Annotated in this window: 109 protein-coding genes, 1 tRNA gene and 1 pseudogene (1 of these 111 running past the window's edge); 53 read left to right on the top strand and 58 right to left on the bottom strand. The window is 56.3% G+C overall.

Annotated elements, in window-relative coordinates:
* Positions 1-58: 58 nt before the first annotated feature.
* Positions 59-475, bottom strand: coding sequence for a hypothetical protein (locus SADFL11_RS06020; protein ID WP_008196615.1), 417 nt, complete (start codon positions 473-475; stop codon positions 59-61).
* Between the two features lie 160 nt (positions 476-635).
* Here SADFL11_RS06020 and coaD point away from each other — a divergent pair, with 160 nt between their 5' ends.
* The 5 genes from coaD to tgt all read left to right on the top strand — a co-directional run bounded on the left by coaD (position 636) and on the right by tgt (position 4621).
* Positions 636-1139, top strand: a complete 504-nt coding sequence (coaD, locus tag SADFL11_RS06015) for a pantetheine-phosphate adenylyltransferase (RefSeq protein WP_008190104.1) — start codon at positions 636-638, stop codon at positions 1137-1139.
* A 60-nt stretch (positions 1140-1199) separates the two neighbouring features.
* Positions 1200-1736 carry a peptidylprolyl isomerase gene (locus tag SADFL11_RS06010; protein ID WP_008194791.1) on the top strand — a complete coding sequence of 179 codons (537 nt, stop codon included), beginning with the start codon at positions 1200-1202 and terminating at the stop codon, positions 1734-1736.
* A gap of 53 nt (positions 1737-1789) precedes the next feature.
* Positions 1790-2251, top strand: a complete 462-nt coding sequence (locus SADFL11_RS06005; protein ID WP_085955881.1) for a peptidylprolyl isomerase — start codon at positions 1790-1792, stop codon at positions 2249-2251.
* A 142-nt stretch (positions 2252-2393) separates the two neighbouring features.
* Complete coding sequence (gene queA / locus SADFL11_RS06000) at positions 2394-3476, top strand: tRNA preQ1(34) S-adenosylmethionine ribosyltransferase-isomerase QueA (protein ID WP_008195171.1); 1083 nt, start codon at positions 2394-2396, stop codon at positions 3474-3476.
* On the top strand, positions 3473-4621 hold the full coding sequence (gene tgt, locus SADFL11_RS05995) for a tRNA guanosine(34) transglycosylase Tgt (protein ID WP_008189697.1): 1149 nt from the start codon (positions 3473-3475) through the stop codon (positions 4619-4621). The genes queA and tgt overlap by 4 nt, the downstream gene beginning before the upstream one ends.
* 25 nt (positions 4622-4646) lie before the next feature.
* Here the strand turns inward: tgt and SADFL11_RS05990 are convergent, their stop codons facing one another.
* Positions 4647-5081: a DUF4864 domain-containing protein gene (locus SADFL11_RS05990; protein ID WP_008197258.1), complete on the bottom strand. Its 435-nt coding sequence runs from the start codon at positions 5079-5081 to the stop codon at positions 4647-4649.
* Between the two features lie 204 nt (positions 5082-5285).
* Complete coding sequence (galU, locus tag SADFL11_RS05985) at positions 5286-6179, bottom strand: UTP--glucose-1-phosphate uridylyltransferase GalU (RefSeq protein WP_008196671.1); 894 nt, start codon at positions 6177-6179, stop codon at positions 5286-5288.
* A gap of 357 nt (positions 6180-6536) precedes the next feature.
* Between galU and kdsA the strand changes: the two genes are divergently transcribed.
* The 3 genes from kdsA to SADFL11_RS05970 all read left to right on the top strand — a co-directional run bounded on the left by kdsA (position 6537) and on the right by SADFL11_RS05970 (position 9943).
* Positions 6537-7388 carry a 3-deoxy-8-phosphooctulonate synthase gene (gene kdsA / locus SADFL11_RS05980; protein ID WP_008195096.1) on the top strand — a complete coding sequence of 284 codons (852 nt, stop codon included), beginning with the start codon at positions 6537-6539 and terminating at the stop codon, positions 7386-7388.
* Positions 7389-7515: 127 nt separating this feature from the next.
* Positions 7516-8790, top strand: coding sequence for a phosphopyruvate hydratase (gene eno, locus SADFL11_RS05975; RefSeq protein ID WP_040452025.1), 1275 nt, complete (start codon positions 7516-7518; stop codon positions 8788-8790).
* 205 nt (positions 8791-8995) lie between these two features.
* The gene (locus tag SADFL11_RS05970; protein WP_134852921.1) at positions 8996-9943 is read left to right on the top strand and encodes a hypothetical protein; all 948 of its coding nucleotides are present in this window, start codon (positions 8996-8998) and stop codon (positions 9941-9943) included.
* 10 nt (positions 9944-9953) lie between these two features.
* Here SADFL11_RS05970 and SADFL11_RS05965 read toward each other — a convergent pair whose 3' ends face one another.
* From SADFL11_RS05965 to SADFL11_RS05950, 4 genes are all read right to left on the bottom strand, one after another.
* The gene (locus SADFL11_RS05965) at positions 9954-10628 is read right to left on the bottom strand and encodes a DsbA family oxidoreductase (protein ID WP_008195497.1); all 675 of its coding nucleotides are present in this window, start codon (positions 10626-10628) and stop codon (positions 9954-9956) included.
* 108 nt (positions 10629-10736) lie between these two features.
* Positions 10737-11924 carry a PleD family two-component system response regulator gene (locus SADFL11_RS05960; RefSeq protein WP_209002747.1) on the bottom strand — a complete coding sequence of 396 codons (1188 nt, stop codon included), beginning with the start codon at positions 11922-11924 and terminating at the stop codon, positions 10737-10739.
* A gap of 44 nt (positions 11925-11968) precedes the next feature.
* The gene (locus tag SADFL11_RS05955; protein WP_008196675.1) at positions 11969-13603 is read right to left on the bottom strand and encodes a class I adenylate-forming enzyme family protein; all 1635 of its coding nucleotides are present in this window, start codon (positions 13601-13603) and stop codon (positions 11969-11971) included.
* A 24-nt stretch (positions 13604-13627) separates the two neighbouring features.
* Positions 13628-15433, bottom strand: a complete 1806-nt coding sequence (locus SADFL11_RS05950) for an extracellular solute-binding protein (protein WP_134853170.1) — start codon at positions 15431-15433, stop codon at positions 13628-13630.
* Between the two features lie 259 nt (positions 15434-15692).
* Between SADFL11_RS05950 and SADFL11_RS05945 the strand changes: the two genes are divergently transcribed.
* Positions 15693-16397, top strand: a complete 705-nt coding sequence (locus tag SADFL11_RS05945; RefSeq protein ID WP_008189536.1) for an invasion associated locus B family protein — start codon at positions 15693-15695, stop codon at positions 16395-16397.
* 150 nt (positions 16398-16547) lie between these two features.
* On the opposite strand, the gene hspQ is transcribed toward SADFL11_RS05945, so the two are convergent.
* From hspQ to SADFL11_RS05930, 3 genes are all read right to left on the bottom strand, one after another.
* A complete protein-coding gene (hspQ, locus tag SADFL11_RS05940) occupies positions 16548-16871 on the bottom strand; it encodes a heat shock protein HspQ (RefSeq protein ID WP_040450434.1) in 324 nt (107 codons plus the stop codon).
* Between the two features lie 104 nt (positions 16872-16975).
* Positions 16976-18019 (bottom strand): HpcH/HpaI aldolase/citrate lyase family protein, encoded by a 1044-nt coding sequence (locus SADFL11_RS05935; RefSeq protein ID WP_040452031.1) that lies wholly within the window; start codon positions 18017-18019, stop codon positions 16976-16978.
* An 86-nt stretch (positions 18020-18105) separates the two neighbouring features.
* A complete protein-coding gene (locus SADFL11_RS05930; protein WP_209002743.1) occupies positions 18106-18882 on the bottom strand; it encodes a lysophospholipid acyltransferase family protein in 777 nt (258 codons plus the stop codon).
* Between the two features lie 380 nt (positions 18883-19262).
* Here SADFL11_RS05930 and SADFL11_RS05925 point away from each other — a divergent pair, with 380 nt between their 5' ends.
* Together SADFL11_RS05925 and SADFL11_RS05920 are read left to right on the top strand one after the other, a co-directional pair.
* Positions 19263-20240, top strand: a complete 978-nt coding sequence (locus SADFL11_RS05925; RefSeq protein WP_008192206.1) for an AEC family transporter — start codon at positions 19263-19265, stop codon at positions 20238-20240.
* 1 nt (position 20241) lies between these two features.
* On the top strand, positions 20242-20646 hold the full coding sequence (locus SADFL11_RS05920) for a DUF1801 domain-containing protein (protein WP_040450438.1): 405 nt from the start codon (positions 20242-20244) through the stop codon (positions 20644-20646).
* Positions 20647-20668: 22 nt separating this feature from the next.
* On the opposite strand, the gene SADFL11_RS05915 is transcribed toward SADFL11_RS05920, so the two are convergent.
* The gene (locus SADFL11_RS05915; RefSeq protein ID WP_008191402.1) at positions 20669-21871 is read right to left on the bottom strand and encodes a UbiH/UbiF family hydroxylase; all 1203 of its coding nucleotides are present in this window, start codon (positions 21869-21871) and stop codon (positions 20669-20671) included.
* A gap of 215 nt (positions 21872-22086) precedes the next feature.
* Here SADFL11_RS05915 and SADFL11_RS05910 point away from each other — a divergent pair, with 215 nt between their 5' ends.
* From SADFL11_RS05910 to SADFL11_RS05850, 13 genes are all read left to right on the top strand, one after another.
* The gene (locus SADFL11_RS05910) at positions 22087-23013 is read left to right on the top strand and encodes a DUF2182 domain-containing protein (RefSeq protein WP_008191110.1); all 927 of its coding nucleotides are present in this window, start codon (positions 22087-22089) and stop codon (positions 23011-23013) included.
* A gap of 183 nt (positions 23014-23196) precedes the next feature.
* Positions 23197-23913: a CDP-alcohol phosphatidyltransferase family protein gene (locus SADFL11_RS05905; RefSeq protein ID WP_008194526.1), complete on the top strand. Its 717-nt coding sequence runs from the start codon at positions 23197-23199 to the stop codon at positions 23911-23913.
* 165 nt (positions 23914-24078) lie between these two features.
* Entirely contained in the window at positions 24079-25056 is a 978-nt protein-coding gene (locus tag SADFL11_RS05900) for a quinone oxidoreductase family protein (RefSeq protein ID WP_008190588.1), read from the top strand.
* 12 nt (positions 25057-25068) lie between these two features.
* Entirely contained in the window at positions 25069-26019 is a 951-nt protein-coding gene (locus SADFL11_RS05895) for a LysR family transcriptional regulator (protein WP_008193348.1), read from the top strand.
* 101 nt (positions 26020-26120) lie between these two features.
* Entirely contained in the window at positions 26121-26471 is a 351-nt protein-coding gene (uraH, locus tag SADFL11_RS05890; protein WP_040450441.1) for a hydroxyisourate hydrolase, read from the top strand.
* A gap of 3 nt (positions 26472-26474) precedes the next feature.
* The gene (gene xdhA, locus SADFL11_RS05885) at positions 26475-27956 is read left to right on the top strand and encodes a xanthine dehydrogenase small subunit (protein WP_008196388.1); all 1482 of its coding nucleotides are present in this window, start codon (positions 26475-26477) and stop codon (positions 27954-27956) included.
* Entirely contained in the window at positions 27940-30279 is a 2340-nt protein-coding gene (xdhB, locus tag SADFL11_RS05880; protein ID WP_085955862.1) for a xanthine dehydrogenase molybdopterin binding subunit, read from the top strand. Before xdhA ends, xdhB begins: the two co-directional genes overlap by 17 nt.
* Complete coding sequence (xdhC, locus tag SADFL11_RS05875) at positions 30276-31265, top strand: xanthine dehydrogenase accessory protein XdhC (protein ID WP_008189169.1); 990 nt, start codon at positions 30276-30278, stop codon at positions 31263-31265. Before xdhB ends, xdhC begins: the two co-directional genes overlap by 4 nt.
* Positions 31266-31327: 62 nt before the next feature.
* Entirely contained in the window at positions 31328-32887 is a 1560-nt protein-coding gene (locus SADFL11_RS05870; RefSeq protein WP_008192072.1) for an ABC transporter ATP-binding protein, read from the top strand.
* Positions 32887-33981: an ABC transporter permease gene (locus SADFL11_RS05865; protein ID WP_008190147.1), complete on the top strand. Its 1095-nt coding sequence runs from the start codon at positions 32887-32889 to the stop codon at positions 33979-33981. Before SADFL11_RS05870 ends, SADFL11_RS05865 begins: the two co-directional genes overlap by 1 nt.
* A complete protein-coding gene (locus SADFL11_RS05860; RefSeq protein WP_008190621.1) occupies positions 33974-34888 on the top strand; it encodes an ABC transporter permease in 915 nt (304 codons plus the stop codon). The genes SADFL11_RS05865 and SADFL11_RS05860 overlap by 8 nt, the downstream gene beginning before the upstream one ends.
* Positions 34889-34989: 101 nt before the next feature.
* Positions 34990-36054, top strand: coding sequence for a BMP family ABC transporter substrate-binding protein (locus SADFL11_RS05855; protein ID WP_008194845.1), 1065 nt, complete (start codon positions 34990-34992; stop codon positions 36052-36054).
* Between the two features lie 203 nt (positions 36055-36257).
* Positions 36258-37211: a patatin-like phospholipase family protein gene (locus tag SADFL11_RS05850; protein WP_008189628.1), complete on the top strand. Its 954-nt coding sequence runs from the start codon at positions 36258-36260 to the stop codon at positions 37209-37211.
* A 19-nt stretch (positions 37212-37230) separates the two neighbouring features.
* Here the strand turns inward: SADFL11_RS05850 and SADFL11_RS05845 are convergent, their stop codons facing one another.
* Positions 37231-38895, bottom strand: coding sequence for an alpha/beta hydrolase (locus SADFL11_RS05845; RefSeq protein ID WP_008195322.1), 1665 nt, complete (start codon positions 38893-38895; stop codon positions 37231-37233).
* A gap of 278 nt (positions 38896-39173) precedes the next feature.
* Here SADFL11_RS05845 and SADFL11_RS05840 point away from each other — a divergent pair, with 278 nt between their 5' ends.
* Positions 39174-41135, top strand: coding sequence for a GGDEF domain-containing phosphodiesterase (locus SADFL11_RS05840; RefSeq protein WP_040450444.1), 1962 nt, complete (start codon positions 39174-39176; stop codon positions 41133-41135).
* A 16-nt stretch (positions 41136-41151) separates the two neighbouring features.
* On the opposite strand, the gene SADFL11_RS05835 is transcribed toward SADFL11_RS05840, so the two are convergent.
* The 10 genes and pseudogenes from SADFL11_RS05835 to SADFL11_RS05795 all read right to left on the bottom strand — a co-directional run bounded on the left by SADFL11_RS05835 (position 41152) and on the right by SADFL11_RS05795 (position 52872).
* Positions 41152-42165, bottom strand: coding sequence for a HupE/UreJ family protein (locus tag SADFL11_RS05835; protein ID WP_040450446.1), 1014 nt, complete (start codon positions 42163-42165; stop codon positions 41152-41154).
* Positions 42158-43036 carry a peptidylprolyl isomerase gene (locus SADFL11_RS05830; RefSeq protein ID WP_008189867.1) on the bottom strand — a complete coding sequence of 293 codons (879 nt, stop codon included), beginning with the start codon at positions 43034-43036 and terminating at the stop codon, positions 42158-42160. Before SADFL11_RS05830 ends, SADFL11_RS05835 begins: the two co-directional genes overlap by 8 nt.
* Positions 43037-43045: 9 nt before the next feature.
* Positions 43046-43282 carry a hypothetical protein gene (locus tag SADFL11_RS25545; protein WP_228198247.1) on the bottom strand — a complete coding sequence of 79 codons (237 nt, stop codon included), beginning with the start codon at positions 43280-43282 and terminating at the stop codon, positions 43046-43048.
* A 130-nt stretch (positions 43283-43412) separates the two neighbouring features.
* A pseudogene (locus tag SADFL11_RS25825) lies at positions 43413-43655 on the bottom strand (HupE/UreJ family protein); the annotation flags it as partial.
* 2 nt (positions 43656-43657) lie between these two features.
* Positions 43658-44254, bottom strand: a complete 597-nt coding sequence (locus tag SADFL11_RS05820; protein ID WP_008189335.1) for a HupE/UreJ family protein — start codon at positions 44252-44254, stop codon at positions 43658-43660.
* Between the two features lie 161 nt (positions 44255-44415).
* Positions 44416-46656: a TRAP transporter permease gene (locus SADFL11_RS05815; RefSeq protein WP_008196847.1), complete on the bottom strand. Its 2241-nt coding sequence runs from the start codon at positions 46654-46656 to the stop codon at positions 44416-44418.
* 103 nt (positions 46657-46759) lie between these two features.
* On the bottom strand, positions 46760-47749 hold the full coding sequence (locus SADFL11_RS05810; RefSeq protein ID WP_008197158.1) for a TAXI family TRAP transporter solute-binding subunit: 990 nt from the start codon (positions 47747-47749) through the stop codon (positions 46760-46762).
* Between the two features lie 258 nt (positions 47750-48007).
* A complete protein-coding gene (locus SADFL11_RS05805; protein ID WP_008195764.1) occupies positions 48008-49351 on the bottom strand; it encodes a sigma-54-dependent transcriptional regulator in 1344 nt (447 codons plus the stop codon).
* The gene (locus tag SADFL11_RS05800; protein WP_050775940.1) at positions 49348-51228 is read right to left on the bottom strand and encodes an ATP-binding protein; all 1881 of its coding nucleotides are present in this window, start codon (positions 51226-51228) and stop codon (positions 49348-49350) included. The genes SADFL11_RS05805 and SADFL11_RS05800 overlap by 4 nt, the downstream gene beginning before the upstream one ends.
* A gap of 30 nt (positions 51229-51258) precedes the next feature.
* On the bottom strand, positions 51259-52872 hold the full coding sequence (locus SADFL11_RS05795) for an FAD-dependent oxidoreductase (RefSeq protein ID WP_008188591.1): 1614 nt from the start codon (positions 52870-52872) through the stop codon (positions 51259-51261).
* A gap of 280 nt (positions 52873-53152) precedes the next feature.
* On the opposite strand from SADFL11_RS05795, the gene fumC reads away from it, so the two are divergent.
* Positions 53153-54550 (top strand): class II fumarate hydratase, encoded by a 1398-nt coding sequence (gene fumC, locus SADFL11_RS05790; RefSeq protein ID WP_008191559.1) that lies wholly within the window; start codon positions 53153-53155, stop codon positions 54548-54550.
* Positions 54551-54600: 50 nt separating this feature from the next.
* On the opposite strand, the gene SADFL11_RS05785 is transcribed toward fumC, so the two are convergent.
* A tRNA-Ser gene (locus SADFL11_RS05785) sits at positions 54601-54690 on the bottom strand.
* Positions 54691-55579: 889 nt separating this feature from the next.
* Here SADFL11_RS05785 and SADFL11_RS05780 point away from each other — a divergent pair.
* The 8 genes from SADFL11_RS05780 to SADFL11_RS05745 all read left to right on the top strand — a co-directional run bounded on the left by SADFL11_RS05780 (position 55580) and on the right by SADFL11_RS05745 (position 62554).
* Positions 55580-56575: a septal ring lytic transglycosylase RlpA family protein gene (locus SADFL11_RS05780; protein ID WP_209002741.1), complete on the top strand. Its 996-nt coding sequence runs from the start codon at positions 55580-55582 to the stop codon at positions 56573-56575.
* 109 nt (positions 56576-56684) lie between these two features.
* Positions 56685-57803: a D-alanyl-D-alanine carboxypeptidase family protein gene (locus tag SADFL11_RS05775; protein ID WP_209002740.1), complete on the top strand. Its 1119-nt coding sequence runs from the start codon at positions 56685-56687 to the stop codon at positions 57801-57803.
* 85 nt (positions 57804-57888) lie between these two features.
* Positions 57889-58563: a dTMP kinase gene (tmk, locus tag SADFL11_RS05770; RefSeq protein WP_008194741.1), complete on the top strand. Its 675-nt coding sequence runs from the start codon at positions 57889-57891 to the stop codon at positions 58561-58563.
* A 2-nt stretch (positions 58564-58565) separates the two neighbouring features.
* Positions 58566-59633: a DNA polymerase III subunit delta' gene (locus tag SADFL11_RS05765; protein WP_008189291.1), complete on the top strand. Its 1068-nt coding sequence runs from the start codon at positions 58566-58568 to the stop codon at positions 59631-59633.
* A 90-nt stretch (positions 59634-59723) separates the two neighbouring features.
* A complete protein-coding gene (locus SADFL11_RS05760) occupies positions 59724-60536 on the top strand; it encodes a TatD family hydrolase (protein ID WP_008189371.1) in 813 nt (270 codons plus the stop codon).
* Entirely contained in the window at positions 60533-61375 is an 843-nt protein-coding gene (locus tag SADFL11_RS05755; protein ID WP_040450450.1) for an MBL fold metallo-hydrolase, read from the top strand. Before SADFL11_RS05760 ends, SADFL11_RS05755 begins: the two co-directional genes overlap by 4 nt.
* Positions 61365-61895 (top strand): regulatory protein RecX, encoded by a 531-nt coding sequence (locus SADFL11_RS05750; protein ID WP_040450452.1) that lies wholly within the window; start codon positions 61365-61367, stop codon positions 61893-61895. Before SADFL11_RS05755 ends, SADFL11_RS05750 begins: the two co-directional genes overlap by 11 nt.
* Before the next feature lie 311 nt (positions 61896-62206).
* A complete protein-coding gene (locus SADFL11_RS05745; protein WP_134852919.1) occupies positions 62207-62554 on the top strand; it encodes a hypothetical protein in 348 nt (115 codons plus the stop codon).
* 10 nt (positions 62555-62564) lie between these two features.
* Here the strand turns inward: SADFL11_RS05745 and SADFL11_RS05740 are convergent, their stop codons facing one another.
* The 7 genes from SADFL11_RS05740 to SADFL11_RS05710 form a co-directional block, all read right to left on the bottom strand.
* Entirely contained in the window at positions 62565-63602 is a 1038-nt protein-coding gene (locus SADFL11_RS05740) for a glycosyltransferase family 4 protein (RefSeq protein WP_008195704.1), read from the bottom strand.
* The gene (locus tag SADFL11_RS05735) at positions 63599-64525 is read right to left on the bottom strand and encodes a UDP-2,3-diacylglucosamine diphosphatase (RefSeq protein ID WP_008195889.1); all 927 of its coding nucleotides are present in this window, start codon (positions 64523-64525) and stop codon (positions 63599-63601) included. The genes SADFL11_RS05740 and SADFL11_RS05735 overlap by 4 nt, the downstream gene beginning before the upstream one ends.
* 85 nt (positions 64526-64610) lie before the next feature.
* Entirely contained in the window at positions 64611-65264 is a 654-nt protein-coding gene (locus tag SADFL11_RS05730) for a DUF2848 domain-containing protein (protein ID WP_008194720.1), read from the bottom strand.
* Between the two features lie 8 nt (positions 65265-65272).
* Entirely contained in the window at positions 65273-66553 is a 1281-nt protein-coding gene (locus tag SADFL11_RS05725; protein WP_008189920.1) for a TRAP transporter large permease, read from the bottom strand.
* Complete coding sequence (locus tag SADFL11_RS05720) at positions 66550-67083, bottom strand: TRAP transporter small permease subunit (RefSeq protein ID WP_040450456.1); 534 nt, start codon at positions 67081-67083, stop codon at positions 66550-66552. The genes SADFL11_RS05725 and SADFL11_RS05720 overlap by 4 nt, the downstream gene beginning before the upstream one ends.
* Positions 67084-67093: 10 nt before the next feature.
* Positions 67094-68140 (bottom strand): TRAP transporter substrate-binding protein, encoded by a 1047-nt coding sequence (locus SADFL11_RS05715; protein ID WP_008196861.1) that lies wholly within the window; start codon positions 68138-68140, stop codon positions 67094-67096.
* Between the two features lie 30 nt (positions 68141-68170).
* Entirely contained in the window at positions 68171-68998 is an 828-nt protein-coding gene (locus tag SADFL11_RS05710) for a putative hydro-lyase (RefSeq protein ID WP_008192863.1), read from the bottom strand.
* A gap of 119 nt (positions 68999-69117) precedes the next feature.
* Here SADFL11_RS05710 and SADFL11_RS05705 point away from each other — a divergent pair, with 119 nt between their 5' ends.
* Complete coding sequence (locus SADFL11_RS05705; protein WP_040450459.1) at positions 69118-69999, top strand: LysR family transcriptional regulator; 882 nt, start codon at positions 69118-69120, stop codon at positions 69997-69999.
* Positions 70000-70063: 64 nt separating this feature from the next.
* Here the strand turns inward: SADFL11_RS05705 and SADFL11_RS05700 are convergent, their stop codons facing one another.
* The 4 genes from SADFL11_RS05700 to SADFL11_RS05685 all read right to left on the bottom strand — a co-directional run bounded on the left by SADFL11_RS05700 (position 70064) and on the right by SADFL11_RS05685 (position 74265).
* On the bottom strand, positions 70064-70825 hold the full coding sequence (locus tag SADFL11_RS05700) for an alpha/beta hydrolase family protein (protein ID WP_040450461.1): 762 nt from the start codon (positions 70823-70825) through the stop codon (positions 70064-70066).
* Between the two features lie 93 nt (positions 70826-70918).
* Complete coding sequence (locus SADFL11_RS05695; RefSeq protein WP_050775941.1) at positions 70919-71788, bottom strand: alpha/beta fold hydrolase; 870 nt, start codon at positions 71786-71788, stop codon at positions 70919-70921.
* 1 nt (position 71789) lies between these two features.
* Positions 71790-72959 carry an MFS transporter gene (locus SADFL11_RS05690; protein WP_040450463.1) on the bottom strand — a complete coding sequence of 390 codons (1170 nt, stop codon included), beginning with the start codon at positions 72957-72959 and terminating at the stop codon, positions 71790-71792.
* A 112-nt stretch (positions 72960-73071) separates the two neighbouring features.
* Positions 73072-74265, bottom strand: coding sequence for a thiolase family protein (locus tag SADFL11_RS05685; RefSeq protein ID WP_008192669.1), 1194 nt, complete (start codon positions 74263-74265; stop codon positions 73072-73074).
* Positions 74266-74367: 102 nt separating this feature from the next.
* On the opposite strand from SADFL11_RS05685, the gene SADFL11_RS05680 reads away from it, so the two are divergent.
* Positions 74368-74928, top strand: coding sequence for a TetR/AcrR family transcriptional regulator (locus tag SADFL11_RS05680; protein ID WP_040452051.1), 561 nt, complete (start codon positions 74368-74370; stop codon positions 74926-74928).
* 9 nt (positions 74929-74937) lie between these two features.
* Here the strand turns inward: SADFL11_RS05680 and arfB are convergent, their stop codons facing one another.
* Positions 74938-75399: an alternative ribosome rescue aminoacyl-tRNA hydrolase ArfB gene (gene arfB / locus SADFL11_RS05675; protein ID WP_008192117.1), complete on the bottom strand. Its 462-nt coding sequence runs from the start codon at positions 75397-75399 to the stop codon at positions 74938-74940.
* Positions 75396-76076 (bottom strand): TetR family transcriptional regulator C-terminal domain-containing protein, encoded by a 681-nt coding sequence (locus SADFL11_RS05670; protein ID WP_134852918.1) that lies wholly within the window; start codon positions 76074-76076, stop codon positions 75396-75398. The genes arfB and SADFL11_RS05670 overlap by 4 nt, the downstream gene beginning before the upstream one ends.
* A 494-nt stretch (positions 76077-76570) precedes the next feature.
* On the opposite strand from SADFL11_RS05670, the gene SADFL11_RS05665 reads away from it, so the two are divergent.
* From SADFL11_RS05665 to SADFL11_RS05615, 11 genes are all read left to right on the top strand, one after another.
* Positions 76571-77914, top strand: a complete 1344-nt coding sequence (locus SADFL11_RS05665) for an omega-aminotransferase AptA (RefSeq protein ID WP_040450466.1) — start codon at positions 76571-76573, stop codon at positions 77912-77914.
* A 13-nt stretch (positions 77915-77927) separates the two neighbouring features.
* On the top strand, positions 77928-78215 hold the full coding sequence (locus tag SADFL11_RS05660) for a cupin domain-containing protein (RefSeq protein ID WP_008191250.1): 288 nt from the start codon (positions 77928-77930) through the stop codon (positions 78213-78215).
* 13 nt (positions 78216-78228) lie between these two features.
* Entirely contained in the window at positions 78229-79485 is a 1257-nt protein-coding gene (locus SADFL11_RS05655) for a Zn-dependent hydrolase (RefSeq protein ID WP_008196790.1), read from the top strand.
* 23 nt (positions 79486-79508) lie between these two features.
* Positions 79509-80342 (top strand): endo alpha-1,4 polygalactosaminidase, encoded by an 834-nt coding sequence (locus tag SADFL11_RS05650; RefSeq protein ID WP_008189003.1) that lies wholly within the window; start codon positions 79509-79511, stop codon positions 80340-80342.
* A 66-nt stretch (positions 80343-80408) separates the two neighbouring features.
* On the top strand, positions 80409-81866 hold the full coding sequence (gene hydA, locus SADFL11_RS05645; RefSeq protein WP_008196434.1) for a dihydropyrimidinase: 1458 nt from the start codon (positions 80409-80411) through the stop codon (positions 81864-81866).
* A gap of 135 nt (positions 81867-82001) precedes the next feature.
* A complete protein-coding gene (locus tag SADFL11_RS05640; RefSeq protein WP_040452053.1) occupies positions 82002-82793 on the top strand; it encodes an ABC transporter ATP-binding protein in 792 nt (263 codons plus the stop codon).
* 11 nt (positions 82794-82804) lie between these two features.
* Entirely contained in the window at positions 82805-83728 is a 924-nt protein-coding gene (locus SADFL11_RS05635; RefSeq protein ID WP_008191879.1) for an ABC transporter permease, read from the top strand.
* Complete coding sequence (locus tag SADFL11_RS05630) at positions 83725-84870, top strand: ABC transporter permease (protein ID WP_008188900.1); 1146 nt, start codon at positions 83725-83727, stop codon at positions 84868-84870. Before SADFL11_RS05635 ends, SADFL11_RS05630 begins: the two co-directional genes overlap by 4 nt.
* Positions 84871-84982: 112 nt before the next feature.
* Positions 84983-85762 carry an Fpg/Nei family DNA glycosylase gene (locus SADFL11_RS05625; RefSeq protein WP_040450468.1) on the top strand — a complete coding sequence of 260 codons (780 nt, stop codon included), beginning with the start codon at positions 84983-84985 and terminating at the stop codon, positions 85760-85762.
* A 64-nt stretch (positions 85763-85826) separates the two neighbouring features.
* On the top strand, positions 85827-86663 hold the full coding sequence (gene mazG, locus SADFL11_RS05620; RefSeq protein ID WP_008189739.1) for a nucleoside triphosphate pyrophosphohydrolase: 837 nt from the start codon (positions 85827-85829) through the stop codon (positions 86661-86663).
* Positions 86664-86771: 108 nt separating this feature from the next.
* Positions 86772-87515, top strand: a complete 744-nt coding sequence (locus tag SADFL11_RS05615; RefSeq protein ID WP_040450470.1) for a substrate-binding periplasmic protein — start codon at positions 86772-86774, stop codon at positions 87513-87515.
* Between the two features lie 72 nt (positions 87516-87587).
* Here the strand turns inward: SADFL11_RS05615 and SADFL11_RS05610 are convergent, their stop codons facing one another.
* From SADFL11_RS05610 to dusB, 10 genes are all read right to left on the bottom strand, one after another.
* Positions 87588-89027, bottom strand: a complete 1440-nt coding sequence (locus SADFL11_RS05610) for a ferric reductase-like transmembrane domain-containing protein (RefSeq protein ID WP_040450472.1) — start codon at positions 89025-89027, stop codon at positions 87588-87590.
* A gap of 360 nt (positions 89028-89387) precedes the next feature.
* Complete coding sequence (gene hflX, locus SADFL11_RS05605) at positions 89388-90803, bottom strand: GTPase HflX (RefSeq protein ID WP_050775943.1); 1416 nt, start codon at positions 90801-90803, stop codon at positions 89388-89390.
* Positions 90804-91058: an RNA chaperone Hfq gene (hfq, locus tag SADFL11_RS05600; protein WP_006934516.1), complete on the bottom strand. Its 255-nt coding sequence runs from the start codon at positions 91056-91058 to the stop codon at positions 90804-90806.
* A gap of 189 nt (positions 91059-91247) precedes the next feature.
* Complete coding sequence (locus SADFL11_RS05595; protein WP_008191931.1) at positions 91248-92111, bottom strand: D-amino-acid transaminase; 864 nt, start codon at positions 92109-92111, stop codon at positions 91248-91250.
* Positions 92112-92214: 103 nt separating this feature from the next.
* Positions 92215-93591 (bottom strand): Trk system potassium transporter TrkA, encoded by a 1377-nt coding sequence (gene trkA, locus SADFL11_RS05590; protein ID WP_040450475.1) that lies wholly within the window; start codon positions 93589-93591, stop codon positions 92215-92217.
* Between the two features lie 52 nt (positions 93592-93643).
* Positions 93644-95011 carry a nitrogen assimilation response regulator NtrX gene (gene ntrX, locus SADFL11_RS05585; protein ID WP_008189008.1) on the bottom strand — a complete coding sequence of 456 codons (1368 nt, stop codon included), beginning with the start codon at positions 95009-95011 and terminating at the stop codon, positions 93644-93646.
* Positions 95001-97268 (bottom strand): sensor histidine kinase NtrY-like, encoded by a 2268-nt coding sequence (locus tag SADFL11_RS05580; RefSeq protein WP_008197374.1) that lies wholly within the window; start codon positions 97266-97268, stop codon positions 95001-95003. The genes ntrX and SADFL11_RS05580 overlap by 11 nt, the downstream gene beginning before the upstream one ends.
* A 153-nt stretch (positions 97269-97421) precedes the next feature.
* The gene (gene ntrC / locus SADFL11_RS05575; protein WP_008191129.1) at positions 97422-98861 is read right to left on the bottom strand and encodes a nitrogen regulation protein NR(I); all 1440 of its coding nucleotides are present in this window, start codon (positions 98859-98861) and stop codon (positions 97422-97424) included.
* A 13-nt stretch (positions 98862-98874) separates the two neighbouring features.
* Complete coding sequence (locus tag SADFL11_RS05570) at positions 98875-100014, bottom strand: two-component system sensor histidine kinase NtrB (RefSeq protein WP_040452054.1); 1140 nt, start codon at positions 100012-100014, stop codon at positions 98875-98877.
* A complete protein-coding gene (gene dusB / locus SADFL11_RS05565) occupies positions 100011-101015 on the bottom strand; it encodes a tRNA dihydrouridine synthase DusB (protein ID WP_040450477.1) in 1005 nt (334 codons plus the stop codon). The genes SADFL11_RS05570 and dusB overlap by 4 nt, the downstream gene beginning before the upstream one ends.
* Before the next feature lie 168 nt (positions 101016-101183).
* On the opposite strand from dusB, the gene SADFL11_RS05560 reads away from it, so the two are divergent.
* From SADFL11_RS05560 to SADFL11_RS05540, 5 genes are all read left to right on the top strand, one after another.
* Positions 101184-102434 carry a bifunctional 2-C-methyl-D-erythritol 4-phosphate cytidylyltransferase/2-C-methyl-D-erythritol 2,4-cyclodiphosphate synthase gene (locus tag SADFL11_RS05560; RefSeq protein WP_008192047.1) on the top strand — a complete coding sequence of 417 codons (1251 nt, stop codon included), beginning with the start codon at positions 101184-101186 and terminating at the stop codon, positions 102432-102434.
* 7 nt (positions 102435-102441) lie between these two features.
* On the top strand, positions 102442-102951 hold the full coding sequence (locus SADFL11_RS05555; RefSeq protein ID WP_050776114.1) for a CinA family protein: 510 nt from the start codon (positions 102442-102444) through the stop codon (positions 102949-102951).
* Positions 102952-103184: 233 nt separating this feature from the next.
* Entirely contained in the window at positions 103185-103655 is a 471-nt protein-coding gene (locus SADFL11_RS05550) for a hypothetical protein (protein WP_040450479.1), read from the top strand.
* 159 nt (positions 103656-103814) lie between these two features.
* A complete protein-coding gene (locus SADFL11_RS05545; protein WP_134852917.1) occupies positions 103815-104288 on the top strand; it encodes a hypothetical protein in 474 nt (157 codons plus the stop codon).
* 97 nt (positions 104289-104385) lie between these two features.
* Complete coding sequence (locus SADFL11_RS05540; protein WP_008197177.1) at positions 104386-104820, top strand: hypothetical protein; 435 nt, start codon at positions 104386-104388, stop codon at positions 104818-104820.
* 26 nt (positions 104821-104846) lie between these two features.
* Here SADFL11_RS05540 and SADFL11_RS05535 read toward each other — a convergent pair whose 3' ends face one another.
* From SADFL11_RS05535 to SADFL11_RS05485, 11 genes are all read right to left on the bottom strand, one after another.
* Positions 104847-105299, bottom strand: a complete 453-nt coding sequence (locus tag SADFL11_RS05535) for a type II toxin-antitoxin system RatA family toxin (protein ID WP_008191939.1) — start codon at positions 105297-105299, stop codon at positions 104847-104849.
* A 46-nt stretch (positions 105300-105345) separates the two neighbouring features.
* The gene (gene lipA, locus SADFL11_RS05530) at positions 105346-106320 is read right to left on the bottom strand and encodes a lipoyl synthase (protein WP_008195126.1); all 975 of its coding nucleotides are present in this window, start codon (positions 106318-106320) and stop codon (positions 105346-105348) included.
* 56 nt (positions 106321-106376) lie between these two features.
* A complete protein-coding gene (locus SADFL11_RS05525; RefSeq protein WP_008189810.1) occupies positions 106377-106811 on the bottom strand; it encodes an acyl-CoA thioesterase in 435 nt (144 codons plus the stop codon).
* Positions 106808-107161 carry a gamma-glutamylcyclotransferase family protein gene (locus SADFL11_RS05520; protein WP_040450482.1) on the bottom strand — a complete coding sequence of 118 codons (354 nt, stop codon included), beginning with the start codon at positions 107159-107161 and terminating at the stop codon, positions 106808-106810. The genes SADFL11_RS05525 and SADFL11_RS05520 overlap by 4 nt, the downstream gene beginning before the upstream one ends.
* 3 nt (positions 107162-107164) lie before the next feature.
* On the bottom strand, positions 107165-107404 hold the full coding sequence (locus tag SADFL11_RS05515; protein ID WP_008197015.1) for a GlsB/YeaQ/YmgE family stress response membrane protein: 240 nt from the start codon (positions 107402-107404) through the stop codon (positions 107165-107167).
* A 23-nt stretch (positions 107405-107427) separates the two neighbouring features.
* Positions 107428-107676, bottom strand: a complete 249-nt coding sequence (locus SADFL11_RS05510; RefSeq protein WP_008196031.1) for a GlsB/YeaQ/YmgE family stress response membrane protein — start codon at positions 107674-107676, stop codon at positions 107428-107430.
* An 88-nt stretch (positions 107677-107764) separates the two neighbouring features.
* A complete protein-coding gene (lpdA, locus tag SADFL11_RS05505) occupies positions 107765-109213 on the bottom strand; it encodes a dihydrolipoyl dehydrogenase (RefSeq protein WP_008195735.1) in 1449 nt (482 codons plus the stop codon).
* A gap of 73 nt (positions 109214-109286) precedes the next feature.
* A complete protein-coding gene (locus SADFL11_RS05500) occupies positions 109287-110591 on the bottom strand; it encodes a pyruvate dehydrogenase complex dihydrolipoamide acetyltransferase (RefSeq protein WP_407690688.1) in 1305 nt (434 codons plus the stop codon).
* Between the two features lie 55 nt (positions 110592-110646).
* On the bottom strand, positions 110647-112041 hold the full coding sequence (locus SADFL11_RS05495) for a pyruvate dehydrogenase complex E1 component subunit beta (protein WP_008195296.1): 1395 nt from the start codon (positions 112039-112041) through the stop codon (positions 110647-110649).
* Positions 112042-112055: 14 nt separating this feature from the next.
* A complete protein-coding gene (gene pdhA / locus SADFL11_RS05490; protein WP_008193085.1) occupies positions 112056-113093 on the bottom strand; it encodes a pyruvate dehydrogenase (acetyl-transferring) E1 component subunit alpha in 1038 nt (345 codons plus the stop codon).
* Positions 113094-113272: 179 nt separating this feature from the next.
* Positions 113273-113548, bottom strand: a complete 276-nt coding sequence (locus SADFL11_RS05485) for an FtsB family cell division protein (RefSeq protein ID WP_228198246.1) — start codon at positions 113546-113548, stop codon at positions 113273-113275.
* Positions 113549-113733: 185 nt separating this feature from the next.
* On the opposite strand from SADFL11_RS05485, the gene SADFL11_RS05480 reads away from it, so the two are divergent.
* Entirely contained in the window at positions 113734-114390 is a 657-nt protein-coding gene (locus SADFL11_RS05480; RefSeq protein ID WP_008191168.1) for a protein-L-isoaspartate(D-aspartate) O-methyltransferase, read from the top strand.
* A 26-nt stretch (positions 114391-114416) separates the two neighbouring features.
* Here SADFL11_RS05480 and SADFL11_RS05475 read toward each other — a convergent pair whose 3' ends face one another.
* Positions 114417-114450: the 3' portion of a DUF2867 domain-containing protein gene (locus SADFL11_RS05475; protein WP_008195486.1), read on the bottom strand. It continues 497 nt past the right edge of the window; 34 of the gene's 531 nt are visible here — the last part of the coding sequence; its start codon lies beyond the right edge, outside the window; the stop codon is at positions 114417-114419.

Genomic DNA, 114450 nt, shown 5'->3' with positions numbered 1-114450 from the left:
AGGGTGGAACCTGAGCCGCTGTTTGCCGTTGGGGATATCTGGTTTTGGAGGTTTTGGATCAGTTGTTCGATGGATAACGGGCCAAAATGGTCTGGTTGACGGTGTTCGGCTGTTTTTCGATCGTGACGTAGGAAACGGTGCGAACCTTGGAGGCACCGGTCAGCTCAGCGGCGCATTCAGCGCTCCAAGCGCCCCATGTCTGGCTTTCACAGTTGCCAGCCTTTGCCGGGATGACAGCGCGGTCAGTCTTGGTTGCCATCATGCCCTGCGGTGCTGTCTGACCAACGTCTTGTGCCTGTGAAGCGTTGCTCGCGTTCATGCTGATGATGCCTGCGATCAGGACAGTCAGCAGTGCCAGGATGAAGATCGAGGCCAGTTTGAAATTTGCAATCGGGTCCATGGCTTTGGTTTTCGCTGTGAAGGGACGGGCAACCTGGTGATGACCGGTTGTTTTGTAAAAACTGCTGCTCCTCATCGTCTTGGCTCCTGCTCACGCCGTTTGTTGATGAGGCCACCTTGGCCTATGTCCGGCAAGAAACCTGTGACCGCCATCACACAATGTCGCATGGCGGAAATTGTCTTTCACGGGCCCGGATGCCTTGTGATGCGGCGAACGCCAGAGTAAGGATGAGCCCATGACACGTATCGCGCTTTACCCCGGCTCGTTCGACCCGGTAACAAACGGCCACATGGACATCCTGCGCCAATCACTCGCGCTGGCGGACAAGGTCGTCGTGGCAATCGGCATTCATCCGGGAAAGAAACCGCTGTTTTCTTTCGAAGAACGGGTCGAGCTGATTCACACATCAGCGGTGGCCGAGTTCTCCGAGGCTGAAGCGAGCCGGATCGAGGTGATCGCGTTCTCCGATCTCGTGATCAATACAGCACGCACCCAGAAGGCTGACTATCTTGTGCGCGGGCTGCGCGATGGAACGGATCTTGATTACGAGATGCAGATGGCGGGCATGAACGGAACATTGGAGCCGGACATAAAAACCGTGTTCCTCCCCGCATCTCCGGCAGTGCGGCACATTACGGCCACTTTGGTGCGCCAGATCGCTCAAATGGGCGGGGAAATCTCCGCTTTTGTCCCGGATCCTGTTGCAGACCCCCTGCGGCAACGTGCAAGACCGGATTGACACATTTTAAGCCGATCCCAATTCACCCCATGTCAACGACGTGAACTGCGGGAGTAACCAATGTCACGAATTTTCACAGCCCTGGCTGTTCTGGCGTCCCTGATCTTCATGCCGGCTATGGCCGTTGCGCAGCAGGATCCGGAAAACACGCTTTACCTGGATCTGAAAGATGGCCGCGTGGTCATCGAGCTGCGTCCGGATCTCGCTCCGAACCATGTTGCGCGTGTCAAAGAACTCACACGCGACGGGTTTTATGACGGCATCGTCTTTCACCGCGTGATTGACGGTTTCATGGCGCAAACAGGCGATCCGACCGGAACCGGCCGCGGTGGATCTGACAAGCCGGACGTGAACGCCGAGTTCTCGTCCGCGCCGTTTGAGCGCGGGACGCTTGGCATGGCGCGGTCATCCAGCCCAAACAGTGCCAATTCCCAGTTTTTCATCATGTTTGCGGACGGTGACTGGCTGAATGGCCAATACACCGTGTTTGGCAAGGTCGTCGAAGGCATGGACCTCGTCGACAACATCACAAAGGGCGAGCCACCTGCAAACCCGGACAAAATCATCAAGATGCAAGTTGCTGCGGACGCCGGCTAACCGGTGCTTCACCAACTGGCCCCTGAATACCCAAGGAGAAAACCATGGCTGACATCAAAGACGCCGAAAACACATTGATCATGGACACCACCCAAGGCGAAGTCGTGATCGAAATGCGTCCCGACCTTGCACCCAATCACGTTGCGCGGATCAAGGAACTGGTTCGGGAAGGTTTTTATGACGGCATCGTCTTTCACCGGGTAATTGAGGGTTTCATGGCCCAGACCGGTTGCCCGAATGGCACCGGCACCGGCGGTTCCGGCACAAAATTGAAGGCGGAATTCAACGCCGAACCGCATGTGCGCGGCGTTTGCTCCATGGCGCGTGCTCAGGATCCGAATTCCGGTGACAGCCAGTTTTTCATCTGCTTCGACGATGCCACCTTCCTTGACCGCCAATATACGGCCTGGGGCAAGGTGATCGAAGGCATGGAAAATGTCGACAAGATCAAACGCGGTGAGCCTGTCCAGAATCCGGACAAGATCAACTCAATGAAGGTTGCTGCAGACGCTTAAGTCTCGGCTTCAGCTCTGACATTTACAGCGCGGGTGGCAACATCCGCGCTGTGTTTGTTTTCACCTCCGGTTGACCTGATGCCAAACCGGCATTATCAGCCCCAACCGAACACCCCGAAAACCGGATCAGTTAGCCTTCGCCATGCGTGTCGACCAGTTTGACTTTGAGCTTTCCAATGAACGAATTGCATTGCGGCCTGCGCGGCCACGCGATGCCGCGCGCATGCTTGTCGTGCGCCCTGGTGAAATACCTGAGTTGAGCGACATGGGCGTGCGCGATCTTCCTGCTCTTTTGGAGCCGGGCGATGCGCTAGTGTTCAACGATACAAAAGTCATTCCGGCGCAGCTGGAAGGCAAACGGGTGCGTGGCGACATCGAAGCGGGGATCAGCGTTACCCTGCACTTAAGGTCAGCGGCAGACGGGTGGAAGGCGTTTGTCCGCCCGGCCAAAAAGCTCCAGGTCGAAGATCTTGTCGTTTTTGAAGGGAACGGCGCCCGGTTGACGGCGACAGTGAAGGAAAAATCAGACGGCGGCGAAGTTCTGCTGGCGTTCGACTGTTCCGGCCCCGATCTGGATGTTGCCATTGCACAGGTGGGGCACATCCCGCTGCCACCTTACATCGCGCAAAAGCGCGGCGAAGACGAGCAGGATCGGCAAGACTATCAGACTATATTTGCGGAAAAGGATGGTGCGGTCGCAGCACCGACGGCGGGTCTCCATTTTACTCCTGAGCTGCTCGCGGCCATCAAGGACCGCGGCATCGAGATGCACCGGGTGACGCTACATGTCGGGGCAGGGACCTTCCTCCCGGTTAAGGCCGACGATACAGACGATCACAAGATGCATGCCGAATGGGGAGAAGTGTCGGAGGAAACCGCCGCAGCTCTTCAAGCCGTCAAGGCACGGGGCAACAAGGTGGTCAGCATTGGAACCACTTCCTTGCGTATTCTTGAAAGCGCTGCACAGGAAACCGGGACAATCGTTCCGTTTGCAGATGAGACCTCGATCTTCATCACGCCTGGATACAAGTTCAAGGCCATCGATGCGCTGATGACGAATTTTCATCTGCCGCGGTCGACACTTTTCATGCTGGTTTCGGCACTTTCAGGCCTTGAGACTATGCGAGCCGCTTATCAGCATGCCATCGATACCGAATACAGATTTTACAGCTATGGCGACGCATCGCTGCTGTTTCCAGACGCAAGCCAGGACGCATCGTTATGACCGAAACCAAAAAATTCGGCTTTAAACTGATCACCACGGATGGCATGGCCCGCCGCGGTGAAATCAACACACCGCACGGTGTTGTCCATACACCGGCCTTCATGCCGGTCGGGACACAGGCAACCGTGAAAGCCATGTTCACCGATCATGTGCGTGAAACCGGCGCGGACGTGGTTCTGGGAAACACCTATCACTTGATGCTGCGCCCGACGGCCGAACGGGTCGATCGTCTTGGTGGTCTGCACAAATTCATGAACTGGCCGCATACGATCCTGACTGACAGTGGCGGATTTCAGGTGATGTCTCTGGCTCAACTGCGCAAGCTGGATGAAGATGGGGTCCGGTTCCAAAGCCATATCGACGGCAGCAAGCATCATCTGACACCTGAGCGGTCAGTTGAAATTCAGGGTTTGCTGGGCTCCGACATTCAAATGCAGCTTGATGAATGCATCAAGTTGCCAAGCCCGCGCGAAGAAGTTCAGCGGGCCATGGAATTGTCGCTGAGGTGGGCAGAACGCTCGCGCACTCAATTTGATAAAATGCGTGGTCCGGGCAAGGGGCAGGGGCTCTACGGCATCGTTCAGGGTGGCGATGTTCCAGAACTTCGCATCCGCTCAGCCGAGGAACTCGCCAAATTGCCGATGGAAGGCTACTCCGTTGGCGGCCTTGCGGTCGGAGAGCCGCAAGAGGTGATGCTGAAAATGCTCGACATCACCACGCCAGTCATGCCGGTCGACAAGCCGCGCTACTTGATGGGCGTTGGCACCCCTGACGATCTTCTGGAAAGCGTGAAACGCGGGATTGATCAGTTTGATTGCGTGATGCCAACACGTGCCGGCAGGCATGGATTGGCTTACACCCGGTTTGGCAAGGTCAACTTGAAGAACGCCCGGCACCAGGACGATCCACGCCCATTGGACGAAGAAAGCGCCTGTCCGGCGACAAGCACGTACAGCCGGGCTTACCTTCACCACCTGTTTCGCGCAGGAGAAGCTCTCTCCGGAATGCTGCTGACTTGGAACAACATCGCCTACTATCAAACGCTCATGCAGGGCATGCGGGACGCGATTGAAGAGAGCCGGTTCGAGGAATTCTACGCCAAGACCAAGGAAGATTGGGCGCGCGGCGACATCGCCGCGCTTTGACGTCATTGAACCTTGACCCGGTTTTCTAAGCTGCGAACCCGTCCGACTTTGTCAGATAGCACCCTGAAATCCGCCAAGACCCATCCTCTTGCTCTTCAAAACTGTAGAGGGCGAGCCAATTCTGGCCCTTGGGCCCGGTAACGTAGACTTCCTGGGTCGGGCCAAACTTGGTCATTTTGGACTGTCCGAACGTTACGTCTTTCGGCCGGTAAACCGGCTGATACCCGCTTTTGACCATCTGCATGAAGAATTCAGGGGTCTGGAACTGCCGCTGCAGAGACCTTGTTGCAAAGGAGAACGCCGTTTTGGCATCGTCCGCAGCGAAGGCACTCATCTGGTTCTTGATGATAGACTGAAATACGCTGGTATCAGAGGCAAGACCTGGTGAAACTGAGCCAAATGCCAAGGCTGCGCCAAAAACGGCACCGGCCGCGTACTTCCGGAAATAAGAGGCTGCCATAGTCGGTGTCTCCTTTCTCGAACACACCAACTATACGCCGGTATTTCCTTTTCAGTTCTTAAATAGCTAAGAATCCCCTGCGGAAAGCACCCGGTGGGGATAACTCAGCATTTTGCCCAACACTTCGGAAGGGGCGTTATGCCGTGAAACAATAAACCCGCCACGGTTTGTGACGGGTCTTGATGAGACTGCAGTCTGGAACAGTTACTCAGCTGCCTCCGGTTGGTCGAGCATCTCACGCATGAACGGCAGGATTTCACTGGCGAGTTTCGGATCATCAAGACCAAACGCAATGTTTGCGCTCAAGAACCCGGCCTTGGAGCCACAGTCGAAACTCCGGCCTTCGAACTTGATCGACGAGAACGGCTGCGTCTCCATCAGCTTCAGCATGCTGTCCGTCAGCTGGATCTCGCCGCCCGCACCGGTATCTTGTTTTGACAACAAATCGAAGATCTGGGGCTGCAGAATATAGCGCCCCGTGATCATCAAATTGGACGGGGCAGTTCCAGGGGCTGGCTTCTCGACCATGTTGGAAATGTGCGCTGCGTTTTCGTTGATCTTCTCCGCAAGCTCCACAATGCCGTAGTTCTGGGTCTGATCGTCCGGCACTTCCTCGACCGCAAGGACGTTGCCACCGGTTCCATTATAAAGGTCGACCATCTGTTTCAGGCAGCTGACTTGCGACTTGATGATCACGTCCGGCAAAAGAATCGCGAATGGTTCATCGCCGATGATGTCGCGTGCGCACCAGATGGCATGACCAAGACCCAACGGGGCTTGTTGGCGGGTGAAGCTGGTTGAGCCAGGAATAGGGCGATGTTTTTCAAGGAGGTCCAAAGCCGCTGTCTTGTTCCGGGCTTTCAGGGTGTCTTCAAGTTCATAGGCCACGTCGAAGTGGTCTTCGATCACCTGTTTGTTGCGACCGGTGACGAATACGATGTGCTCAATGCCAGCAGCCCGTGCTTCGTCCACCACATACTGAATAATCGGCCGGTCGACGATCGTCAGCATTTCCTTCGGTACAGCCTTGGTCGCCGGCAAAAACCGTGTGCCAAGACCGGCAACAGGAAGGATGGCTTTGCGGATCGGTTTGGTCATGCCTGAAATTCCAACTCTTGCAAATACTGCCACGCAAGTGGCTCTTTTTAACGTTCGCTCACATCCGACCGCGCGTTACCGCAACACACTCTTGGACGTAACGTTCCCTTGGTATTGGCAATACCCCGGAGAGTATTAACACTGAATGTATCTATTATCTGCGTGAAACGGTTGTGGCGTAAATCACACGTCCGAGGCGGACCGCAATTTAAATCGATTAAAATCAAATCAGTGTTCCGGGCCAGCTGATATTGCAGGTTCCGGAAAAGAAGGTTATTGAACACGCGAATTCACGTCACCCCCATTTACCCGCTCGATTGGGCGGGAAGCTGTTACCCAGCAGACAAAGGATCCTTGATGACTGAAGCCAACCGCACTGTGAACGTGGGGAGCGTTTCCTTCAACAATTCCGCGCCCTTCAGCTTGATTGCCGGGCCATGCCAATTGGAAAGCCGCGATCATGCGCTGGAATGCGCGGCTGCGGTGAAGGAAATTGCGGGCGGTCTAGGAATTCCGGTTGTCTATAAAAGTTCGTTCGACAAGGCGAACCGGACGTCCCTTTCAGCCACCCGCGGTATCGGTTTGAACGAAGCCTTGCCGATTTTCGCTGAAATCAAAGAGACATTTGGTCTTCCGGTCCTGACTGACATTCATAACGCGGAGCAATGTGCTCCAGTCGCTGAAGTGGTCGACGTCCTCCAGATCCCGGCCTTTTTGTGCCGCCAAACAGACCTTCTGGTTGCAGCTGCTGAAACCGGTGCCGTGATCAACGTCAAGAAGGGGCAGTTCCTGGCTCCTTGGGACATGAAAAATGTCCTCCGGAAAATAACGGATTCCGGCAACCCGAATGTGCTCCTGACCGAACGCGGGGCAAGCTTTGGCTATAACACGCTGGTGACCGACATGCGCGCGTTGCCGATCATGGCCCAAACCGGTGCGCCGGTGGTCTTTGATGCAACCCATTCTGTCCAGCAGCCGGGTGGTCTTGGCGGATCTTCCGGCGGTGATCGGGAAATGGTTGCTGTGCTGGCACGTGCAGCCGCTGCTGTCGGTGTTGGTGGGGTCTTTATCGAAACCCATCCTGATCCCGAGAACACGACATCATCAGATGGCCCGAACATGATCGCACTGCGGAACCTTGGGGCTCTTCTGGCTGAACTGAAAGCCATTGATGCTGTTGTAAAGAAATCCGCCGGTACGCCGGCTTGATCGATTGGGCCGCTAGTTTGCGGCCCGTATTGCTTGGGGGAGACGGTGTTAACAATCGCTGCCCCGGACTTATCGCGGTGGTTCTTCCAAATGCTGAGAACCGATGAGCGCAAACGAGGAGTTATTCATGACCGCCATTATCGACATCACCGGCCGTCAGATTTTTGACAGCCGTGGCAACCCGACCGTGGAAGTCGACGTCTTTCTGGAAGACGGATCTTTCGGCCGCGCCGCTGTACCGTCCGGTGCATCCACCGGTGCCCACGAAGCCGTCGAACTGCGGGACGGCGGAGACCGCTACATGGGCAAGGGTGTCCAGAATGCCGTTGATGCTGTGAATGGCGAGATTTTTGAGACGATCGGTGGCCTGGAAGCCGAAGACCAGCTTCAAATCGACCGCGCAATGATCGATCTGGATGGAACCCCGAACAAAGCGCGCCTTGGCGCGAATGCGATCCTCGGTGTTTCACTCGCTGTCTCCCGCGCTGCAGCCCAAGCAACTGGTTTACCGCTCTACCGCTATGTCGGTGGAACCTCTGCCCGCACCCTGCCGGTTCCGATGATGAACATCATCAATGGCGGTGAACATGCCGACAACCCGATTGATTTCCAGGAATTCATGATTATGCCGGTTGGCGCGGAAAGCCTGAGCGAAGCGGTCCGCATGGGTTCAGAAGTCTTTCATACACTGAAAAAAGCTTTGTCTGCTGCCGGCTACAACACCAATGTCGGCGATGAAGGTGGCTTTGCTCCGAATCTGGCATCCACAGATGACGCCATCGGGTTTGTCATGAAAGCGATCGAGACCGCGGGCTACAAGCCGGGGGAAGACATGTTCCTGGCACTCGATGCAGCGTCTACCGAGTTCTTCAAGGACGGAAAATACGTTCTGGAAGGTGAGGGCAAGACCCTGAACCCTGAGGAGATGGCAAAGTATCTGGAAGACCTGGTCAACCGTTACCCGATCATTTCCATCGAAGATGGTCTTGCTGAAGATGACTGGGATGGCTGGAAGGCTGCGACTGATCTTTTCGGCGACAAATGTCAGCTGGTTGGCGATGATCTCTTCGTGACCAATTCCGCGCGTCTGCGTCAGGGTATTGAGATGGGTGTTGCCAACTCCATCCTGGTGAAGGTCAACCAGATCGGCACATTGTCGGAAACACTTGATGCTGTTGAGACGGCGCATAAGGCGTCTTACACGGCCGTGATGTCGCACCGCTCTGGCGAGACCGAAGATGCAACAATTGCAGATCTAGCGGTTGCGACCAATTGCGGTCAGATCAAGACCGGTTCCCTGGCTCGTTCTGACCGGCTTGCCAAGTACAATCAACTGATCCGCATCGAGGAAGAACTCGGTCCGCAAGCTTTCTACGCCGGGCGGTCCATACTCAAAGGCTGATCGTTGTATTCGCGCTGTTCAATACCCCGCAAAATTCTGCGGGGTATTCTTTTACCCTTTGGATTGTATGGTTCTCTTGATTTGATTGGTAAATCGTCGGAGTAATGGTTAATGCATTAACCACGAGTGCAGCGTCAATATTTACAATATATTGAAGTTGTTCTTATACATAGTCAGCGTTCAACACTGGATGATTGGCTGCGTTATGAATGCGATTTCCCAAACCCAAGATGTCATTGCCAATTGGCAAGATCAACACAGCGCGCTGTTTGACCGCCAGAACATCAAGCTGAAGCACCGGCTCGCGGAAACAGGATTGTTTTCCGAGGAAGCTCTTGGAAAGCTGATCGACAAGCTTGAGCCGCATCAATACACCTTGAACACGATGGGCCACGACAAGAATGTCAAGGAGTGGCGCCACGGGGAAATCGGCAGCACCAGCGGGACCGAAGTGATCAATAGTATCCGCAACGGCCGTTTGTGGATGAATGTGTTCCGGATCATGGACATCGATCCGCAATATGATCGCGTTCTCAACCAAATTTTCTCAGAATTCGAGGCCCGTGTTCCGCACTTGAAGACTACAATTCGGAACATGTCTCTTTTGGTGTCCTCGCCGAAGATCCAAGTTTATTACCATGCTGATGTGCAAGGCCAGAGCCTCTGGCAATTGCAAGGGGAAAAACGGGTTTACGTGTACCCGGTAAATCAAGCCTTCCTGACCGACGAGTCGCTTGAAAAAATCTTGATGCAGGAGACGGAAGAGGAAGTTCCTTATCAGCCGTGGTTTGACGAGTACGCCGAGGTGCACGATCTGGAGCCCGGCGAGATGATGCACTGGCCACTTTATGGCCCGCACCGGGTCGAAAACCACGATTGTTTGAACATCTCCGTCACCACGGAACATTGGACGCGCGACATCCGCCACGAGTTCGCTGTTCGGTATGGCAATGGCGTCTTGCGCCGGACACTCGGCCTCAAGAATTTGTCGACGGCACCACGAGGCTTCCACGTTTATCCGAAGGCCGCTGCCGCGCTGGCTTGGAAGCGCTTGAAAATGGAAAAGAAACGGCAGGTCCGGCGGGTTGTCGACTTCCGTCTTGACCCAACGACTGAACTCGGGTTCGTTGATATCGTGCCTTACGTGAAATAGGCCGTCCTGATCACGATGCTGTTTCTGCTTCCACGTCGGTGCGGGTGGCATCGGCGTGCATGATCCCGGCTGCTATGGTTTCGGCCTTTTCAGCACCAGCCAGCACAAACCTCCCGTCGATGATGAAGCAGGGAACGCCCGTCACGCCCGATTCCTGGGCTTTGCCAATCTGTGCAATGATTTTGTCGAGATCGGTCTCGGTCTCGAGCAGTTGCTCGACGAGATCCGATTGCATCCCCGCTTCTTCCGAAATGCGGACCAGAAGTTCGGACTTTGTCAGGTCCTCGCCATCGACAAAATAAGCCTTGAACAGGCGCTCCACCACATCATCCTGAACATCGTCTGCACGGGACCAAAGAATGAGCCGATGACAATCCAGAGTGTTCGGCGACAGCTTGATGGCGTCAAAGTCGAACGGAATTCCTTCTTCCGTGCCAGCCGCTTTGATTTGGGAATAGAAGGCATTCGCCCGCTCCATTCCGCCAAATTTGTCGCTTAGGTATTGCTGCCGGTCCTTACCGGTTTTGGGAAGCGTTGCATCGAGCTGAAACGGATGCCAACGGACTTCAACCGGAATGTCAGGCACTTGTTTGAGCGCAGCTTCGAGCCGGCGTTTGCCGATATAGCACCAGGGGCACATCACATCTGAGACGATATCGATGGTGATTGCTGGCGTGCTGTTCATCCGGGCGACCTTGTGTTTATTACGGTGTAATGCTTTCACCGCCAGACTAGCAGGATGAGCGTCCGGGGGAAATGCCCCAGTGTTCAATCCGAATTCCAGGTGTGAGCCTCAGGGAGCCATCACCGTGTGGGCGAGAATGGAGTTGATCCGTTTTTGTAGTCGCAACGTTCCGGCTTCATTTTTCAAGACAGCCACCGGACCGAGACCGCGGACCAGGCAAACCAAATCTTCATCCCGGCTAGTGGCATCCGCAACGGACAGCAAAGTGCCATTCAGTTCCGCACGATCCTCTGCGGTTGAAGCCGGAATATTGAAGTTTTCCGGAGACAGGCGCATCTCCCAAAGGTCGAGCCCGCGGGCGGCCATCGCGTTGGCTGTCGTTTCCAGATAATGGTCATAGAGATCACAATCGAGACCGCCGACTGTAATCTGTTGCTGAAGCCACATATGACTTTCTGAGAGTACCCGGTCTGCGAGGCGGCGCCTTTTACCGAGTCGAATTGCTGAAGCCAGCCTGCGGTTGAGTGTATCGGGCCGGTTTCGCCCCAAAAGGACATCGGAGGCTCCATTCCGGAACAAGGCAACGACATCTTCTGGATCTTCACACACAGCCAGGACCGGCAAGCTGGCAAATCGGGCATCCCGCCGGATTTGCTGCATGTAGTCGATGGTGTCTTCGGATGTGCTGTCGATGACAACCGCGTCAAACGCCCGCTGCGCCATGAATTCGGTGGCCATGCCCCCGTCAAATGCACCGACAACTTCCACATTGTGGCTGCTTGCTGCCTGCCACTCCAGAAAACGCCCGCTAACCCCAACAACCATTAGGCCGCTTCCGCCGGTATAGTGTGGTGCTGCACCAAACCCGGGGACCCTGCCGAAGATGCGCCGGCGGATTCTGGCTTCTTCCGAACGAAGTAGGGCCCGCTGATGGATGCAAATCAGCATCACCAGGATGTCATCTGGAACTGACCGTTCCAAGATCGCCATCGGTCGCAGCCCGTCGACCGGCTCATCTTCGCTTCCAGTCAGAACATAAAGCGGAACATCGCAGGGCAGAGTTCGGATCTCTTCTGCCAGCCAAAGAAAGAATGGGTGCCTTTTTTCGGTCGGGATGTCTTGGATGTCGACAATAACCGCCGCCGGTAGCTGTTGCGGTGGAGAGAGTGAGCGGTCAAACAGGCCCATCAGAGAGATGTCCTGATCATTCTCCGCGTGGGCAGACGCTGGACGGAGAGGACACCGTCCGACATACCAATAAGGTCCGCGCCAAGAGAGCGAGGTTTCTACGTCCATCCCGTTTCCCACCATCGACCTGCCTTCATCAGGTCCCTTTTGTATTACGCGACAGCCGCAGGCAGTCTTTGTGTGCGAAGTGTCAATCGGTCCCGGCACACGGTACCGTCTTCATTTCGCGGCAGCGATTGCAATATCAACACTCTGTGAGGGATTTTTGCAAGGTCAACTCCCTCAGCGTCAAGATAGGCGAAAAAAGCACCGGCATCCGGCACGTGGCCCGGTTCTGGAACAAGGGCCGCGTACATGCGCGCGCCGAGAACCGGGTCTTCGACAACGAATGCAGCCGCTTCCCGTATTCCGGGATAAGACGAATAGATGACGTCGATCGTTTCCAAGTTTCCGGTGCCCAAGGCATAAAGACCAGGCACGCCAAAACCATTCAGCCCTTCGTCGGTTACAGAGACCTTGATATTCGTGTTCAGATATCCGTTGCCCTCCCAGCGCAGGCGGCGCTGATTGCCGTTCAAGGTCCGCCACCCGATATCGGGCACCAATGGACCGCGGACCAGCAAGGTCGGCATTTGGTCTTCAAATGTCTCAGAGACGGCGATTTCAACTAGGGCTGGCCCGCTTTCACACCCCTCTGGCCCCTGATGCTTTCCCAGGGGTATGGGCCTTGATTTCGCACTCGGCCCTCTTGCCTGGGCAGTCAGGGCAAATTCGTCGGCGATATTGAGATCAACCATTCTCCTGCGCGGCACGAACGTTGTTGGCTGCGGCGAGGAGATATTCCAGGCAGCCAGGAGGGTTGTGTTCATATCGCCAAGCTTACGGTCCAGTGTCTGCGCAAGTGGCCCCGGAGCAAGAACGACATCCGCTTTAACAGCTTTGGCGTGGTCGGCAAGATTAGCAAGGGATGTCGGGTGATGAAGATGAAGTGTTCCTGCCGTCATCAGCCAGGGCACAAGCCCGCCGCCAAGACCCGTCAGCCCGCTTAGGGAATAGGGAAGGACAATGTTGCCCGCTTCCTTGATATGGGCTTCATTGATCACCAAAGTGCCACAGGACGTCCAGTGATTGTGGCATCGGCTGACCGGCATGTTTTCTTCGCCGCTTCGGCTCCAGCAGATGGTCGCCGCATGATCCGCTGGATCCGGACGCAGTTCGCTCCGCTCAAACTGGAACTCATCTCCCATTTCCGCAAGCATTGGCCCAAGCTCGATCAAACCGTCGGGAATGTCTTTGCCAAGGCCAAACACAAACCGGAGCGAGAACAATTCTGCGGCCACGTCCCGAGCAGCTGTTCCAACGTCTCGGGTTTCAATACGGTCTGCCGCAATCAGGCCCTTGGCCCCAATGGAATTCAGCGCATCAAGCACGTTCTTCTGACGCCAGTGGAGCGGGAGCGGCGAGACAATCAAGTCTGCGCGAAGCGCGGCCAAGATCGCGACAACCGTATCCACTGTATTGGGCGATTGAACGCCGACCACGTGATCTTGGGTCAGACCAACTGCGCCATAAAATGCGGCAAGCTTGTCGATCTCACGATCCGCTTCAGCGTATGTCAGACGGCGTGGCGCGCCACCGGTCCAGGTTGCGCGATCCGGCGCATCGACAATGGCGATACGGTCGGGATGGTTTTCGGCGGTTTGGCGGAAAATTTCATCAAGCGGCAAATCGGACCAGGCTCCGCTTTCATGATGTTCATGCACCAGGCTTTCAGGCGTTACTTTCATTTTTCAAGTCGTCCGTAGGTCCGATCAGTTGAGTGAGGTTGACCACCACGTGTCCAGTTCATCCCCATAAAGAGAATGATGGTTCGGTGGCGAAACACGTTTCCAGTGTGCGGCCCAATAGTCGGGCAAGTGATAAAGCGGTACCGAGTAGGCCCCTGAGATCAAAACCCGGTCAAAGGCGCGCACCGCATCGACAAAGTCTTCCCTGGACCGGGCACCGACAATTTCGTCGATCAGGGCGTCAATCGCCGGTTCGCTGGCCCCGACGAAGTTGAAGGATCCTTCAGTTTCAGCAGCTTGTGATGACCAGCGCCCGTATTGTTCTGCGCCCGGAGACAGCGAAGACGTCCAGGTGTTGAACACCATGTCGAAATCGCGCCGCGTGCGCCGATCTTCGAACTGGGACGGATCAACACTGCGAACCGTAGCCTCTATTCCAAGCAATTCCAGGGTCCGGATGTAGGCAAGAGCCAATTTTTCCTCGTCCTCGTTCTTGGACAGGATTTCGAAGCTGAGCGGTTCGCCTGTTTCCTGATGGATCAGTTTGCGGTCTTGAAGCGTGTATCCGGCTTTCTTGAATTCATTCAGGGCCGCACGGAGAACTTTCCGGTCCCGGCCGGAGCCATCCGCGTCCGCCGGCCGCCACGTGCCGTCTAAAACGTCCGGGTCAACAGCATCGGGGAACGGGGCAAGCAACGCGCGTTCTCGTGCGCTTGCAGGCCGGCCGATCGACGACAGTTCGGAATTGTCCCAATAACCGGAAGTCCGTCTGTAGAGCCCATAGTAGAGATTGTCGTTTACCCACTTGAAGTCGAACAGCATCCTGAGCGCTTTGCGGGTGGTTCTGTCGGAGAATTGGTCTCGCCGGGTGTTGAACGCCATGCCTTGCGTTGGCGCCGGAACACCACGAGGTATCTCCAGCTTGATGACATCGCCATCCTTGGCGGCAGGAAAGTCAAAGCCAGTGGCCCAGCGAACGGGGTCACCGAATTTCAGAAAGTCGATGAGGCCTTTCTTGAATGATTCCTGGAGCGTGGTCTCATCGCGGTAGTATTCGACCCGGATCTCATCGAAATTGTCGAAACCCCTTTTTACCGGTAGGTCTTTCGCCCAGTAGTCCGGATATTTCTCATAAACCACCAGCCGGCCAGGCTCGATGGTTTTGAATGTGTAGGGGCCGGAGGCAACAAGCGGTGTGAGGGTCGAGCGGTCGAACTTCTCGGCATCTGTGTGTTTCTTGGAGAAGACCGGGGCAAGGGAAACCAGCAGGGGCAGTTCCCGGTTGTCGCCGTTTTCGAAAACCAGTTTCAGCCGGTTGGGCGCTGTGACAATCTTCTCCTTGATCTGCGCATACCAGTTGCGGAACGGCGGACGTCCCTTTTTCTCTATGATTTCAAGGGAAAAGATCACGTCTTCAACTGTAACCGGCGAACCATCTGAAAATTTGGCATCCGGATTGAGCTCAAACTCGATCCATTCGCGGCTGTCCGGCATTCGAACGCGCTGCGCGAGCAGCCCATAAAGGGAAAACGGTTCTGCGTAAGACCGGACAAGAAGGCTTTCAAAAATATTGTTGCCGAACTGACGTTCCCGCATGCCGCGGGCCGACGTCCAGCCGCCTTGAACAATGAAGGAATTCAGGCTGTTGAAAGTCCCTTGAACACCCAAGGTGATAGAACCGCCCTTCGGTGCATCAGGATTTGCGTATGGAAAAGGCGTATCTGGTGGCAGGGCCGGTTCGCCATGCATGGCGATGCCATGAGACCATTCGACCGAGTCGTCGCCCGAATATGCAAGGGGAGCAAGAAGTGTCGAAAACACATTGGCCATGCCGAGAGAAATGGCAAACAGCAACGTCCGTGCGGTTTTCGCACAGCTGCTTTTTTTTGAATGCCGCGGCCAATTGAACATCTCAAATACGGAAAACCGGTTGATTCTCATTTCAAAAGCGTACCACAAGGAAATAAAGGCAGCGCGCCGAACAAGCAGGAAACTGTTGGATATTCAGAATTGTTTCGCAGATCGGAAAGTGCGTTGCATATCGGTCACCCTCTTGCCCAAATTGGATGTCTTACCATGGAAAACCGACATGAAAGCGCGGCCGGGTCTTGCGGTTGTATGCGGAATGTCACAGAACAGCGCAAAGATTTGCACATCCACGATTGAGGACGTTTCGATGAAGAGTGTTTTGAAAAGAGGATTGATCGCTGGCGCCGCCGCCGCGCTCGTGACCCTGTCTTCTTTCGCAAGTGCTCCCGCAATTGCCCAGGAAGATGAGAGCCCTTGGACAAAAGCGTGTAACGCGAACGAGCAGACCAACAACAAGGAAGTCTGCTTCATATCTATAGAGCTGCGGACGAATACAGGTCAGTTCCTGAGCAATGTCGCCATTCAAGAAGTTGAAGGCGAAGCTCGGAAAAAACTTCTGGTGGCTGTTCCGACCGGCGTTCTGATTCAGCCGGGCGTTCGCATCCAGATCGATGACAGCAAGCCGGTTCAGGGCAAGTACAGCATCTGTGCGCCGAATGCGTGTTATGCCGAGTTGGCAATTGACAGCAATTTCGTCAACGCGATGAAGCAGGGTGGTGGCATGCGGGTCATCCCGTTCAACCAGCAAGGCAAGGAAATCGCTTTCGACGTCACGCTGATTGGCTTCACCAAGGTTTATGACGGCGAGCCGATGGACATTGCTGAGCTGCAAAAGCGTCAGGAAGAATTGCAGAACGAGTTGCAGAAACGGGCTGATGAAGCACGTCAGAAGCTGATTGACGCACAGAACGCGGCCAATCAGTAAGTTCCTTCTTTCAGATGAGATCTGATGAGGCCGGAGCGTACACGCTCCGGCCCTTTTTGTTTGTGTCGTCAAAACAGGGACGAGGCCAACAAAAAAGCCGGACCAAACGATCCGGCATTCAATCTTTGCAGCTAATAATCATAAAGATCTTCAGTGCATCTCCACAACCCGCGGCAGATAAGACCCGTCTGACTGTTCTTCGAAGATCTCTGCAACCTGAGGATGGCGCACCGGCTCTCCGGTCATGTCGGGCACGAGATTCTGTTCGCTGACATAAGCGACATACTCGGTTTCATCGTTCTCGGCGAGCAGATGATAAAACGGCTGATCACGTTTCGGACGAACGTCCTCTGGAATGGCATCCCACCATTCTTCGGTGTTGCTGAAGGTCGGGTCGACATCGAAGATTACCCCTCGAAAGGGATACACCCGGTGCCGAACGACCTGACCAATTTTGAATTTTGCCGTACGCATGAATACTCAATCGCCAACTGCTTGCATGTGCAGGAAGTAGCTTTCCTATTGTGCACATGCAAGGGGTCTAAGTGTCAATATTAGCTCGGTAAACTTGCCGAATTCTAAAGACCGTACACTTCTGCAAGATCGGCATCCTTGGACGCGACAACTTTAGCCAGGTCAACAATCACCTTGGCCTGCTTCCAGGTCGCGTCATCTTGCATCTTTCCATCGATCATGACCGCGCCCGTTCCGTCAGGCATGGCCTCAAGGATCTTTTTAGCAAAGGCAACTTCGCCGGGATCTGGCGAAAAGACGCGTTTGGCAATGTCGATTTGTGTCGGGTGCAGTGACCAGGCACCGAGGCAGCCCATGAGGAACGCATTGCGGAATTGGCTCTCGCATGCATCTGTATCGGAAAAATCGCCGAACGGCCCATAAAACGGCTTCAATCCATACGATAGGCAGGCATCCACCATCTTTGCGACCGTGTAATGCCAAAGATCCTGCTGGTAAGCCGTTCTTGCCGCCCCTTCGGTTGGATCTGCAAGAACTGCATAATCTGGATGTCCGCCGCCAACCCGTGTGGTTTTCATGCCGCGTGAGGCTGCAAGATCAGCTGGCCCGAGGCTCATGCCGTGCATCCGCGGACTTGCAGCGGCAATCGCTTCGACATTCTTCACACCTTCTGCGGTCTCAAGGATCGCGTGGATGAGGATCGGTTTCTTGATGCCCGCCTTGGCTTCAAGCTGCGCCAGAAGCTGGTCGAGATAGTGAATGTCCCAAGGGCCCTCGACTTTCGGCAGCATGATGACATCGAGTTTTTCGCCGACCGCCGGAACAATTTCCATCAGATCGTCCAAAAACCAGGGGCTGTTCAAGCAGTTGACCCGTGTCCATAGCCCTGTTTGGCCGAAATCGTTGTCTTGTGCCATCTGGATGAAACCACGGCGCGCGTCCGTTTTGGCATCGGCGGGAATTGCGTCCTCGAGATTGCCGAGAACCACGTCTACCTTTGCAATAAGATCCGGCACTTTTGCGCGCATTTTCTCAATATGCGGCGGGACGAAATGGATCATCCGCTCCAGGGTTACGGGCAGTTCACGGAAGGGATCCGGCGCGCCAATCGCAAGGGGTTTGTAAAATGCGCTCGGGGTTTTGGTCAAAATGCTGTCCTCCACAATTGTGGCCCTAGCATATCTTCCAATTGTTGCACTGCAACTGCTCCGAAAGGCGGACAGGCGCAGCCCGCTTACGCAGCGTCCTTCGCCGGAGCGGCGCTTCCAGCCGCAGCCCATTTCTTATGGATCCACATCCATTGCTCAGGATGCTCACGAATCCATTCTTCAAAAATCTCATGGATCTGGACTGTGGCCGATTCAATGTCCGCCTGCCGGTCATCTGTGACGGGGACGGAGATTGCGCGCCCTTCTATGCGGAAGTTTACGCCGTTCTTTCGGATCACTCGTCCAAGGACAATCGGCACACCGCAGGAGCGGGCCAGAGAGGCGGGAATCGGGTTCGCATAAGCCATTTGACCGAAAAACGGGACCTGAATTCCCCGGGTCTCGCGAAGGTCACCCATAATGGCGACGATCCCGCCAGCTTTCAGGGTCGACAGGATCTTCCGCGCTGTCTGGTGGCCTTTCGACAACAAACCGCCCTTATAAAGATCCTTACGCAACGAGCGAAGCGCCTTGTCTGCCTCCGGGTTCTTCAGAGCCTGATAGACCCCGGTAATCTCAAGACCACCCATCACCGCGGGTTGAACGCACATTTCCCAATTGCCACTGTGAAACGACACGAACAGCGCGGCCTGTTCGCCGCGAAGAACCGCCTGCGTTATCTCGTCGGCATCGGCCTCGAACCGATGATCCTGATGCAAGAGCCGGTCGATATGGAAGGTCTCGGCAGCGACCCTTCCAAGGTTGTCCCACATCCCCAGAACGATATTTTCCCGCTCCTTGAGCGGCATGTCCGGGTACGCGTTTTTCAGATGCGTCAGCGCCCGTTTGTGGCGAGCATTCATCGGTGCAATCCAGCGCCAGCAACGGCCCATCAACCAGGGAGGCAAAATCCACCGGGAACAGTCGAAAAAGGCCAATCGCCGCTGACAGCAGAAGGCTCTCAAGGTGGTTTCGAAACGTCATTGAAGCAGAGCTGGTCACTGATGGTGGACAGTCCCGGTCCACATGGCCTGAGTTTTTTTCACCGTCCCGTCAAAAGCACACGGGACAAGCGGCTTGCGGAACGTTATGGCCTTGCGGTTCGCCGCAAGACCTGTTTGGAATGCGATCCGGCGCGCCGTCTTGCATGCAGGGGTCAATATCGAAGGCCGCAGCATTATGCAAGCATCGAGCCGAGGTGGACCTCAACCGACCTGCCAATCACAAGTATTTTGAATCCAGTATGCAGAACGTCATCTCGCTTTCCCTACCGTTTTTCGGGTTGATTTTCCTGGGCTATGCGGCCGGAAAAATCAAACAGATCCCGGAAGCCGGTCTCGGCTGGATGAACTTTTTCGTCGTCTATCTGGCGCTGCCCGCATTGTTTTTCCGGCTGTTGTCCGGCACTCCGTTCGAGGAGCTGGCAAACTTCGCGTTCATCGCCGCAACAACATTCACAACGTATATCGTGTTCGCCGTTGCCTTTTGTATCGGTGTTGTCGCCACACGGGGCAGCATTGCCGAATCAACCATTCTCGGGATCGCAGGTGCTTATTCCAATGTCGGCTATATGGGCCCCGGTCTAACGCTCGCGGTTCTCGGAGAAGATGCAACAGTGCCGACGGCGCTTATCCTGTCGTTCGACAACGCCCTGATGTTCATTCTGGCGCCGATGATGATGGCGGTCGCGGGCGCTGAAGATCAAAGCATCGCAGATACGATCAAAAGCATTCTTTGGCGGATCTTCAGCCACCCGTTCATTCTGGCGACCATCGCAGGGGTATTGGCTGCTGCTTTTGAGCTGCAGCAGCCCCAGGCGTTTTCGACACTTCTGGTTTATTTGAGCAACGCCGCAGCCCCTTGTGCACTCTTTGCCATGGGGGTCAGCATTGCAATCCGGCCAATTGGCCGGATCCCGATTGAACTGCCGATTGTTCTAGCGGTGAAACTGATCGTGCATCCGTTGCTGATCTTTATGCTTTTGATGTGGCTCGGCAATATCGATCCGGTCTGGATCGCGACGGCAGTCCTGATGGCGTGTTTGCCGCCGGCGACAAACGTGTTCGTGATCGCCCAGCACTATGGGACTTATGTGCAGCGCGCCTCGAGCTTCGTCCTGATCGGTACGCTTGTTTCGATTGTCACGGTCACCACCTTCATTTGGGCCATCACTACAGGCGCACTGCCGACCGGGTTTGCAGAAGTCATGCGGGGAGGGTGATGTGCCAGAAGCCGACGCATTGTCACTAATCGAGCGGGAACCAACCCAAATTCGTGACGGATTGCTAGAGCTTCGCCGCCTGATCCTCGAGACGGCTGTCGAAACAGATGGCGCAGGCAAAATTGTCGAAACGCTCAAATGGGGGCAGCCGAGCTATCTGACCGAGAAACCCAAATCAGGAACGACGATCCGGATCGCAAAAGATGATACTGAGTTGGGCGATATTGCCCTTTATGTTTCTTGCAGCACCAGTCTTGTGTCGGAATGGCGGGGTCTTTTTCCAGATCTCGCATTCGGCGGAGACCGCAGCCTGCACCTTTCCCTCGCCAAACCCCTGCCTCTGCCGGAGTTGAGGCAGATGATCGGGATGGCCTTGACCTACCACAGCAGAAAGAAATCGCGCTAAAGCACCTACACTGTGACTAGAGTTATGGGCGCAGCTGAAATCCGGTTCCCGGCGCCATCCCTTCGCGCATGAGCAAACGGCGGAAGGGGCCAATCTTGCCGGCCAGATACATGCCCGCGCTTCGGGCGGCCTGAACCGGCAGGAAGTCTGTCAAAAGAGACCGGTTCAAAATATCAACTGCATTGGTCCGAGACCGGATATCGGCCATCCGCTTGTGCTCAAAAGTTCTCAGGGCTTCCGGGCTGCCGATGTCCAGTCCTTTTGCCTGAGCCGCAGCCACAGCCGATATTAAATCCGCAATATCGCGCATGGACAAGTTCAGGCCCTGCGCGCCAACTGGTGGGAAAACGTGCGCCGTTTCCCCGATCAGAGCCAAACGATCTGAAATCACCGACTGGGCGGTCATGCCAGACAGCGGGAAGGTTTGCGGTTCGGAAATCACAGTGAACTTGCCGAGAATTGAGCGTGCCCGGTCTTCCAACTCCCGTGCGAGCAGCGTCTTGTCCATGGTTTTCAACCGCCCAGCGGTTTCTGCCGTCTCGACACAGACCAAAGAGGACTGCCGGCCAGGCAGCGGAACAAGCGTGAACGGTCCGGTTGGTGTGTGGAATTCGGTCGAGATACCGCGGTGTGGCAGCGTGTGCTCGAGATTGAGCACAAGGGCAGTCTGTGGATAGGACCAGCGCTTGACCTCTATCCCGGCCGAAGTCCGCAGAAGCGAGTTACGGCCATCGGCTGCAACAGCGAGATCTGCAGAAACGGTTGTCCCGGGCTTTGTGGTGATAACGGCTTTTTCTTCGGAAAATGCAGCATTTTCAGCGAAGTCATCGACGCAAGTGAGATTTTCCTCAGCGGAACAAGCAGCGGCCAGCACATTGTTCAGTTCGGCGTTGATGATGTTGTAGCCAAACTCTTCAACGCCAAGTTCAGCGCTTTCAAAAAGGGTCTCGGGCGAGCGGATCAGGCGTTTGGATCCATCAATCATGCGCATCGTTTTCAAGGGTTCTGCCGTTGGCAGAATGTCGTCCCAGATACCGAGGTCTTTGAGGAGATCGATCGATTTTTTCCAGAGGGCCGTTGTCCGCGCGTCTTGAGGCGCGTCAAGAGGGGCTACCAAAGCTGTTTTGACACCGGTCTTCGCTAGCGCCAGCGCAGTGATCCGCCCAGACGGGCCACCACCGACAACAACTGCATCACACGTGATTTCTTTCTTCGCCCGGGCCATGCTCGTTTCCGCACTTAAAGACTTGTTGCAACTTGCCTTAGGATGTTGGGCTTTACTGCAGAAAGGTCAACGGGACCAAATCACGCAGGACGGCAAGTCTATCCTCAATGCGTCTACTGAGTGGTCTGCTCCATGAGAAATATCAATTCGTTGGGCTGATTTCCGCGGTAGGTTCTGCACGAAATTGGCAATAAAACCGGCTCAAGACAACACCTATGACTGTTTTGCATTCTCCTGATGGCTTGAAACCGCAGATCGGCGAAACGCAGCGGGGATGGCCGCTTGTTCTTTTGGTCGTCGCGGCGCTGACAGTGAGCGGCTGGTCCTATTTGATTGTTATGGTCGCGGCCATGGTTCCAAGCATGGACATGGCTGAAGCCGGGCCGGGAATGATTCTGTTCAATCAGTTCAATTTCATGCGCGGTTTGCCGGAAGAGGCCAGGGCAGCGCTTGCAGCCCTTTGTTTGCCGGCCGGCGCAACATTCGGCATGCCCGGCGTGGCGTTGACGGGCATCGACATTGCCAAGATTTTCATGATGTGGGCCATGATGGCACTGGCGATGATGCTGCCGTCCGCGACGCCCATGGTGAGGGCGTTTCACCGGTATGTGTCTATTGAGGGCACTCAGACCAAATCAGCCTTTTCGGCAACCGTGGCAGTTGTGTTCGGATATCTCGCTGTCTGGATCGGCTATGCGTTAGTTGCGACCGCCGCGCAGGTTGGTTTGTCCAAAATTGGCGCGTTGTCCGACATGATGGCGCCGGTCAGCATGGCGCTTACCACGTCTGTTTTGCTTGCCGCGGGCCTGTATCAATTCACTCCGGCGAAGCGCGCCTGTCTAGAACGGTGCTGGTATCCCAGATGGTCCTTTGCCCGGAACAGCGGCGAATATGGTGCCCAGTCTGCCTTTCGTGAGGGGCTGGCACAGGGTTGGATTTGCCTTGGTTGCTGCTGGGCCGTCATGACAGTGATGTTCGCGGTCGGGTTGATGAACATCCTCTGGATTGCATTGCTTGGCGCGGTGATGGCTTTGGAAAAAACATTTCCCAGCCGGGCTTTCCCAATTGGGATCGGGATATTTTTGCTTGTGTGGGGCGGTGCACTTGCTCTTGGAATGGTTCTCGGCCAAGGCGCTACTTAGAAACATGGCAGTTTGAAGTGTTTCTCTCCTTTTGCGGTTCACACTGTCATCGATTTGCAATACAAATAGAAGCTGTTGACTCCTTAGCACTCTTATCAGGGCGAAGAATTGGGAGCCGCCGCGCCACGGAAAAAGAAATGCAACTCCGCGCGGATCTTATTGTTTAAACGAGGACCTAGGCCCGTGACGGACGTAACGCCTGGCAAAGTCGCGCCGGAACCCGCGCTGTTTTTAATCCACATTCTGACAGCCTCCGGAGCCCCGATTGCGTTGATTGCGCTGCTTGCCGGTGCGCAGGGCAAATGGGACGAGATGTTTGCCTGGCTTGGACTGGCGCTTTTTGTCGACGGAATTGATGGCCCGCTTGCGCGCAAGTACAACATCGCTGAGCGCCTGCCGCGCTGGTCGGGGGCATCCCTCGATTTTGTCATCGACTATGCCACCTATGTGTTCCTTCCGGCCTTTGCACTGTCCTGGAGCCTGATGCTCTCCAGTCCGTGGAACTGGATCTGCGGCGGCCTCGTTGTGTTCACCGGTGCGCTCTATTTTGCAGACAACGGCATGAAAACGCCGGACGGATCCTTCAAGGGCTTCCCGGCAGGCTGGAATATGGTGGTGTTCGGTCTCATGGTGCTGTCGCCGTCCGAAGCTTTCACCATTGCCGCTGTCATTGTGTGCTGTGTCCTCACCTTTGCGCCGATCCGCTTCGTCCATCCTGTCCGCGTCAAACGCTGGCGCTGGCTGACCCTTCCGGTCACGCTTGTCTGGATGGCGCTCGCAGCGCTTGCGATCTGGGATGGCATGGTGTTGAGCACTTGGGCAGCAATCCTCTTTACAGCTGCCAGCCTTTATCTCTTCTCGGTGTCCGCGGTTCAGCAGCTGATCGATCGCGTGGATTGATCAGCCACTCAACCGGAACCTGTCCCAGCTTTAGCTCCTAATCGACTGTAAACAGTGTGTTCTTCGTTTCGCACTGGCATCGTTGTGGCGGGCTGGATATGGTCTTTGCAACGATCTGCACCAAGTGTCCGCGTGCAATCATGATGAATATTTGTGGGAGTTGATATGGTACAGGCAATCCGTGTGCATGAGACAGGCAGCGCCGAAGTTTTAACCTGGGAGCATGTTGAGTTGGGGGAGCCGGGGCCTGGTGAGGCGCGCATCCGGCATACGGCGATCGGTCTTAATTTCATCGACACCTATTTCCGGTCCGGCCTTTATCCGGCACCCGATGGGGTGCCATTCATTCCAGGAAATGAAGGCGCGGGTATTGTTCAGACAGTCGGTGAGGGCGTTTCCCACATAAAGCCGGGTGATCGTGTGGCCTATGTCGGTCCGCTTGGCGCCTATGCTCAAGAGCGGATCATTCCGGCGGATCGCCTTGTGGTCATTCCTGACGGAATTGATGACAAAGCCGCGGCCGGCATGATGCTGAAGGGCATGACTGCGCAGTATCTGCTCCGCCAAACCTTCAATGTCGGTCCGGAGACAACTCTGCTGTTTCATGCCGCAGCCGGGGGCGTTGGCCTGATCGCCGGGCAATGGGCAGCCCATCTTGGGGCAACGGTGATTGGCACAGCAGGGTCGCAGGAAAAAGTCGATCTAGCGAAGGCCAACGGCTACCAGGATGTCATCAATTACAGAACCGAAAACTTCGTTGAGCGGGTCAAGGAAATCACCGGCGGCAAGGGCTGTGACGTTGTCTATGATTCTGTGGGCAAGGACACCTATCCAGGGTCGCTGGATTGCCTGAAGCCACGTGGGCTGTGGGTCAGCTTCGGTCAATCCTCCGGCCCGATCCAGGATTTCAATCTCGCGTTGCTCGCACAAAAGGGATCCCTGTTTGCAACCCGGCCAACACTCTTCAGCTATATCGCGACCCGCGAACAGCTGGAGACGACGTCCGGCGATCTGTTTGATGTTGTCGCGAAAGGCATTGTGAAGATCGCGGTCAACCAGGAGTACCGTTTGGCCGACGCGGTCCAGGCGCACACCGATCTGGAAGGCCGGAAAACCACCGGCACGACCGTTCTGATCCCGTAAGGACGGTAGAAAATGCGTTCAGCGCGCGCGCAGGAGCTGGCCCGAAACCTCTACAGCCCGGCAATGCGGTACTTTCTTGCCGCTGCCGAGGCTGGGTCTATCCGGGCCGCATCGCGCGAGCTGAATGTTGCCTCGTCCGCAGTCAACCGGCAAATACTGTGGCTTGAAGAAGCCCTTGGCTTGCAGCTCTTTGAGCGCGTAGGCCGGAGGATGCGGTTGTCTCAGGCCGGCGAGGTGCTGCTGGCGCACATCCGGCGGACCTATTCCGACTTTGAAGGCACGGTTGCTGAACTGGATGCGTTGAAGGGATTGCGCCGGGGAACCGTCTCCATCGCATCCGTGGAGAGCGTTGCAGAGCGGTTGTTGCCTGCGGTCATCAGTTCGTTCCGCCGTACCTATCCCGGCATCCATGTCAACGTTTCGGTTTCCTCTTCGCAGGAAGCGGCCAGGAAGGTAGAAGCGGCCGAAGCGGATGTCGGGTTCACCTTCGACCCTCCCGACATGTCGACCCTGACCGCAGCCTTCCATCATGATCTGGTGATTGGCGCGGTGATGGCCCCCAACCATCCTCTGGCGGACGAAAACGGACTGGGTCTTGCCGATTGTCTTCGCTATCCGGTTGCCTTGCCGGCAGAAGGTTTGTCGATCCGAGCCCGGATTGATGTCATTCGGAGCCGAATTCCTGGTGCATCCATGACCTATGTTGAGGCGAACTCCTTGCGGTTGATGCGAGCACTGGCGCGGGATGAGAATGTCATTGGCTTTCAAACGCAGATTGGCTGCGAAGAAGATATTGAAGCCGGACATTTGATCTTTAAGCCATTGAAGGATCAACCTCTTCAGGCTGATCGTCTTTGTGTGGTAACATCGTCTTTGCGCGCCTTGGCATTGGCCCCGGCGATGTTTTTTGATCACGCGGTGTTCGCCTTGAAAGAGCGGCTAGCATCCATTGATGCCAATTAGGCATCATTAAGTACGCAAATGAGCGCTTTGGATCTGCGTCCATTTCAGGCACATTTTTAATCTGATGGATTTTGCGGCACTGCCGCAAGAGGGAGAGACTGATGGGGCGTTTGACAACGCACGTTCTGGATACCGCTTTGGGAGTCCCTGCAAAGGGCCTTAGGATAGAGCTTTGGTCTGCGGGCGGTACACCGGCTCACATTTCGAGCCATGTGACCAACGACGACGGCCGGGTCGACAGTGCAATTCTCTCCGGCGATGTGTTTCAGATCGGAACCTATGAACTCCGATTCCATGCAGGTGAGTATCTGAAACGCACCAATCAAACCCTCCCGGATCCACTTTTTCTGGATATCGTTCCAATCCGCTTCGGGATCGCTGACGCAAACGCGCATTACCATGTGCCGTTGTTGCTCTCGCCGTTCGGCTATTCAACCTATCGGGGGAGTTGAGGGATGCGGGACACGATCCGGTTCATCAAAGGCGGAGTAATCGTCGAGCTGCACGATGTCGGGCCGACCGAGACGGTTCTTGATTATTTGCGGCTCCGAAGGAAGGAAACCGGCACGAAAGAAGGCTGCGGGGAGGGGGATTGCGGTGCCTGCACCGTCGCGCTTGGCCGGGTCATTGATGGCAGGCTGATTTATCAGCCTGTGAACAGCTGCATTCAGCTCTTGGGTATGGTCGACGGCACAGAACTGGTGACCGTGGAGGATCTTGCTCAGGACAAGCGGCTGCATCCGGTTCAGCAGGCCATGATGGAACTTCACGGGTCTCAATGCGGGTTCTGTACGCCGGGTTTCATCATGACGCTGTTCACCCTGTATCATGCAGAAGGTGAAGCGAAATCCCGCAAGACGGTCACGGAATGGCTCGCCGGAAATCTTTGCCGGTGTACGGGTTATCGTCCCATCGTCGATGCTGCGCTGGAGGCTTGTTTCAACCTCGCGGATGACGCGTTCACCTGGCGGTCGAATGAAACTCGTGAGCAACTAAAGAAACTGGCTGACAGCCGGGATATTTTCCTCGGTACCAGTGACAGGTTTTTCTCCTCGCCGGCGTCTTTGGATGGCTTGGCGGCGCTTTATGGTCAGCATCCAGATGCGACCCTGGTCTCCGGTGCGACCGATGTCGGGCTCTGGATTACAAAACATCTGCGCGATCTGCCTAAAACCATCTGGCTCGGTCGGATCGAGGGCCTCGACAGGGTCGAGGAAAGCGAGTCCGGTATTTTGATGGGGGCGACGGCGACCTTTGCCGCGACTGAGGCCGCGATGACGCGAATCTCCCCGGATTTGGGCGAACTATGGAAGCGGATTGGATCAAAGCAGGTTCGCGCATCCGGAACGGTTGGCGGCAACATCGCCAACGGATCGCCGATCGGAGATTCCCCTCCCGCGCTCATTGCACTTGGCGCAACTCTGGAGCTCCAATCTGCAGACACTGATCGCGCTCTGGCCTTGGAAGACTTCTTCATCGACTACGGAAAACAGGACCGTCTTCCCGGGGAATTTGTGACCGGGCTGTTTGTTCCGCGGCCCTCCGCCAATCAAGTCTTTCACTGCTACAAGATTTCTAAGCGCTTTGATCAGGACATCTCATCCGTCATGGCCGCCTTCCGGTTCACTATCGTCGATGGGCGGATCATCGATGCGCGGATTGCTTATGGCGGCATGGCCGGGACACCGAAGCGTGCCAGCGGAGCGGAGGCCGCTTTGAAGGGCGCGATCCTGGAGGATGCATCGACCTGGGCTGCCGCCATTGAGGCTCTCAACAGCGACTTCACGCCATTGACGGATATGCGGGCAAGCGCCGAGTACCGCATGGAAACGGCGCGGGCATTGCTCGCGAAGGCTTTGATGGAAACCGACGGAACGGCAGCGGAAAGTGTCCGCGTTTTGGCAAAGCGGGAGGCAGATCATGACCGCGCCGCTTGATCAGAGCAAAGTGACTGCTCCGCTGAAACACGTGCGGAAACCTTTAGCCCATGACAGTGCAGAAATGCATGTCACCGGCACAGCGCCATACATTGACGACCTCACAGAGGCCGTTGGCACGCTGCATGTCGTTCCGGGCTGGGAGCGATCTGCAGTCCGCGGAAAGATCAGTTCCATCGACCTGACCGATGTAAGCGCAAGTGACGGCGTCGTCGCCGTACTAACATCTGAGGATATTCCGGGAACCAACGATTGTTCGTCCGGCTTTGGCGATGATCCGGTTTTGGCAAACGGTGAAATCCTGTTTTACGGCCAGGTTGTCTTTGCCGTTGTCGCTGAGACGAGGGATCAGGCGCGCAAGGCAGCCCTTAAGGCCAAAATCGAGGTTGCGCCGATCCCGCCAATTCTGACGCAGGAAGACGCGGAAGCTGCAGAAACAATGGTGCTGCCGGACTACCAGTTCCGGCGCGGGTCCCCTGAAACCGGCATGACAGCGGCTGAAGAGGTCTTGTCCGGGTCCTTCCGCATTGGCGGGCAGGAGCATTTCTACCTGGAAGGGCAGATCGCCATGGCCGTGCCGCAGGAAGCGGGCGGCATGCTGGTGCACACTTCGACCCAGCACCCGACGGAAGTGCAGCACACCGTGGCCAAGGTCCTCGGGGTGCCGGATGCGTTGGTCACCGCGGAAGTCCGGCGCATGGGCGGTGGCTTTGGCGGCAAGGAGTCCCAGGCGAACCAATGGGCGAGCCTGGCCGTGCTTGCCGCTCATGCCACGGGCCGGGCATGCAAGGTCCGGCTCGATCGTGATGACGACATGATCATGACGGGCAAGCGGCATGATTTCCGCGTTGACTGGACCATCGGCCATGATGGGACCGGCAAGATCCGCGCGGTCGATATGGAGTTTCTGGCCCGGTGCGGCTACTCGGTAGATCTGTCCCTTGGTGTAAACGACCGCACGTTGTTTCACGCCGATTCCAGCTATTTCTACCCAGATGCGGCAATCCGGTCCCGCCGTTTGAAAACGGACACGTGCTCAAACACTGCGTTCCGCGGATTTGGTGGGCCACAAGGCATGTTGGCGGCAGAGCGCATGATTGATGCGATTGCTATCAAGACCGGCAGGGATCCATTGGATATCCGCAAGCTGAACTTTTATGACGGCGAGCGCAATCTGACACCCTATGGCATGCCGGTAGAAGAATATGCGGTGATGCATGATCTCATCGCCCAGCTCGAAGAGAACTCAGATTACTGGTCCCGGCGCGACGATGTCCGTGATTTCAATGCGGTCAACGCCGTCCTGAAAAAGGGGCTGGCTTTGACGCCAGTAAAATTCGGCATTTCCTTCACGCTGAAACACCTCAACCAAGCAGGCGCGCTGGTTCATCTCTACACCGACGGATCAGTTCATTTGAACCACGGCGGCACCGAGATGGGGCAGGGGCTCTATCAAAAGGTCGCCCAGGTCGTTGCCGAAGAATTTGGCGTGACACTGGACAAGGTGCGGATCACCGCAACCAATACCTCCAAGGTGCCCAACACCGGCCCAACAGCCGCGTCTTCCGGGACAGACTTGAACGCCATGGCTGCAAAACTTGCAGCGCAGGAAATCAAGGGACGCTTGATCTCGTTCTTGTGCGAGCAGCACCAGTGCGGTCCGGAAGCCATTCATTTCGGAGACAACAAGGTCATCATTGGTGATCAGAGTTATGCTCTGGCGGAAGTCGCCAAACAGGCGCATATGGCGCGGATTCAAATGTCCCACGCCGGGTTTTACGCAACACCCGGCATCACCTGGGACCGGGAAAGCGTAACCGGCCGCCCGTTTTTTTACTTCGCCTTCGGTGGCGCCTGCGCTGAGGTCACAATCGACACCATGACCGGTGAAATGACAGTCGACCGGGTTGATATCCTTCACGATGTTGGCCATTCGCTGAACCCTGCGATCGATCTTGGCCAGATTGAGGGCGGGTTCGTGCAAGGAATGGGCTGGCTGACCACTGAAGAACTCGTATGGGATGAAAAGGGCCGGCTGCGCACCCATGCCCCGTCGACTTACAAGATTCCGACGGCATCGGACATTCCCGAGGAGTTCAACGTCAGCCTTTACAACGGGAACGGCAATCCGCAGGACACTGTCTACCGGTCGAAGGCGGTCGGCGAACCACCGGTGATGCTTGCAAACGCTGTCTTCTGCGCCATCAATGACGCGGTGGCGAGCATCGCACCGGGCCAAATTCCAAATCTTGATGCGCCGGCAACACCCGAGGCAATCATGAAGGCTGTCCGGGATGTGCGCTCAAGAAAGGTCTTTGCATGAAGGTCTGGGGGCACATTGCTAACTGCCTGAAAAGCAGCGGCGCCTGTGCCCTCGTCACGGTCGCTGAAACCGGCGGGTCGACACCACGGGAACCCGGCGCACGGATGATTGTGCGGCCGGACGGCGGGTTTTTCGGCACGATCGGCGGCGGTACTTTGGAATTTGAAGTGATCCGCCAGGCAGCAAAGGCTGCAAGCAGCAAAACGGCCGGTTTCGAACTCCAAACCGTTTCTCTTGGACCCGATCTCGGCCAGTGTTGTGGTGGCCGGGCCAAAATCGCGATCGAAGTCTTTGTGTCGGAACAGCTGAAAACCGCGGAACGGCTGGCACTTGAAGAAAGCAAACCGTATCCGTTCGTAACTCATGCGATAATCGACAACGGCTCCGTTCGCGAACGGGAGGTCGCGGATCAAGTGTCCAAAAGCGCATTTGAAATAGTGGACGTGAACGGCAAAGAGCTTCTGATCGAACAATTCGGCGAAACGCGGCGGACACTTTATCTCTTCGGTGCCGGGCATGTCGGAAAGGCACTCGTTCTGGCGCTGGCGCCCTTGCCGTTTTCGATCGTTTGGATCGATAGCAGAGCCGAGCAGTTTCCGTCCGCTGTGCCGGCCAATGTCACGAAGGTCTGCATTTCGGACCCGGCGAAAGCACTCGCGGATGCGCCGGATGGAGCTTTCGTTCTTGCCATGACCCATTCACATGGTCTCGATGAAGAGATCATGGCCCGCGCGCTTCTCGCTCAACGCTTTGAATACAGTGGTGTTATCGGTTCCAAAACCAAGCGGGCCCGGTTCCTGAAACGCCTCAAAACACGCGGTCTGAGTGACAGCGTTCTCTCAACCATGGTCTGCCCGGTCGGGGTAACAACGATAAAATCAAAACACCCGGCTGCGATCGCAGCTGGAATAGTTGTCGATCTGATCGCCCGGGACGAGGCCTGTTATCAACAAGCCGCTGCAAGCGGGAGGCTTGCACATAAATAAGACATGAATAATAAGGCGGCATCCAACCGGGGGACAGTGTGGGTACAGAAAACCATTCAGAAGTGGACACGGCAGCTGCCCCGTTCGCGAGATCTGACAAGGACAAATTGCTGGACGCGCAAGGGCTGACCAAGCGTTTCGGTGATATCCTAGCCAACGACGCCGTCGATCTGACGATCAACAAGGGTGAAATTCACGCTCTTCTTGGTGAAAACGGCGCAGGAAAATCCACGCTCGTCAAGATGTTCTACGGGTCGCTCGAGCCGGATGGGGGCGAGATCTGGTGGGATGGCCAAAAGGTTGCGATAGACAATCCTGCCGCTGCCCGTGAACTCGGCATTGGGATGGTTTTCCAGCACTTTTCGTTGTTTGAGGCGCTGAACGTGGTCGAGAACATTGCGCTCGCACTGCCAAACCCCGGAAACATGAAGGACTTGGCCTCACGGATTGAAACAGTCTCCCGTGAGTATGGTCTTCCGCTCAACCCCAGTGACATTGTTGCCGATTTACCGGTCGGCATCCGTCAGAGGATCGAAATCGTCCGCTGTCTCCTTCAGGAACCTCGTCTGATCATCATGGATGAGCCAACGTCTGTCCTGACACCGCAGGAGGCGGATCAACTTTTTCTCACGCTGCAACGGTTGGCATCTGAGGGCTGCGCCGTTCTTTACATCAGCCACCGTCTCGAAGAAGTTCAAAGGATCTGCCATCACGCGACAATCTTGCGCCACGGTCAGGTTGTCAATGAATGTGACCCCACGAAGGAAACACCCGCAACGCTCGCCAGCATGATGGTGGGCGCTGAAGTAATCGCTGTAAATGCAGCGGCGCAAAAGCCGGCTATCGGGGAGATTCGGCTTGGACTGAACAAGTTGTCCGCACCGGCCGCCACACCGTTTGCAACGGCGTTGAACAACGTATCACTGGAACTCCGTGCGGGAGAAGTTGTGGCAATTGCAGGCGTTGCCGGAAATGGGCAAGGGGAATTGTTCGACGCTATTTCCGGAGAGATGCGCGTTGCCCCCGACATGATCCTGCTGGATGGAGCGCCCTGCGGCTCCAAGAGCATCAATTGGCGCCGGAAGAAAAACGCCGCCTTCGTTCCCGAAGAGCGGCTCGGTCATGGCGCCGTTCCGGGCATGAAGCTCTCCCAGAACATTGTCCTCACGCGGCACAGCACGGGTGACAAGCTGGTCAATGGTGGGATGGTGTCAACGGCCAATGCCGGGCAAATGGAGCAACGGATCAAACAGGCCTTTGATGTCCGCATGTCGCATGATGATCCGGAAGCTCGGTCGCTGTCGGGCGGAAATCTGCAGAAATTCGTGGTTGGGCGCGAGCTCGACCGGCAACCGGGCGTCCTGATCATTAATCAACCAACATGGGGCGTCGATGCGGGAGCGGCCGCGCTGATCCGTCAGGCAATCATTGATCTCGCCCGAAGCGGCTCTGCAGTTCTGGTGATCAGCCAGGATCTCGATGAAATCTTTGAAATCGCCGACAAGATCGCAGTGATCTCCAGAGGCTACCTGTCTGAACCCGAGCCGGCCGCGGATGTGACCCGCGAACGGGTTGGACTTCTCATGGCAGGCGGAGCCGAGACACAAGGGGAGGTCGCCTGATGCGGATCGAACTCGTCAAACGCAAGGAACACAGCGAACTGATGTCGCTGATGTCGCCTCTGATTGCCGTCGGCCTGACAGCTCTGTCGGCCGCGATCATCTTTTCAATTTCCGGCGTTAATCCGGCCCTTGGCCTCTACAAGTTTTTCATTGAGCCCTTGACTGAGCAGTGGTCGCTGGAGGCAACGATCGAAAAGGCAACACCGCTCATCCTGATCGGTTGCGGTCTGGCAGTGTGTTACCTCTCGAACAACTGGAACATCGGGGCCGAAGGGCAATTCGTGGTCGGGGCAATGTTCGGCTCCATCCTGCCGGTGATGTTCCCGAGTTTTGAAAACAGCCTGACCTTGCCTCTGATGCTGATCTGCGGTGTGATCGGCGGGGCGCTCTGGGCGATGATACCGGCCCTGTTGAAGACCCGGTTCAACACCAACGAAATCCTTACAAGCCTGATGCTGGTATATGTGGCCGGACTTCTGCTGGATTATCTCGTTCGCGGTCCGTGGCGGGACCCGGACGGCTTCAACTTCCCGGAATCGCGTATATTTCCGGACGCTGCGACCTTGCCCGAAGTCTTTGGCGGAATGATGAGCCTGGCGACGCCCATCACCATCATTGTTGCGTTGGTTCTCGCACTTGTATTGGCAAAAACCATCAAGGGCTTTGAAATCCGGGTGATGGGCGAAAGCCCGCGCGCCGGCAGTTTTGCCGGGTTCTCCGTAAAAGGGTTGACCATTTTCTCGTTCGCCTTGGCAGGCGGGTTGGCCGGCCTTGCAGGCACCATGGTTGTGTCAGGGTCTTTGAACCAACTCCTGCCGTCAATTTCTCCGGGCTATGGCTTCACGGCGATCATCGTGGCCTTCTTGGGGCGCCTGAACCCGATCGGCATTATCATTGCCGGGTTTGTCCTTGCCTTGTCATACATCGGTGGGGAGGGCGTTCAGTCAGGTCTTGGCGTCTCCAACAAGATTGCTAGCGTGATCCAGGGATTGCTTCTGTTTTACGTACTCGCCTGCGACACGCTCATTCTTTATCGCATCCGCATGGTCTCCCGCCGTGCTGCCAATCCGGCGGGGGAGGTTTCTCATGTTTGAGGCTGTTCTACTTACAGTCATTACTGCGGCAACACCGCTTCTCATTGCGGCTATTGGCGAATTGGTGGTGGAGCGCTCCGGCGTTCTTAATCTGGGCGTCGAAGGCATGATGATCATGGGCGCCGTTATTGGATTTGCAGTCGCAAACCAGACCGGTTCCGGAACACTCGGGGTGATCGGAGCAATCGCGGCCGGTATGGCCATGTCTGCCCTCTTTGGTTTTTTGGTGCTGGTCCTGGTCGCCAATCAGGTCGCGACAGGTCTTGCGCTGACGATCCTCGGTCTGGGGCTCTCCGGCATGATCGGGGAAGCTTATATCGGGGTGCCAGGTCTGCGGATCCCGGAACTCTACATCCCGATTCTGTCCGACATCCCGTTCATTGGACCAGTCTTCTTCCAGCAGGATGCGATCGTTTATATCGGCTTTGCACTTGTCATTGGGGTAGCCTACTTCCTCTTCCGAACTCGGGCCGGCCTGATCTTGCGCTCCGTTGGTGACAATCACGGATCGGCGCATGCGCTGGGGTATTCGGTCTTGAAGATCCGGTTCATGGCGGTGTTGTTCGGCGGGGCCTGTGCGGGTTTGGCCGGTGCCTATATGTCGCTCGCCTATACGCCGCAGTGGGTGGAAAACATGACGGCCGGCCGCGGCTGGATTGCGCTTGCTTTGGTGGTGTTTGCATCCTGGTTGCCGTTCCGCGTCATCATCGGAGCGTACCTGTTCGGCGCGGTCAGTGTGCTCAATTTGCATGCCCAGGCAATCGGCCTTGGGGTTCCATCGCAATTCCTGTCCAGCCTGCCGTATCTTGCGACCATTGGAGTACTTGTGCTCATCTCCGCAAACCGCAGACTGACGCTCGTTAATACACCGGCATGCCTTGGCAAGCCGTTTGTTCCGGACCGGTAGCGCCTCCCCGTTACCGGTCGGGTCCAGCCTGTAGCGATCAGGGCTGGATCAAAGCAAAAAGATCGTACACAAACAGAGATCAAACAGAGGGGACCAAACTGATGAAATCTCTATTGAAAGCAACCGTGGCTGCCGCCGCGTTCCTCGTAGCAGGAACCGCAGCAAACGCGGCCGATGTTAAGGCATGTTTCGTTTACGTCGGACCGGTCGGTGACTTCGGTTGGACCTACCAGCACGACCAGGGCCGCTTGGCCGTTGAAGAGCATTTCGGCGACAAGGTCGAAACCGCATTTCTTGAAAGCGTGGCGGAAGGCCCGGATGCAGAGCGCGCCATTGAGCGTTTCGCGCGTGAAGGCTGCAACATCATCTTCACAACATCTTTCGGCTACATGAACCCGACGATCAAGGTTGCCAAGAAGTTCCCGGATGTGAAGTTCGAGCATGCCACCGGCTACAAGACCGCCGACAACGTCGCGACATATAACTCCAAGTTTCACCAGGGCCGGTACATCATCGGTCAGGTCGCGGCCAAACAGTCCAAGACCGGCGTAGCGGGGTACATCGCCTCGTTCCCGATCCCGGAAGTCATCTCGGGCATCAATGCGTTCATGTTGGGCGCACAATCCGTCAATCCTGACTTCCAATTGAAGGTTGTTTGGGTGAACACCTGGTTTGACCCAGGCAAGGAAGCAGATGCCGCCAAGGCGCTGATCGACCAGGGCGCTGACATCATCACGCAGCATACCGATTCCACCGCACCGCTGCAGGTTGCTCAGGAGCGCGGCGTTTACGGATTCGGCCAGGCATCCGACATGGTCGCCTTTGCCCCGGACGCACAGTACACCGCCATCATTGATGATTGGGCGCCGTACTATATTCACCGCGTTCAGGATGTCCTCGACGGGAAGTGGGAAAGCCATTCCTCTTGGGAGGGCCTTGCCGAGAAACACGTTGTCATGGCCCCATACACCAATCTGCCTGCAGATGTCGTTGAAATGGCCAAAGCAACCGAAGCCAAGATTGTTGGCGGTTGGGAGCCATTCACCGGTCCGATCACCAAGCAGGATGGCACAGTTGCAGCAGAAGATGGTGTGCGTCTCGATGATGGCGCGATCCTCGGCATGAACTGGTACGTACAGGGCGTTGATGACCAACTGCCGCAGTAATTCTGCACCATGAGAGCCGGAGCTGCCGGCTCTCGAACTAAGGATTAGGCCGGAGACAGGCGATCACCTGTTCCCCGGCCTTTTTCTTGATCGGAGAGGTCTGGCAGTCTTGCCAAACTCTCCGATAGACTTGAGCCGCTTCGCACTATTGTATGTACAGCCTGCAGGGCGCGTGTCGTCACGACAGAAGGAATGGACCCAGCATGGAACGCCGCAGCTTTTTGACCGGAGCCGTTGTCACCGGCAGCACGATCCTGGCATCAGGCGCTAACGGTCATGCCGCGTCTTCACAGGTCACACCGGAAAACACTGCGGCAAATCCGGTAAAACGCACTGACGGCTTTTACCTGGCCCTCGGCGGCGGCGCAGCCAAGGCATTTGCGCATATTCCCGTTCTTGAAGCGCTGGATGATCTCGGGGTGAAACCGGAGGCAATCGCAGGGACATCCATGGGCTCCATCCTCGGCGGCTACTATGCAAGCGGAATGAGCGGCAAAGACATCCGGAGCTTTACAATTGATCTCTTCACCCAAAAGGGTCAGTTGCTCCAAAAGCTGTTTTTAACCGATGGCCGGACCTGGGGATCTCTTCTGAATATGGTGCGTCCGTCGATAATTGATCCGCTGGTTTTGTTCGAGACGCTGTTTCCGGACGGGCTGGCGGAGAACTTTGAAGACTTGCAAATCCCGATGAAAGTCGTCGCAACGGACTTTCATCGCCAATCCCAAGCCGTTCTGACCGAAGGTGCGCTCCTACCCGCGATAGCAGCCTCATCAGCGCTGCCGATGTTGCTGACACCGGTCCAGATCGATGGGCGTGTCCTGATTGATGGCGGCTTCGTTAACCCGACACCTTTTGACGTGTTCGAAGACACAGACTATCCGGTGGTGGCCGTTGATGTGACAGGGGCAGATTTTTCGGCGATCGATGGTCTGCCAAGCGGCATGGAAACCTGGATCGGCTCGTTTTCAATCACGCTTCACTCCCTCGTTGCAGCGAAGTTGGGCTGCGCCCAGCCCGATCTTCTCCTGGAACCGGCCATCGGTCATTTCCAAACGATGGATTTCTTCGAAGTTAAGGCCATTCTGGAAGCGGCCGATCCGATCCGGGAGGATGTTAAACGTGGGTTGGACCGGCTGCTGGGTCAAAAGATCTGAGGCAACTGTCCTTGCAAAGCTAGAACGACGCACCGCGTTTGACGAAGATTTCCTTGAGGCGGTTTGCACGGTCATTGGTCCATCCTTCGGGATCAACGGCTGCGGCCCAAGCGTCGATGTAGTCGCGGGCAATATAATAATGACCAAAGCCCGAGACATTGAGTGAAAACGCGGAATCAAGTGCGAGCTGCAGCATGGTGACGACGGGAAACCACCTGAGTTGAGGTGTAACATCCGGAGCGCGTGGAGGTGACAGCCAGCCCGGTTCAAAGATTGAGCTGTCGTAGGTGAAGTTTACAATCGGATCGCTGCCGTAGTTGAGAAACACCATGCGGATAGGACCCCAAGGCGTAAATTCTCCTTCAAGTCCCCCATACTGGTCCAAGACCCGGATCAGAGACCCGTTGCCATAGGTGGGCCGCCAGGCGGGGCTGTCCGGGTTTCGATGATCGCGAACTTCTGACCAGAATTTTGAGAAAAACGGCGACCCGGCCCACATCGCTCCCTGGATGGGGTCTCCCAGCATGTCGAACAAAGGGATCGTGGCTTGAGAATTGAACGCCCCTTGGCTTAGGCCATGCACATAAAACTTTGGCCGGCTATCTTTCGGCAGCGTTGTCCAATGATCATAGACTTTTTCAAAAAGAACGCGTGCTTGATCGACGCCATAGTCAGGATGGGCGAGCAGGGACAAAACACTGGTCAGATACGAGTACTGCGCGGCGACTGTCGCCACATCTCCGCCAAGCATGAAGTCGAGCGTGTCATGAGCGCCCGGATCCATCCATCCACTTCCAACCGGGACGGCGACAACCAGTGTTGAGCGCGAGAAGGCATCTACGCGCTTAAGCTCTTGCAACGCGATTTCAGCGCGTTCTTCCGCCGTTTCGGCTGACAATCGGCCCACATAGATCCGGATTGGATTTCGGACGGCACCGTCAAAGAATTCTCCGATTTCATCTGATGAGGGGGCCGTAGCAACAAATGCCCGGCCGTGCCGCCCCATTTCCTTCCAGCGGATGAGGGATGCTGAACTCCCTGTCTTTTGCGGATCGGGTGGCTGTTCAATATCCGGTTCCATGAGAAGGTCTGCGGCCATGAAGGACGCGTCGGCCGCTTTGAACGCGTTGCGTATCAATGCGCCATCGACCAACGCCCAGAAGAGCCACCCAACAGCTGCAATTGAGACCACGATGCCGACGCGACGCGGCACCAAACGGTCTAATATCCGCTCAACCCGGCGGCGGGCGATCCCAAGCGCCCGGAAGACCAGCCAAAGAACCAGAAACACGCCGAGGGATACCCCGAGAATGAAAAACGGGGCGGCACTTTCCAGCGGCTCCAGTCCAACAGCCTCGCGGGTTGCATTTTGCCAGTTTGCCGCTCGTGAAAGTGAATACACAAGAATACCGGCACAAGCCACCAAGCCACCGATAACCCAAGCTGTTCGCAAGCGCCCCTTGAGCCCCGGAATTTCCATGTAGCGCCACGTCGCCCGGACAAGAAGGGCCGCTTCATAACCCAAGCTTGCGACAATTCCTGACAAGAGGCTTTGCACCAAGGGGTCGCGTGGCATCAAAGATGGGGTCAGCGAGGCACCAAACGCGCTGATTGCAACAATTGCAGCAAACGTGGACATGTTGGACATCATCCAACCGGGCAGGCGGTTTTGAGAATGCGGCATCAACGTCTCCGGAAGGCGCGGGCATATTTTCTATGATCGGTTTAACATGCCATTAGTAGTACCGCGTTTTGTCAGGGATAATATCCTTGGTGAAGAAAATGCCATATAATGGATTCAAGTGCAGTTAACTGTCTGCGCTCATTGTCTCCCAAACGACGCTTGGAAATTCGCTGTCTGGCTTCCACCAGGACTGCACCCGGGACGGTGAGGCTCTGTCTCCCGGCCGCGTACCAGCGTGGTTCTGCCTGAATATAATTGAGTTTTGTGGAACAGTTAGCATGACGTACCGGCCTGGCTATAGCCGTTACATACTTCCTTTGGTCGTGATCGCGATTACGTTTGCTCTGTCGTTCAGCGCAGTCGTGATGCTTCAGAAACGGCAGGATGCGAAGGTAAAAGACGACGCTCTACATGCCCTCATTACGTCTTCCAGCCTGCTCAACACGCATCGGCTGGAAAGCCTTTTGACGAGTGCGCTTTACAACTCCGATTTCGAGTATCAAGCCCGGGTCGCAAGAGCTTTCGTCCGCTTTCAAAACGCCCTGAATTCCTGGCACGTGAATCCTCTACTGGAATTTGGCCCGCAAGCGACCCTCATAACGCGTAGGCTTGCAGACGCCAAGGAAATGGCTGGGTCAATTGAGCCACTGATCTCCAATCTGGAAAAAAGAAGTTCGATTGAACAGGCGCTGGCAAAAGTCCACCAGATCGGCACGTCGTTGAACCAGATTCGGCATTTGGCCGAAAACCGGATGTCGTCAATTGCACAGGAAAGCAATGCGGCCCTTAATCGCCAAGCCCGTATTCAATCACTTCTTGGCGCTGGATTGATTGCAAGTCTGAGTGCCTGGATTTTCTTGCTATTCCGGCGATTGCGGCACTTCGCCAACGAAAGAAAACGTGATGGGTTCAATCTTGCCCGTGCAACCGCAGAGATGAGGCACGACCCGGCCACGGGGCTGATGACACAAAAGGTCTTGATCGAGAAAATAGAGGAAATGCAGTCCAAGCGTCGCGACGATCAGGATTTGGTCGTCCTTTACCTTGATCTGGTTATGCCCTGGACCGGATCAGGATCTGCAAGTGAAACTGATCACAATGCCATTCTCGCGGCCATTGCCGAACGGATCCAACACCAGATCAATCTTGGGACCGAGACAGCATGTCTTGGACGGGCAAGTAGCAGCGGTTTCTTCGTTGCCATGAAGATGGATCAGGAGAGTGAAACAACGGCCTTGGAGGTCACCAATCGCCTGCGCGATCATATTCACAGGCCGGTTGCAATTCGCTCCGGTATTTATCCCGTAAACAGTATCGCGGGGATCGCCTATATCGACCAGGAAGAACGGGACCCGGGTGCGGGGCTGCAAAACGCCTTGTTGGCTGTTTCGGAGGAAATAAGGACGGGCCGCAGGCATGTCGGGACATACAAGCCGCCCATGCGAGCGGTTGCGGAGCGGCAATCCGGCATTTCTCGCGCATTGCTTCAGGCACTCGAACAGGAAGATTGCCTGCCGCATTTTCAACCCCAGTTTAATATTAAGACCGGGCAAATCGTTGGGATTGAGGCCTTGGCTCGCTGGTATCATCCCCACCTCGGCTGGATTGCACCTGCAGAGGTAATTCCGATCGCCGAGCAGAATGGCTTGATCATCCCATTGGAGCGCAAAATCATCGAAACCGCCTGTGCCCAGGTCCAGCTTCTGCCCGGAGACGTGGATCTGGCGGTCAATCTCTCTGTCCCGCACATGCTCCATGGGGATGTTGCCCCGATGATCGAGGACTGCTTGAACAGCACAGGTTTGTCCGCCGAGCGGCTGAAGGTAGAGGTCGCGGCTGGCCGGCTCCTTAACACGTTCGACCGTGTGCATGGTTGCCTTGAGGATCTGCGAGCACTCGGCGTCACCCTGTCTTTGGACAACTTTGGCACTCCGGCGTCCGCATTGTCCGGAATCCTTCAATACAAATGGGATGAAGTGAAAATCGACACGTCCCTGACGAAGATCTTGCGGGACGGAGACGCGGGCCATGGCCTTATTGCGATGGCGCTGACCATGGTAAAGACGCTTGAGTCTACGGCGCTCATCGAAGGAATTGAGACGATCGAACAGCGCGATATGCTGACCGCACTTGGCTGTGAACTGGGGCAGGGGTATCTCTTCGGTGGCCCCATGGCGATCGACGATTTGAATGCGCTTTTCTTTTCCGATCAGCCAAATCTTGCGCGGATGCTGATGTGATTTCAGGAGTGGTCGGTCAAAGACCGGCAATCGCCGCTGTTCGTTCCAAGGTCCAGTACATCGCGAGCGTTCCGATCACATAGGTCGGAACAAGCTCCGCCCATCGTGGAAATCTGAAGCGCAGAGCCGCCAGCAGGTTCAACGCTATCAAGATTACGGACACAAAGGCCAGTTGCCCGAGTTCAACGCCAATGTTGAAGAACAAGAGGGCGATCGGGATCTCATTTGGCGGCAGGCCGATTTCCGAGAGCGCACCGGCAAACCCAAGGCCGTGCAACAGGCCGAAGGCAAAGGCAACGATCCATGGATACCGGTAGGTTAAACTGATCTGGCCACGTGCGGCATGGACAATCTCGACACAAAGAAAAACGATCGACAGGGCAATCGTGGCTTCGACGGGCGCGGACGGCAGGTTGACATAGCCGAGTGTTGCAAGCGCCAATGTGATGCTGTGCGCGATTGTGAAGGCGGTGATGGTTTTGACCAAACGCCAACCGTTGCGCACGACAATCATCAGTGCAAACACAAACAGAAGGTGGTCCAGTCCTTCGAGAATGTGTTCAAAGCCGAGTTTCGTGTACCGGGTGGCTGCCTTCACGATGGATCCGGACCCGGCAAGATATTCTTCAAGATCAACAACAATTGCGTCGCCCTGACGTGTGGCGAGCCTGGTGAGTGGCTCTTGCTCGAACCAGCGCACGGTTAGCAAGGCACCATCGCGTTTCCATGGGAGGACGAGCTGGTCGTCAGACGTCAAACTTGTTTCGCAGGTGAAGCGGAAGAGTACATGGTACGCCCCACGTTCTCCGCGCGGTGATCCTTCAAAGGTGCACTGGCCCGGCAAGACAGGTGTGGTAATTGCGCTGGCAAGGCGCGGCGGAACCTTGGAGAGAAGCTCATACGCACCTGGAGCTGTTTCTATCAGCTCGGCCTTATCGACACCCAGCGAATGTGCTGATGCCGGCGCAGGCCAAAACCAAACCGCCAAGGCCATCCACACGAACGCGGCAACCGGGAAGGCCTTAGTCATTCCGCCCGCCCTCGACCGGCTCGACCACAACAAGATAGTTTTGCCGCATGTCATCAATTGCTGCATCCAAAAGCTCGTTGGATTTGGCCGAGAGCCAATGGGTCGAGATCCAGTCCTTGGCAAGTTCATAAGTTGGGGTGCGCGGCCGATTCCGATTGATCACACGAAGAAAATGGATGGATCCAGCTGGAGATACATAGGGGCCGCGCCAGTCCCGGTCGACTTCGGTTACTGCAAGCAAGTCCTTGGCAGATTCGACGCCAAAGAGGCCCACAAGCCGCCGTTGATCGAGAAAACGCAAACGGTATCCGAGCTGAGTATCCAAGCCGCCAAGGGCGGAAGGATCTTCTGCCTGATTGAGCGCGTCCAGAATACCGTCTGGCACCGTATCAGGATCTGAGAACATGACATGGTTGAAATCGAAGCTCGGCGGACTGGTAAAGGCGTCCAGATTGGCTTCAAAATGGGCGCGCAGCTCATCTTCGGCCGGTTCGGGTATGTCGCTGCCGATAAGGAAGCGCATGTTTTGAACAAGCAATGCCCGGACCCGGGAGCTGTCCGTAAATCCGCGGGCTTTTGCCTCGCGAACGAGGATTTCCTCCTCAACAAAGGCATCGACGATGCTCTGTTTGTCGTCATCGGTCAATGACCGAAGGCGGAGGTCTTCTTCCCGGGAAAACAGGTACCTTTGGGCTTCCGCATCAACAACGATCACCTCCCGCTCGTCTCCGCCAATCATGCCTTGCGCAACAAAGAGACCAGCTGCCAGAAGCAGGAAATGCAATAGAGGTTCGCGGAAAAACCGCCAAAGGAGCGAGACTTCAGATTGTTCGCCTTCTTGAATCTTTTCGGCAGAGGCCTGTGAGGTCATGCGTCTTCCTTAGAACGCCGCAATGGAGGGGGCTGGTGCAAAGTTTATCGCGAGCATCATGGATGAAACGGCCGCAATCCAGGCCGTTCCAATCCGGAACGCGACCGGCAACATGGCCCACTTAATCCGCTCGTTGAGTACAACGACAAGTCCGGACAGATAAAGCATCAAGATATTGAGCCCCGCCAAGGAACCGCTCATCGTCACGAAACGGTCCCACCACAGCCCGCCATTGGGCACAGACATTGCCCCGAGTAGAAGCCCCGCGATCGCAACACATACAACAGCGCCAGGAAAAAGCCGATTGGGCGGAAGCAGCTGCCAGGGCGCTGGTGGCGATGGCGACGGTGTAGGCAAGTGTGTCTGATACATCGCCGCCGGACCAGAAAAAACCGGCGAAGGAAAAGGCGAGAAAGGCTGCCAGCAACCAGCGCACCTTGTCCCTTGGAAACCCGCCGATCAAAAGCCCGGCACCGAGGATCAAAAGGATCTGTGCGGGCGATGAGAATGGATGCAGCAGGCCGACATAAAAGCCTTCAATCCCTGGAACCGGACTATGGGCTTGCGCCGCCCCGGTTTGAACGATGAGGATCCAAAAACCAATTCCGGCTGCCCGCATGCTCAGACGGCACCAACCAGAAAGGCTACGCCGGCCAGGGATATGACACCGCCGGCACCCCGAACAGCGATCCGGCCAGCCGGCCATTTGACGAGAATGCCGAATGCGATCCCGATCATGTGCAGCATGCCGGTTGCAAGGACGAACCCGATCGCGTAGGCAAAGACATTGGCGGAGACGGGCAGCTCTGTTCCGTGGGCATACCCATGGAAAATCGCAAACAGGCCGACGAGGACGGCAGAGACCCAGATCGGCGCTCGAACTGCCAGCGCGATCATTAGGCCCAAAACGACAGCTGAAAGGGCAATCCCGGCTTCAACGGCAGGGATCGGGACGCCGAGAATGCCAAGCACCGCCCCGAACGCCATCACGAGGGGAAAGACGATCGGCAGGATCCAGATCGACGGCGCCCCAAGGAAGGCGCCCCACAACCCGACAGCGACCATGGCAGCAACGTGATCCCAACCAAGGATTGGATGCGCAAATCCGCTGATGAACCCGCCGCCATATCCGTGGCCGGTATGCGCCAGTGCAGGCGCCGCCAACGCAAAGGAGACAAGGACAAAAACACTTGAATAAACAGTGGCTCTGGAACGCATGAATGACCCTATTCGTAAGTGGTTTGGTGTCTGCGGCCTGCAACTCTAACCGATGGTTGTTCCGCCAGCTAGGGCGCGCCCAAACTAAACAAGCCCGGCCAATTTGGCCGGGCTTTTGTATTGGATTGGTGCGTTCCGATTTTGGCTTACCGGCTCATCCGTCAATCCGCTCCGCGAACCGGGATCGCTGCATCCGGTTTTGGATGAAAGATCCGCTGTACTGCGAAGACGGCTGCTGCAATCCCGACACCGATCAGGTCGGATATAAGACCGCCTTCGATCATCAACAGCGCTGCTGCAATCAATCCGATCCTCAGGAACCAGGCTGCTACCGCGCCAAGGAACCAGCCTTGAACAGCAGACGACAACAGGAACACACCGACCACTGCGGTTAGTGCCGCGCGGCCGATATCGAGCACCGAGCCATCCATCAACAATGCGGAATTGTAGAAGAACATGAACGGCACAATGAAGGCTGCGATACCGATCTTGAACGAGGCGACCGACGTTTCCATGGGGTTTGCCCCCGATATCCCGGCTGCCGCGTAACTCGCGAGGGCGACGGGCGGTGTGATTGCGGAGAGGACCGCAAAGTAGAACACGAAGAAGTGCGCGGTCAGGAGCGGAATTCCGAGTTGAACAAGCCCCGGTGCCACCACTGAAGCGGCCACTGCATAAGCGGCTGTTGTCGGCATGCCCATACCGAGCAGGATCGAAATACACATCGCGAAGAACAACGCCAGAAGTTGGCTGGTGTCGGCAAGGCTGAGCAGCAGCGACGAGAACCTTGCACCAACACCCGTCAGCGAGATTACGCCAACAATAATACCTGCACATGCACACACGGCGATGATCTGAACCGACATTGTTCCGGCGATCTCAAAGGCCCTGAAGATGGACCTGGGACCCATGCGATAGGGCGTGAGCCAGGAGACAACGGCTGCAGACATTGTTGCCAGAGCGCCAGCCCTGATGACGGAGTACCCCATGAAAAGCGCGTAAATCAGGATAATGATCGGCAAGAACAGGTAGACCTGACGCACCATCTGGGAGAATTTCGGCAGCTCTTCAGATTTCATGCCGCGCATGCCGAGCTTTGCAGCTTCGAAATCGACCATGAAGTAGACCGAAACGAAGTAAAGGACGGCCGGGATCAGAGCGGCAATGGTGATTTCCGTGTAAGGAATACCCGTGATTTCCGCCATGATGAACGCGCCGGCACCCATAATTGGCGGCATGATCTGACCACCGGTCGAGGCGGCCGCTTCAACAGCGCCTGCGGTCTTGCGGTGATAGCCAACCTTCTTCATCAGCGGAATGGTCAGCGAACCGGTGGAAACCACGTTACCGGCGGACGTTCCATTGATCATGCCCATCAGGCCGGACGCAAAGATCGCCACCTTCGCCGGACCGCCACGGGCGCGCCCTGCTGCTGCGAAGGCGAAGTTGACGAAGTAGTCGCCCACTTTCGAAGCCTGCAGGAAGGCCGCGAAGATAATGAAGAGAATGATGTAGGTCGACGAGACGGCGGTCGTCGGGCCCAGAATACCGGCGTCGGTATAAACCTGACTGAAGAACCGCTGCCAGGTAATTGGCGGTGAATTCAGGAAGCCCGGCAGTTTGTCGCCAATGAACACGTAGCATAGGAAGATTGCCGCAATCACCACAAGTGCCATGCCGGCGACGCGCCGTGTCAATTCCATGATTAGTGCAGTGCCGGCAACAGCGGCAATCGAGATGCCGATCGGCGCGAACGGCGTGCCGGTCGAATTCCGCATCAATGTGCCATAGATCGTGATCAGATAGGCCGCGACAGCCGCACCGCACACAGCGAGCACGACATCCGGAGCCGCGAGCCCTGATCGTTCCCTTTGATGGAACCAGGAGAGGATGATGGAGCCGGCCGTTGCTACGATCAGCGGCAAGCCGAAGAGGTAGGTCTCGCTGAACCTGATCCCTTCATCGATGCCGTTCCACATTTTGCCGCTGGATATTTCAGCGGCGAAGGAGAAGGCCATGCCAAGCGAAAACAGGGCAGGGATCATCAAGGCATAGGCGGCATAGCCAAGAATTGGCGTTTCCTGACCCTTTTCAGGAAAATCAATCCGGCCGGCAAACAAAAGGAACCCGAGCGCGAGCGCTCCGGCTACGTGGACAATCCGGAAGTTCCAGGTTTCCATCGGGAACGTGGGCAGGAATGGGATTACGATGCCGGTCCATTCGGAAATCGAGAGACCGTTCAAGGCTGCCATGTGGAAGGCGGCATAAAGCGCTGCGAAGGACGTGATGAACATGAGGGATTTTCCCTCATACAGCCGCCGGTTTACCTCAACCGGTTCCTCATCGACGCCTTGCGCGATCAGATGATCGTCGTCTTCGGCTGGTGTTGTCTTGTCGGTCATGGTCCCCCGCGCCTCCAGCTGCGTCAGCCAGAGTTTATCTTGTCGTTGAAGTAAGGGCCGCGCAAGTCCCGCGGCCCTCCTTTGGTTTTTTGTAAAGACGGTCTTAGTTGCCGTGGATCATGTCGGCCGGAATATCGGCACCAGCATTTTCCGTGAACCACTCGGCTGCACCCGGGTGCCATTTCAGAACTGTGTTCTTTGTCCAGTTCTCCGGCAACGTGGAGCGAGCGGCCTTATGGATGTTCACCATACGGTCGTTGTCGGACATGACGACGTTGACTGCTGCCTTGACGAAGGACGCCGGCAGGTCGCAGTTGGCAACCGCGAAGTTCCACATGGAAACAGAGCGGGCATCTCCCTGCAACGTACTGTAGGTATCGCCTGCAATTGCGAACTCAGAAACCGGGAAGGCTTCCAGGATCTTGGCCTGCTCTTCTTCCGTGAACTCGATGATGTTGATGTCGGTCTGCACTTCGAGCTGGCTGACAGCCGGAACCGGAACGCCTGCTGCGAATGCGATCACGTCGAGGAGGCCGTCCTGCAACTGCCCACCAAGGTCGGACCAGCCACCATTGCGGCGATCAAAGTTCACGCCAAGCTCTTCCATCATACGCGGGAAGTAGGTGTCGGAGGTGGAACCTGCCGGACCGAAACCGATTTTTGCACCATCCGGAATATCGGCAATCGATGAAATGCCTGAAGAGGACAGAGCCGTGATTGAGAACGGGGTCTGATACATCGGGAACATGGCGCAGGCGTTGGTCATCTGCAGGCCCGGTGCGATCGGATTGGTGCCAGCAAGAGATTCTGCAGCCGGACCCATGGTGGTCATGCCGAACTGTGCGTCACCGGTGTGAACCAGAGCCATGTTCTGCATCGGGCCGCCGGTGACTTCACCGCCGCCGGAAATGCCGAGCTCTTCTGCAACCAGGTTTGCCCAGCCAGAACCGTAGGCGAAGTAGGTGCCGCCCTGAGACGCGGTGCCGACGGTAAAGCTTTCAGGCCAGCCGGTGCGATCCTCATCCTGGGCAAAAGCGGACGTCGCGGTCATAGCTGCGATTGCAACCGCGCCAGTGATCATGGTGAATTTCATGAGTTCCTCCAAAGATTATTGTTCCGAGCGGAACGGGCACGGAGTTTTTGCGGATTCCTGCTGACCAGAATGAATTGGACCGGCGCTCCTCCCAAAGCGTGCCGCTCTGTAATCAAGTGCGAACGTAGGAAAAGGCAAGCTTACGCGCCCCAAATAAATGATGATTGTCGTTGGGGAAGGGTTATTTGGGTGGAGACGGTGACAAAGCGGTCAAGACGTGTCCCGAATAGGTGACACGTCATCGGTTCAGTTCAGAATTCAGATTTCTTCAGAATAGGCCTTCCGGGAGAGATCGTGCTTCTGCATCTTCTCATAAAGCGCCTTTCTCGAAATCTTGAGCGCCTCATAAGTCTCCTTGATGCTGCCACCATGGGCCGCAAGCGTTGCCGCAATCAAAGCCCGTTCATGTTGGGCCATGTGATCTGCAAGACCGAGGTCTTGGTGTTCAACGCCGCTATGATCATCGCCAGAGGCGAGCCCCAGAACAAACCGGTCGGCCGCGTTGCGCAGCTCGCGGACATTTCCCGGCCAGTCCTGACTGACGACTTTTGCCAAAACACTATCCGGTATTTCTGGAAGCTCCCGCTTGAAGCGGGTTGCCGCGTCTGAGACCAGTTTGGAAAACAGGAGCGGGATATCTTCCCGGCGGGCACTGAGAGGCGGCACGGTAACAGTCACAACATTCAGCCGGTAAAGGAGATCGGACCGGAACCGCTCGGCAGCCGCTTCCGCAACAAGATCCTTTTTAGTGGCTGCGATGAACCGGACATCCAGTTCCACCGGTTCATTTGACCCGAGCCGTGTGACCACACGGTTTTGAATGGCGTGCAGGAGTTTAGTCTGTAGCGGGAGTGACAGGCTGTCGATCTCATCGAGAAGAACCGTTCCACCGCGGGCTGCCTCAAAGCGGCCGGTTCGAGCCCGCATTGCCCCCTGAAAGGCCCCTGCCTCATGGCCGAAAAGCTCGCTTTCAACCAGATTTGCGGGAAGGGCACCGCAATTGATGTGAACAAACGGCATGGATGCGCGTAAACTGGCCTCGTGGATTGCCCGGCTGGCGACTTCCTTGCCAACACCGGTATCGCCCATAATCAGCAAGTCCACATCGGCAGCCGCTACAGCGCTTACCTGATCCCTCAAGGCTCGCATAACCGCGCTGCGTCCGTGCAAAACCCCTTCGACAGCATCCCGTGCACCAACCTCCCGGCGAAGCGAACGGACTTCAACGGTCAAACGGCGCTTGTCCAGCGCACGGCGCACGGTCTCGACCAGGCGGCTCGGCGGGAACGGCTTTTCAATGAAATCATAGGCTCCGTCACGCATTGAACTGACGGCGAGTTCGACATCTCCGTGGCCGGTCACCAGAATAACCGGAAAACTCGGGTCAATTTCCAAAGCCTTGCGCATCAAGGTCAGTCCATCGGTTCCCGGCAAACGAATGTCGGTCACGAGAATACCGCGAAAGTCGCGCGTTACATGCTGCAGCACCTGGTCAGCGTTGGGGAAGCACTCAACCTCAAGCCCTTCGAGCTCAAGGCTTTGTTTGGCAGTGAAACGCAGATGTTCTTCGTCATCGACAAAGAGAATTTTTTGAGTGCTCATTCTGCGGCTGTTTCCTGCGCGCGGGCTTCCAGGTTCTCATTGGCTGTCTCTCCGGCCAGAACAAGTTCAATCGCAAATATGGCGCCGCCCTCATCATGATTGGAAACCCGAAGCGCACCCCCGAAATCCTTGACGATGTTGTATGAGATTGAAAGGCCTAACCCCATGCCTTCGCCCGGCTGCTTGGTTGTGAAAAAGGGGTCGAAAACCTGGCTCATCTCATCTTCCGAGACGCCGGCGCCGTAGTCCCGGACCGACAGCACACAAGTGTCGGCATCTGTTTGAAGTGCAATGTCGATCTGGACGGGTTGCTGTTCCTTCATAGCATCAAGCGCATTCGTCAGAAGATTGACCACAACCTGTTGCAAGCGGATATGTCCGCCCATAACCCAGATCTCTTCATCGGGCTTAGAGAAATTGAGTTTGGCGCCGCTCCCTCGGAGCCTGGGTTGAAGGATCCCAATCGCATCATTGACGATCTGAACCAGAGCGACAGGGCGAACCTTTTCCATCGGCCGGCGCGCAAAATTCCGCAAATGCTTGGAAATTGACGCCATGCGATCTGTCATTTCAGAGATGCGGCTGATGTTTTCCAGGGTCTCGGATGTTCTTTGTCTTTCCAGAAGCTTCAGAGCATTTTCCGCATAAGACTTCACGGCGGCAAGGGGTTGGTTGAACTCATGGCTGAGCGCTGCGGACATCTGACCAAGGGCTGCCAATTTGCCCGCTTGCACCAGCTCAGTCTGGGTTTTCCGCAATCGGGTTTCAGCTGCCTTGCGTTCGGCAACTTCATCCAAAAGCTGAGCATTCGTCCGATTGAGATCCGCGGTTCGCTCCTCAACCCGAACTTCCAGCTGTTCCTGTGCGGCCTGCTGGGTCAATAGCCGTTCAAGAAGCTGCGCGCGACGCTGAATATAAAAAGCGACGGCCAATCCAATCAGCATGATCCCGAGGACAAGGATCAAAACTGCCGCAAAGGCTTGCGTTCTTGCTCTAGTAGCGGAAACCAGGATACGGACGTTCCACCCGGCATCGGAAATGTATTCCGAGCTGCTGATATAGCGATACCCACTTGGTTCATCTTCAATCGTGATGAGATTGAGATCTTCGGTGAGAGGTTCAACCGTATTGACCAGGGGAAGAAGCCCATCTGCCGGGTATTGCCGGTTCGCCTGAATTTCAGCGATCTCGGTTCTTGTCAGCGGACGCAGGGTGCGGAAGTGCCAATCCGGCCGGCTGGCCATGAAGACAACACCGCGGAGGTCAGACACAATGATCTGATGATCTGCATTGCGCCAAGCCTGTTCAAACCCATCAACGGTGAACTTGACTGCGACAACGCCGATGACACGCTCATTGTCCTCAATTGGGGCAGCGAAGAAATACCCGCGTTCCCCGGAGGTCGTTCCAAGCGCAAAGAAACGGCCGGTTCCCCCCTCGAGTGCCTGAGTAAAATAGGGCCGGTAAGCAAAGCTCCGCCCCACAAAGGACAGCTCTTTTTGATAACTGCTGGCAGCGAGCGTCATGCCGGACACATCCATTACATAAACATCTGATGCTTTCAGACGATACGCAGAGAGCCGGAGGTCTTCGTTGACCCGCTTTAAAAGTTCAGGGTCTGTGGGCGACTTCAGGAGAGCAACCAGGCTCGGGCGCTCGGCAATCAGCGAGGGCAGGGGTTCATAGCGCTGCAACGCGCCTTTCAACCCTTCGACAGTCAGTTTCAGGGTTGCTTGTCCCTGCAGGCCGGCCTGTTTTTGAAAATACGTCTCAATGACGGGTTCCGACAACACTGCAACGATCGCGGACAGCAGCACAAACCCGGCGAGCACCCGCCCGGACGTTATCTTGAACAGTTTCGAATGTCGTCTTGGCATTCCAAGAGCTTTCCAAAAAAGGCCTACGCTTCAATTACCTTGCACATGTTGCCATACGTGGGAAATCACAACAGATCCTTCACCAACGGCCGAAGCAACCCGTTTCACCGAACCAGCTCGAACATCGCCAACGGCAAACAGACCGGGACACGATGTTGTATATTGTGATTGTTCGCCAACTTTATCGCCTGTGAGCACGAAGCCGCGTTCATCCAGGTCGCAGGTTTTTGATAGCCAGTCTGTGTTGGGTGCTGCACCCACCATGATGAATGCAGCGGGACAATCCAGGTTCCAAGCCGCGCCGTTCCGGTCGATCACGACTTTCTCCAGCGCGGCGCCTCCTTCCAGCGCCTTGATCTGGGACTTGTAGTGAATTGTTACAGACGGGTCAGCTTCGAGCCGTGAAAGAAGATAGTCCGACATGGACTCCGCCAAACTCTCGCCCCTGATCAACATGTGGACGTGGCACGCCGCCCTGGACAGATACATCGCAGCTTGTCCGGCGGAGTTTCCGCCGCCCACCACTATCACATCAGCGCCGCGACAATAGCGGGCCTCCATGTCCGTTGCGGCATAATAAACTCCCGTACCTTCAAACTCTTCCAGCCTGTTGAGCGGCAATCGGCGATACTGGACACCGGATGCGACAACAACGGCCTTGGCACAGATTTCCTTTCCATTGTCCAACGTGACACAGAATGTCCCATCGGCCCGCCGTTCCAGCTTCTCGGCCCGCCGGGGGCGCAAAAACCGTGTGCCGAACTTGAGCGCTTGCACTTCGCCCCGCCAAACGAGATCTGACCCGGAGATCCCGGTCGGAAAGCCCATGTAATTCTCGATCCTGCTGGATGTCCCGGCTTGGCCACCAATGGCCAAATCCTCAACAAGTACGGCAGAAAGACCTTCGGCTCCGGCATAAACGGCAGCAGCAACACCGGCAGGCCCTCCGCCAACGATGAGAACATCAACGGTCTCATGACATTCAAAATGCTGTGCAAGGCCCAATAGTTTCGCCACTTTGGCGGGTGTGGGTTGATCAACTACTTTGTTTTTCCCGAAAACAACGGCTGGCTGACGGCCGCTGAGCTTGCAGCTCTGCGCGATTTCTTCAGCGTCTTCGGACCCAAGATCAATCATTTGAAACGCGATCTTGTTCCGCGCAGCAAATTCCGCAACCCGCCTGACATCGCGGTCAATATCCGCACCAACAAGCTTCAGCGACGTGTCGTGCTCTTCAACCTGGCGGCGCCGGCGCGCGGCGAAAACCGATATGATTATGTCGGACATCTCGGGTATTCGTGACATGGCCGCAAGCATGTCTTTCCGGGAGACAGAGATTAATACCGTGTCTTCCTTGGCGCGCAACGGTAGCGTGTAAGCCCCGCCACTCAAAAACGAAATTTCTCCGATGAACTGATCCGGTCCAAGTGAGGATGGCAGGTAAGCCTCCCGCGTGTAGGTGTCGATTATCTCGACACTCCCTTCCAGAATATAGAGGAACCGATCCATCGGGTCGCCAACTTCGGCGATCATTGTCCCCGCATCAAAGCGGACTTCCGTTCCCAGATCCCGGATCGCCTGGACATGGCTTTGGTGAAGAGGCGTTCGAGCCATTTCCCTCAAGTCACCAGCAAAGCTTTCCATGTTCAGGTCCTTCGGTTGAAGTTCGGGATTTGCGTGCCTCCAGCACTACCCCCCGAAGACCAACCTTTCAATATGCGGAACGGGTGTCAGTGGTTGTCATCAAAATTCAAAAATCCGAAAACTTCTTTGCGTTTGGGCCAAAGGTTACCGGGATAAAATGGACTTAGGTGGAACGTCGTCCGACGTACACCCCTGAACCATTTTTTGCCCGGTCTCTGGAAACTGTTGACCGGCACGACCAATTTAAACCCGACATATAGTAGCGATAAACGAGGTAATCATGTCTCAGAACGTCCGGACCGAAACAGACTCTTTTGGGGCACTGGAGATACCCGCAGACAAATACTACGGCGCGCAAACGGCCCGCTCCTTGATCAATTTTCCGATCGGTGGCGAGACGATGCCGCGTCCTCTCATCCATGCACTCGGTGTCATCAAGCAGGCGGCAGCTCGTGTGAATGCGGCTCAAGGAAAGCTTGACCCGAAATTGGCGGACGCGATTGAACGGGCCGCATCAGAAGTTGCCGCCGGAAAGCTGGACGATCATTTCCCTCTTGTAGTCTGGCAGACCGGTTCGGGCACCCAGACCAACATGAATGCAAATGAGGTGATTGCAAACCGCGCAATTGAGCTCCTTGGCGGTGTTGTCGGCTCCAAAACACCAGTGCACCCCAATGATCACTGCAACATGAGCCAGTCTTCAAACGACACCTTTCCAACCGCCATGCACATTTCTGCAGCCACGGAAATAAAAGAAAAGCTGCTGCCGGCGCTGGCGCATTTGCAGTCCGCTCTTGAGCAAAAATCCGAAGAGTGGGCGCATATCGTCAAAATCGGCCGGACCCACACCCAGGATGCAACGCCATTGACACTTGGCCAGGAGTTCGGCGGTTACGCCGCTCAGCTTGCCCTTGGAATGGAGCGTGTCACCGAAGGGCTCAACGGGCTTTATGCGCTGGCGCAAGGAGGAACGGCTGTCGGGACGGGCCTTAACACGAAAAAAGGCTTCGACACTGCATTCGCTGCCGAGGTCGCCGCGAACACGGACCTGCCGTTTCACACGGCATCCAATAAGTTCGAGGCGCTCGCAGCACATGATGCCTGCGTTTATGCCCATGGAGCGCTCAATACGGTCGCGGTATCACTGTTCAAGATTGCCAATGACATTCGGTTCTTGGGGTCTGGGCCGCGGTCGGGGCTTGGGGAGCTGTCGTTGCCGGAAAACGAACCCGGATCCTCGATCATGCCGGGCAAGGTCAATCCAACCCAGTGCGAGGCCATGACCATGGTGTGCGCGCAGGTTTACGGCAACCAGTCAACGATTTCGTTTGCCGGAAGCCAGGGGCACTTTGAGCTGAATGTCTATAAGCCAGTGATGGCCCATGCGATGTTGCAGTCGGTCAAGTTGCTGGCCGATGCATCCATCAGCTTCACGGACCGGTGCGTGTCCGGCATTAAGGCAAATGAGGACAACATCACCCGCCTGATGGAACGTTCCTTGATGCTGGTAACGGCGCTCGCTCCCGCGATTGGCTATGACAAGGCCACGGAAATCGCCAAGACAGCCCACAAGAACGGCACATCCTTGCGCGAAGAAGCGCTCAATCTCGGCTATGTATCGGAAACAGAATTCGACGCGCTCGTCCGCCCGGAAAAGATGATCGGCCCAAGCGATTGACAGATATCGGCTTCGTCGTCCGACCTTGTCGCAATAGTCATTGAAAAGAGTGGCGGAGGGGGTGGGATTCGAACCCACGGAACGCTTGCACGCTCGACGGTTTTCAAGACCGTTGCAATCGACCACTCTGCCACCCCTCCGGCGCAGAGCAAGAACCTGAAAGGCTCATGCGAGAGCACCCGTTTCTCCGGTCTTGCCTTCAAAGTCAAGCGGGGAAATCAGAATTCAGGGTGATTGCCCACAAGACTGTCCACCGACAGCCTGTGTCCGCGCGCCTTATGCCGGGCCGAAACACGCGTTCGATAAACTAAATTGAGAAAATTTGGACCGTCCCGGGCGTTGATTAAAATGGCAGCCTGGATGGGGGGCTGTGAGGCCACCATCTTGAGACCAACACCCGGGAGGATCGAAGTGGCCGCCGGTCCAGTGTCGTGGGCAGGGGTCGAACCGGCGGCCTTAAGCTGGAGGTGGGTCCAGCATTGCTTGTGACAGGGCGGTCACCAGCAATGAACACACCTTACGAGGCGGCCCGAATGCACGTTGTGATGTGTGTCACATCCCGGCCATTTGGCGATAAATCTGTACCCGTGATCTTTAAGCAACAAACTGTAACGCTTGTAGATCCACATAATTTGGTCTGTTATTGCAAGTGCTTAAGGCCCACGGTTTTGCTTTTCCGTCAAACGAACCGGTGGAAAGTCTCCGCTGGGATGCGTTCGTCGGCATTGCAGGGTCGACGGGCGGTTTACTTTGAAGTAAGACGTTTGCCGTTACATGGCGTGTGGTTAGGGATGCATCGCGGGGGCAGTGCGTCTACATTTCCGGCAAGTTGCCGGGCACACCTTTGAAACCGGTTGCCGGACGGCCGGATCAATAGTCGCGTGAGCTCAGGGGCTGCCAGCGCGTTGTGAGTAGGATGGCGGGATGCATGGGATCGGCGGGCAGACTTGGCGCTCGAATGACAAGTCTATCGAAGACACTGGCATTATTTCTTCACGAAATGACCGGACGGGCTCTGTGATGCGGCAAATGCGCACTTTTTTGATGGTTGCAGCCGCCGCCGGATTTGTCGCGGCCTGCGGATCCGCACCGCAAGAAAAAGCGAAATTCAGCCCGAAAAAATATGGTGTTAAAGGCAGCCCGAAAGTGGTTGCTGCCGGAAAGCCCGTTCCCAAAGGCGGCGGTCGTTACGTCGTTGGCAAGAAATACAAGATTGCCGGCAAGTGGTATTACCCGAAACACGAGCCGAACTACAAAAATGTTGGGCTTTCATCCTGGTACGGACCGACGTTTCACGGCCGCAAAACTGCGAACGGCGAGGTCTTTGACCGCAACGCTCTGACAGCTGCGCATACTACAATGCCGTTGCCGTCCTACGCCCGTGTCACCAACTTGAACAACGGCCGGTCAATGATCGTGCGGGTCAACGACCGGGGTCCATTCCACGGCAACCGCATCATCGATCTGTCTGAACGGGTTGCGAACATGCTCGACACCAAGAGTGCTGGTGTTGCCAAGGTCAAGGTCGAGTATGTTGGCCGTGCGCCACTTCATGGCCAGGATGAAACCTACCTGATGGCATCGTACAACGGTCCAGGTGCAGTTCAGCCGGGCACCAGTCGTCCGGGCACTTTGATTGCGCAAAATGCTCCGCGCCTTGTTGTTGGTCCAACGCAAGCCCCGCCACCGCGGCCTTACAGGCCGTCTGCAACGCTTGCGTCAGTGGCAACACCGGGAACCACGATTGCAGCTGCGTTTGATCCGGCAATCGCCTTTGAGGCGGGCTCCAACAGTGTTCAGGTGGCAGCAAACAATCGGTTTGAGCCGCAATCGGCCGCCCGTGCGCCGGAAAACGGCGTACTTGGAACGTTGACCGTACCGGATGACCAGGGTCTTACCCCGGGCAGTGCTATCTCCTCCTACATGGCGAACCAGCGTGTGTCGGATGCCCATGAGATGCTGACCTTCGCCTCCGGGTCCGGTTTGTCTTTGAAACTGCTTGCACGCCAGGCAGCTGTTGACTGATTGATCGGGGCTGATGATGCGACGTATCTTCAGCCGCGGGCCGCATATCCCGAATTTGATACGAAAATGCCGGACCGCCCTGACAAGGTGGTCTGCAGCGGTATTGTTGTTGGCTTTTGCTATCGTCGGCGTTCAGGCAGAGCAGCTCACCACCAAGGCCCCCAAAGCGCTTCTTTATGAACCGGCATCTGGCACCGTTCTGTTCGCGAAGGATGCTGACGTTCCCTTCGCGCCGGGTGCTTTGGTCAAGGTCATGACCGCGGCCACGGTCTTCAAGGCGTTGTCGGACGGCGAGCTGACGCAGGATCAACTGTGCACTGTCAGTGAGCACGCATGGCGGACAGGTGGTGCCCCGTCTGGCCGGGGTGCCACGATGTTCGCCGCAATCAAGTCAGAGATCTCGGTCGAGGATTTGCTGAAAGGCCTACTGGTCCACAACGGCAACGATTCTGCCATCATTCTGGCTGAGTGTTTGGACGGCTCCGAGACCGCCTTCGCTGACCGGATGAACGCGCTCGCTGCCGAAATCGGTATGGCGAACAGCAACTTTGGCAATCCAACCGGGTATGAAGAGGCCGTCAGCACCACGACGGTGCGCGATCAGGTGCGTCTTGGCGAATACCTCGTTGAGGAGCATACCGAACGCTATTCGATGTTCGCAATCCCCGAATTCACCTGGAACAATATCTTCCAGCGTAACAAGAACCCGCTCCTTGGCGAAATCCGAAATCTTGATGGGCTTGGTGGCGGCGCACATTCCGAAGACGGCTATTCTGGCCTGGGATCGATTGACCGCAATGGCCGCCGGATCATAGCCGCAGTTGCCGGGCTGACATCAGACAATCACCGCCTGGCCGCCTTGAAAGAAATCTTCGAGGGAACCTGGGAATTTTATGCCGTTAAAACCGTTTTTACAGCCGGAGAGACGGTGGCCGAGGGCCGTGTCTTTGGCGGTGTCGACGGCACTGTCCCGCTAATTTCTGAAGCAGATATTGATGTATTTCTGCCGCGCGGCGGAACCCTGGAATACCGGTTACGCGTTGTCTATCTAGGCCCGCTTGTAGCGCCGATTGCAGCTGGCACCCCTGCCGGAGAACTTCAGGTAATCGGCCAGGACGGCGTGGTTCACAGGGCACCACTCGTCACCGGCGCATCCGTTCCGGAAGGCGGCCTCGTCGGCAAGGCGCTGGACAGCGTGCAAGAACTTCTGTTTGGCTGGATCGGATAACAAATTCCTGAAACCCGCCGGTTGACAAACCCCCGTTCAGCCCGGCAAGGCAAACAGCGGAAAAAGAAAACAGGGCCGGATCCAGGTGCAGGGACACTTTATCAGTTTCGAAGGCGGTGAGGGGGCTGGCAAGTCCACCCAAATTGCCCGGTTGAAGGCTTTTCTTGAAAGTCTGGGTAAGACGGTCATCGTCACGCGGGAACCAGGTGGTTCGCCGGGCGCTGAGAAAATCCGCGCCATGCTCCTGTCCGGTGAAGCCCGTGATCTCGGCCCGCGCGGCGAGGCAATGCTCTTCGCTGCTGCGCGTGCAGATCATGTGGACACGCTGATCAAGCCAGCGCTAGACCGCGGCGATTGGGTCCTGTGCGACCGCTATTCTGATTCCACGTTGGTGTATCAGGGGGAGGCTGGCGTAGATCTCAACTATCTGAGACTCCTGGAAACGGCAGCTGTGGCCGGTGTCCGGCCAGAACTGACAATCCTGATTGATGTGCCGGCCGAACTCGGCCTTGCCAGGGTTCAAGAACGCGCGAAAACAGACACAAGCGGTGGTCCGGATCGCTTCGAGGGCGAGGCTCTTCGTGTCCATGAAGGCCGCCGAAAACGGTTTCTGGATTTGGCTGCGGAAGAAGCTTACCGCTTTGCTGTCATCGACGGGTCGAAGGATTTGGAGGCTGTCAGCGCATCCATTCAATCCGCTGTGGAGGCTGCCTTTCAGGATCAGTTGACCACAGACACCCCGGCGCAGGAGGCCGACTGACCTTGGCGCGCAAGAACGAACCTATTGAGACCCCTGAAGTTGATGCCCTGCCGGGTGTTCCCTTGCCGCACCAGCGCAATGTTTTGATCGGTCATGGTGAGACGGAGACGAGCCTTCTGGACGCTTACCGCTCCGAGCGGCTGCACCACGCCTGGATCCTGGGCGGACCGAAAGGTATCGGCAAAGCAACACTGGCATTTCGCTTTGCCAAGTTTGTTCTGGCGCATCCGGACCGGTTTGGGCCGCAAGCGGCGATGGCTCAGGATCTCAGTGTTCCGGAAGACCATCCTGTCGTCCGGCAGGTCGCCGCTGGCGGGCATCCGAACATCTTGCATTTGCGCCGGCCATGGGATGACAAGGGCAAACGGTTCAAAACCGATCTTCCTGTTGATGAGGTTCGGCGAACCGTCAGCTTCTTCGGAACAACCGCATCAGCGCGGGCCTGGCGGGTCTGTATTGTCGACGCTGCGGACGATATGAATGCAAGCTCTGCCAATGCTTTATTGAAAATACTTGAAGAGCCACCTGAGCGGTGTTTGTTCCTTGTCTTGAGCCATGCGCCTGGCCGATTGCTCCCCACTATAAGGTCCAGATGCCGCCGGTTAGACTTGGCTCCGCTCTCTGAAACCGACATAGCCAACGGCCTGCGCGATCTTGCTGGACACGCGATCCCGGATGCGAGCGGGCTATCTGAAATCGCTCGGACCGCCGATGGCAGCTTAAGAGCCGCATTGACCCTCTTGGCAGGCGATGGTTTGGCGATTACCCAAGGCACAAGGAAACTGGCGGAGGCCGGCAGTCAGATGGATCTGAAAGCCCTCCACGCCTTGTCTGATTTGGTGGCCGCCCGCGGTCAAACCGACAACTGGGAAAGTTTCCAGCACGTCGCAGAAACCTGGCTGCATGGTCAAATGCGCGGGTCGATTGCAGCCGGCACCGGCGCCGCCTATGCCTATGTGAAACTCTGGGAAGGCACACGAAAAGCGATCGCTGAATCTGATGCGCTTAATCTCGACCGCAAACAGGTTGTTCTGGATTTCTTTTTAAAACTCCGGTCCGTGCGGACATAACTTGCGTAAATTTGATGTCTGGTTTTTCGATCACCAGCACCGTATGTACCTCTTTGAAAACACCACCTGAAGCGTTCAGAATGGCATTCCATGATTGTTGACAGCCACTGCCACCTTGATTTTCCAGACTTTGACGGTGAGCGCGACGAGCTTATTGCCCGGGCAAAAGAAGCGGGCGTCGAGTTGATGGTGACGATTTGCACACATGTCCGCAAGTTCGATCAGGTGCGCGCCATCGCTGAAGCCTACCCGGAGGTTTACTGTTCTGTCGGCACCCATCCGCACAATGCAGGCACCGAACGCGGTATCCCGGTCGATGAGATCGTCAAACTGGCCGAGCATCCGAAAGTTGTCGCCATTGGTGAAGCTGGTCTCGACTACTTTTATGACAAGGCGCCGCGGGACGCGCAGGCAGAAGGCCTGCGGATCCATATCGAGGCAGCGAGGCAGACTGGTTTGCCTTTGGTCATTCATTCCCGCGATGCGGATGACGACATGGCGGCGATCCTGCGCGAGGAAATGGGGAAGGGAACCTTCCCTGCGTTGCTCCACTGTTTCTCGTCTGGCCGCGATCTTGCTCTGACCGGAATTGAACTTGGCCTCTACGTATCGTTCTCCGGCATCCTGACGTTTAAAAAATCCGAGGAGTTGCGCGACATCGCCCGGGAGTTGCCGGCCGATCGGCTGCTTGTGGAAACCGACGCCCCTTACCTTGCCCCCCAGCCGCGACGCGGCAAACGAAATGAGCCGGCTTACACCGCAATGACAGCGGCAGTTTTGGCGGAGGTTCGCGGCGTGAGCGAGGAAGAAATCGCCAGACAGACCACAGCAAACTTCTTCCGTCTTTTCAAAAAAGTACCGAAGCCAGAAAGTGTTTCGAACGAAGTAGCGGGCGCAGCATGAGTGTCCGACTGACCATCCTCGGTTGCGGGTCTTCCGGCGGCGTTCCACGGATCGGGAACGACTGGGGAAAATGCGATCCTAAGGAGGCTAAGAACCGCCGGCGGCGCTGTTCACTACTTGTGGAAAAGTTTGGGGATAACGATTGCACAACGGTGTTGATCGACACTGGCCCGGACCTGCGCGATCAGCTTCTTGGTGCCAATGTTCAGCGTATGGACGCCGTGCTTTACACCCATGCACATGCTGACCATCTTCACGGGATTGATGATCTGAGGGCGTTCATGGTCCGCGATCGGCGGCGGATCCCGGTCTACATGGATATCGCGACATTCGACAAGGCGATGGCCGCATTCGGCTATTGTTTCGAAACGCCCAAAGGCTCCAGCTATCCGCCAATTCTCGATCGGCATGCTATGACGGCGGGGACGCCGGTTGTGATCGAAGGACCCGGCGGTGCGATTGAGTTTTTGCCGGTCGAAGTTACTCACGGTGAAATCAATGCCCTTGGGTTTCGGATTGGAAACACGGCCTATGTCCCCGATGTTTCAGATATTTCCCGTGAAAGTTTCGATCTTTTGACCGGGTTGGATCTGCTCATTTTGGATTGTTTGCGCCGCAATCCGCACCCCAGCCACTTCAATTTGGACGACGCGCTCAGCTGGACAAAGGACCTTGCGCCCAAACACGCGATTTTCACCAATCTTCACAACGATTTGGATTATGAAACGCTGAAAGCTGAGCTGCCGGATGGCATCGAGCCGGCTTTTGATGGTCTTCAAGTTCTGATCGACGGTGCATTGGCGGAAACCATGCCCAGGATCGCGGCGGATGCCGGCTGAACGGCGATACAAGATCCCGACAGAAGACCGATTGACCCGGTCGGCCGTTCATTATCTTGAGCGGTACGCGAGTACCGAGGCCAATTTGCGAAGAGTGCTTGAGCGCAAGGTTTCCCGCGCGTGTCATGCGCTCGATTTGCCGCCGGATGAGTATCGCGACCTCATCGAAACGATCGTCGCGAAATGCGTCCGCAATGGCATGGTCAATGACCGCGGGTTTGCGGAGATGAAACTGGCGAGCCTTCGGCGCAAGGGTCAGTCGAAGAAAAAGATCGAAGCCCAGCTGCGGGCCAAAGGCGTTCCAGTACACATCATCGAAGTTGTCGTTGCCGAAGATACGTCGGAAGATCGCACAGCCGCGATCGCCTATGCAAAGCGCCGACGGTTCGGACCGTTCCGTGATCAGGCTAAACGGGATGACCGGCGCTTAAAAGACATCGCTGCGATGTGCCGCGCTGGTTTTGATTACGAGACCGCTCGTCATATCATTGACGCAGACCTGGACGTTCTCTGCGCTTAGATCCTGAGCGTGGTTTGTTTCAATGTGCGATGCGGAGGTGATGACTGCAAACCAGTGTCGATATCACACGATGAGAATTTACGTTTCAAAGTGTCCGGTTGGACCGTAACTCCGCTGTTTCTGTGGCTATAATAAATATTCCATAATATTGATTATGCGTATTTTGCTACGATGTAGCTGAACTGATGTGCTAATGGATGCAGATCCCTCCACATACGCACTTGCCAATTATGCTGAATGGTCCGCACACCGTCTTCTTGCGTATCCAGAGCATGTCTTTCAATCGCACCACGACATTGGATGGAATGGTCATGATGATAAGATCGCTTTTGGTTGCCCTGCTGCTTTTGGGTTCGCTGCCTAAAACGGCCGTCGCGAACACGCTCACAGCGCGCGAAATACAGAACGAGATGTTGAACAGGACGATTGTCACGCACCGGTTCGGGATGCGGGTCACGATGCGCTATTTGCCAGGCGGCGTCGTGTCGGCCAAGGCGCTTCTTGGTTCAGTCGATGGAACCTGGCGGGCTCGCGGAAACCAGATCTGCTCGACTTTTCCCAGAGGACCAGCGAAAGGTACAAGCTGTGTCAGTTTCAAGCGGAATGGTGACAAAAGATACATCAGCTCAGAAGGTGTCCGTTTCCGGGTAGTCGACTAGACTACAAAGATCAAACAACCGATCCGTTTTGACGATGCGCAGCGTCTGCTGTGGCGGCATTTTGTAAAAATTGCTCTGTGCAGACCGCCCAGCTTTGGTTGAGGGCCGTAGCGCGGCAAACATCCCTGGGGATGTCGAGCGCGGCCAAAGCAGCTTCCCGCAGATCATCAGATAAAATCCCTGCTCCGCTGTCCCCGATGACATCCACCGGCCCCATTACGGGATACGCCGCAACCGGAACTCCGCATGCAAGGGCTTCTAAAAGCACCAGTCCGAAGGTGTCAGTCCGGGATGGGAATACAAACGCATCGGCGCTGGCATAATGCCGCGCCAGATCTTCCCCGGTTTTGGATCCGGTAAAATGGACATCTGGATAGTCCCGCTTAAGGGTTTCCAGCTGCGGTCCGTCCCCAACGACAACCTTGGAACCGGGCAAATCCAGATCCAGAAATGCGGAAATGTTTTTTTCGACCGAAACCCGGCCGACATTCATGAAAATTGGCCTCGGGAGATCGGCAGGCAGGACACTGCCCTCATAGGGTTTGAAGATGTCTGTATCGACACCGCGGGACCACCGCATCAGGTTTTGAAACTTGCGGTCCCGAAGGCTGGTTTCCAACTCGTCCGTCGCGACCATGCACCCGGATGCGGAATTGTGAAACCGCCGGAACCAGGCATAGAACGGCGTTTTGGGGAGCGGTACGCGAGCCGCAACATATTCCGGAAACCGGGTGTGATAACTTGTTGTAAAAGAGCGTTTTTCCTTGCGAGCGACCTTTGCCGCAAGAAGTCCCAACGGGCCTTCAGTCGCAATATGAATGTGGTCGCAGTCGAAGTCCTTGATGCGCTGACCAACCCTGCCCCTTGTGGTCAGCGCCAGCCGGATTTCCGGATAGGTTGGACACGGTATTGTGGTGAAGCCGTTCGGGGTCAGGTACTCAACGCGAATGCCGCGGTTTTCCAGTTCCCGAGCCGTATATTCCAAGGTGCGGACGACGCCATTGACCTGAGGATGCCAGGCATCCGACACAAAAAGCAGTGATTTCATGCAGCGACGGTCCGCTCTCTTTCAAGTTTTCCGGCCGGTTTCAAGGCCGTTCTTCCGCCTGAATTTCCAGCGTCAGGATGCGCGCCGCTGGCCCGCCAGCGAATGATCTCCAGAACGCCGTCATGGCTTTCAACGATGGCCGTGCAGCTTTCCACCCAGTCACCGGTGTTCAAATACCGCGTGCCGTTCATTTCCTGATCGGTCGCATGATGAATATGACCGCAGATAACGCCGTCCAAACCACGATTCTTGATATCCATGGTCACTTCACGCTCAAACGCGCTGATGACGTTGACGAACTGTTTGACATGCTGTTTGGCAAAAGCCCCGAGCGACCAGTAATTCAAGTCAAATTTCCGGCGGACAATGTTCACCCATGTGTTTGTCCACAGGGCAAACGCATAGAACCGGTCTCCCAAGAAGGCAAGCCACTTTGCGTTCTGCACGATCAGATCGTACTGATCTCCATGGAGCACGAGATACTTGTATCCGGCCGCAGTCTCGAACTCCGCGGTTTCCGTAAACTCGACACAGCCAAACCGAAGCGGCTGGGTGTCTTTCAAGAATTCGTCGTGATTTCCAGGCAAATAGATGATTTTGGTGCCTGCCCTGCCGCGCGCCAGCAGTTCATCGATCACGGCTTGATGGCTTTCCGGCCAGTATCTTTTGCGCTTCAACCGCCAGCCATCGATGATGTCGCCGACCAGGTAAATCGTATCGGCGTGGTGCAGCGCCAGAAAATCCAGCAAAACATCCGCCTGGCACCCGCGGGTCCCAAGGTGAATGTCAGACAAGAACAAGGTTCTTAAGTGCCTTATCCGGTTTTCGGTGTCTGCGGTATGCTTGCGAATGAGCCTGTCTCCCGGAAAGCGCGACGGCAAAGTATTTTCCGGAATACGAACCTGCGCAAGCCTTGGATGCATTGCAGCAACGTTTTACCGCTTAGATTTACAGCAACACTGCAGGCAGTGCGTTGGGAACCTTGTTCCGGTCATAAAGAATTGCCGCTCAGGCGACCGCATCCAGAGCGAGTGTGCTGTAGGCCCAAGTTATCTCCCGGGAGGTTTTTGGATCATACATACGCATTTTGAAATCGGCTGCCGGGCGGACACCGCCAATTGCCGGTAGCGTCCCGCAGAGCATGGCTGTTCCATCCTGGAAGTTTGCACCATCCATCAAATCACGAAGCGGACGGATCGCAGCCAGTGTGCCGTCCTGATAGAGGGTCCACGCCCCCTCCTCCAGGATCCAGGATTGAAGAACAATCTCGTCCGGATGGCCTCGGACGCTTTCAAAGGGCCAGAGTTCACCGGCGACCGGTTTGGCGGCGATCTGTTTGGAATGGGCCACAGAGTAGGTTTCAAGTGCCCGGTCCGTATGATCGGAGGCAAGGCCCAACCAGATCCTGCCGTTGATGCCAATAAGAAACGGCTCAGCCTCTCCGGACGTTTCCTTGCCGACAACCTGAATTTGGGGTGCCTGGGTGAGGAGCTCCGGGGCGCATTGATAATAGAGCGGAACAGTTGATGGGGCCGGAACACCAATCGCTTCAAGTTCAGCAATATGGTGATCAACGGCCCCTTTGTTCCGGCCGGTCCATCCGGCAACAATAAGCCGCTGGGGCGTGCTTTCCAGCACGCCTTCGGTTGTCGTGAACTTCATGAATTTCCTCAAAGTGTAGACGGAAGGAACAAGGCAATTTGCGGCATCAGGATCAACAGACCGACCATGGCAAGCATCGCCAAAGCGTAGGGAATGCAGCCAAGCATCACATCCGAGAACCTGCCCGTTTTTCGCGCAGCCTGCACAACATAGAGGTTGAGCCCGACCGGCGGTGTGATGAGCGCCATCTCCACCAGTATGATCATCAAGATGCCGAACCAGATCTTGTCGTAGCCAAGCTGGACAATAATCGGCACAACGATCGGAATGGTCGCAACCATCAGGGACAGGGTTTCAATGAAGAAGCCCAGAATGATGTACATGAGGATGATCACCAGAAGCGTCTCCAGTGGCCCGAGTCCCAATCCACCCAAGAGATTCTGCAAGGACCGGCTGACACCGGCAGCTGTCAGGGCGAAATTGAGGACATAGGCACCGATGACGACCAGCATGATCATCGCCGATGTCTTGACGGCCCCGCGCAACGCTTCGGACAGCATCTCCCAATTGAGCGCCTTTTGCTGGGCGGCAATTAGCAGCGCTAGCGCCACCCCAACAGTTGCGGCTTCCGTCGGTGTTGCCCACCCGGCATAGATCGACCCGATGATTGCGGCAAACAAACCGAGGATCGGGAGAAGATCGCCAAGCCCCGAGAGCTTTTCAGCCAGTGAACTGGGCCGTTTCGGACCGCCCAGTGACGGCTTGAAGATGCACAAGAGCACTGTGATCAGCATAAACAGACCCGCCAATGCGAGGCCTGGAATAAGTCCGGCAAGAAACAACTGCGGGATGGAACTTTCCGTCAGAAAGCCATAAACGATCAGGTTAATCGACGGAGGGATCATGATCCCGAGCGTGCCACCAGCCGCGATGGCCCCCGAAAAGAGCTTCTGATTGTACCCCAGCTCCTTGGCTTGCGGCATTGCGACTGTCGCAACCGTTGCCGCGGTTGCTACGGAAGACCCCGAAGTCGCTGAGAACATGGTCGACGTGGCAATGTTCGCGTGGATCAGACCGCCCGGCATCCAGGCAACCCATTTTTCCAGTGCGGAATAGGTTCGGCGTGCAACGCCGCTGCGAACCAGTATTTCACCGAGAAGCACAAAGAGCGGAATGGCGATTAGGGTCGCGCTGTTTGAAGACGACCAAACCACCTGCCCCAGGCCGCGCATCAGCGGAAACGGGCTGAAAAACGTATCGATGCCGAAAGCCAGCAGGAAAAGGACGATGCCGACCGGGATGGACAGCGCAAGCAGGCCAAGGAGCCCGAAAGACGTGAACGCAATCATGCTTCCCCCCGGGCACCGGCGATTTGATCGACGGACTTGTAATCTGACGTTGCGAACCGGACTGCGACGGAGACCAGAAGGATGGTGGCGGACATCGCAAACCAGACCCAGCCGAGCCACCAAAGCGTTTGCGGAATCCAAAGCGGCGTTTCCAGCGGCGTGTTTGCCCGCGCGCCGGTGGAGAGCGTCTTTTCCAAAACGCTCCACCCGCGCCAGGCAACCACAATCGCCGTGCCGGCCAGGCATGCCATGGAGATGACGTCAAAGACCGCACGGCCGAACGGGACAAGACGCTGACGCAGCAAGTCGATGCGCACATGCGCCTGCTCCGTCAATGCGTAACTGATGCCCCACGCGGTCGTGACAGCCATAACGTAACCGGAGATCTCGTCCACGCCTCCAAGGCCCGCCCCCAGCTTCCGGGTGATGATCTCGACGAGCGTGAAGGCCACACAGACCAGCAGCATAATGCCGACGCCCATCGCAACGCGGTCGTTTAAGCGCCGCAAGAGGTGAACCAAGGAGGTCATGGAAAGATCCTTACTTCGCTTCCAGGGAAACGCCGGTGACTTTGCCGACGCTGTCGCTCCAGCGCTGTGCCCAGTCTCCGCCTGCCCGTTCAGCCCAGTCCGGCAACACTTCAGAAATCAGAACCGCTTTCGCCTTGGCCTGATCTTCGTCTGTGGCTTCAACCAGCACAAGGCCGCGCGCATCGCCATAAGGACACTCGCCGTTGCCGGTGAGGCAGGCGATGTCATTATTGAGTGCATTTTGAGCAACTTCCCACGCCGGGTCTTCGAGGTTCTCTTTCACGCCTTTCTCAAGCGCTGCTTTCTGTACATCGCTCAGGGTGTTCCATTTGTCGAGATTGATCGCGGTCACAACCGGATCCCATCCCCCCAGCGGGATCGGCAGAAGATGTGTGGAGACTTCCCACCAGCCGGCATTGTAACCTGATCCGGCGCCGGTAATGGCGCAATCCACCACGCCGCGCTGCAACGCGCCCGGAACCTCACCAAACCCGATGTTGACGCCCTCTGCGCCAAGAGCTTCCAAGAACTTTGCGGTCATCCGGCCGGACGCGCGCACTTTCTTGCCCTGAAGGTCATCCAGGGAGTTGATTTCGGCGTTGCAGAAAACAACTTGAGGCGGGTACGGCGCAATGCCGAGGACCTTGGCGTTGAAGACGTCCCTGTAGATGTCATCGACCATCGGCCGGGCCGCATCGACCGCCTTTTTTGCAGTGTCAGCGTCAGTTGCAATCATCGGAACGTCCAAGGCCTCGAGCGCTACGCTGTCTGAAACTGCATAGTCGGCAACAGTCATGCCGACATCAAAAACGCCTTGCGACATCATGCGATAAACATCGCCGCCGGAAATGCCCATCTGGTCATGTGTGGTCAATGAAGCGGACAGCTCGCCGCCGGAGACTTCCCCCAGTTTGTCGTTCCAGAAAGGGGCTTCGAACTGCTTGTGCAGCGGCAGGCCGCTCCAGCTGCCGACAACTGCAAGTTCTTCGGCTTGGGCCGTGGTGCCCATGGAGAGCGCGATTGCGGAGACGGCGGATAAGATCGTGAGTTTTTTCATATCTCTAGTTCCTCTGGTGCGGTTGGTTTTTTAGTTGTCGTTGTAAGTGTAAAGCGGGGCCGTTTGTTCACTGACATCGGCGATCAGCATGGCCCCTGGAGCATGAGTGATCGATAAGGGTGGTTTCGCCGTCATGATGGCAACTTGCGGCGTAACCCCACAGGCCCAAAACACCGGCACTTCCCCATCCTCAATGGGAACCGGGTTCCCCCAATCCGGGGCATCGATGGTCAAAATGCCGATCTCGGCAGGATTGCCGACATGCACCGGCGCACCATGTGCCAATGGATATTTGCGGCAGATTTCATAGACTTCATCGATCCGCTCTTTCGCAATGGGCCGCATCGAAACCACCATCCCGCCGCCAAACGGGCCGCTTTTATGCGTCTCGATAGATGTACGGTACATTGGGACCGTTCGGTCAAGATCGATATGGCGCATTGGAACGCCGGCAAGCCTCAGAGCGTTCTCGAAGGTAAATGAACACCCTATTGCAAAGGACACCAGGTCGTCTTGCCAGCAGGCGTTCAGATCGGACACTTGCTGGTCAAGTTTGCCATGCCGGTAGATATTGTAGCGGGCGGCATCTGTGCGGATATCAACTTCTGCGCCGAGCTCAACAATCACAGGTTCGCCTGGGTTTGAGACACCGGCAAGCGGGCAAGCCTTTGGGTTGAGCCGGCAGAACTCATGAAAAGAATCTGCATATTCACCCGGGAGGATCGCAAGGTTGCACTGGAGTTTTCCGTGTGCCAGCCCGGCCGTGTGCCCCGAGTACCGGCCTGAGCGGATCGCGGCGCGAACCTGCCCCATGTCCGCACCGGCCAATTCAGAAAACTTTGTGAGATCTTGCTGCATCGGTTGCCCAATTCCTTGTTGGCAAAAGGCTGCAGCGGATACATTATCAAGTCAAATCGTGTTTTTTTGCAGAAAGTGATCCATAATTCTGATCACTCACGAAGTTGGACTTCTTTGGCATGACACTTGAACAGCTTAGAGCTTTTTTGGCGGTTGCGCGTATGGGTGGTGTTCGCAAGGCCGCCGAACAGATGAACATCTCACAGCCGGCCATTTCTGCCCGTATTTCCAGCCTGGAGGACTATCTCGGCACGCGTCTCTTCAGCCGCGAAACAACCGGCGTTTCGCTGACCGCAAAGGGCGTGGTTCTTCGGGATTATGCGGAACAGATCATGGCAATCACGGAGCGTATCAAGGGCGATGTCATGTCCGATGACAGCATCAGTTCCCTGCTCCGCCTGGGCGTTGCAGAGACCATCGCTCAGACCTGGTTGCCGGACTTTCTCGCAGCGCTTCACACGACGTTTCAGCGGCTCAACATCGAGGTCACGGTCGATACATCGTTCAACCTTCGGGAGATGCTGCTCGATCGGGCGCTCGATCTTACCATCCTGATGGGGCCAATTTCCGAGTACAGCACCGACAACTTGCCGCTTCCGCCCTTTGATCTCGGCTGGTATAGGCCATTGGATCTTGAAGAGCCGGACCTCTCCCAAGTGCCGGTCATTACCTACAACCGCAGCTCCCGCCCCTACCGCGAACTCGTTCAAAAACTACGAGATCTTTACGGCATCTCGACGCAAGTTTTCCCAACGAACTCCCTGTCGACCGGGTTTGAAATGGTTGCGTCCGGGATTGGCGTTGGCATCCTGCCCAGTGTCCTGGGCCGCCGTCTTGTAGCCGAAGGCCGGATTGCATCATTCGATCCGGGATGGCAACCAAGCCCACTTGTGTTCACTGCAACTTATGTTGGAGTACCCCGCAACGAGTTGATTGCTAGGGCAGCGAAAATTGCGCAAGAAATCAGCATCAACCACGCGAAACAATTCAACGACGCCTGACGCTAGATGAGTGGCGAAAAACGTCGCTCCCGGACGTTTGTTGGTGGCGTATTTTGTGCGTGATCTAGTGCATCAAATGTTTGGCAGAAAGAACTTCCTTGAGAAAAGGCTCGACAACGTCCTTAAGGGTTTTCGCGGGCAGCCGGTGGCCGCACTCGAGAACTTCCAATGCCACCTTCCCGCCTGAGTTTTCAAGCGCGACCGAGAATGCTTCGGCTTGTTCAACAAGAGCCCGATCATCATGGCGGCCATGCAACAGCAAAGTTTCAGTGGTGATTTTGTCGGCATGAAACAGAGCTGAACGGGCATGGAACGCTTGAGCTGACTGCCCAGCCTCCGTCTCAATAGCTATTCGCAGGCCATCCGCACAGTCCATATGAAACGCGTTCAAATCATACACGCCACTTGAGAGGATCACAGCCCGCAAGCCGTCATACCGGGCAGCAACCATACCGGCTGCCACAGCGCCCCGGCTGTGGCCGTAAAGAACAATGCGCCCCGGGTCGATAGACGGTTGATTTTTCAACGCGTTTAATGCCGCGATGATCGCGTCTTGGGTGTTGGGACCACAAAAATCACATGGACCATCAGAAGCCCCAAAACCGGGTTGAGACACAGCTGCTGCTGTGACGTTCATGGCAACGGCAAACGTGCTTAAGGTTCCCCGGTCCACTAGTTCGCGGGCGCCGGTCAATTGACCACCCTGGTTGCCATGCACGAACAATATCGCACCGGCCGGCTCTCCGCTTCCAATCGGATGCGCCTGAAACAGTTCCACCGCGGCGCCGTCGCCGCGGTCGATGATATGATGATTTATGGTCGTCATGATGATCCCCAATCACCGCTCGGATCAGGATAAAAGCGTGGCGCACCATGTCAACAAACACGCCCATGTAAGATCACCGAAGTACTCGCGCTCCTAGATCGTTTCGCCGATCCAGCTCCTCAATGCCGCAGTCAGCCGGTCTGGGGCATCATGTTGAACAAAATGGCTGACACGGGACCAGGCCCGAATGGTCAAACTGCCCTCCACGTACTCCCAAAGGTTGTTATGGCCGGCCGTCAGGACATAAGGGTCTTCGGTCCCATGAACGACGAGAACCGGCATTTTGATTTGCGGCGGCGTCTCGGTGCGTTCGGTGTAAGGCTCGACAGGAAAACACACCCGGTAATAGTTGAGCATACCTGTGCGATTGGACCTCTCCATCGCTGCCATATGGCGGGTGCGGAACGCCGGATCATGGATCCAGGTAGAGAGCCGATCGAAATCTAGTTTGGATTCAGAGCCCGGCTGCTGAAACACCCGCGCATACCCACTGGCCTTTTGTTGATCCGGATTGTTCGCAAGTTCGCGTGCTATGGCCCAGGGATGCGGCAGATTGACGATCCCGAGGCGCTGCACCCGCTCTGGAAACAGCATCGCCGTTTGCCAGGCGACAAAGCCGCCCCAGTCATGACCGATTACGACAGCGTCGCGTTCTCCGCAGGCATCAATCACGGCACAGACATCTGAGGCCAGGGTTTCCGGTTTGTAGGCAGATGGATCTTCCGGATGATCGGAGAGATTGAAACCCCGAAGGTCCATTGCAACGGTGCGGTGGGTCTTTGACAATACATCCATCTGTTGCCACCAGGTGAGCCAATGATCAGGGAACCCATGTATAAACACAACCAACGGCCCCTCGCCTGCGCTGGCAAAATGGATCTTGGTGCCGTTATTGTCGGCGAAATGATGGCTGACCCGGGCCTCAAAGGCGGCCAACCTGGCTTCGTTGTTAACTGGAGACATTTTATCCTCTTGCTGTTTGAAAATTGTTTTTGGTGAAGTGTCCGAGCCATACGGCGAACAGGCAGCCGGTCAACGCAATCGCGGTTCCTATGGCCGGAGCGGATGCTATTCCTGAGAGATCCAATGCGGCAGCGCCGAGCGCAATTCCAAGGCCCTGACCAAAGTAAACCATGGATGCATTCAGCGCGAAAACAAAGGTCGCCGACGACCCGGTCAAGGTGGCAAGCCGGGCTTGAACAGTCGCCCCAATGGCAAACTGGGCAACAGGCCCAAGGACCACACTCACGAAGATCGTTCCCAGTCCGATACTGCCGGCATGTTGAAGTCCAAGCGATGGAACGACAACGGCCAGTGAAACAGCCAAGACCAAGAACAGGACTGCAAGCAACGATCGGTTTTGCCCCATCGCGTATTTCACCCCGAGCCTGATCCCGGCAAGACTGCTCAGCCCGGCAATGACTTGAAGCACAGCAATCCCAGGTCCTGAAAACCCGGTCAGCGCGCGGATAATTGGTCCCAGCAGCCCCACCAGTGTAAACAAGGCCGTGGAGGCAATCAGCATGATCCCGAGGTGAGCCACGATGGACGCACCAACAGGCTCACGAGACCCGGCAGAATGCTGTTGCAAAGGGATTTTGGAGGGCACACTCACCAAAACCAGCGCGAAGGCCATGGCCGAGACAATACCCGTTGCCGCGAAACAGGACTGCCATCCGATGGTATTCCCGAGGACGGATCCAACCGGAATGCCGACGATCATGGCAAGAGGTATCCCGGCATAGACCTTGGCGACAGCCGCCGGTCTGCCGTCTTCGGTTGCGCCAGCTGAGGCAATCGCTGTTGCCAACGGAAAGGCGAGTGCACCAACCCCACCAACCAAGACCCTTGAGGCCATCAACGCGCCATACCCAGACACCATAGCCGAAAGACCGTTGAGGACCGTCATCAACATCAAGACCGTCAGCAGGAGTGGCTTGCGGGGAAGTGATGATGTCAGTTTGGCAAGTACCGGACCGCAAATCGCGCAGGCAATCGCAAAACCGGACTGCAGCGCCGCGGCTTCGCCGACAGTGACACCAAGACTTGCAGCCATTGGTACCAAGGCGCCGGAGAACGCAAAAGCACCCATGGTGAACGCAAAAGGGCACAACAAGAGAGCAAGGCTCATCATAAGAAAGTATTCCTATTATCTTGCCAAAGCTCGCCGTACCACCCGGCCGCAATAGGCGGGTGTTTCTGCCGGCAAGCTTTGGAATAGGGATTTGAAAAACGAAGCGCTGCGATTACGCCAGTTGAATTGCGATCGCGGTTGCCTCGCCGCCCCCAATACACAGGGACGCTATGCCTTTTTTAAGTCCGCGCGCCTTCAGGGCATGCAGCAGTGTGACCACGATACGGGCTCCGGTCGCTCCAATGGGGTGCCCAAGAGCACAAGCGCCGCCGTTCACATTGAGTTTGCCGCGCGGGATCCCCAGTTCCTTGGCAGCGGCCATTGCAACGACGGAGAAAGCTTCATTGATTTCAAAAAGATCAACGTCTTCAACCGTCCAGCCGATCTGTTTGATCAGTTTCTGAATCGCAGGAATTGGTGCTGTCGTGAACCATTCCGGTGCTTGGGCGTGCGTCGCATGACCGACAATATGGGCCAGGACCGGCATTTCATGCTCATGTGCCGTTTCGCTGCTGGTGAGCACCAAAGCAGCCGCGCCATCTGCATTGGCGGACGAACTTGCTGCTGTGATAGTTCCATTCTCCCCAAAGGCTGCCCGCAATTCCGGTATCTTGGCGGAGTTGATTTGCGGGGGGCGCTCATCCTTTTCAACCAGGATAGTTGCCTTTCGCGTCTGGACCGGGACAGGCACGATTTCGGACGCAAAGGTACCATTAAGAACAGCGGATTGAGCCCGTTCCAGTGTTTCCATAGCATAACCGTCCTGATCGGACCGGCTGAACTGGTACTTTTCGGCCGTCGCCTCACCAAAGGCTCCCATCGGCCTGCCGGTCTCATAAGCATCCTCAAGACCGTCCCGCATCATATGATCAATGACTTCCGAGGAGCCGGCCTTTCGCCCACCGCGCATATCAGGAAGCAGAAACGGTGCCCGAGACATTGATTCCATGCCGCCTGCGACAACGATACCGGCTGATCCGGCCTTGAGAAGATCATGGCCAAGCATGACCGATTTCATACCGGAACCGCAGACCTTGTTGATGGTTGTGGCACCGCAAGAATCAGGCAGACCGGAAGCGCGTGCCGCCTGACGCGCGGGTGCTTGACCGAGGCCGGCAGGCAAGACGCATCCCATCAGGGTTTCATCAACCACATTCTCTGAAACTCCCGCATCCTTGAGAACTGCTGATATCGCGGTTGCACCGAGTAGCGTCGAAGGCACAGACGCCAATGCCCCCATAAAGGCCCCCAACGGTGTTCTCCGTGCAGCGCTAATGACGATTGGCCGGTCCTGAGTGGTTGGCATGATCTTAACCTCTTTTTGAATTTCGCATAGATTATGTTCGTATTCTTTATTGTCAACAAAAAGATTATGACTATAATCAATGTCGTTCATGGAGATATTCAGATGAGAGTGAGCCGCGAAGATGCACGCGAAAACCGGGCACGGGTTGTCGAGACGGCAAGCCAATTGTTCCGCCAACACGGGTTCGACGGCATTGGCATTGCCGGCTTGATGAAGGCGTCAGGCCTCACAAATGGCGCGTTTTACAAGCAATTCGCCAGCAAGGACGCCTTGATGGCAGAAGCCACCTCGCATGCCTTGGCTGAAAACCTGGACCACTGGCGCCGGAGCGTTGCAGAGGATGCTTCAGGTTCTCCCGAGGATACTATTGCCCACTGGTATTTGTCCGAAACCCACGAAAGCGTCCGCGGGACCGGATGCGCCTATGCAGCTCTTGCCGGGGATGCGCCGAGGCAGACCAAAGAAGTCCGGGAAGCTTTTGACGAAGCCTTACGCGAAACGGCTGCTCTCGTTTCGGGGAAAGATGAAACCACCCCCCTCTCCGAGCAAGAAGATGCCTTCAGGTTCATCTCCCAGATGGTTGGCGCCCTCGTTTTGGCACGGGCAACCGAAGATCCGGATCTTAAGGCAGCTCTGCTGAATGCCGCCAGAAAAACGGAATAGTGCCGAAATCTAGTCCTCGAAACCGGAAGACCGGCCCCGCAGTTTCTTGACCTGACCGCGCTGTTTCTTGGCATCGAGCCGTCTGCGTTTGGACCCAAGAGTTGGTTTGGTCGCTTTGCGAGGCTTGGGTTTTTCGGTCGCCCGTTTCAAGAGATCAATCAAACGGGCCAGCGCATCGTCGCGGTTGCGTTCCCGGGTCCTGTGGCGATCCGCTTGAAGAATAATCTCCCCATATTGCGTCAAGCGGCTTCCGGCAATCTTCGCGGCCCTGGATTTGACGTCTTGTGGAAGCGTCTGGTTGGCCCACAGATTGAACCTCAACTGGACGGCCGTCGACACCTTGTTGACGTTCTGACCGCCCGGGCCGGACGCCCGAATGAATTCCTCGTTCAAATCATCCCGCGTGATGTAGAGCCGCCCAATGACCGGGATCCGCGACGAGGGTGCAGGCTCTTCTTCGTCCCCACTCATGCGGTCTCGGGCGTTTCTTCAGGCAAACGCAGACCAACACTGGCCAGGATCTGTTGTGTTACGGCTCGCTCGGTTTCCCGCTTGAAATCCTCGTCGCTCAAGTCGTGGCCGGTCAGAGCTCGGATCTGCACGGCAAAATCCGCATAATGCTGCGTGGTCGCCCAGATGGAAAAGATCAAATGCAACGGCTCGGTCTTGCTGATCTTGCCGTCCGCAATCCAGCTTTCGATCACCGCCACTTTTTCCGCGACCAGACGCCGGAGCTCGGTCTCCAGGATTGGGAGGATTTGCGGAGCCCCTTGCATCACCTCATTGGCAAACAGACGTGAGGCCTCTGGGAAGTTGGCAGATATCTCAATCTTCTGCCGGATGTAGGCAGCAAGTTCTGTTGCTGGGTCGCCCTCCCGATCGAGGGTTTTAAGAGGCGCCAGCCAGACGTCGAGAATATGCGCAAGCGCTGCCGTGTAGATCGCTTCTTTGGACGAGAAATAATACAAGAGGTTGGATTTCGACATACCAGCTTCGGCGGCGATCCGCTCCACCGTTGCACCGGAAAACCCATATCGGGAAAATTCCTTCAAGGCAGCGTCAAGAATCAGTGTCCTGTTTTTTTCCTGGATCCGGCTCATTCCACCGACCCTTGAACTTGCAGGCACCTGCCCACCGACATCAGCCATTTAGCTACCCCGTATTTGCCGCTATCGGCGTATTCCCCCGCAGACAACCGATTTCCGTCAAAAACCAACATCTGCGCCGTCCACGGCCATGAAAATGCACCAAAGACGGACATGATCACAAATTAGTCACACCGGCTGATTTTGCATCTTGACCATTTGGTCAAAAGCGCCATAGGCTAAATTGACCAGATGGTCAGAAGGCTAGACGATCCGGATCGGCGCCGCAATGGGGCAGACGGAACCGGACGAGCCTCGAACATCAGGCAAGAACAGCCGGAAAACGGTCTGGCCGAAATGGCCGACAGAGGATTTCGCACCAAGCAAAAGAGGCAAAAGCCCGCGCTTGGTGCGCACGGAACAGCCAGGGGGAGAGGACCCGGCATGTCAGTGAAATTCCTGCTTTGCGCGGGCAGCTGACCTATGTCTTACTCTCCTCCATAGAAAACAACCAACAGGCGGTTCGCGTTGAGCGTTATGGACCGCAAGGAGGACGCATGTCGTCATCGGCATCAGCAGCATCGAGCCAGGCTGCAACCAACAATCTTGAAGCATTCTGGATGCCTTATACGGCGAACCGCCAGTTCAAGCAGAACCCGCGGATGTTCGTCGGCGCGAAGGACATGCACTACACCACTGCTGATGGCCGCCAGGTTTTGGATGGGACAGCGGGTCTTTGGTGCTGCAACGCCGGTCACGGCCGCCCGAAGATCGTCGAGGCGGTCCAAAATCAAGTCGCTGAGATGGACTACGCCCCGGCCTTTCAGATGGGGCATCCTAAGGCGTTTGAACTTGCCGCCCGCCTCACCGCCATGATGCCTTCCCCGCTGGATCACGTGTTTTTCACGAACTCCGGGTCTGAGAGCGTCGACACGGCCTTGAAAATCGCACTTGGATATCAGCGCTCCATCGGTCAGGGCACACGGACCCGGTTTATCGGCCGTGAGCGCGGCTATCACGGCACTGGTTTCGGCGGAATTTCAGTTGGCGGCATCGTCGCGAACCGCAAGCAGTTCGGCAACATGCTCAACGGCGTCGACCATCTGCCGCACACCCATGATCTCAGCCGGAACGCGTTTTCCCGCGGAGAACCGAAAAACGGCGCAGAATATGCCGAAGAACTGATCCGTCTGGTCCAGCTGCATGATGCCTCCACAATCGCTGCCGTGATCGTGGAGCCCGTTGCCGGATCAACAGGCGTTTTGATCCCGCCGGTCGGATATCTGAAACGTTTACGCGAAATCTGCGACCAGAACGGCATACTCCTGATCTTTGACGAAGTGATCACCGGTTTCGGCCGCCTCGGCACTCCGTTTGCCGTCGACTATTTCGACGTCATTCCCGACATGGTGACGACAGCCAAGGGCATCACCAGCGGTGTCATTCCGATGGGTGCGGTGTTCTGCGCCAAGAAGATCTATGACGCGTTCATGGACGGACCCGATCACCTGATCGAACTCTTCCACGGCTACACCTATTCCGGTCACCCGATTGCCTGTGCAGCCGCTCTGGCGACCTTGGACACCTATGAGGAGGAAGGCCTTTTGACCCGGGCGGCAAGCCTGGCCCAATACTGGGAAGACGGCCTGCACTCCCTCAAGGATTGTCCGAACGTCATCGACATCCGCAATCTCGGCCTGATTGGGGCGATCGAGCTGACCCCGATTGACGGCGCGCCGACGAAACGGGCCTTCTCCGCGTTCTTGAAAGCCTATGACGACGGTATTCTGATCCGCACGACCGGTGACATCATCGCGTTGTCGCCGCCGCTGATCATTTCCGAAGCCCAAATCGACGAATTGTTCGGCAAATTGCGGACTGTTTTGAACGCGATCGACTAACGGAAAGCCAGTCATGACGAGACCAGCTGCCACCAGCGAAACCTTGATCGACGATGATCGTGTCCGCGTGACCCGGTTTGACTTCGAACCTGGCGCTGAGACCGGCTGGCATCGTCATGGCTTCGACTACGTCATCACGGCGGTCACCGACTGCCAGATGTTGCTGGAGGAGCCGGGTGGCACAAGCAGAACCGTTGCGGTTCCAGCTGGCACGGCTTACCGGCGTTCTGAAGGCGTGGAACACAATGTAATCAACGGCGGGGACAAACCGATGTCCTTCGTCGAAGTGGAACTGAAATAGGAGACACGGCACCATGGCAGCTCCGGGCGAAAACCTTAGGATCAACGCAGACCGGCTGTGGGACAGCCTGATGGAAATGGCCAAGATCGGCCCGGGCGTTGCTGGTGGCAACAACCGTCAAACACTGACGGATGCGGACTCGGAAGGCCGGAAACTGTTCCAGAAATGGTGCGAAGACGCCGGTATGACCATGGGCGTCGACACCATGGGCAACATGTTCATGACCCGGCCCGGCACCGATCCGGATGCCCTGCCCGTTTACGTCGGCTCCCACCTCGACACTCAGCCGACAGGCGGCAAATACGACGGCGTTCTGGGTGTGCTTGGCGGCCTTGAAGTCGTGCGGACGATGAACGATCTCGGCATCAAGACCAAACACCCGATCGTTGTGACGAACTGGACCAACGAGGAAGGCACACGCTTTGCCCCCGCCATGCTCGCGTCCGGCGTTTTTGCCGGCATCCACAGCCTTGATGAAGCCTATGCCAAGGAGGACCATGAAGGTCTGAAGTTTGGGGACGAGCTGAAACGCATCGGCTGGGTGGGCGATGAAGAAGTTGGCGCCCGCAAGGACAAGATGCATGCCATGTTCGAGCTGCACATCGAACAAGGCCCGATCCTGGAAACGGAAGGCAAGGACATCGGTGTTGTTACTCACGGACAGGGCCTTTCCTGGACCCAAGTGACCATCACCGGCAAGGACAGCCACACCGGATCAACTCCGATGCCGATGCGCAAGAACGCCGGTCTCGGCATGGCCCGGATCCTGGAACTGGTCGACGAGATTGCCTGGTCCCACAAGCCGCACGCCGTTGGCGCAGCCGGCCACATCGATGTTTACCCGAATTCCCGAAACGTGATCCCGGGCAAGGTGGTTTTCACCATCGATTTCCGTTCGCCGGACATCAACGTCATTGCGGCTATGGAAGAGGACATGAAGAAAGGCGCAAAGAAGATTTGCGACATGATGGGCCTTGAAGTCGAGTTTGAAAAAGTCGGCGGATTTGATCCGGTCACCTTTGACGAAAACTGCGTCACCGCTGTCCGCAACGCCGCCGAGCGGTTGGGCTACACCCACCAGAACATTATTTCCGGCGCGGGACACGATGCCTGTTGGATCAACAAGGTCGCCCCGACGGCCATGATCATGTGTCCCTGCGTCGACGGACTGTCCCACAACGAAGCCGAAGAGATCTCCAAGGACTGGGCGAAAGCTGGAACGGATGTTCTCTTCCATGCGGTCGTCGAAACGGCGGAGATCGTGGAATAGGCTCCTAACCGGCAGAGACACCAATGAAACACGCAGCCCCAAAATTCATGCACATCGGAAAGGCGCTGAGAGCAGCGGCTATCGCGATGGTATGTGGTTTTGGGATCTGCGGGGGTTATTCGGGATCGGCATCTGCGACGGCGAAGTTCAATGTCGGCGACCGGTGGGATTGGCAACTCAAGGGACCTGCCGATCTCGATCGGGATGTCGAAATGCTGACGCTTAATCCGCGGCTCGTGACCGCGGACCAACTGCAAGGGCTCCACGCACAAGGGGTCGATACGGTCTGCCATGTCAACGCCGGAACAATTGCAGAGACAAACCCTGGTTTTTTCGACCTTCCGCCCGCTGTCATAGGCAGCCCGCACAAGACCAGGTCGAACGAGCGTTATCTGGATATCCGCCGCCTTCAGATGGTCGTGCCGGTGATCACCCAGCAGATCGTTGCCTGCAAAAACCAAGGGTTCACCGCCATAGAGCCGGATGGTTTCGACGCTTACGCAAAAGACAGTGGCTTTCCGCTAACCGCAGCGGATACGGTCCGCTATGCCACGACACTGGCCCATGTGGCCCATGGCTTGGGCCTTGGGATTGCCCAAAAGAACGTGCCAGAGCTGACGGAAGCCTTGATGCCGCATTTTGACTTCGCGATCACAGAAAGCTGTTTTGAAACCAGCACATGCGAGCAGATCGCTGCTTATCCGAAGGCAAACAAACCAGCCTTCAACGCCGAATACACGGATGCCGATATTGATTTTGCCAAAGCCTGCGCGGAAGGCGCGCGGCTGAACATCAACATGATCCGCAAGGACCGGCCGGTGACCGCACCGGTGATCTTCTGCCAGGCAGAGTTTTGATCAAACAGACGAGACAGGCGGTTCGGAGGTAAATCCGAGACAGCCGAGCTAAAAAGGGGAACGACAATGGCAAGCAAAGTGATCAAGGGCGGCACCGTCGTCACTGCGGACCTTTCCTATGAAGCAGACGTGAAAATCGAAGGCGGCAAGATCGTCGAAATCGGTCCAAATCTATCCGGTGATGAAACACTGGATGCGGCCGGCTGTTATGTGATGCCGGGCGGCATCGATCCGCACACGCACCTTGAAATGCCCTTCATGGGCACGTTCTCGTCGGACAACTTCGATTCCGGCACACGAGCGGCACTTTCGGGCGGCACCACAATGGTGGTCGATTTTGCCCTTCCCTCTCCTGGCCAAGGTCTCCTGGAAGCCATCCAGATGTGGGACAACAAGTCGACGATGGCCCATTGCGACTACTCCTTCCACATGGCGATCACCTGGTGGGGCGAACAGGTTTTCAACGAGATGGAGACTGTCGTCCGCGAGAAAGGCATCAACACCTTCAAGCACTTCATGGCCTACAAGGGCGCCTTGATGGTGAACGATGACGAGATGTTCGCCTCCTTCCAGCGCTGTGCAGAACTCGGCGCGCTGCCGCTGGTACATGCAGAAAACGGTGATGTCGTCGCAACACTGCAGCAAAAGCTTCTGGCTGAGGGCAACAACGGTCCCGAAGCCCACGCCTATTCCCGCCCGCCGGAAGTGGAAGGCGAAGCCACAAACCGTGCCATTATGATCGCGGACATGGCCGGCGTCCCGGTCTACATCGTGCATACGTCCTCCGAGCAGGCCCATGAAGCCATCCGCCGCGCTCGCCAAAACGGCATTCGGGCCTATGGCGAACCGCTCATCCAGCACCTGACCCTTGATGACAGCGAGTACAAGCATTCCGATTGGGACCATGCCGCCCGCCGGGTGATGTCGCCGCCGTTTCGCGACAAGAAGCACCAGGACAGCTTGTGGGCAGGTCTCGCCTCCGGATCCCTCCAAGTTGTGGCAACCGATCACTGCGCCTTTACAACCGATCAGAAGCGCACAGGTATCGGCGATTTCACCCAGATCCCGAATGGCACCGGCGGCCTTGAAGACCGCATGCCGATGCTCTGGACCTATGGTGTCGGCACCGGACGTCTAACACCGAACGAGTTCGTAGCTGTGACTTCAACCAATATCGCAAAAATCCTCAATATCTATCCGAAAAAAGGAGCGATTTTGGTTGGCGCGGATGCGGATATCGTGGTTTGGGATCCAGAGAAAGAAAAGACGATCTCCGCCTCCAACCAGCAGTCGGCCATCGACTACAACGTCTTTGAAGGCAAGCATGTGAAAGGCCTGCCGCGCTACACGTTGACCCGCGGGCGCGTCGCGGTCGAAGACGGTACGGTCAACCCGCAACAGGGCCATGGCGAATTCGTCAAACGCGAGCCGTTCCAGGCCGTCAACAAGGCGCTGTCCACCTGGAAGGAACTGACCGCACCACGGAAGGTCGAACGCACCGGCATTCCGGCCAGCGGCGTCTGATTTGAAACAAGCTCAGACCGCGATCCATATAACGCGGCCTGAGCTCTTGCCGGGCATTGCCCCGCGACCGTCGCCTGTAGGAAAAAGAAGAAAATGCTGACTGCCGCTGAAATTGAAGATGGACTGGAAGACGCCATGAGCTCACAGGCGAACCGGGTGATCGATATCGACAATCTGTCGCTCACCTTTGAAACCAACGATGGCCCGGTCCATGCGCTGTCCGACATTGATCTGAAAATCGAGGAGGGCGACTTCGTCTCCTTCATCGGTCCATCCGGCTGCGGCAAGACCACCCTGCTGCGCGTGATTGCCGATCTTGAACGGCCAACGGCAGGATCAATCAGCGTGAACGGTGTTTCGCCGGAAGAGGCCCGGCTTAATCGCGCCTATGGATACGTCTTTCAGGCAGCGGCACTCTATCCTTGGCGGACGATCGCCAAAAACGTTGCCCTGCCACTGGAGATCATGGGGCTTTCACGCGAAGAACAGCAGCAGCGCATCCAGAAAAACATGGAGCTGGTGAACCTCACCGGATTTGAAAAGAAATACCCATGGCAGCTCTCCGGCGGAATGCAGCAGCGGGCATCCATTGCCCGTGCCTTGGCTGTGGAACCCGATCTCCTGCTGATGGACGAACCCTTTGGCGCGCTCGATGAAATTGTGCGCGATCACTTGAACGAACAGCTCCTCCAGCTTTGGGCGAAAACCAACAAGACCGTCGTCTTTGTCACCCACTCGATCCCGGAAGCTGTGTTCCTGTCGACAAAGATTGTCGTTCTTTGCCCACGGCCAGGGCGGATCTACGATGTGATTGAAAGCGACTTGCCGCGCGACCGTAATCTCGACATTCGCGAGACGCCTGAGTTTTTGAAGATCGCACACCGTGTCCGCGAAGGCCTGAAGGCCGGTCACTCCTATGAAGACTGAGGGAGCAGCTTATGTCTGACACAGCCCTCGCCGCGCCGCGCAGCACAAATCCGTTTGCTGGTCTGATGTCCGGAACACTTGGACCGGTTCTGGTGGTCGTTCTGGCGATCTTAGCAATCTGGTACATCGCGGCTGTTTCCCTGAACACCCCGTTCCAGCAGGACATGTATGAACGGTCAAATCAGACCGATGTGCCAATAAGCCAATTGGTCAGAGATACACTGGCGCAGGAGCGCCCCGTTCTGCCGGCACCGCATCAGGTCATTGTGGAAATCTGGAACACAACGGTCGAAAAGAAGATCACGTCCAAGCGGTCCCTGATCTACCATTCCGGTATTACGCTGTCGTCGACCCTTCTCGGATTTCTGATCGGGACATTGCTCGGAATCCTTCTGGCAGTCGGGATCGTACACAGCCGCGTTCTCGACAAGTCTTTGATGCCTTGGGTGATTTCCTCGCAAACCATTCCGATCCTCGCCATCGCGCCGATGATCATTGTGGTTTTGAACGCGGTCGGCATCTCCGGATTGCTGCCGAAGGCGATGATTTCAACCTACCTGTCCTTCTTCCCGGTGACCGTGGGCATGGTGAAAGGCCTGCGCTCTCCGGAAGTCATTCATATGGATCTGATGCACACCTATTCCGCAACGCGTCTTCAAGCGTTCTGGAAACTGCGCCTGCCCTACGCAGTTCCCTACCTCTTCACATCCATGAAGATCGGCATGGCAGCTTCGCTGGTGGGCGCGATCGTTGGAGAACTGCCCACTGGCGCCATCGCCGGCCTTGGCGCGCGGTTGTTGGCAGGCTCCTATTACGGTCAAACCGTTCAGATCTGGTCGGCCCTTCTGATGGCGGCGTTTTTGGCCGGGTCGCTGGTCGCCCTGATCGGAGTTCTTGAAAAAATCGTCCTGAAGCGCATGGGGATGGCGAGATGAGTACACAAACTGTCTCAAAACGCCGGATCGACATGCCGGCCCTGCTCGCCTGGTTTGTCGTCGCCATGGTCGTTGTCGGGCTGTTCAGCACCGCCTTCAAACCCGATATAGGTATTCTGGAAGCACCGCAGCTTGCCTTGTGCCTCGTGCTTCTGGCGATCCTCGGCGTTCGTTATGAGCTTGGTTTCATGCGCAACTGGATTGGCGATTTAGCCCTTGGCATAGTTGCAGCCCTTGCTGCCTCACTTTTAATTGGCGCAGCAGGCCGCCATGAAGGGGACGCGGCACTCGGGTTCTGGGCGTTGACAGCTGCAACCTGGGCAGCATTCTGGTTGTTCGTGGAACGTTTGGCGATCTGGAAAAGCCGGTCTCTACTCACCACCCGAATTGTGAATCTGGCGATCCCCGCGATCTTTGGCGTCACGCTCTTGATCCTATGGGAGCTGTTCGTCACCGGCGCTGGGGTGCCCAAAGTCTTGCTGCCCGCACCGTCGGAGATCTGGCTGCGGATGACAACGTCTGTCCCAACCCTTTGGGCTGACTTCCAGCAGACCTTTATGAAGGCTGTACTCGTCGGCTACGCACTCGGATGCGGAGCCGGTTTCCTGATCGCGATACTTGTCGACCGGGTGCCTTTCTTGCGACGCGGACTTTTGCCAATCGGCAATCTGGTATCGGCGCTGCCGATCATCGGTGTCGCGCCGATTATGGTGATGTGGTTCGGCTTCGACTGGCCGTCCAAGGCGGCTGTCGTGATCATCATGACCTTCTTTCCGATGCTGGTGAATACGGTATCTGGGCTGGCCGCATCCGATGCCATGCAACGGGATCTGATGCGGACTTATGCCTCCAACTATTGGCAGACCTTGTTCAAGCTGCGTTTGCCTATGGCCATGCCGTTTATCTTTAACGCGCTCAAGATCAACTCCACGCTCGCCCTGATCGGCGCCATCGTGGCGGAGTTCTTCGGCACCCCGATTGTCGGTATGGGCTTCCGGATTTCCACGGAAGTCGGGCGTATGAATGTCGATATGGTCTGGGCGGAGATAGCTGTCGCAGCGCTGGCCGGCTCTTTGTTTTATGGCCTGGTTGCGCTTCTGGAGCGCGCAGTGACCTTCTGGCACCCCTCAATCCGCGGGTAACGCGTCCGGAGGTTACCCTCAGGACTGGTCTGATCGGAAACGCGCACTATGGTTTGAAGGACTTCAACTTGGAGCCCTTCATCCGACCCGCATTTCCAAGAGCCATTCACCAATGCCAGAAGGCCATACGATCCATCGTGCCGCCCGCGACCACCGGAAAATCATCAAAAATCGCTATTTGGCCGTTTCTTCGCCGCAAGGGTGGTTCGAAGACGGTGCCGCTTGGCTCAACGGACGCCTCTGCGAAGAGGTCGAGGCCTACGGCAAACACCTGATCTACCGCTTTGAGGGAGAAACGTTCCTCCACGTTCATCTCGGCCTTTTCGGCCGGATTCGAAAACGGAAATTGCCTGAACCAGAACCACGTGGCGCGGTCCGAATACGAATGATTGGCGACACACATCTCATCGATATCAACGGACCAACGGTGTGTGAGATCCTGGATCCGGATGACCTGACCAAGCTGACATCGCGAATTGGCCCCGACATCCTTCGCTCAGATGCAGATCCTGAGAAAGTCTTTGCCCGGATCTCCAAGAGCCGGTCATCCATTGGCAAACTTTTGATGAACCAAGCCGTTTTGGCCGGTATCGGCAACATCTACCGCAGTGAAATTTTGTGGCGCCAAGGCATTCATCCTGACCGGCCTGGCAAAGACCTTTCAAGGGATGACTTTGAGCGCCTCTGGGCCGATGCCGTACATTTGCTCGAAATCGGCGTCAAACGCAATGCGATCATAACTGTCGATGAGGCCGCCCCCGGTCGGGGCCGGTATCGCGAACGGGTCAATATCTTTGGCAAACGGAGTTGCCCCACCTGTGCGGGCGGCATCACGCAGGTCGAAATCGACACACGCAAGGCTTACTTCTGCTCAACTTGTCAGACGGATTGAAACTGGCCTTGGAACCTGCCAAGAAAGGCTTCTTCCACACCTCATTGATCTGCCAGGACTACCAATGAAACCCAGCCGCGACATTTCCCGCCTAATCGAGATTATGGCGGCCCTGCGCACGCCCGGAACCGGGTGCCCATGGGATTTGGAACAAAACTTCGCGACCATCGCGCCCTACACTCTGGAAGAGGCGTATGAGGTCGCCGATGCAATCGCGAAGGACGATATGCTGGAGCTTCGCGAAGAACTTGGCGATCTGCTCTTGCAGGTGGTCTACCACGCACGGATGGCGGAGGAAGAGGATCAGTTTGCGTTTCCCGATGTCGTGGAAGGCATCACAAAAAAGATGATCCGCAGGCACCCTCACGTCTTTGGCGATGAAACAGGTGAAAAGCCCGAACTCGTCCAGGGAATTTGGGAACGCATCAAATCGGAAGAACGGGCTGAAAAACGTGCCGAACGGGAAGCTCTGGGACTTGTTGAACCGAACAAGGGCTTCCTGGATGACGTACCGACAGCCTTCCCTGCCCTGCAGGAAGCGGACAAGCTCCAGCGGCGCGCATCCAAGGTTGGCTTCGACTGGAACGATGCCCGGCTGGTCCTGGACAAGATCCGGGAAGAGACCCATGAGCTGGATGAGGAACTCGCCAAATCTGATCCTGACAAGGAGCGGATCACCGACGAATTGGGGGATACACTCTTTGCCTTGGCCAACCTGGCCCGGCACCTCGAAATTGACCCGGAAGAGGCCTTGCGCCGGACCAACCGGAAATTTCGCCGCAGGTTTGCAGCAATCGAGGGTGTTGCAGAGACAAATGGAACGACCCTGGACGCGATGAGCCTCGAAGAGATGGAAGCCGCGTGGCAAGCTGCAAAGAAACCAGATCCAGCTGCAACTTGATTCTGTTCGGGGACTCGCAAAAACTTACCATACGTGTTTTGCCAAGGTTTACTTAGGGTCAGAATCTCTCACACTTCTGCAAAACACGATCGGAAGCACCGGACTTTCATGGCCTTCATCAAAGCTTTTGCGCTATTTGCAATGGCAACACTATCCGCAGCGGTTTCAGCGCATGCCGAGACGTGGCGCATATCAGCGTTGGATTGGCCGCCCTATTCAAGCCCGCAAGAAAAGGATGGCGGTAACGCTGTTGCCGCGCTCCGCGCTTCTTTAGCCAAGATCGGTGTGACCCTCGAAATCGATTATATGTCCTTCCCCCGTGCCAAGGCGCTTGCAAAAAGCGGCCGGTACATTGGCTATTTTCCGGCCTGGCCAGAAGAAATCATCGAAGGTTTCAAAGGCTCCCGGCCCATCATGATGTCTCAGGTTGGAGTTGTTCATCGTCAGGACAACAGCGTGTCTTGGCGCAACACGCACGATCTCTTTGAAAACTACCCGGTCGGGTATGTCCGGAGCTTTGTCTACCCGATTGAAATTCAAGAAGAGGTCGAACACCACGCCACCACGGCGACGGGCGTGGACACTGAACAAGATCTCGTCCGTATGCTTGCAGCCGGCCGGATAGAGGTCGCCGTGACCGATCCATCAGTCATGCTCCGGATCAGCGAAAAAATGGGTATCACCGGGCTGGTTGCCAACAAATACATATTGTTTCGCAAACCGTTGGTGCTGGCTTTTTCCGGTGAGAGGGATAACGTCTCGCGAAGAGTGCGCCTCAATACTGTTTTGCCGCAATTCAGCCGGAACCAGCTTACCTGTTGCGCCTATCATCCCCCGGCCAAACAGAACTAGGCACTGAGTGTTTACCCAAATGAATTGGCGCTAGTCCTCCACGAACCAGCGCCAATTCCTAGCCTTTGATCATCAACTTGCCACGGGCGACGGTATCGCTCCTGGTTCAGGCGTCAGTTGAGGTCTCCGCTGTGGCCAGGCGGGTTGCATTCCGGCTGGTGCCCCGATGGTTTTCGGACCGATCGGATGAGCGTCCTCTGACGGGGGGCGCTGCTGGATGGTGCGTTTGGGTCCGAGGCCGAAGACCTGCCGCCATGTCCGTATGGGATTGCGGAAATCAAAGACCTCCGTGTGGATCGGCAGTTGACCACCGGCTGCGCGATAGGACCGGCAAGCAATAGTCAGAAGAGGATCCGGCCCGCACGCAAAGAGCTCGGATGATTGCCAACCAGGCGGCAAATGGGCATCGAACGTCTCCATGTTGAACCGGGCGCCTTCCGCATCGCCGAGAAAATGCACCACCAGCTGGGGCAACCGTTTGGCCATTGCCGCCAGATAATTGAGATCGACCGCATGGTTCATGGACCTGTAGATATAAAACAAGTCAATCCGCGGCCCGTGGTCAGGTGACATTGCGCCAAGCGCTGCCAGAAACGGGGTAATCCCTGCTCCGCCCGCAACCCAAATCTGCCTGTAGATCCGTTTCGGATCGGTTTGTGGGGCAAAGTCACCCGCAATCCTGTTCAACAGCACTTCGTCGCCAACCTTGAGCTGCGTTTGCAGCTTCTTTGTATAATCTCCACGGTCGAAGATGACGAAGCGCATGCCGTTCTGACTTGGCGCCGATGCAATTGTGAACGGGTGCGGTTCCCGAAGGCCTCGTTTGGTGCAGGAGAGGCTCGCATGCTGCCCCGGACACCATGCGACCGCCCCCTTGCCGTCTCGGGGTTCCAGCCGGATATCGATGCTGTCATGATTGTTCTTCAATGCACTCACCTGCATCCTGCGGGGCCGGTGCAAATGGTGTGCGATGACACGCGCCATCGCAGCAATGCCAACCACAGACAAGACCGCCAGCACCCACCAATGCACACTGAAATCTTCGACAGGAACAGCCGCCAGGAAGACGTGGGCGACCGTGACAAGATAAATCGGCCCCATTGCATAATGCGTCCAGCGCCAGAAGTGATAGGGAATTGCCGGGATAAGCCCGTACAACACGAGGATCATGAGATAAATCCCCGCAAACGTTCCGGCACGGGAGCCAAACTCTTCCCAGCCTGGCACGATGCTTTCCCCGCGCGGTTCGGCCAGAATCCAGTGCGCAAGGGTCATGATCCATGCCCAATGGGCAAAGATCCTGTGCACCTGGTAGGATCGCCCGGGACCACCCATAAGTCCGTCAACGATCCTTATTCGAGCGGCCAGCACCATACACACCGTCATGGCCACAAATGCACCAACTCCAAAGGTGGCTGGTATCAGGTTTTCAGCAGGAACGCCGCTGAGGAGTGCGCTGTAAACGACAGCAGTAAAAAGAAGAAATCCGACATGCGGATAGATAAGTCGCATCAATTGCTCCCACCATGAATAGCATTGTTATGCTTGTCTAAGCTTCAGGTGGTTTCCCCGAATTCCCGTGCCGCATGTCTGAATGCGTTTGACCGCTTTCAAATATGCCCCCAACTCGAAAAAACAGAGTGCCAGCGATCCGTTAGGGATCAGTTATATTGTTCTAATACTGATAGTTAGCGAAGTAGCCGGAAATTCGGCGGCACTGAGACCGGAAACAGGAGATACGGCGGCGAGAACGCAATCACCTGTCATCAAACCAGGGCGTGTACCGTCCCGGTTGATTGAAACAAAAACCAGTCAATTCAAAAGTGTTGCGGTGAACCGGTATCAGAAGTCCGAAGGGTTTGTTCCGATACGTTATTCAGACGGATCAATCGCAAACTTGCCGAAAAGATCCCGGAATGGTCCGCGTTGCTTGTCCGAAACGCGGACTTCCGCGATGACGTATTCCTCTCCGTCTGAACGCTCAAGAACTTCAGCCATCTGATAAAGCTTTGCAATCAATGCGCCTTCAGCGACTGGCACACGGACCGATAGGATATCGTCATGCCGTGCCATGAAACTGTCGACACGGGCACTCAGATGCTCAATGCCCTCACCGGTCACTGCGGAGAGGGCGACTGGCCCCTCACCTTGTTCTTCTGAGAGAAGTTTTGCCCGGTAATCCTTGTCGAGGAGATCGATCTTGTTCCAGACCTCAATGATTGGTGCGCCCGTCAGCGCATCGACACCAAGCTCTTCCAAGGTTTTTTGAACGTCTTCCGCCTGGGCGTCCGTGTCAGCATGCGAAATATCGCGCACATGAAGGATCAGATCTGCTTCCAGCACCTCTTCAAGGGTTGCACGGAACGCAGCCACCAGATGCGTCGGCAGATCCGAAATGAACCCGACCGTATCTGACAGGATAATCTCGCGACCGTGCGGCAACGTGATCTTGCGCAGTGTTGGATCCAGCGTTGCAAAGAGAAGATCCTTGGCAAACACCTCGGACTCAGTCAAACGATTGAAAAGCGTAGATTTTCCGGCGTTCGTATAGCCCACCAGGGCGACGACCGGTTGCGGGATCTTCTTGCGTTTCTTTCGGTGCAGTTCCCGGGTTCGGCGAACGCTTTCAAGCTGCTTCTGCAGCGCTATAATACGTTCCTGGATCTGACGGCGGTCGGCCTCGATCTGGGTTTCCCCTGGACCGCCCATGAACCCGGCGCCGCCCCTTTGCCGTTCAAGGTGCGTCCAGGACCGGACCAACCGGCTTTTCTGCCAGGTCAGATGCGCCAGATCGACTTGAAGCTTGCCTTCTTTGGTCCGTGCACGGTCACCGAAGATCTCCAGAATCAAACCAGTCCTGTCGATGACCTTTGTCTTCAGGCGGCGTTCCAGGTTCCTCTGCTGAACAGGAGACAACGGGTGATCGATGACGACCAGATCCAGATCCTCACTCGCAACAATGCCGGCAAGCTCCGCAACCTTTCCTTCACCGAACAGCGTTGCCGGCTTGGGATTGTTTATCCGCACCACGCCTGAATGGACGATATCAAGGTTGATGGCCGCACTGAGGCCAATCGCCTCGTCAAGCCGGGCTTCCGGGCTCCGGTTGGATCTGAGATCTGCCTGGGAATTTTCAGAGCGCAGCTGGATGATCGGCTCGAGGATCATCGCACGAAAGCGCTGGGGCAGACGATCTACCCCAGTGTCTTTTTGTCTAAGAGATTTCTGACCCGGTTCTTCAGAACCATTGGATTTCGAAAAGTCGTCTTCGCGAGACTTAGGTTTCAATCAGCTTGCCTTTTCCGCGTTTTCCTCAGCCTGATCGAACAATTGAACAGGTCCGTTTGGCATAATTGTGGAAATGGCATGTTTGTAAACCAGCTGCGAATGACCGTCGCGGCGCAGCAGAACGCAGAAGTTGTCGAACCACGTCACAACGCCCTGCAGCTTGACCCCGTTGATCAAGAAAATTGTGAGCGGTGTTTTTTGTTTGCGAACGTGATTGAGGAATGTGTCTTGTAGGTTTTGTGCGCGCTCAGCCATGTGTTCTTTTATCCTATTTGGTCCGAATGCGGCCAGGCACCCGGTTTTCTCCTGGCTGACTGTTCCAAGCACAAATCCTCTCAGATTATGGTGTACCCAGCCTGCCCGCTTTTTTATTGCCCATCTATCAGTGGGTCATCTGCCCTGACCCTCAAGTATCCCCAGCCCAGCATCTAAGCGGGCTACGATTCACACCACCTTCAAATCAGTAGCAGTATGGAACAGTTCGCGCAATCGGGTTGCAACCGATCCGGGATGCCCATTCCCGATTACCTTGTCATCAATTCGTACAACAGGCATTGCGATATTTGTCGCAGCGGTAACAAACGCTTCCTTGGCATCATAGGCCTCTTCTAGGCTGAAAGGCCGTTCTTCAAAAGACAGCCCTTCGCGCTCAACAAGGTCCAAAATCGCTGTGCGGGTGATCCCACGCAAGATACCGCTCTCCGCCGGCCGTGTGATCAGCTTGCCATCCTTGGTCACAATCCAGGCGTTTGTCGAGCCGCCTTCGGTCACATTGCCGTCGGCGTCCACATACCAAGCCTCTTTGCCGCCTCTTTCCTTGGCGCTCTGCTTGGCGAGAACATTCGGCAGCAGGGCAACGGTCTTGATATCGACCCGCGGCCAACGGTTTTCCGGGTAACTGAAAACCGAAATCCCGGCCTCGGCTTGCGCGTTCACCGCAGCCGGGCTGGAAGAGCGTGCGGTGACAACAATTGAAGGCGCGACATTCGCTGGCGGGAAGAAATGGTCACGTTTTGAGACGCCGCGTGTTACCTGGATGTACACAAGCCCGTTGCGCACCTTGTTCCGGCGCACCACCTGCCGCAGCACGAATTCGACCGCCGGCCGGCTCATCGGCCAATCTATGGATAACTCGCTCAAGGACCGGCCGAGACGGTCCAGATGGCGCGGCATGTCGACGATCTGGTTGTTCCAAACCTCGCAAACCTCATAAACGCCATCCGCAAACTGGTAACCGCGATCCTCAATGTGGACTGCGGCTTCTGAATGCTGGACATATTGACCATTCACATAGGCAATACGGCTCATGAATTCTCCTGATCCCGGCAGGTTCTTTTTGAACCAATTGGTATTGCTACTGTTTTGACCGTTTGGTCAGACAAATGCAAGATCAGAAAAACGTCATACTGACTTAAAAGAAATCAAGACTGACGCGGAACATCTGCTCGACCTGCCGGACCCTGCTGGCGACTGCAAAGATTACGATCCTGTCTTTCGCCTGGATCTGCAGATCTCCGTTCGGTGTCAGAACCTCGCCATCCCGGAACACCGCTCCGATCCGGATCCCGGACGGCAAGTCGATCATGCGCAACGGCCGCCCGACCAGTGGAGAGGTGTCAAGCGCTTCTGCCTCAACAATTTCGGCAGCGCCGTTTTGCAATGTGTGGACACCGCGGATCCGGCCCCGGCGCACATGCTGGAGGATCTTGGAAATCGTTACGGCTCGTGGATTGATAAAGGCATCAATGCCAAGCGCGTTGGTGAACGCCGGATAACTCGGGTTATTCAAGAGCGACAAGGACCGTTTACAGCCAAGTTTTTTGGCCATAACGGACGACAGAATATTGACCTCATCTTCATTCGTGAGAGCAACCATTGTGTCCGCATCACCTGCATCAGCTTCGTTCAAAATTGTCAGATCCAACGCGCTGCCATGCAAAATGACCGACCGCTTGAGATCATCCGCAACTGAAATGGCACGTTCACGGGATGCTTCGATCAGCTTGATCTTTGTGCCGGCCTGACGCTGTTCCAAAGCCCTTGCAACATAAAGCCCGATATTGCCGCCGCCCGCGATCACAACCTTACCGGCTTCCGGCTCTTCATGCCCGAAAATGCTAAGTGTGCGGCGCACCTGATCCCGTTTAGCAACGACATAAGCGAGATCGCCTGTGTAGATGGAATCGCTGCTCTTCGGCACGAACAGTTTGTTGTTCCGGTAAAGCCCGACGACAACAGCCCCAAGATCCGGGAACAGTTCTGTCAGCTGATGAAGGGGCGTATCGACGACCGGGCAGTCGTCTTCACACATGATCCCGACCACAACGACATTGTCGTCGGCAAAACGGACGGTTTCCACGGCACCAGGAAGTGCCAAACGCCGAAGCACCATTTCACCGACTTCGATTTCGGGTGAAATGATCACGTCAATCGGCATGTTTTCCCGGGAAAACAGATTGCGCCAACGGCCCTGAAGATAGGATTGCGCGCGGATACGCGCGACTTTTGTCGGCACATTGAAGAGGGAATGGGCCACCTGACACGCGACCATGTTCACCTCGTCATACAAGGTGACGGCAACGATCATGTCAGCTTCTTCCGCGCCGGCTTGCGCCAGAACATCCGGATGAGCTCCGTGCCCGACAAAACCACGGACATCCAGCTGGTCACCGATCACATCGATCAGTTTGGGCGAGGAATCAATGACGGAAACATCGTTCTGTTCCGCAGCCAGCCGTTCGGCGATCCCGTAGCCGACCTGTCCGGCGCCGCAAATCACGATTTTCATGGAAACCCCTTCCCGGCTCTTCCTATTTGGCTCTCAAAGGCACGCTGGCGCGTCAGGTCATTCCCAAGGTCTTCAGCTTGCGGTGCAGCGCTGACCGTTCCATACCGACAAATTCCGCGGTGCGCGAGATGTTGCCGTCAAATCTCTTGATTTGCGCCTGAAGATACTCGCGTTCAAAGATTTCCCGCGCCTCGCGCAGTGGAACTGACATCAAGTGTTCCCCTGTTCCAGACGAAGGCAAGCTCGGCAGGGTTTCCCCGATTTCGGCCGGCAGAAGGTCCGCGGTAATGGTGCTGTCCGGCTCACCCCGGCTCAGGATCAACAGACGCTCGACGTTGTTCCGCAGCTGGCGGACGTTTCCTGGCCAGTCGTGGGTTTGAAGGACCGCCATGGCATCGTCGCCAATCGGGCGCAGCGGAATGCCGGACGCAGCGGAGATTTGCTCCATGAAGTGGCTAACAAGCACGGGAATGTCTTCCCGGCGTTCCGAAAGTCCCGGCACTCGGAGAGGCACCACGCTCAGGCGGTGATAGAGATCTTGCCGGAACAGGCCCGTTGCAATGTGTTCTTCCAGGTTCTTTGATGTCGACGACAGAATCCGGATGTCGACCTGTACCTTGCCGGTCCCGCCAACACGCGAAAAACTCTGCTCCACCAGAACTCTAAGGATCTTGCCTTGCGTTTCTGCCGGCATGTCGGCGACTTCATCCAGGTACAGCGTTCCGCCATGGGCTTCTTCCAAAGCGCCGATTTTGCGCAAGTTCCCGCTTTCATCTTCGATGCCGAATAGCTCTTCTTCCATGCGAGAAGGCGTGATGGTTGCAGCATTAAGAACCACAAACGGGCTTTTGGCACGTGGTGAAAGATCATGGATCATTCGTGCCGCGCGTTCCTTCCCCGATCCCGATGGACCGGAAATCAGTATTCGGCTGTTCGTTGCGGCAATCTTTTCGATGGTCTGACGCAAACCGTTGGCTGCTGATGAATCCCCGACGATATCGCTGGTTTCCCCGCTGCGCTGACGCAAATCGCGCACTTCGCGGCGCAAACTGGAAGCTTCGAGCGCCCTTTCGACGATATGGACCAGGCGGTCTGCCTTAAACGGTTTTTCGATGTAGTCGTAAGCACCGCGCTTGATTGCTGACACAGCCGTCTCAATGTTGCCATGGCCCGAAATGATCACCACCGGCAAATTGGGATCGGTTTCCTTGAACTGATCCAACAGTGCCAAGCCGTCCAACCGGCTTCCCATCAACCAGATATCGAGGATGACAAGCGACGGCTTGCGCTCTTTCACGGCGGCAATCGCGCTGTCTGAGTCATGTGCCGTGCGGGTGCCATATCCGTCGTCATCCAAAATGCCGGCAATCATCTCACGGATATCGGTTTCGTCGTCTACAACCAGAATGTCATGCGCCATGGGCGGTCACTGCTTCTTCTTCGGTTTGGTCTGTATCAAGGGTTTCAGACGGCTTCATGGAGAGCGTCAACCGGACGAGCGTCCCGGTGTCGTCCGGTTTGGCCTTTGGCGCATCCAGCAATTCAATGCCTCCTCCATGGTCTTCCAGAATCTTGCGCACAATGGCAAGTCCTAGTCCTGTCCCCTTCTCACGTGTCGTCATGTACGGCTCCAAAAGCCGCGATCGATTTTCTTCCGGCAGGCCGATACCGTTGTCGACCACATCAACAATTACCCGATGCGGATCGTCCTCCGGATCACATTTGACGTGAACGGAGACCGACCCCTTGGGCAAATCGTCACCCGTCCGGGCAGCGACGGCTTCTGTGGCGTTCTTGATGACATTTGTGAAGGCCTGTCCGACCAGCCGCTCATCGTACGTCGCCAAAACAGGGCGTTCAGGCAAGTCGGCGGTTACTGATATGTCCGGGTTGGCCACGGACTGCATGAAAGCAGCGTTTCGGACTGATTCCCGCAAATCGCTGGTTCTTTTTTTCGGTTTGCGCATGCGCGCAAAGGATGAGAATTCGTCGACCATCTGCCCGATATCGCCGACCTGGCGCACGATTGTATCGATGCACTGGTCAAAGACTTCGCGATCCTCTTCGATCCGCTTGCCATAGCGCCGGCGGATCCGCTCGGCTGACAACTGGATCGGTGTCAATGGGTTCTTGATCTCATGTGCGATCCGCCGGGCAACATCCGCCCAGGCAGAATTCCGCTGTGCGGATACAAGGCCGGTAATGTCATCCAGTGTCACAACGAAACCGTGTTCCCGTCGGGTGGATTGCTCGCTTGTAGTGCGCACATTGATTGTCCGCAGCCGTCCCCCACGCGTGATTTCGATCTGCGTTTCAGGCATTTTGTCGCCTTGCAGGGCCAGAACATCGGAAAGGTAGTCCGTCAACTCCGGCAAGACGTCCGGCAGCGGTTTGTTCAGGATCCCGATTTCCTCAACCTGCAGGAGCTCTTCAGCCGACCGGTTGACCAGAATGATGGATCCCTCATCATCCACCCCGATAACGCCGGTCGAGACCCCGGACAGAACCGCTTCGTTGAAGCGCCGCCTCCGATCAATCTGCTCGTTGGCCGCAAGAAGCGCATCCCTTTGACCGACCAACTGACCTGTCATCTTGTTGAAACTTTGCCCAAGATTGGCAAGGTCGCCGCCGGCTTTCTCCGTTGGCACGGTGACGGACAGGTTGCCGCTCGCTACTTCGTCTGCCGCAGAAATGAGGCTGCGGATCGGTGAGACCAGTTGATTGGCGAATCCGAAGCCAATCCAGATCGCGGAAAGCAGCAGAACTAGAGCGACGCCAAGATAGACCAGCGCAAAGGCGATCTGAACCCCGAACCGGCTGTTTTCCATTTGCTGGTATTGAAGGGCACCGCTTTCGGCAAGGCCCATGTACTCCACGACACGTGGATCCAGGCGGCGTACTGCGTAGAGAACGAAACCATCATAAGCGGAGAGGTTCATCACTCCGCCGACAAGGTTTGAAACTCCTGGTGCAATCAGAATTGGATCACCGGATTGCGCCTTGAAAATGCTATCTGCAGGCGGCAGCGGGATATCGGCGTTGGGATCCAGAACAACCCTTGTCACCACGTCGCCTTCGCGGTTGATGATGTAGGCCGCCAGGATGCCGCGCAAGGAGACCTGAGTTCGGAAAAACTGATCAAACCGGGTCGGCTCAAAATCATAAACCGGCTTTGCCCGGTCCAGATCGGTCCGCATTGCAATGAGATCACCCCGCAGGACCCGCGCGTGTTCCTGCAAATAGGCCTGCGCCACCGTCAAGGCGTTGTCAATGATGGTGCGTGTGCGGTCCTCAAACCAGCGATCGAGCCCACGATCAAGCGTCACAGCCGCCAGAATAGCCATCAGGATCGCCGGAACAGCAGCAACGACACTGAACAGCGCCACCACCCGCACATGAAGACGGGCAGCTGCCCGGCCCCGGCGGCGCGCCTGAAGCAGTTTGATGATTTCATAGCCGATGAGCGCCAACAGGATCACGGCCCAAAGGCCGTTGATCGCCATGGCTGTGACGATAACGTCGCGTGTCGGGTCGAGAGACGTCAGACCCATCAGGATGAAGAACGTGACCCCGATGGAAATGAGCGCCAGGATCATCACGGCAAGACCGGCACGCCGCCAGAACTTACTGGCGCTGCCGGATTGCGCTACGGGATGTTGCGCGGTTTCCAGTATCATTCGGCCCCTGGTATTTGCCTGCAAAATTTCGGCGCAGAGTCAGAAGCTCTGCGAATGCGGCAGACTTACCACACAATGTTGCGAAATTGCGACAAGGCAAATTCGTCCACTGACAAATTCAAGTGAAAAGTGGCGCTGAATACTGTTCCAGGGTCACCGTGTGGAGCGCATGACCTGTATATCCAAATCCCGGATTTTCTTCCGCAATGTGTTGCGGTTAACGCCCAAAAGCTCCGCCGCCTTGATCTGATTTCCCCGTGTTGCCGCGAGTGCTGCGCTGATCAGCGGGTACTCCACCTCACGCAAGATGCGGTGGTAGAGACCAGGGGGCGGAAGCGCGTCGCCGAATGTTTCGAAATATCCGGACAAGTACTTTTCAACGGAACCGCCAAGATCAACGGTTTCGGATGTTTCATCTTCAAGCGGATTCGTAGACGGTTGGCTCAGCTCATGATCGAGCATTGCCTCGCCAATCACATCCTGCGGATAGAGCGCAGCCAGCCTGCGCACGAGGTTTTCAAGTTCCCGCACGTTGCCCGGCCAACGGTACCGGCGCATCAGGTTCATCGCACTCTGATCGACCTGTTTGGCGGGAAGGCCCTCTTTTTCGGCTATTGAGAAAAAGTGCCGCACAAGGTCCGGAATGTCTTCGACCCGCTCGCGCAGCGGTGGGAGGCGGATCGGAACAACATTCAGCCGGAAATAAAGATCTTCGCGGAAAAGTCCCTGATTAATCAGGTGCCGCAAGTCCTTGTTGGTCGCCGCAACAATCCGCACGTCAGTCTTGATCGGTGTCCGGCCACCGACAGTGGTGTATTCGCCCTGCTGAAGGACACGGAGAAGCCGGGTCTGCGCCTCCATGGGCATATCGCCGATCTCGTCCAGGAAAAGCGTTCCACCGTCGGCCTGCTCGAACCGGCCGGAGCTTCTGTTCTGTGCGCCCGTGAATGCGCCTTTCTCATGCCCGAACAGCTCGGCCTCGATCAGATCCCGCGGAATGGCCGCCATGTTGATCGCAACAAAGGGGCCGTTGCGCCGTTTGCCGTAATCATGAAGGGCGCGCGCTACCAATTCCTTGCCCGTTCCGGATTCACCGTTGATCATGACCGTCAAATCTGTCTGCATCAGACGGGCCAGAACGCGGTAAATCTCCTGCATGGCCGGCGATCGGCCGACAAGCGGCATTCCCTCGCCGCTTTCCTCAAGGTCGGCCACAGGACGTTTCTTCGGCTCTTCCAGCGCACGCTGGACGATCCCGGTCAGTTCTTTCAGGTCAAACGGCTTGGGCAGATACTCATAGGCCCCCTTTTCCGATGCCTTGATTGCGGTCATGAACGTGTTTTGCGCACTCATGACCAGAACGGGCAGTTCCGGGCGCATCTTCTTGATGCGCGGCAAGACATCAAAGATGTTCTCATCCGGCATAACCACATCAGTGATCACCAGATCGCCGTCGCCGGCAGAAACCCATCGCCAGAGCGTGGACGCATTCGACGTCAAACGCACCGTATATCCAGCCCGCGACAGGGCCTGGTTAAGCACGGTGCGGATGGCGGCATCATCATCGGCAACCAAAATCGTGCCAGTCGGCATGGTCAGTCAGCCCTTATACTGCTCCGGTCCCAGACCCGGAATCGGTGGTTGAATACGCTGGCATCAAAATCCGGAAGACGGTTTTTCCGCGCTGGCTGTCACACTCGATGACACCGCCATGATCGCCAATGATCTTGGCAACGAGCGCGAGACCCAGTCCGGAACCGTTTGTTTTTGTTGTGATAAATGGCTCAAACAGATGCGGCAGCAAATCTTCAGGAACGCCCGGACCATTGTCCTGGACGCAAAACTCCAGCGGCAGGCTGACCTTGTCTTCCGTGCCGGGCACGGACAGACGGACACCGGGCCGGAACGCGGTCGAGACCCGGATTTCGCCATCCGGATCGTCCCCAATCGCCTCGCTGGCGTTCTTGATCAGGTTCAAGAATACCTGGATCAGCTGATCCTTGTTGGCATAAACCGGCGGCAACGACGGGTCATAATTTTCAGTGATCCGGTTGTCCCGGGCAAAGCCGCTGTCGGACAGGCGCTTCACATGATCCAGTACCACATGGATGTTGACGGGGTCGCGCTCGATCGGCCGTTCATCGGAAAACACTTCCATCCGGTCGACCAGTTTCACGATCCGGTCGGTTTCATCCGTGATCAACCGGGTCAAAGCCCGGTCTTCATCGGGAGCAGATTGTTCAAGCAACTGGGCGGCACCGCGAATCCCGGACAACGGGTTCTTGATCTCATGCGCAAGCATGGCGGCCAAGCCTGTGACCGTGCGCGCCGCACCGCGCGACGTCAGTTGGCGGTCGATTTTTTCCGCCATGGTACGCTCTTGAAACATAAGCACCACGGCACCGGGCCGGTTTGCGACCGGCGCTGCATTGATGTCGACAATCTTAGGCGCGCCGATGCGCGGCGACCCGATGTCGACCTTGTACTCGTTGACAGCGGCACCGCGCTCACGAACCTGATCAATCAAGGTCAGCAGCGGACTTCCGAACGGGATGAACTCATTAATTGGATGCCGGCGCAGCACCGAGATGCTGGACCGCATGAAAAACTCCGCCGCCATATTGGCCGATTCAATCACCCCGTCGGGAGCAACAAGCAGGACCGGATGCGGCAGTGCATCGAGGATGGTTGGACCATCGCTGGCCAGGGCTTCGGTGCGTACCTTTGGAGTATCTCGATCCGTCACGCTGCCGTCCGTGTTTTGCAGGAAGAAAACCAATCGGACGCAATCCGGACGACTTCATCCGGCTGGTTCGATGTCATCATTGTCTTTTTGAGTGCGCCCGGCATATCAAGTCCGCCCTGTTCAATGGACGTATCGAGGTACCAGCCGAGATGTTTTCGCGCGATGCGCACGCCTGGCAAAACGCCATAAAGGTCCAGAATTGCCTCGTAATGCTCGATCACCAGATCGCCAAGCGCATTGCCTTGGGGTGCTGACAGGATCTCGCCCGTTTCCAGATAGTGTCCAACGAGGCCCGGCAGCCATGGCCGGCCATATGCACCACGCCCGATCATGACCGCATCCGCACCAGACGCCACCAACATCGCGTCTGCGCTCTCGATACCCGTGCAGTCGCCATTGGCGATCAGCGGTACCGATATTTCAGATTTGACAGCCGAAATAGCGTTCCAGTCCGCAGTGCCCTTATAAAATTGACAACGTGTTCGGCCATGCACCGTGATCAGTTGAACACCGGCAGCTTCCGCCCGCCGCGCAAGCTCAGGCGCATTGATCGTCGTATCGTCCCAACCAAGACGCATCTTGAGTGTCACCGGGACATCAACGGCTTCAACTGTTGCTTCGATCAAGGTCAGGGCATGGTCGAGATCGCGCATCAAGGCTGAGCCGGAATACCCCGAGGTCACCTTTTTCGCCGGACATCCCATATTGATGTCGATGATATCGGCGCCCAGACCTGCGATGACTTTGGCCGCTTCGCCCATCCATCGCGCTTCCCGGCCAGCCAGTTGGACAACATGCAGCCCCCCATCCTGCGCTTCAGCGCGCATCTGGGTTTCCGCATCACCTTTGACGAAGGATTCGCTGGCAACCATTTCGCTAACCACCATGCCAGCACCAAACCGGGCAGCCAGACGGCGGAACGGCAGATCGCTCACGCCAGACATTGGCGCCAGGACTGCGCGATTTTTCAGGGAGTGGGGGCCAATCTTGATAGACTTCATGCCAGGTCGCGACGCGCTTTCACAAATGCTCATTGTCTGTGCATTTCTCATTCTGCCTATATACTAGACATTTCACAGATGGCAACAAGGGATAAATTGCGGTCAGGCCATTGATTTGGTTAAAGACGATCTCGTGACGAGGCAACTGCCCTTTGGAGATCCAACACCATGCCGAAAACCGCCGCTCTTGTTGTCGCCGCCGGACGCGGCAGCCGAATGGCGCGAGACGGCAGCACCACTCCGAAGCAGTACCGGCAAATCGCCGACGCTCCGGTCCTCTCCCATACATTGAAAGCACTCGGGAATCATCCCGCAATCTCAACTATTCTCACCGTGATCCACGCAGAAGACGGCGACGCGTATGCCAACGCCGTCGAGTCTATGCCGCAAGAAGTATCTTCAAAGCTCTTGCCTGCGGTAGTTGGCGGAAAAACACGGCAAATGTCGGTCTTGAACGGTTTGAAGGCTTTGGAAAAAGCCGAAGCGGATTTTGTCCTTATACATGATGCAGCCCGCCCCTTCCTGAGCGCCGACGTATTGGACGGCATTATCGAAGCATTGGAAAATGGCCAAAACGGCGTTCTTCCCGCAGTTCCCGTCGTTGACACTTTAAAACGCCAGCCACAAGGCGCGGATAGGTTGGAAACCGTCGACCGCAGCAATCTTCATGCGGCACAAACGCCGCAGGGTTTCCCCTTCGCCAAGATCCTTTCCGCGCATCAGGCCGCGGCAACTGCTGGTCACGATGACTTCACCGATGACACCAGTCTTGCAGAATGGGCTGGCCTTGTGATCGCACTGAGCAATGGCGATCCGGCGAACTTCAAGATAACTACGCCGGCCGACCTCAGCCGGGCACAAACCCTAGCAAAGACCTGGACCATGACTGCCTCAACTCATCCAAAACCGTCTCTGGCAAACCTACAAGATGTCCGGAACGGCATCGGATATGATGTTCATGCATTTGAGGCCGGATCAGAGGTCTTTCTTGGCGGCGTGGCCATACCTCATACCCAATCATTGAAAGGCCACTCGGATGCGGACGTGGTCCTGCATGCGATTACAGACGCCACACTTGGCGCCATTGGCGACGGCGATATCGGTCGGCATTTTCCGCCCAGTGACCCAAAGTGGAAAGGCGCTGCGTCGGACCAATTTCAGATGGACGCAGTCCGCCGGGTCACAGATCTTGGCGGCCGGATCGCCCATATAGACGTCACCATCGTCTGCGAGGCTCCAAAGATAGGCCCGCATCGCGAAACAATCCGGGCATCCATCGCAGCTATCTGCGACATTCCCGGCTCTCGGGTTTCCGTAAAGGCGACAACATCGGAAAAACTCGGGTTTACTGGCCGGAGAGAAGGTATCGCAGCGCTCGCCAGCGTAACGGTCCGCCTGCCACTGAAAGAAGATGAGTGAGATCCACATGTCAGGCAAACACCCTGCAAACCTCTCTGATTTTGGCACCCTCGCAGCCTCCGTTCTGGACGCCATGAAGGCGCGGAACATGATGGTAGCAACAGCAGAATCTTGCACCGGCGGGCTTATTGCCGGGAGCTTGACCGATATTGCGGGCTCTTCAGCCGTCGTGGACCGCGGGTTTGTGACCTATTCCAACGAAGCCAAGACGGACATGCTCGGTGTACCGGAACAACTGATTGATAAGGTCGGTGCAGTTAGTAAAGACGTTGCCATCGCAATGGCAGAAGGCGCGCTCGCCAAGTCCAAAGCCGACATTGCGGTGTCCGTCACGGGAATTGCCGGACCTGGCGGCGGCAGCGACGAAAAACCGGTCGGAACCGTTCATATTGCTGTTGCGGTGAAGAATAAACCGACGCGGCATTTGCATTGCTGGTTTGCCGACAATGGCAGGACCTCAATCCGGCTAGAAACGGTTCAGACCGCCCTCACCGCTCTGCTCGACGCTCTGGACTAGCTGCTAGGTCATAAGTTTTTTGAGCCTGCAAAGAGAAGCTGCTCAATCGCTGTCGAAAGCACATGACCCAGCGTTCTGCTGGTGTGATTGCGGGCAATTGTGCAATGCAAATAAAACACCTATAAAACCGTCCGCCGCTTGGTAACCGGTGGTTTACACTGGCCAAGAAAGGCGTTTTACGGCCTGGCCCGGCAAATGTAGGTTGCAGTCGTTGCAAACAGAACATCCGTGCCATGACGATTAGAAACGCCCTTCTCGCGGCGATCACATTGTTGGTTCCAGTCAGTGCTCAGGCAAGTGGAATTCCCCAGCCTGGAGACTTCTATTTTATATCCCGGGATCAACAAGGCACGTTCGTTGGAAGCCACAAACTCTACCTCGAGTATTCCAGTGGTTTGAAACAAGTCAGCTACTGCAATCGCGACTACTATGTGCGCAGCCACTCCGTTGCGTGGACACAGTTTGAGACCGAACTCGGCCGGACAGTTCAGATCGAATACAATTTCGGCCGTGGATGGCGCCCAATCTGTGAGCGCCCGCAAGATCAGGTCGCCCTTGCCGATCTTGGCATCGACATGCAGCCGAGAGAATTCCTGCAACAGTCACAAAATGACGACAAGCCTGTCAGTCGCTTGAGCGCGATCAGCGGCATCTTTAACAAGAGCAAGGCTGAAAGCAGGTATAAAAGCTACCACACCCGCTGACATTCAACTTAATCCACCCAAATATGCCGCAGCGTTATTTTCGTTAAAACTTTAGACAATTTCGACCCCCTTCAGAAATTTGTTCTTGAAGGATTTGGGTTATTCAAGACCTTGAGCAGCTTTGCTTTCGCGAAATGAGTTCGCGAATAAGGACCGGATATGATGATCCAGAAGACAGTAATGGCCGCCGCGCTGGCGCTTGCGTGCACCGCAACAACCCAAACCTACGCAGACCAACTCGAGCCGGGTGATACCTACATCATCTCCCGGGACGGTCATCGCATTTTCCGCGGCTCCCATCAAATTTACAACCGCATGGCCGAAGGGCTGGTTGAGGTCACCTATTGCCAACGGTCCTATTGGGTCAGGTATGCAACTGTTGCATGGACCCAGATTGAAGTGGACCGCGGATATGAGCTGCGCGTCGAGTACAATCGCGGCAAAGGCTGGCGGCCGATTTGCGCAAACCCGGAAGAACAAGTTACCCTTGCTGATCTTGGGATCAATGAAGATCCGCGACTGATCATTCAGGAAGACGGCCCGCTGGTGAACCCGATCAGCCGCTTCGCTGCAATTAGCAAGTCATTCGGCTCTGGTGACAAGGCAAAAGGCTCTTATCACGCCACTGAATAGGCTTTAAATCCCTTGGTAAGGCTCACGCAAGACAATTGCAGTAAAAAAGGATCGTGACTTAAAGACTAGGACCGAAAACCGCACAGGACATTTGCCGATGACACGCGCTCAATGCATAGCAATCCTGACGTTTTTGCCAGCAATCACTCTGGCCGGTTCCAGTTTTGCGCAAAGCGACTACTATATCCGATCTCAATATCCGGATGGCACCTTCACCGGCTCCCACGAAATTCTGACACGGCCGAAAGAAGGCTACTACCAGGCGCAGTATTGCGATCGCATGTTCTGGGTCAGCACGACCACCGTCGTTTGGACCGAGGAAGAAGTGGCCGCCGGTCGAACATTGATCCTGGAAGAAAACTTCGGTGAAGAGCGCAATGTGTTGTGCAGCGACAACACGGCTTTCGCCAGCCTTTACGACCTCGGCCTGGACAAGCGGGAAATCGAAGCCCTGCGGGAGCCGGAAGGATCCTTCCAGACACGGGCAAGCCGCATCCATACGATCCGCGACGCATTCAAGCAGTTCAAATAAATCGGCATTAGCGGCCGGACCAAGACCTAGCCGCCGTAGACCTGATCTGCGCGGGTTTCGAAGGCGTTTGAAAATTTCCGAAATGCCTTATCGAACATGGCCCCCATCAACGATCCAAGCGCTCGGCTGCGGAACTCGTAATTGATGTAAAACCCGACCGTGCTCCGACCATCGTCCACATCCTTGAACGTCCACTTGTTCTCAAGATGCTTGAACGGGCCGTCCAGATACTCCACCAAAATGGTCTTGCTCTCCGGTTGAAGTTCCACCCGGCTGGTGAATGTTTCTTTGAACATCTTATAGGCAACGGTCATATCGGCGACCAGCACAGTGCGCCCGTCCGGCAGCTCCTTCCGGCCACGCACTTGAAGGGCCTGGCAAAGCGGAACGAATTTCGGATACTGCTCAACATCCGCCACGAGGCGGAACATGTCGTCTGCCTTGTGATTGACCTTATGCGAAGATGAGAAACTGGGCATGGGTTAGTGTGGTCCTATCGCCTTGCCAAATCCTTTAAGCGGGCCGTCAGTGGCCGAGTTTTGCCTTGCGGGCCGCGCGCAGATCCGCGAAATCTTCGCCCGCATGATGTGATGACCGTGTCAGCGGGCTCGCAGAAACCTTCAGGAATCCCTTTGCGTAAGCGATCCGCTCATACCCCTTGAATTCTTCAGGCGTCACAAAGGACATCACCGGATGGTGCTTCTTCGACGGCTGCAGGTATTGACCGATCGTCAGAAAGTCGACATCCGCGGCGCGCAAGTCGTCCATCAGCTGGAGCACTTCGTTCCGCTCTTCGCCAAGGCCGACCATAATGCCGGATTTGGTGAACATTTCCGGATCCAGTTCCTTCACTTTCTGAAGAAGGCGGATTGAATGAAAATAGCGCGCGCCTGGGCGGACTTTTAAGTATTTGGACGGAACCGTCTCAAGATTATGGTTGAAGACATCCGGCCTCGCTTCAACAACGATTTCAATTGCGCCATCCTTGCGCAGGAAATCCGGAGTAAGCACCTCGACCGTTGTCGATGGAGATGTCTTTCGGATGGCCTGAATGACATCCGCGAAGTGCCGTGCCCCCCCATCATCCAAATCATCCCGGTCGACGGATGTGACCACGACATGCTCCAGGCCCATCGTTGCAACGGCGTCCGCAACACCCTGGGGCTCTTTCGGGTCGATCGGCCCCGGCATGCCGGTGCGCACGTTACAAAAGGCGCATGCGCGGGTGCAAGTGTCGCCCAAAATCATGAAGGACGCGTGTTTCTTGGACCAGCACTCGCCAATGTTCGGGCAGCCAGCCTCTTCGCACACGGTCACCAGGTTGTTTTGCCGAACCGTGTTATGGGTTTCTTTGTAGACAGGCGAAGTCGGCGCCTTGACGCGAATCCACTTGGGCTTGCGCTGGACGGGATTATCCGGGCGATGCGCCTTTTCCGGGTGCCGCGGGCGCGCTTCGGATGGATCTTTCGGGCGATTGAGCGTGTCGACGATCGTAACCATGGGCCTTAAGTGTCGTTCTTTCCGTTAAAGATCAAGCCACAAAACTGTCATGCCTGCTAGCAAGTTGACGCAGGGCTGGTCAGTGTATTGAGACGGTTCTTCGCGCGGTCTGTCAGCAAATGCGACCGGCGCCTTTCATTGTTCATCTGGACGATAACAGTGACTGCCTGTGCAACAGCCTTGCCGTCCTGGAAGATTTTCTGATGCAGTTTGAAGGAAGATCTTCCAACATCCTGCACAACAGTTCCAATCTGCACTTCCCCCGGCCAGTTCACTTCAGCCAGGAAATCCAGCTCCAACCTTGCAATGACGAAGGACGCTCCAGTGTCCGCTAAAGCTTCACCGTAGATAACTTCCGTCCGTCCGGTTTCCAAAAAGGTCGCAAAGACCGCATTGTTCACATGGCCCTGACGGTCGGTATCTGCGTAGCGCAGCTTGTCTGAAGCGGTCATTGGAAAATCAGATATGTGGGCGAAGGCTTCGGTCTTCATTCTTCTGTCTCAGTTGCAATCACGTAGATCGATGCCAGGACTTGCCCTTCAGGTGTCTCAACATCGATCGATACGCGTTGATACCCGGCTCCCTCAAAGGCGTCCAGCCGGTCCCAATGGTTGATAAGGTCAATTGAAACCAATACATGCACTTCGATGCTGTCGCCGTTCGGGTCGGCAACAAGCCCTGGATACCCAAGGCCAGCGCCCCACCCGGCCTCAATCAAGCGCCCGCGGATCATCCCTGTGGTCCAGCTTCCTTGAACATTTTCAACGTGATGATGGTTCACCCGCCCCGGCGCGAGCGTTCCATATGTGGCAAGGCGATGTTCTGCTGCGAACCGCACCATTATTTATTTGAAAACCTTTTTCCAGACGAACAGAAAAAGGATCGCGCCAATGACGGCGATGATCAATCGATCGAGCACCCCACCGGTGACATTCAGATTTAGGATGGATGCAAATTCACCGCCGATCAGCGCGCCGACCAGGCCAACAATGAGGCTGCCTAGAAAACCGCCCCGGCTGTTCAGCACCCTATGGGCGACACCGCCCGCAATCAGGCCAATAATGATTGTGATAATCAGCCCCATTGCGGGCACTCCTTTGAGAAAATTCAGGCGATCAATCGCGCCAGCAGCACAATAACAACAGCGCCGATGGCCGCGACCACGATCTCGTTCACATACGCATTGCCAAGATCAATGTTGATGCCGACGGCCTTGAACAAAAAACCACCAACAAACGCGCCAATCAAACCGGTGATCAAATACCGGATCAATCCTCCGCCGCCAACGACGACACTGGCCAGCCAACCGGCGATAATCCCGATCGCGGCCCAAATCAAAATTGCTTTAACATCCATATCAAACGGCTCCTTATGTGCCTGAACCCAGATAGCGCCACGTTAAACATTTCGCTGCCTGGGTCCAGATATGAATGTGCAATTTCGATCAGGCGTTCAGGACGCGGCCATACGCATCGAGCACACTTTCCTTCATCATTTCCGACAAAGTCGGATGCGGGAAAATGGTGTGCATCAGGTCTTCTTCGGTCGTTTCCAGGTTCATTGCGACCACAAAGCCCTGAATGAGTTCGGTCACTTCCGCGCCGACCATATGCGCGCCAAGCAGCTCACCAGACTTCTTGTCAAAGATCACCTTAATCATGCCGGCGTCTTCACCAAGAGCGATGGCCTTACCGTTGGCATTGAACTGGTACCGGCCAACCCGGATGTCACGGCCTTCAGCCTTTGCCTTGGCTTCATTCAAGCCAACGGACGCAACTTGAGGTGTGCAGTAGGTACACCCCGGGATCTTGCCCTTGTCCATCGGATGGACATTTGGAAGACCAGCGATCTTTTCAATGCAAACCACACCTTCGTGCTCTGCCTTGTGTGCAAGCATCGGCGGACCGGCGACGTCGCCAATAGCGTAAAGGCCCGGAACATTGGTCTTGCCGTATCCGTCGATGACGATACATCCGCGATCGGTTTTGACACCAAGCGTTTCAAGACCGAGGTTCTCAATGTTGCCCTGAACACCGACTGCGGAAATCAGGCGGTCTGCCGTGATTTGCTGAACCTTGCCGTCCTTGGTTTCCACATGCGCCGTGATGCTGTCGGCCGCTTTGTCGACCTTGGACACTTTCGCTTCGGTGATGATCTTCATGCCGCGCTTTTCGAGCATCTTTCGGGCAAACTTCGAAATCTCATCGTCCTCAACCGGCATGACATTTGGCATCAACTCGACAACGGTCACATCCACGCCCATGGAAAGGTAGAAAGACGCGAATTCGATCCCGATGGCGCCAGACCCCATAACGACCATGGACTTCGGCATTTTTTCAGGCTTCATCGCCTCGAAGTAAGTCCAGATCAGCTTGCCATCCGGCTCAATGCCCGGCAAAGCGCGCGGACGGGCACCGGTCGCAACGATGATGTGCTTGGCGGTGTAAGTCCCCTCACCCTTCGTGCCCTTTGGCGCCGGGTGCTGCGGCTCGACCGCTGGCTTGGACGGCTTGCCTACAACGATCTCACCCGGTTTGGTGAGTTTCGCCTCGCCCCAGATGACATCGATCTTGTTCTTCTTCATCAAGAAACCGACGCCGCCGTTCAGCCGCGCAGAAACTCCGCGGGAACGGGCGACCACGTCTTTGACGTCCGCCGTCATCTTGCCTTCCAGCTTCAGGCCGAAGCTCTTGGCATGGTTGGCATGGTCCATCATTTCCGCAGAGCGCAACAGCGCCTTGGTCGGAATACAGCCCCAGTTGAGGCAGATGCCGCCGAGGTGTTCGCGCTCGACGATCGCAGTTTTCAGCCCGAGCTGCGCGGCCCGGATCGCGGTCACATAACCACCCGGCCCGGAGCCGATGATGATCACGTCATAATTGGTATCAGCCATGGTGTTTTCCCCGGCGAAAAGTAGAAACCTTGAAAAAAGCGCGGCAGATACGCCGCGCTTTTGAGAGCCAGTCTTAGACGAGCATGCTCATCGGGTTTTCAATGTAGCCCTTGAAGGCCGCCAGCAGCTCGGCACCGAGCGCCCCGTCCACACACCGGTGATCGGTGGAGAGCGTGACGGACATGACGGTTGCGATGGCCAATGCGCCGTCCTTGACGACCGGGCGCTGTTCACCCGCACCGACTGCCAGGATGGTGGCGTGCGGCGGATTGACGACAGCCGAGAAGTCCTTGACGCCCATCATGCCCATGTTGGACACGGCCGTCGTGCCGCCCTGGTATTCCTGAGGCTGCAACTTCTTGGACTTCGCCCGGGCGCCCATGTCCTTCATCTCGTTGGAGATGACCGACAGTGGCTTTTCCTCCGCCCGGCGGATGATCGGCGTGATCAAACCGCCCGGGATCGACACGGCAACACCTACGTCAGCATGCTTGTGCTTGACCATGTTGTCATCGGTCCAGGACACGTTTGCGTCCGGCACGTCTCTCAGCGCCAAGGCGAGCGCTTTGATGGTCATGTCGTTGACCGACAGCTTGTAGGCAGGCTTGCCTTCCTTATCGGTGCTAGCTGCCCCATTCAGCTGGGACCGCAAGGCCAGAAGCGCATCCAGTTCACAGTCCACCGACACGTAGAAGTGCGGGATGGTCTGTTTGGATTCGGTCAGGCGCTTGGCAATGGTCTTGCGCATGCCGTCGTGCGGAACGAGTTCGTAGGAGCCTTCTTCGAAGAGCTTCAGAACCTGATCCGAGGACGGACCTGCAGCCGGCGTAGCGGCGGCCGCCTTCGGAGCCTCTGCGGCTGCTGGCGCTGCTGCGGCCTTGCTGGTACCAGCTGCAACAGCTGCCTCAATGTCCTTCTTGACGATCCGGCCATGCGGGCCGGAACCCGACAGAGCCTTCAGATCAAGTCCATTGATCTGCGCCAAACGGCGCGCCAGCGGCGATGCAAAAATGCGTCCGCCGTCAGCGGCCTTTGGAGCCGGGATCGGATCCGTTGCCGCCTCAGCGCCAACCGGGATGACTTCCTTCGCACCGGCATCTGCGGCAGGGGCCGGAGATTGTGCTGGCGCTGCCGGGGCTGCGGCCCCGGATGTGTCGATCGCGCTTGCATCTTCGCCATCTTCCAGAAGAACGGCGATCAGGTCATTGACCTTCACGCCTTCCGTTCCGGCTTCAACGACGATCTTGCCGACCGTTCCTTCGTCCACGGCTTCCACTTCCATGGTTGCCTTGTCGGTTTCAATTTCAGCGATGACATCGCCGGCTGAAACCGTGTCGCCTTCCTTGACCAGCCATTTGGCCAGGTTGCCCTCTTCCATTGTCGGAGAGAGAGCCGGCATGGTGATGTTAATTGGCATGTCCGGTTCCCCGCCTTTAGCTGGTGTAGGTTACGGCTTTGACTGCGTCGATGACTTCGCCAACGTTTGGCAGCGCCAGCTTTTCCAGATTTGCGGCATACGGCATCGGAACATCCTTGCCGGTGACCCGCAGGATCGGCGCATCGAGATAATCGAAGGCTTTTTCCTGAACCTGGAAGGCGATCTCCGACGATACGGAACACATCGGGAAGGCTTCCTCGACGGTCACAACCCGTCCGGTCTTGCGGACCGAGGCGAGAACCGTGTCAATGTCGAGCGGGCGGATCGTGCGGAGGTTGACCACCTCAGCCGAAATGCCCATTCCAGCCAATTCTTCAGCGGCCTTCATGGTGTAGGTCATACCGATGCCCCAGGACACCAGAGTAACGTCCGTGCCGCCGCGCTCGATCTTCGCCTTGCCGATCGGCAGGACGAAATCATCCATGTCCGGAATTTCGAACGAATGACCGTAGAGGATCTCGTTTTCCAGGAAGATCACCGGGTTCGGATCGCGGATCGCTGCCTTGAGCAAGCCCTTGGCGTCCGCTGCCGAATATGGCTGAATCACCTTCAGACCCGGAACATGCGCATACCATGCGGCGTAGTCCTGGGAGTGCTGCGCGCCAACGCGGGCGGCTGCCCCATTCGGGCCGCGGAACACCATCGGTGCACCCATCTGTCCACCGGACATGTAGAGCGTCTTGGCGGCAGAGTTGATGATCTGGTCAATCGCCTGCATGGCGAAGTTGAAGGTCATGAACTCAACAATCGGCTTAAGGCCCGCCATCGCCGCACCCACACCCAAACCGGCAAAGCCGTGCTCGGTGATTGGCGTATCGATGACGCGTTTTTCGCCGAACTCGTCCAGGAGGCCTTGCGTAATCTTGTAGGCGCCCTGGTATTCGGCCACTTCCTCACCCATGACGAACACGTCGCCGTCGCGGCGCATTTCTTCCGCCATCGCATCGCGCAAAGCTTCGCGGACAGTCGACGACTTCATGGACGTGCCTGCCGGGATTTCCGGATCTTCGGCAGTCTCCGGCGCCGGTGCCTGTGGAGTTGGCGCGGATGCAACGGCCGGTGCCGGCGCAGCTGGTGCAGCGGCGGCCGCAGGAGCAGCGTCCGCAGCTGGCGCAGACGCAGCAGCATCAGCGGCACTTGCATCCTCACCCTCGCCCAGCAGGATCGCGATCTTTTCGTTCACCTTGACGTTGTCGGTGCCCTCGGCAACCAGGATCTTGCCAAGTGTGCCTTCATCAACGGCTTCCACTTCCATGGTTGCCTTGTCAGTCTCGATTTCGGCGATCACATCGCCTGCGGAAACCGTATCGCCCTCGGCTTTCAGCCACTTGGCGAGTTTCCCCTCTTCCATTGTCGGCGAAAGCGCCGGCATCAAAATGTCAATCGGCATAATGTCCCCCGGCCTTAAAGCAAAATGTCGGTATAGAGTTCAGACGCGTCCGGCTCCGGATCGGTCTGTGCAAATTCAGCAGCTTCCGCGACACGTGCGCGAATATCCTTGTCGAGCCCTTTGAGATCGTCTTCGGTTGCCCATTTGTTGTCGAGCAAACGCTTGCGGACCTGTTCGATCGGATCGTGCTCGGTCCGCATCTTTTGAACTTCATCTTTGGACCGGTATTTCGCCGGATCAGACATGGAATGTCCGCGGTAACGGTATGTCACCATTTCTAGGATGTACGGGCCTTTGCCGTCGCGGCACCATTCCAGCGCCTTTTTGGAGGCTGCCATAACAGCGCGTACATCCATGCCGTCGACTTTTTCGCCCGGAATGTTGAACGATGCGCCGCGCTGCGACAGGTCTGTCATGGACGATGAACGCTCAACGCTGGTGCCCATGCCGTATTTGTTGTTCTCGATCACATAGATGACCGGCAGCTTCCAGAGCTCGGCCATGTTGAAGCTCTCGTAAACCTGACCCTGGTTCGAGGCGCCGTCACCGAAGAAGGTCATGCAGACGTTACCGTTCTCGCGGTATTTGTTTGCAAAGCCAAGGCCGGTTCCAAGCGACACCTGCGCGCCGACGATGCCGTGACCGCCGTAGAAGTGTTTTTCCTTGGAGAACATGTGCATGGAGCCGCCCTTGCCTTTCGACAAGCCGCCGCGGCGTCCGGTGAGCTCGGCCATAACGCCTTTCGGGTCGAGGTCCATCGCCAGCATGTGACCGTGATCCCGGTATGCCGTGATCATCTGATCGCCATCGATCTTTGCCATCTGCATGCCGACAACCACGGCTTCCTGGCCGATGTAAAGGTGACAGAAACCACCGATGAGGCCCATGCCGTAAAGCTGACCGGCCTTTTCTTCAAAGCGGCGGATCAGAAGCATTTCGCGGTAGGCGTGAAATTCCTCTTCCTTGGTGAACTCGGCGATCGCAGGTTCGGCCTTTTTGGCGGAACTGCGGGTCCGGCTGGTGCCGGCGCTGGTCTTCTTCGCTGCTGCCATTTCCCTCAACTCGGTGTGACGTTTCCCCTAAGACAGGTCAGAGAAACGTATCCCGGATGAAAGGGCAATCCAACATGGCAATCTCGCAGTGCGATTGGCGGCTATTCATATGATATAATTGAACTAATTTTTGCATAACCAAATATCGGTTAAGTCGCAGAATTCAACTCAAATCCAGTTTATTGGGCCACGGTCTGCGGTTTCAGCACGACGAGCTCATCCGGGTGCACCAGATTAAGATAGAGCCGGGCCCGTTCGTCCAGCATATCGGGATCCAGACTTTCCGGACGCAACAAACTGACCCGGGCCGCAAGCTCCCGGCGTTCGGCGACAAGAAGCTGCAGTTCGCCCTCGAGTTCGGCAACTTGACGTTCGATCATGGCGCGGCCGACGACGCCCAATTCACCATTCATGGCATGAAAGCCGAAATACCCGAGCGCTGCAATAGCAAGCACGGGGGTTATGAGACGGCGCAGAAAGGATTGTTTTCGCTGACGTGTGGCTGCTCGGGGCACTCTTGGGACCTTGAACGCTAAAACTGGTGGCCTCTTTGTCAGCTTACTATGGCGATTCAGGCTTAATAGAGTCTTGATGCAGTACTTAAACTTGCAACCATCCCCGGTTCCTGAAAAATGCAATCATGAAAGATGATCACGAAGAGCGCTTGCATATGGTGGATCGGCAGATCCGGGCGCGTGGCATTTCCGATGCCGCAGTCCTTGCAGCTATGTCAAAGGTGCCACGTCATCTGTTTGTGCTGAGCGAAAGCCGTCATCACGCCTATGAGGACCGCCCGATACCGATCGGATGCGGACAGACGATTTCTCTGCCCTATATCGTCGCCCTGATGTGTGAGGCCTTGAAAATCGAAACAGGGTCACGCGTTCTCGATATCGGGACGGGCTCGGGATACGCAGCCGCCGTCATGGCAGAGATGGGCGCTAAGGTCATTGGAATTGAGCGCAAGTCAGAGCTTGCGGACCGTGCAAAAGCCAATCTTGTCCGCGCGGGCTATCCGACAGTCAGAGTCCATTGCGGCGACGGCACCCTTGGATATCCGCAAGAAGCCCCATTCGACGCCATCATGGTCGCAGCCGGTAGCCCGGCCCTGCCGGGCCCATTGAAAGACCAGCTTGCGATTGGAGGCCGTTTGGTGATCCCTGCAGGTCCCACCCGCCACCAACAACAGTTGTTGCGCGTCACCCGGCTTTCCGAGACCGAGTACTCCAGCGAACCTCTGTGCGACGTCACTTTCGTGCCGCTGATCGGCGAAGAAGGCTGGGAAGACGCCTCGTAGAGCATTAGGCGATAGGTCGCCTGCGGTCAGTTCATCATCGGACGCTTCAACGCGTTATCA

Source organism: Roseibium alexandrii DFL-11 (assembly GCF_000158095.2).
Classification (GTDB): Bacteria; Pseudomonadota; Alphaproteobacteria; order Rhizobiales; family Stappiaceae; genus Roseibium; species Roseibium alexandrii.
This window is presented reverse-complemented; position numbering and strand designations above follow the sequence as displayed.

Excerpts from the sequence above, each read along its gene's own strand:
- SADFL11_RS05510 (WP_008196031.1), bottom strand. The coding sequence starts at position 107,676 with ATGGATGTTAAAGCAATTTTGATTTGGGCCGCGATCGGGATTATCGCC.
- SADFL11_RS05855 (WP_008194845.1), top strand. The coding sequence starts at position 34,990 with ATGAAATCTCTATTGAAAGCAACCGTGGCTGCCGCCGCGTTCCTCGTA.
- eno (WP_040452025.1), top strand. The coding sequence starts at position 7,516 with ATGACCGCCATTATCGACATCACCGGCCGTCAGATTTTTGACAGCCGT.
- SADFL11_RS05780 (WP_209002741.1), top strand. The coding sequence starts at position 55,580 with ATGCGCACTTTTTTGATGGTTGCAGCCGCCGCCGGATTTGTCGCGGCC.
- galU (WP_008196671.1), bottom strand. The coding sequence starts at position 6,179 with ATGACCAAACCGATCCGCAAAGCCATCCTTCCTGTTGCCGGTCTTGGC.
- SADFL11_RS05990 (WP_008197258.1), bottom strand. The coding sequence starts at position 5,081 with ATGGCAGCCTCTTATTTCCGGAAGTACGCGGCCGGTGCCGTTTTTGGC.
- SADFL11_RS05735 (WP_008195889.1), bottom strand. The coding sequence starts at position 64,525 with ATGCATCCAAGGCTTGCGCAGGTTCGTATTCCGGAAAATACTTTGCCG.
- SADFL11_RS05895 (WP_008193348.1), top strand. The coding sequence starts at position 25,069 with ATGCGTTCAGCGCGCGCGCAGGAGCTGGCCCGAAACCTCTACAGCCCG.
- pdhA (WP_008193085.1), bottom strand. The coding sequence starts at position 113,093 with ATGGCAGCAGCGAAGAAGACCAGCGCCGGCACCAGCCGGACCCGCAGT.
- hfq (WP_006934516.1), bottom strand. The coding sequence starts at position 91,058 with ATGGCTGAGCGCGCACAAAACCTACAAGACACATTCCTCAATCACGTT.
- SADFL11_RS05550 (WP_040450479.1), top strand. The coding sequence starts at position 103,185 with ATGACGATTAGAAACGCCCTTCTCGCGGCGATCACATTGTTGGTTCCA.
- SADFL11_RS05665 (WP_040450466.1), top strand. The coding sequence starts at position 76,571 with ATGTCGTCATCGGCATCAGCAGCATCGAGCCAGGCTGCAACCAACAAT.
- SADFL11_RS05840 (WP_040450444.1), top strand. The coding sequence starts at position 39,174 with ATGACGTACCGGCCTGGCTATAGCCGTTACATACTTCCTTTGGTCGTG.
- xdhB (WP_085955862.1), top strand. The coding sequence starts at position 27,940 with ATGACCGCGCCGCTTGATCAGAGCAAAGTGACTGCTCCGCTGAAACAC.
- SADFL11_RS05845 (WP_008195322.1), bottom strand. The coding sequence starts at position 38,895 with ATGCCGCATTCTCAAAACCGCCTGCCCGGTTGGATGATGTCCAACATG.
- SADFL11_RS05610 (WP_040450472.1), bottom strand. The coding sequence starts at position 89,027 with ATGCGACTTATCTATCCGCATGTCGGATTTCTTCTTTTTACTGCTGTC.
- SADFL11_RS05835 (WP_040450446.1), bottom strand. The coding sequence starts at position 42,165 with ATGACTAAGGCCTTCCCGGTTGCCGCGTTCGTGTGGATGGCCTTGGCG.
- trkA (WP_040450475.1), bottom strand. The coding sequence starts at position 93,591 with ATGAAAATCGTGATTTGCGGCGCCGGACAGGTCGGCTACGGGATCGCC.
- SADFL11_RS05625 (WP_040450468.1), top strand. The coding sequence starts at position 84,983 with ATGCCAGAAGGCCATACGATCCATCGTGCCGCCCGCGACCACCGGAAA.
- SADFL11_RS05710 (WP_008192863.1), bottom strand. The coding sequence starts at position 68,998 with ATGCAGCAAGATCTCACAAAGTTTTCTGAATTGGCCGGTGCGGACATG.
- SADFL11_RS05795 (WP_008188591.1), bottom strand. The coding sequence starts at position 52,872 with ATGGAAAGCTTTGCTGGTGACTTGAGGGAAATGGCTCGAACGCCTCTT.
- SADFL11_RS05755 (WP_040450450.1), top strand. The coding sequence starts at position 60,533 with ATGAGTGTCCGACTGACCATCCTCGGTTGCGGGTCTTCCGGCGGCGTT.
- SADFL11_RS05545 (WP_134852917.1), top strand. The coding sequence starts at position 103,815 with ATGATGATCCAGAAGACAGTAATGGCCGCCGCGCTGGCGCTTGCGTGC.
- SADFL11_RS05555 (WP_050776114.1), top strand. The coding sequence starts at position 102,442 with ATGTCAGGCAAACACCCTGCAAACCTCTCTGATTTTGGCACCCTCGCA.
- SADFL11_RS05730 (WP_008194720.1), bottom strand. The coding sequence starts at position 65,264 with ATGAAGTTCACGACAACCGAAGGCGTGCTGGAAAGCACGCCCCAGCGG.
- SADFL11_RS25545 (WP_228198247.1), bottom strand. The coding sequence starts at position 43,282 with ATGTCTGTGCCCAATGGCGGGCTGTGGTGGGACCGTTTCGTGACGATG.
- coaD (WP_008190104.1), top strand. The coding sequence starts at position 636 with ATGACACGTATCGCGCTTTACCCCGGCTCGTTCGACCCGGTAACAAAC.
- SADFL11_RS05715 (WP_008196861.1), bottom strand. The coding sequence starts at position 68,140 with ATGAAAAAACTCACGATCTTATCCGCCGTCTCCGCAATCGCGCTCTCC.
- SADFL11_RS05705 (WP_040450459.1), top strand. The coding sequence starts at position 69,118 with ATGACACTTGAACAGCTTAGAGCTTTTTTGGCGGTTGCGCGTATGGGT.
- SADFL11_RS05480 (WP_008191168.1), top strand. The coding sequence starts at position 113,734 with ATGAAAGATGATCACGAAGAGCGCTTGCATATGGTGGATCGGCAGATC.
- SADFL11_RS05650 (WP_008189003.1), top strand. The coding sequence starts at position 79,509 with ATGAAACACGCAGCCCCAAAATTCATGCACATCGGAAAGGCGCTGAGA.
- SADFL11_RS05580 (WP_008197374.1), bottom strand. The coding sequence starts at position 97,268 with ATGATACTGGAAACCGCGCAACATCCCGTAGCGCAATCCGGCAGCGCC.
- SADFL11_RS05900 (WP_008190588.1), top strand. The coding sequence starts at position 24,079 with ATGGTACAGGCAATCCGTGTGCATGAGACAGGCAGCGCCGAAGTTTTA.
- xdhC (WP_008189169.1), top strand. The coding sequence starts at position 30,276 with ATGAAGGTCTGGGGGCACATTGCTAACTGCCTGAAAAGCAGCGGCGCC.
- SADFL11_RS05830 (WP_008189867.1), bottom strand. The coding sequence starts at position 43,036 with ATGACCTCACAGGCCTCTGCCGAAAAGATTCAAGAAGGCGAACAATCT.
- SADFL11_RS05700 (WP_040450461.1), bottom strand. The coding sequence starts at position 70,825 with ATGACGACCATAAATCATCATATCATCGACCGCGGCGACGGCGCCGCG.
- SADFL11_RS05860 (WP_008190621.1), top strand. The coding sequence starts at position 33,974 with ATGTTTGAGGCTGTTCTACTTACAGTCATTACTGCGGCAACACCGCTT.
- SADFL11_RS05630 (WP_008188900.1), top strand. The coding sequence starts at position 83,725 with ATGAGTACACAAACTGTCTCAAAACGCCGGATCGACATGCCGGCCCTG.
- SADFL11_RS05740 (WP_008195704.1), bottom strand. The coding sequence starts at position 63,602 with ATGAAATCACTGCTTTTTGTGTCGGATGCCTGGCATCCTCAGGTCAAT.
- SADFL11_RS05720 (WP_040450456.1), bottom strand. The coding sequence starts at position 67,083 with ATGACCTCCTTGGTTCACCTCTTGCGGCGCTTAAACGACCGCGTTGCG.
- SADFL11_RS05960 (WP_209002747.1), bottom strand. The coding sequence starts at position 11,924 with ATGGACGTAGAAACCTCGCTCTCTTGGCGCGGACCTTATTGGTATGTC.
- uraH (WP_040450441.1), top strand. The coding sequence starts at position 26,121 with ATGGGGCGTTTGACAACGCACGTTCTGGATACCGCTTTGGGAGTCCCT.
- SADFL11_RS05640 (WP_040452053.1), top strand. The coding sequence starts at position 82,002 with ATGAGCTCACAGGCGAACCGGGTGATCGATATCGACAATCTGTCGCTC.
- mazG (WP_008189739.1), top strand. The coding sequence starts at position 85,827 with ATGAAACCCAGCCGCGACATTTCCCGCCTAATCGAGATTATGGCGGCC.
- SADFL11_RS05690 (WP_040450463.1), bottom strand. The coding sequence starts at position 72,959 with ATGATGAGCCTTGCTCTCTTGTTGTGCCCTTTTGCGTTCACCATGGGT.
- SADFL11_RS05540 (WP_008197177.1), top strand. The coding sequence starts at position 104,386 with ATGACACGCGCTCAATGCATAGCAATCCTGACGTTTTTGCCAGCAATC.
- lpdA (WP_008195735.1), bottom strand. The coding sequence starts at position 109,213 with ATGGCTGATACCAATTATGACGTGATCATCATCGGCTCCGGGCCGGGT.
- SADFL11_RS05495 (WP_008195296.1), bottom strand. The coding sequence starts at position 112,041 with ATGCCGATTGACATTTTGATGCCGGCGCTTTCGCCGACAATGGAAGAG.
- SADFL11_RS05660 (WP_008191250.1), top strand. The coding sequence starts at position 77,928 with ATGACGAGACCAGCTGCCACCAGCGAAACCTTGATCGACGATGATCGT.
- SADFL11_RS05925 (WP_008192206.1), top strand. The coding sequence starts at position 19,263 with ATGCAGAACGTCATCTCGCTTTCCCTACCGTTTTTCGGGTTGATTTTC.
- lipA (WP_008195126.1), bottom strand. The coding sequence starts at position 106,320 with ATGGTTACGATCGTCGACACGCTCAATCGCCCGAAAGATCCATCCGAA.
- SADFL11_RS05500 (WP_407690688.1), bottom strand. The coding sequence starts at position 110,591 with ATGGAAGAGGGCAACCTGGCCAAATGGCTGGTCAAGGAAGGCGACACG.
- fumC (WP_008191559.1), top strand. The coding sequence starts at position 53,153 with ATGTCTCAGAACGTCCGGACCGAAACAGACTCTTTTGGGGCACTGGAG.
- SADFL11_RS05670 (WP_134852918.1), bottom strand. The coding sequence starts at position 76,076 with ATGGCTGATGTCGGTGGGCAGGTGCCTGCAAGTTCAAGGGTCGGTGGA.
- SADFL11_RS05760 (WP_008189371.1), top strand. The coding sequence starts at position 59,724 with ATGATTGTTGACAGCCACTGCCACCTTGATTTTCCAGACTTTGACGGT.
- SADFL11_RS05930 (WP_209002743.1), bottom strand. The coding sequence starts at position 18,882 with ATGAATGCTCGCCACAAACGGGCGCTGACGCATCTGAAAAACGCGTAC.
- SADFL11_RS06020 (WP_008196615.1), bottom strand. The coding sequence starts at position 475 with ATGAGGAGCAGCAGTTTTTACAAAACAACCGGTCATCACCAGGTTGCC.
- SADFL11_RS05520 (WP_040450482.1), bottom strand. The coding sequence starts at position 107,161 with ATGGTGCGGTTCGCAGCAGAACATCGCCTTGCCACATATGGAACGCTC.
- SADFL11_RS05695 (WP_050775941.1), bottom strand. The coding sequence starts at position 71,788 with ATGTCTCCAGTTAACAACGAAGCCAGGTTGGCCGCCTTTGAGGCCCGG.
- tgt (WP_008189697.1), top strand. The coding sequence starts at position 3,473 with ATGACCGAAACCAAAAAATTCGGCTTTAAACTGATCACCACGGATGGC.
- SADFL11_RS05595 (WP_008191931.1), bottom strand. The coding sequence starts at position 92,111 with ATGAGCCGTATTGCCTATGTGAATGGTCAATATGTCCAGCATTCAGAA.
- ntrC (WP_008191129.1), bottom strand. The coding sequence starts at position 98,861 with ATGCCGACTGGCACGATTTTGGTTGCCGATGATGATGCCGCCATCCGC.
- hspQ (WP_040450434.1), bottom strand. The coding sequence starts at position 16,871 with ATGCGTACGGCAAAATTCAAAATTGGTCAGGTCGTTCGGCACCGGGTG.
- SADFL11_RS05955 (WP_008196675.1), bottom strand. The coding sequence starts at position 13,603 with ATGAAAGTAACGCCTGAAAGCCTGGTGCATGAACATCATGAAAGCGGA.
- SADFL11_RS05910 (WP_008191110.1), top strand. The coding sequence starts at position 22,087 with ATGACTGTTTTGCATTCTCCTGATGGCTTGAAACCGCAGATCGGCGAA.
- SADFL11_RS05535 (WP_008191939.1), bottom strand. The coding sequence starts at position 105,299 with ATGCCCAGTTTCTCATCTTCGCATAAGGTCAATCACAAGGCAGACGAC.
- SADFL11_RS05680 (WP_040452051.1), top strand. The coding sequence starts at position 74,368 with ATGAGAGTGAGCCGCGAAGATGCACGCGAAAACCGGGCACGGGTTGTC.
- kdsA (WP_008195096.1), top strand. The coding sequence starts at position 6,537 with ATGACTGAAGCCAACCGCACTGTGAACGTGGGGAGCGTTTCCTTCAAC.
- SADFL11_RS05750 (WP_040450452.1), top strand. The coding sequence starts at position 61,365 with ATGCCGGCTGAACGGCGATACAAGATCCCGACAGAAGACCGATTGACC.
- hydA (WP_008196434.1), top strand. The coding sequence starts at position 80,409 with ATGGCAAGCAAAGTGATCAAGGGCGGCACCGTCGTCACTGCGGACCTT.
- SADFL11_RS06010 (WP_008194791.1), top strand. The coding sequence starts at position 1,200 with ATGTCACGAATTTTCACAGCCCTGGCTGTTCTGGCGTCCCTGATCTTC.
- ntrX (WP_008189008.1), bottom strand. The coding sequence starts at position 95,011 with ATGGCGCATGACATTCTGGTTGTAGACGACGAAACCGATATCCGTGAG.
- SADFL11_RS05915 (WP_008191402.1), bottom strand. The coding sequence starts at position 21,871 with ATGGCCCGGGCGAAGAAAGAAATCACGTGTGATGCAGTTGTTGTCGGT.
- SADFL11_RS05805 (WP_008195764.1), bottom strand. The coding sequence starts at position 49,351 with ATGAGCACTCAAAAAATTCTCTTTGTCGATGACGAAGAACATCTGCGT.
- SADFL11_RS05745 (WP_134852919.1), top strand. The coding sequence starts at position 62,207 with ATGATGATAAGATCGCTTTTGGTTGCCCTGCTGCTTTTGGGTTCGCTG.
- SADFL11_RS05800 (WP_050775940.1), bottom strand. The coding sequence starts at position 51,228 with ATGCCAAGACGACATTCGAAACTGTTCAAGATAACGTCCGGGCGGGTG.
- SADFL11_RS05615 (WP_040450470.1), top strand. The coding sequence starts at position 86,772 with ATGGCCTTCATCAAAGCTTTTGCGCTATTTGCAATGGCAACACTATCC.
- queA (WP_008195171.1), top strand. The coding sequence starts at position 2,394 with ATGCGTGTCGACCAGTTTGACTTTGAGCTTTCCAATGAACGAATTGCA.
- arfB (WP_008192117.1), bottom strand. The coding sequence starts at position 75,399 with ATGAGTGGGGACGAAGAAGAGCCTGCACCCTCGTCGCGGATCCCGGTC.
- SADFL11_RS05810 (WP_008197158.1), bottom strand. The coding sequence starts at position 47,749 with ATGAAATTCACCATGATCACTGGCGCGGTTGCAATCGCAGCTATGACC.
- SADFL11_RS05970 (WP_134852921.1), top strand. The coding sequence starts at position 8,996 with ATGAATGCGATTTCCCAAACCCAAGATGTCATTGCCAATTGGCAAGAT.
- SADFL11_RS05515 (WP_008197015.1), bottom strand. The coding sequence starts at position 107,404 with ATGGGGCTGATTATCACAATCATTATTGGCCTGATTGCGGGCGGTGTC.
- SADFL11_RS05635 (WP_008191879.1), top strand. The coding sequence starts at position 82,805 with ATGTCTGACACAGCCCTCGCCGCGCCGCGCAGCACAAATCCGTTTGCT.
- SADFL11_RS05525 (WP_008189810.1), bottom strand. The coding sequence starts at position 106,811 with ATGAAGACCGAAGCCTTCGCCCACATATCTGATTTTCCAATGACCGCT.
- SADFL11_RS05945 (WP_008189536.1), top strand. The coding sequence starts at position 15,693 with ATGAAAGCGCGGCCGGGTCTTGCGGTTGTATGCGGAATGTCACAGAAC.
- SADFL11_RS05820 (WP_008189335.1), bottom strand. The coding sequence starts at position 44,254 with ATGCGTTCCAGAGCCACTGTTTATTCAAGTGTTTTTGTCCTTGTCTCC.
- SADFL11_RS05950 (WP_134853170.1), bottom strand. The coding sequence starts at position 15,433 with ATGGCCAATGTGTTTTCGACACTTCTTGCTCCCCTTGCATATTCGGGC.
- SADFL11_RS05655 (WP_008196790.1), top strand. The coding sequence starts at position 78,229 with ATGGCAGCTCCGGGCGAAAACCTTAGGATCAACGCAGACCGGCTGTGG.
- SADFL11_RS05850 (WP_008189628.1), top strand. The coding sequence starts at position 36,258 with ATGGAACGCCGCAGCTTTTTGACCGGAGCCGTTGTCACCGGCAGCACG.
- dusB (WP_040450477.1), bottom strand. The coding sequence starts at position 101,015 with ATGAAGTCTATCAAGATTGGCCCCCACTCCCTGAAAAATCGCGCAGTC.
- SADFL11_RS05815 (WP_008196847.1), bottom strand. The coding sequence starts at position 46,656 with ATGACCGACAAGACAACACCAGCCGAAGACGACGATCATCTGATCGCG.
- SADFL11_RS05560 (WP_008192047.1), top strand. The coding sequence starts at position 101,184 with ATGCCGAAAACCGCCGCTCTTGTTGTCGCCGCCGGACGCGGCAGCCGA.
- SADFL11_RS05865 (WP_008190147.1), top strand. The coding sequence starts at position 32,887 with ATGCGGATCGAACTCGTCAAACGCAAGGAACACAGCGAACTGATGTCG.
- SADFL11_RS05685 (WP_008192669.1), bottom strand. The coding sequence starts at position 74,265 with ATGCCAACCACTCAGGACCGGCCAATCGTCATTAGCGCTGCACGGAGA.
- SADFL11_RS05725 (WP_008189920.1), bottom strand. The coding sequence starts at position 66,553 with ATGATTGCGTTCACGTCTTTCGGGCTCCTTGGCCTGCTTGCGCTGTCC.
- SADFL11_RS05965 (WP_008195497.1), bottom strand. The coding sequence starts at position 10,628 with ATGAACAGCACGCCAGCAATCACCATCGATATCGTCTCAGATGTGATG.
- xdhA (WP_008196388.1), top strand. The coding sequence starts at position 26,475 with ATGCGGGACACGATCCGGTTCATCAAAGGCGGAGTAATCGTCGAGCTG.